The following is a 115,343-nucleotide window of genomic DNA, read 5'->3' as shown; positions in this document are numbered from 1 at the left end:
CTGACATTATTTTTCAATTGCTAAAATTATAGCTAAATTATAGTCAAAATCAAGTGATGCGGAATGCCCCTATAAAGTTTGCTTGCTTGTGTTTAGTGTTCGCTGTCATCTCAATTAACAGTTACTTCATCATAAAAATCAAAGCCTTCCCATATGAAGTATTCTTTGTTGTCAGCGAGGTAATGCTTTGCTGTATTTTCATATTGCTATTAGTTGCTATGATCAGTAAGAATTATCATTCTATGCAATATGAGCGCCTCTTTAATGAACATCCCATTCCCATGTGGATCTACGAAAAAACATCTTTGCGTTTTCTTTCTGTGAATGAAGCCGCTGTTCAAAAATATGGTTATAATAAAAGCGAATTCAGGCAACTAACGTTGAAGGATATACGTGAACCGGAAGAAGTGCTGAACTTTATGGAAAATGTAACAGAACGGTGTAATGGCGCGCAATACAGAGGCATCTGGAAACATCGCAAAAAGAATGGTGATAATTTTTTTGTGGAGATATATTCGCATCCAACTATCTACTATGGTAAAGAAGCCCGTTTCATTATGGCTAAAGATATAGATCAGCAGGTAAGGTCCGCTAAGGAAGCACATGAATTGGGCGTGCGTTATGAATTGCTGACACAAGCCACCAATGATGCTATCTACGATAAAAATCTGATCACGAATACCCTTACCTGGAACCATGGTCTGTTAAACCTGTTTCACCATAATGAAGCAGATGCAGGAACAGATCTTGTTCAATGGTGGCAGAACAACCTACACCCTGCTGATAGTAAAAGGATTTTAACTTCCCTCGATGAATGTATCCTGTCCGGTAACAGGTACTGGTCAGAAGAATATCGCTTCCTGTGTGCCGATGGCTGCTATAAATATGTTATAGACCGTGCCTTCATTGTGTACGAAAATGCTTGTCCGCTCCGCATGATAGGCATGATACAGGACATAGACAAACATGTAAAACAAGCGCAACGGCTCGAAGAGCAGAACCAGACATTGAGAGAAATAGCATGGATTAATTCACATGAAATACGCCGGCCGGTTGTATCTATTTTGAGTATAGCCGGATTGTTTGATAAAAGCAACCAGGATATACATCTCAATTCCCGCCTGATGGAATGGCTGCACGAATCCACTAAGCAACTGGATGCCGTTATTCATAAGATAGAATACAAAGCGAAAGACATAAAATAATCTTACACTTCACAAGGCATAAAACGATTAAAATCGTCCTTTAGTTCCTCATATAATTTCTGGAATATTTGCATGCGGTGTTGCATGGTATGAAAGTCGTCTACAGGTCTGTCGTCATGCACCACCTGTGAAGGTGAGTCAGATATTTTTTTAGCGCATTGTTTAATGTCGTGATACATTTCGTCTGCAACTTCCCGTTGACGTAGAAAACGGTTTTCAAAATGCTCAACTTTTGTCATTACATCCCGGGGTGCATTACTGAGTACAGTTTGTTCCAGCCTGTCACGCATCATTTTTACATCTCCTCTTACATCATTAACGATCCCTTTCCAGGAATTGATCTGCTCGTGCAGATCTGCAGGTGAAGTGGTAATTTCCATGGTGTATTGATTTATCAATTAAAATGATGATTAATAGTTATTCATCATACCAAACGCTGTTGTCAATATCCATATCAATATTATAGCAAAGACCTATTCTAAGTTACAATCTTTTTCTATTCCGCCGGCAAACTTTTAGCCTTCTTTTTCCAGATAAATACTAAACTCCGGAAAAAAAGCCATGGCTTCCAATATGCCACCAGCTCCTGTCCGCAATGCCTGTAATACATGCGGCATAGCAGCGGTCCGGGCTACCAGTTCCCGCTCAGCATCACCCACTACAACACCTTTAAATCCTGTTTCATACATAGTGTAATCATTCATAGAATCTCCGGCCACTAATACTTTATGATGTGGTAATGCCAGCACCCCTAGCAGCTGCTGTAAAGCGTACCCTTTATTCACCCCTTTAGGTAATATATCAAGGTATTTCCCGGCAGATAAAATTAAATCACATTGCAAAGCAGCAGCCACTTTTCTGGCGCCTTCAATATCCGTAGTTTCATCATAATAATAAGAGCAACGATATTGCTGCTGTGCTTCCTGGTGCAACAAACCTTTCACATTTTTCAATGTTTCACGAACATGATCGCCAGGCCAAAGCTTTGCAATCCCCGATTGTACAGGTTCTACTGCCATCAATGTAGGCAGATGCGTAACAGTGGCGCCTACATCGCAAATAATATATTCAGGTTTTGGCAAGGAGGTGTTTTCCAGCAATTTGAGTACACTACGTATACCCCTTCCCGTTACAAACACCAGTCGTATATCTTCATTATTATTTAATAAAGTATATAGTTTATCTTTATCTTCCTGTGTACCTCCTAAAAAAGTACCATCTAAATCTGTAGCTAATAACATTATAATTTCTCTATCGTTGCTGATTGATTAAGGTAATTTGTTTGTGTGGGAAATGCAAATTCAATTCCTGTAAATGCTAAAAAAAGAGATCAGCCTTTAAGACTGATCTCTTTTTGAATATAATGGGTTAATATATGACGATGTGTATGATTAGCTCAGCATTGGTATATCCATCAGCAAAAACTCTGCCGGTTTAATCACTTCTATACTAACTTTATCATAATCAGATAATCCAATAGCATCGCGTGTTTGCAGCACTTCACCATCCACCTTCAGTTCTCCACTGAGTAAAAACAGGTAACTACCTATACCAGGAGCTTTCGGCGTGATATCTAATTTTTTTCCTGCATCAAATTTACCTAAAGAAAACCAGGCATCCTGATGTAACCACAGGGCATCTGCCTGATGGTCTGGTGAAATCACCACCTGCAATGCGTTTTCGCGGGCAGCAGGATCAAAGGTGCGTTGATCATATCTGGGTATTACATTTCTTTCTTTCGGAATCACCCATATCTGCAGAAAATTAGCATCTTCTGTTTTAGAGGCATTAAATTCCGAGTGGGTAATGCCAGTACCTGCACTCATGATCTGCACATCATTTTTACGGATAACTTCCTGTCTGCCGGTGTTATCGCGGTGTTCCATTGCACCATCCAGTACAATAGAAACAATTTCCATATTGTCGTGCGGGTGAGCGCCAAAGCCCATTCCACCCTTTATTGAATCATCATTTAGTACACGCAACGCACCAAAATGAATCCTATTGGGATCGTAATAATTAGCGAAACTGAATGTATGATGACTACTTAACCAACCATGGTTGGCATACCCTCTGGTATCTGCACGATGAATGATTTTTTTCATAACTAAATCTCCTTATTTTATACAATGCAAAGATCGGTATAAACGCAAGAGGATAGAATGGATGATATGTTGAAAAGCATGGACAAAAAAATACGAATTACAAATGACGGTTACCCGTAATTCGCAATTCGTAATTCATAATTTTACAGATCAGATCTATACCAAAACAGCATCCATAGTGATGTCTGTATTCAGCAGTTTGCTGATAGGGCAATTTGCTTTTGCATCTGCTGCATATTCAGCAAATTTAGCAGCATCCAAACCAGGTACGCTGGCTTTTACTTCCAGGTGACTGCTGGTAATAGCGCCATTGTCTAAAGTGATAGTACATTTGGTATCAATGTTACCGGGAGTAAGGCCAGCACCAGAAATAACAAAGCTCAGTTTCATAGTAAAGCAACCTGCGTGAGCAGCTGCAATCAGTTCCTCAGGGTTAGTACCTACGCCATCTTCAAAACGGCTGCTATAAGAGTACTGGGTGCTATTTAACACGGTAGATTGTGAAGTAACAGTGCCTTTACCTTCTTTGCCGGTACCTTGCCAATTGGCAGATGCGAATCTTTTCATGTTTATAACTTTTATTTTTTTCGTTAGAGAAATCAGTGCGGAGGCTCAAATTACAAATTAATTGTGAATTAAAAAGCCGGACGATTTTCATCGTCCGGCTTACATTTTATTCCTGGCAATTGATCCCTATATCATTTCTACCAATTCTGCTATTGGCTTACGTACTTTTTTAGCATGTTGCATCACATCATCTTCCGCTCTGAATCCTATCGCAGCAATTACTACTGTAGCAAGGCCTTTATCTTTGAGTCCTAAAATTTCATCATATTTTGAAGCATCAAAACCTTCCATCGGACAAGCATCAATGCCTTCAGCAGCCGCTGCGGTAAGCAGGGTCCCTAAAGCCAGATAGGCTTGTCTGGAAGTCCATGCAGCTGCACCAGCTGCATCTAAACTGTTTACCGTTCCCTTCATCATGCCGGCAAATCCTGCCAGGTCTTCCGGATTTATCTGACGCGTTGCCGCAATATTATTCGTATAGTCATCTACGTGAGATTCCTGCAAATTTGCATACCGGGCAAACACAATCAATTGTGATGCGTCTGTAATCTGCGGCTGATTCCAGGATGCTGCCTTCAGTTGCTCACGCACTGCAGGGTTTTCCACTACCAGTATCTTGTAAGGCTGCAAGCCATACGCGGAAGCCGACAATCTTGTAGCAGCCATCAGGCCATCCAGTTGAGCGGCACTCAGCTTTTTGGTGGTGTCAAATTTCTTAACGGCATAACGCCATTCTAATTTATTGAGAATATCCATATTATTTGAAATTGCAAATTACGAATTGCGAATTACGGATCAACCAGGAGATCTTTGCGAATAACCGTAATTCGCAATTCGTAATTCGTAATTTTTTATTATTGTTTTATCATTTGCACATTCGCCAGTAACTTCACTTCATCACTCAGTAATAAACCACCGGTTTCAGTTGTTGCATGGAAAGCGAGACCAAAATCTTTACGGTTAATTTTACCGCTCAGTTCAAATCCTGCTTTGGTCTGACCATATGGATCTACCACTTCGCCACCAAATTCTACATTCAATTCAACCGGACGGGTATTATCACGGATAGTTAAATCGCCAATCAGTTTAAATGTATCTGCATCTACTTTTTTAACTCCTGTAGATACAAATTTCAGTTTCGGATATTTCTCTGCTTCAAAGAAATCGCCTGTCAGCAAATGCTGATCACGCTGCGCGTTTTGCGTAGAAATACTGTTGATATCTGCTTCGAAAGAAATATTCGCAGTGCTGAAGTCACTGTCAACAGTTTGCATAGTACCATCAAATGTTGCAAACTGACCGGTTACGGTAGTGATCATCAGATGCTTTACTTTAAATTGTACATCACTGTGAGAAGGATCAATTTTCCAGGTTGTCATATAGTTTATTGTTTTAGTAATTGTTAAATATTAGTTTAAGAAACCCATTTTACCGGCGTTATAATCATCTATTGCTGCGCTGAGTTCATCTTCTGTATTCAGTACAAACGGACCATATGCAAAGATGGGTTCATCAATTGGCTCTCCGCTCAGTACTATCATGGTAGCATCTTCCAGGGCAGTGATGGTAATATCTGTCCCATCTTTTTCAAACAAAACAGTTTCTACTGATTTAGCTGACTGACCGTTAAAATCTGCTTTACCTTGTAACACCACGATAGCGGTATTAAAATGCTGCGGAAAAGCAACTGTTACGTTATCACCTTTTTTCAAATGCACATCAAGTACATTCAGGGGTGAAAATGTGCTGGCAGCGCCTTTATTTCCTTTAAATTCTCCGGCTATTACCCTTACATAACTTTCATCTCCCACCTTCACTACCGGAATTTCTTCTTTGGTCAGGTTTTGATAAGCGGGTTTACTATTTTTATACGCTTTGGGGAGATTTACCCACAGTTGGGCCATTTCCACCTTACCACCAAGTTTGCTGAATGCTTCACTAAATTTTTCATCATGTACTATTCCGGCTCCGGCAGTCATCCACTGTACATCTCCGGGGTTTAGTATGCCATGGCTACCAGTAGAATCACGGTGTTCAAATTCACCCTGGTACACAATAGTCACCGTTTCAAATCCTTTGTGTGGATGTGCGCCTACACCACGGGGCTTATTAGTAGGTGGTATGTAGTTGGGTGCACCGTAATCCATCATAATAAAAGGACTAATCCTGTTATTTTCAGAACGGGTGCCGCCTGGCAAGGTACTTTGTACCCTGAATCCATCGCCCACCATGTGAGGGGCTGCTGCAATTACAATTTGACTTACATGTTTTTGTGTGTTCATATTTATTGCCTCCTAAGACAACACAAAAGTACATGTTGCAACATCAATTAAGAATGGATTAAACGCTGCTAGTGATGGACTTTTTTAAAAGCCAGGGGAAATTAAGCTTGTGAACTCACAGAACGGGAGGCTTCCTTGAATTCGGAAGGGCTTTGGCTGGTGTATTTTTTAAAAAACCGGCTAAAATAGTGGGGATCGTCAAAACCGAGTTTATAGGCTATTTCTTTGGCAGTAAGATCTGTATTATACAAATACCGCTGTGCTTCCAGGATCACACGATTACGGATATGTTCTCCTGCTGTAATACCGGATAATTGTTTACTGATCTCATTCAGCAACACCGGTTTGATATGCAGGAGGCTGGCGTAATCTGATACCGTTTTCAATTCAAAGTATTTCTCTTCTATCAGGTTTTTAAATTTCAGAAAGATAGAACTGTTATGCATGGCATGTTGTTCCGGGGAGATGCCTACATTTTCTCCCTTAATGCGCGAAGCCAGTACCAGGAAGTAACGTAGCAAACCATGCAGGGCCATTTCGTATTCGGGTTCACGCATGGTCAACTCTTTCATCATCAGGCGTACTATCGCATCAATGTCCTTTTCCTGTTCATCGTTCAGCGGTATTACGCTGCTGAACTGATTATTGAAAAATAAGCCGGAGTTAATGCCAGATACCTGCGTCTGATCTTTCAAACACATAAATGCATCCTGGAACGCAATCATGTATCCCTCAATCTTTTCGCTAGCCTGCAGATTATGTACCTGGCCGGGTGCCACAAAAAACAAGGTATTCTTTTTTACCTCATGGGTAACTGCATCAATGGTATGCAGGAGCTTACCTTTTTTGATCCAGTAAATGGTGTAGAAATCGTGCCGGTGCGGCACACCAATATGATTGAAAAAGCTGTTGCCCAACTCACAAAGGCCAGACACTACAAAGCTTGGATCAGCATGTGTGTATTCCGGTAAGGAAACAATCCCTATATTTTCACGTTTCTCAGCCATCTATTAAGGTTCCTGCTGGTTCTTCCTCCCTTTCGGAAGGATCAATATATTCAATGATAAAATTATTTCTGCCTTCTCCCACCATAATGCCCATATGCTTCATCTGCACCAGTTCCAGCATACTGAGGAACAGGAAAATGGCATGCACACGGTCTTTACAATGATCAAATATCTTTTCGAAAGATAACGTTCTTTCTGCCCTGGCCAATTCTTCCATATACATCCTGGAACCTTCCATGGTATAATCGTACTTATATACCACGTGCTGGGGCTTATTATCTCGCTCTTTCATGCGCTGCATCACCTTTTCAAAAGTTTTGGTGAGCTTAAAGAGCGTGAGGGTTTGCACTTCAGTGCCTTCACTGGTTACTTCACCGATCTCTGCCAGTTCTTTGGCGATGTTACCGCGCTTGATCTGCAACATACGATCCGCTTCCAGTTCGGCCAGCTCAGCCGCAGCCAGTTTGTAGCGCTTATATTCAAGGATCTTATCAATCAGCTCCATACGCGGATCTATTTCATTTCCCTGCTCGTCTACCTCCTTGCGCGGCAACAGCATTTTGGCTTTAATACGCATGAGTGTGGATACAAAGAGAATAAACTCACTAGCCAGCTCAATATTCAGCGTTTCAATATGATGGATATAAGCCAGGAAATCCTGCGTCAGCGTATTAATGGGAATATTATAAATATCCAGCTCATCACGTTCAATGAAGAACAGCAACAGGTCAAAAGGACCTTCAAATTGCGGTAATTTGATCTTATAGATAGGTGCTTGTTCGCTCACGTCGTATTTTTTAGATTCCCAATACGACACTGCTGCATAAAACAGCAGCGCCATCTATCAAAAATAACAAAATTCCGGCTAATCAGAACTTAGCCGTAAATCCGACCCCTATTACCTGCTTGAGCTGTAACCGGGGACCTTTTACGCCAGTAGTCTTGTTTTCAAATACTTTTACTTTATCGTCATATATCATATCAACGGTGAGTAAGGCGGAAATCCATTTGTTTACCTTCAGTTCCAACGCGTTGGTCATGAAAACAGCAATGTTTCCCGGATGGTCCAAATAATTTGAAAAGAGATCCAGCCTGCCTTTGTATGTGACGTTCTTTCCAATTGTTTTAAGATAATTAGCGGAGAGATAAGCGCCTAATTCATATTTGAAATGTTTACCGCTATCTACGCCATAAGCGCTCTGTGAAGACAAATAATTATCCATCACAAATAACAAACGGGTAGTGGCCGGAGAAAGGAACAGGGAAAAGGAATTATCAGGTTTATAATCAAACCCCGGAGAAATCAACACATAAGCCGGCGCAAAAAATTTGGATGATAACTGAGGAGTGGTATCAGCCGGATATAGAAAACCGTCTGTAAATTGGGTACGCAGGTTCACTAACCCGCTTGCATACCAGTTCTTACAAATCTCATAACCGTACTTTGAGGTAAGGTCTATGCGGTCATCACTTTTCCGTCCACCCAAACTCGTAGTATTGATATATCCGTATGCCAGGTCCGCCACGTTATCCCAGGAATGCCGCCCTTTTTTATAGAACGCCCACGCATATACGTTGGAACCGAACGAGAGAGAGAAATTATCACCCCCTGCAGCCCAGTTGCTCAGTGATCCCTGATTGATATTGATGTTCAGATTCAAACCTTTTCTCCACAATTTTGGAATGGTGTCGTTATCATCTTTTTTTATTTTTTTGCTTGCTTCTTCGCGTGAAGTCTTCATCCAGTCGGTTTGTGCGTGCGTTGCCATAAAGCATAATAAGCAACAGGCAATGGATAAAGTGAATTTTTTCATCAATTTATTTTTTAAAGATTAGGATACATAACATTCAGATCTCCTCTTATAAGAAGAAATCTGAATGAGGGTGTATAGCAGAGAATTATTTTGACTTTCTTAATTCGTCACGGATTTCCATGAGTAATGTTTCCTGTGCTGTAGGTGCTGCAGGAGCAGGGGCTTTTTTATCAGTAAGTCTATTCATGAACTTCACCAACAAGAAAATACAAAAAGCAATGATCAGAAAATCAATCACGCTTTGGATGAAGGCACCATACGCAAATACATTGGCACCTGCTTTCTTTGCTGCATCCAGCGTTTTAAAGTCTGTCCCTTTACTGGAATCCAGATACAGGAACTTGTCGGTGAAGTTAGCACCACGCAAAAAAATACTTACAATAGGCATCAATAAATTGTCTACCAGCGATGTAACAATCTTACCAAATGCAGCTCCAATGATCACACCCACAGCAAGATCCATTACATTGCCTTTCATGGCAAATTCTTTAAACTCTTTAATGAACGACATAATGCAAGGTTTTATTGGTTAAAATAAGTGTACAAAAGTAGCGTATAATCACTGAAGAGATTAATTATTAATGCATTATTTCTTTAACCGGGGGTATTTCATCTTCAGCGATTTCAGTGTATCCCTTAACGTTAGTGCAATCACATATTCTTTGTACCAGTTATGATCTGCCGGCACAATAAGCCACGGAACATAATTACAATGGTTGATCGCATCTTCGTAAGCATCCATATATTTATCCCATAGCTTAGCTTCTGCTAAATCATTCTCATTATACTTCCACATCTTGCGCGGATCTTCGGTACGCTCTGTCAGCCGTTGTTGCTGTGCCTCCTGTGATACGTGCAGATAACATTTGATGATCTGCGTGTTATTATGCACGGATAGTAGCTTCTCGAAATCATTGATAGCTTCCATGCGTTTATAGGCAGTCTTATCATCGATCCAATTGTGTACCCGCTGAATTAAAATATCTTCATAGTGCGAACGGTTAAATACCTGTATTATTCCTTTGCCGGGAGCATGCAGATGCACACGCCATAAAAAATCATGATCTGTTTCTTCGGATGTAGGGGTTTTAAAAGAATGTACCAAACAGCCTTGTGGGTTCAGGGTACCGGTAACGTTTTTGATAACACCGTCTTTGCCACTGGCATCCATACCTTGCACCACCAGCAACACACTGTATTTATGCTGTGCGTATAATAGATTCTGCAGCTCATCCAGTTCAACCAGAATATCCCCGGTTTCCGCCTTTATTTTTTCTTTATCCAATTTTTTTGGTGCGGTGGTGCTGATAGTTGACAACTTGATCTTGCTCATGTATTTGCATTCTTATAAATAAATTTAACAAAATCAACTCAGAACTGTTGCAATAACACGATTTATATTTTGTTGGAATATCCATATACCTGCACCTTTGTAGCTTCAAAATGTCTTTATGAACCAACGTTTCACTCACTGGGGAGTTTTTCTGTTATTGTCGCTTACCTGGGGCAGCTCCTTTATACTGATGAAAATAGGACTGGAATCATTCACTCCATATCAGGTTGCCAGCTTACGATTAGTAGCAGCAGGTATTGCGCTGTTTCCCTTTTTTCCGAAAGCGATCCGGCAAACACCTCCAAACAAAATTCCGCTTATTATACTGTCGGGAATCCTGGGGAATGGTATCCCCGCTTTTCTGTTTTGCCTGGCCGAAACCGAGATAGACAGCTCACTGGCAGGCATTTTAAATGCACTAACGCCATTGATGGCGCTATTGGCAGGCATTGTATTATTTAAAAGTCCTTTTAAAAAAGCACAACTCACAGGTATATTCGTAGGGTTGTTGGGGGTGGTTTTCTTATTTACCTCCAAAGGTATCAATACTAATACGCATTGGCATTATGGCCTGCTGGTGATATTGGCCACCGTGAGTTATGGTGTAAATATCAGTATGGTGCATCATAAGCTGAAAGACTTTGGCTCCCTCCATCTGGGATCCATTGCCATGTTTTTTTGCGCAATATTTACCTTTCCTGTGCTGTTGTTCAGTAATTTCTTTCCTCCATTCACACAGCCCAATGCGCCATGGCGTTCACTTTCAGCCGGTGTTGTACTGGGAGTAATGGGCACTGGTGTAGCGGCAGTATTATTTTTCCTGCTAATCAAACGTGCAGGATCCATGATGGCCTCTATGGTGGCATATGCGTTACCGTTAGTAGCTATAGGCTGGGGCCTCGTAGCCAAAGAGCCTATTACCTGGGTACAGGTATTGTGCATGGGGCTCATCTTATTTGGGGTATATCTTGTAAACAGAGCCAACAAACCAGCTGTTAGCCGTTAGCTTTTAGCTAAAAAGAAAGCGGAGATATCAGCAGACCTAAACCTGCTGATATCTCCGCTTTCAAAATTTTATACTAAAGATCAATAGTTGCTTAAATCGCCATGATCTCTTTTTCCTTCGCTTCGCAATGTTTATCTACCAACACAATATACTTGTCGGTCGTTTGTTGGATTTCTGCTTCGGCATCCTTTGCAGTGTCTTCACTCAGGCCGTCTTTCTGTAACTTCTTAACCCCTTCAATACCATCACGGCGAATATTTCTGATGGCGACCTTTGCCTGTTCACCTTCATTATTCACCCTTTTCACAAATTCTTTCCTGCGTTCTTCGGTTAATGGCGGCAGGAATAAACGGATAATCACCCCATCATTCTGAGGGTTGATACCGATATTAGCTGCTATGATAGCCCTTTCAATAGGTTGCAGCATGTTCTTTTCCCAGGGTTGTACCGTCAGGGTGCGGGCATCAGCAACACTCACGTTAGCTACCTGGTTCAATGCAGTTGGCGCGCCGTAATAGTCTACGTAAATGCCATCCAGTATTTGCGGATTGGCTTTTCCAGCCCTAACTTTAGTCAGTTCCGTTTCCAGGTGCCCGATTGCTTTCTTCATCGAGTCCGCTGCTTCATCAATGATAAGCGTTAGATCATCTTGCATAACATAAATAGTTAAGTGCGTGCAAACCTACAGGTTTTCTTTTAATCATCAAAGAAACGCGCTCAAATATGGAAGGAGAAAAAGCGGTTGATAAGACAAAACAGGTAGTATGTTCAAAAATTATTTATCCTGCAATACACCCTCTGTTGTAACACGTAAAATCTTGGTAGCTTCTGCTGTAGCTACAGCAGGCTGCACAATAGCTGGAGCAACAACAGGTTTGGCAGTCAGCTTTTTTCTGCGTGCCAGGTACAACATTCCTGTAAAAAAGGTAGCTGAACCAAATACTCCTATTAATAACCAGGTGGCACCTAGTCCCTGTAACAGAAATGCTCCCAGAATATAGATGGCATTAATCGCTACAGACACCAGCGTAGTTTGTTTGTGATTCAATTTAAGATCCAGCAGGTAGTGATGGATGTGATTCCTGTCTGCTGAAAAAGGAGACCTGCCTTGTAACATGCGTACGGCAAATACGCGCAATGTATCAAACAGTGGTACAATCAGAATGGCAAAAGCTACTGCTGGGGTGGCCCCGATAGGCATTTTCCCGGCAGGATTTCCAGCCACATCAATAAATTTCAGTACCAGCACCGCATTCACCAATCCTATCAGTAAAGATCCTGTATCTCCCATAAAAATACGGGCAGGAGAGATGTTATAAATTAAGAAACTAGCTAGTCCGCCTGCCAGTGCAAAGCCCAGCACAGCATAAGTAATTTCCCCTACATGCAGGAAATAAGCACCCAGTACAGCACTTACCAGTAACCCTATACTACCGGCATGACCATCCACTCCATCAATCAGGTTAAAGGCATTAATAACCACAACGAAGGTGAAGTACGTCAGCATCAGGCTGATATTAGGAGACAATGCATAGATTCCCATGAAACCGTACATGCTTGTTATCTGGAGGTTGCCGAGATAGATAATAGCAAAAGAGGCAGCTAGTTGACCAATTAATTTTTTTAACGGAGACAGACCTACGATATCATCTTTCATGCCCACCATAAAAATGATAAAGAAGGCAGCCATCATGTATTGGAACGGCGAATTGGCCATGGCAGGAACACAGATGGCGGCAGCGATGATGAATCCGGAGAAAAATCCGATTCCACCCAACGTTGGTACACGTTGTTTATGCGTTTTTCGTTCGTCCGGTTCGTCGTATAAGTGTTTTAATTCCGCCACTCTGATAAGTATTGGAATGGAAAAATAGGTAACTACAAAACTTAGGACGGTAGCAATTAATACATTCTCCATTAGTGGGGCTTAATTGTGCAAAGATATTAATTTCAATGAAATGTGAATCGAAACATAAAAAAAACCAAGATTATTGATAATTTGAGATCGCAAAAAAAACATTCAAAGCCACAAATTCTACGAAATTCTATTAGTTTTGCGGCACAAAATCAAACAACTATCATGCCACAGCTCAAAGATATTGCTACCCAGATCAGAAGGGATATTGTAAGGATGGTACACGGCGTTCAAAGCGGACATCCGGGCGGCTCTTTAGGTTGCGCGGATTTCTTTACTGCACTGTATTTTAAAGTAATGGATCACAAACCGGCACCGTTTGATATGGATGGTAAAAATCAGGACCTGTTCTTCCTGTCCAACGGCCATATTTCTCCGGTATTTTATAGCGCGCTGGCCCGTTCCGGATATTTTCCGGTACCGGAATTGAGTACTTTCCGTAAACTGAACTCCCGCCTGCAAGGCCATCCAACCACTCATGAGCACCTGCCTGGTGTTCGTGTTGCCTCCGGTTCACTCGGCCAGGGGATGAGCGTAGCAATAGGCGCAGCACTCGCTAAAAAACTGAATAACGATAAAAACCTGGTGTATACCCTGCATGGTGACGGAGAACTGGAAGAAGGCCAGAACTGGGAAGCCATCATGTTTGCACCACACCATAAAGTAGATAACCTGATCATTACTGTGGATCTCAACGGCCAACAGATTGATGGTACTACGGATGATGTAGCCGGCCTGGGCGATGTAGCTGCTAAATTCGAAGTTTTCGGATGGCTGGTACTCCACACTGATGGCAATGATATGGATGCATTAGTTGCAACACTCGAAAAAGCCAAAGGCCTTACCGGTCAGGGCAAACCTATCGCCATCATGATGAAAACTGTAATGGGCCAGGGTGTTGACTTCATGGAAGGTCACCACGAATGGCATGGTATAGCCCCAAGCGATGAGCAACTGGCTAAAGCATTGGCACAGTTACCTGAAACACTGGGAGATTATTAAGCAATTAGCTTTTAGCTATTAGTATAATAAAAGAGGGTTCGCATAGGATATATGTGAACCCTCTTTTATTACACTAATAGCTAAATACTAAAAGCTAACAGCTATTGCTCATGTTGCTGTCAGGGCAATCGCTTCTATTGCCGCTCTTCTGGCAGGATACAGGCTGGCCAGCAACCCTATCACCATAATTGTTACAAACACCAGCACAAAATCTTCCGGATGCATACTTACCGGGTACGCATCTACGAGAAATGAAGTCCCCTCCAGTTTAATAATCCCGAAACGCTGTTGTAACAAACAAAATGCGATGCCCAGCGTAAAACCCAGCAAGGTCCCTATTCCCGCAATAATTAACCCTTCTGCCAAAAAAATACGCATGATCAATGATTTCCGCGCGCCCATGGCTTTAAGTATGGTAATATCTTTTTGCTTCTCTATGACCAGCATATATAAAGACCCTATCATATTGAAAGCAGCTATTATCATAATGAAACTGAGTATTACATACACCGCCCATTTCTCCGTTTGCATAATGGCATAAAGTGATTGGTTCTGCTCATACCGGGTTTGGACCTTATAACCCGCGCCCAGCAACTGTTGCAGTTTCACTTTTAACTCATTTTCGTTTGCCCCTGGCCGTATGCCTATTTCCAGCGCCGACATCTCATTATCCCCAAGCTCCAGCAGCTTACGCAAAAACTCAATGTTGGTAATAACGTATTTACTGTTAAACTCCTGCTGAATAGCAAAAGTACCTGCAGGATAAAGTACCCCATTGTTCAGGGCATCTTCCGGTGTAACAAAAGCATTCACTTTTCTGCGTGGTACGTATACGGTAACAGGTGCCAGGCTATGTACCACATCCACACCCAGTGCGCCCTCCAGCTCCAGGCCCAATACTGCCCGATAGGCTACTTCATCGCCTATATCAAACCGGCCCCGTACGATCTTGTTTTTTACATCAGTTACGTAATTATAATTGCTGTCCACGCCCTTTAAAACGGCAATCGTAGGCTCGTCACCGTAGCGAAGCACCGCCTTCTCTTCTATTACTTCTGAAAAATGGGCTACACCCGGTACAGCGGTGATCTGTTGCAATTGAGCCGGCGTAAGCAGGATCGTTTTCCCGTTGGTGGCGGCTATTTTAATGGCCGGGTAAAAGGAAGAGTAAAGAGATTTAACCAATCCTTCGAAACCATTGAACACACTCAGGATCACAATCAGTGCCCCAACTCCAACAGCAATGGCCGCCACGCTTACCCAGGCTATAATATTAATAGCATTGGTAGATTTTTTAGCCATGAAGTAACGGGAAGCAAATTGCCAGATCATAGTTTAAAAGAAGCGTTTCACGCAAAGGCACAAAGGAACAAAGTCGCAAAGGGATAATTTATAAAACCTTTGCGACTTTGTTCCTTTGTGCCTTTGCGTGAAACAGTGTTTATATCCAATTTATTTTGTGTCTTTATTTGCACCGCTATCTTTAATATTAGCGTCGTCTTCTTTAATCTTCTTGAACAACTCTTCCATCTTAAATACATAGTCCAGGGTATCGTCCAGGAAAATGCTCAGCTCAGGCATTCTGCGTAACTGCTTTCCTACACGTAATCCAAGGGCTTTCTTTATCTCTCCCATTCTTTCCTTGATCCGCTCCAGCATTTCTGTGGGAGATTTAATCTGGAACATGCTCAGGTATACCTTTGCTTCCAGCAGATCAGGTGTCATTTTTACAGCAGCTATAGATATCATTCCTCCATCTACCACATTAAATCCCATCCGCTGAAAGATACCACTGAGTTCTTCCTGTACTAATTGTCCTATTTGCTTTTGCCTTTTAGTTTCCTGCATCTCATTCAATTTTAATCGTTAGTAAAACGGCCCTATGCACGATAATAGCATATTTACAGCATAGCGCCAAACAGGAACCTGCCACCAACAGCCCTATCAGATGCGAAATTAACCATTTCCCGGAAAGATTAGCGGCAATTAGAGTCCGGCGTAAGGTAATTGTGCTATTTTTGCCTGCTATATTAAAAGCCAGTTTTTAGGAATGAAGACAATCAAGCGATTACTCAAATTTGCTACTCCCTTACATCATTATATTCCGGAATATGTTATCTACACTATCATAGGTATTGTGTTTGGCATGGTCAATTTTGCCATGCTGATCCCCCTGCTCAATGTAATTTTTGACCAGGTAGGCACCGTGGAAAAAGTGCTGAAACAGCCTCATTTTTCTTTGTCTATCAGTTATTTTGTAGATCTTTTTAAATATCATTTCAATAATTACATTACAACTAATGGCTCCAAACAAGGTGCGCTGTACTTTGTTTGTGCCATCATAGGTGTGAGTGTGGTGATCGCCAATATGGGCCGTTATTTAAGCACCCGGGTAATTACACGGTTAAAAATGACCATGCTGTCGAGATTGCGTACTAATTTATATAACAAGTTTACGGAGCAATCGCTGGGCTTTTACAGTCAAAATCAAAAAGGTGACCTTTTATCCACCATGGCCAATGACGTGCAGGAAGTGGAAGGGTCTGTTGTCAACTCCATTCAGATCTTACTACGTGATCCGTTCATTATAATCGCCTACTTTGCAGCCCTGTTTTACCTTTCAGCTAAGCTCACACTGTTTACCATCGTGTTTTTTCCTATATCCGGTGTGCTCATCTCTTATATCTCCAAAAAATTAAAACAAAAGGGATGGTACAGTCAGGAGTTATTGGGGAAAATCCTGAATGTAACAGAAGAAACGTTGGGTGGTATACGTATCATTCAGTCATTTACAGGGGAGAAGTTTATGCAGAAAAAATTCGGTGATGTGAATCATCGTTTTGTTTCCATGAGCAAGGCTATGTTTAATCAGCGGGAGCTGGCTTCTCCTGTATCTGAAATACTGGGGGTAATAGTAGTAATAGTATTACTGATTTACGGTGGTACACTTGTACTGAATGGCAGCGATCTGCTTACCGGCGCCACTTTCATGGCCTACCTCGTATTCTATTCCCAGATCATGCAACCTGCTAAAAATATTTCTACTGCCATCACCACCATGCAAAGAGGCATCGTAGCCAGTGAACGTATTTTTAATGTACTGGATACACCGGTAGCTGTTACTGAAAAGCCGGATGCGAAATCGGTTAGTCAGTTCAATGCCAGTGTGCAATATGAAAATGTATCTTTTAAATATGAGCAGCAATATGTGCTCAAACATATTAATCTGAATATACAGAAAGGCCAGATGGTAGCACTGGTAGGCCGTAGCGGCGCCGGTAAATCTACCATGGCAGATATATTACCTCGTTTCTATGATGTAAGTGAAGGTGCTATTCGTATAGACGGCAACGATATACGTGATCTGAAACTGGGTGATCTGCGTGGCCTGATCGGAGTAGTATCCCAGGAAGCTATTTTATTCAATGATACCGTGTTTAACAACATCGCATTTGGATATCCTGACGCAAACAAAGAAGCCGTGATCACTGCTGCTAAGATTGCCAATGCACATGAATTTATAGAACAACTGGAAAACGGTTATGAAACCTCTATTGGGGATCGTGGCCTAAAACTCAGTGGTGGCCAGCGTCAACGCCTCACCATTGCCAGAGCGATCTTCAAAAATCCACCTATCCTGATATTGGATGAAGCCACTTCCGCACTGGATACAGAATCGGAAAAACTGGTACAGGGGGCACTGGACAAACTGATGCAAAACCGTACTACTATTGTAATTGCACATCGTCTCAGTACTATACAACATGCTAATGAAATTATTGTAATGGACCAGGGAGAAATTAAAGAACGTGGCACACATGAACATCTGCTGGCACAAAATGGCATCTATCACAAACTGGTAGAAATGCAGGAATTCAAATAGAGGGATCCTAACGTATACCCATATATGTAAATGCAAAACGTCCCGCTTAATCGCGGGACGTTTTGCATTTAATCAGTCCCAACAAGCATCTCCATCATCTGTTCTTAATACAAAATAATCGTTACAGGTATGGTTTTTGTAATAGACCCGCCCTGATAATGCCAACAACAGCTCTTTTCAGCGCTTGTATTTTATTAACCTTTAACATAGCGAACTCCTATGATTTCTATCGTAATTCCTGTATTAAACGAAGGTGCTACCATACGCCAGGTTATAAAAACCGTAAAAAAAACATCACGCAAAATTGAGATCATTGTTGTAGATGATAATTCTACTGATAATACGGTAGAAGAAGCCATGAAAGAACATGTGCGGGTAATCACCAGCAGCCAGCGCGGCAAAGGAATTTCCATGCGCGAAGGAATGATGGCAGCAAAACACGATATTATTGCGTATGTTGATGGCGATATCCTTACTTACCCCGACAATATTATAGACCTCTTAACTGGTCCTATCGAGAGCGATGAAGCCGACTTCGTCAAATCCTACTTTGAGCGGCAGGCAGGCAGGGTCACCCAATTGGTGGCCAAGCCACTGCTGAGTATTTTATATCCTGACCTCGCTCATTTTCAGCAACCACTCAGCGGCATGATCGCTGGCCGCAAATCATTTTTATCCAAAGTGCATTTTGAAAATGATTATGGTGTAGACATTGGTTTGTTGATAGATATGCACCAGCTGGGCGCCCGCATTAAAGAAGCGAACATTGGCAAAATTGAAAATGCCATGCAGACCTGGGAACAACTCAGCAAAATGTCGAGAGAGGTATCACGCACCATCCTGCGTAAAGCCGAAAACATCCCGCAGGAAAACCTGGAAACACTGGGTAATATTAATCTGATACGTGAACAGATGGAATATTCCATCCTGGAATCTATTGATAAGTTGCAGAAGATGGTCATATTCAACCTCGACCATGCAGTATTTACACAAAACTACCTGCAATGGGCTGCTGTAGCCTTTGATCAGGAAGATAAGCTGCAGAAAATCCTGTCGGAGCAACATGATACTGTTACCACCATGGAATTGACTGCTGCTCTTTTCGAAGGCCGCAACATTGCTGAGTTATTAGAAGTAGCGGACGCTATTCCTTTGGTACCAGGCATCAGAGAAGTGGTACGTGAACTAAAGAAGAGGGGCTACGCTTGTGGTCTTATCACTGATGGATCTGGTACCGTAGCCCGTCATATAAAGAACAAACTGGGAATGGATTTCGTATTTGCCAATAAGTTGCACCTGGCAAACAGTGTGGCTACAGGCGCATTCACCGTCGCAGATTATTTTATTAAAGAAGGAAACTATTGTAAAAGCAATATGTTCCCTTACATAGCGCAGCAATTCCATATTACTACACAAAATATTATTTATGTGGGAGATGGACAGCATGATACCAGGCTATTAACAGAAGCCGGCATCGGCGTGGCTTTTTGTCCACGACATCAACACGACTATGTAGAAAAAGTTGCCGATAAAATTATCAGTGGCCTCTCACTCACGCCCTTACTGGATATAGCGCAGGCAGGTACGGGGAAATTTGGGATCAGGTTACCTGTTATCAGTAAAAAGCAGGTACGGAAAATCGGGATAGGAAGTCTGGTTAGTTTAGCTGGTGCAGGCTTATTATACCTGGCCGTGCAACAAATGCGCAGCAAGCAAACCACTCCCTGCTAATGCTTTCTCACGCAAAGGCGCAAAAAAATAAGGCGCAAAGGAATAATCCTTTGCGCCTTATTTTTTTGCGCCTTTGCGTGAGAAAAGGCTATTTACTTTTTGCCAATTTGGCTTCAATGCTCAATGTAGCGTGAGGAACGGCTCTGAGGCGTGCTTTGTCTATGAGTTTACCGGTTACGCGGCAAATACCATAGGTTTTATTTTCAATACGCATCATTGCTTTTTCCAAATGATCTATGAACTGGATCTGACGGCTGGCCATCTGGTTGAGCTGCTCTCTTTCCTGTGAGCCGCTGCCATCTTCCATGCTCATGTATTTATTTTCAGTATCATCGGTTCCGGCTTCGTCCTTACGGGTAATTAGTCCTTGCAGGTAGATGAGCTCCTTTTTAGCTGATTCCAGCTTCTTTTGGATCAATTCTCTAAACTCCTGCAGATCAGAATCACTGTATCTATACACGGGGCCGGTTGAAGGTGCAGGTTGATCCAGCACCGACTTGGTAAATTCAGGCTGGTAAGTTACCAACGTAGTTTTACCACCTTTTTTTTCGTTTTTTTCAGTTTTTTCGGGTTTCTCGGATTTTTCCGCCTTTACTGACTTTTCGGCCTTAACAACAGGCTTTTCGGCTGCTTTTTTACCGGATTCTTTTTCCTTAGCAACTTCTTCCTTATTATCTGCTTTCTTTACTGCCATCGTTTTAAGTTCTTTTTCTTCTGACTTAGAAATAAATGGTTTCTCTTTTTCAGCGGCAACTTTTTTCGTAACCACTTGCTGCTTTACAGCAGGCTCTTTTTTAACGGTCGATTTTGCAGGTACAGCAACTTTCTGGACGGATGATGTTTTACTGTTTTTTATGGCTGGAGCCTTTTTTACTGCTGATTTGGGCGCGGGTGCTGCCTTTTTAGTAGTACTTTTAGCTACCACGGCTTTTTTGGCTGCTGGCTTGGCTACTTTGGGCGCTGCTTTTTTGGCAGCCGCTTTCTTAGGAGCGGGCGCGGCTTTTTTGGCCGGGACAGGTTTGGCAGCTTTCTTTGCAGTCTGTGCCTTCTTTGCCACTGGCTTTTTAGCCTGAGCTACCTTTTGGGTCGTTTTGCTAGCAACCTTCTTTTTTGTTGCCATGGGGGATTAGCTTTTTTTGTTAACTAATACATTAAATTTAAGGTCATTCACCTCTATTTCTGTACCATCTTGTAATCGCTCCACTAATTCCACGCTATCTGCCAAAATTTCCGTGCAAATATAGTCATTATAGTTTATAATCGCCGACTTCAGCGTATCCACAGTTTCTACTGTAACATTTATTCTGTCGGTCAATGCAAAATCGCTGTCTTTACGGATCTTTTGTATCCGATTTACCAGTTCCCTGGCATTTCCTTCGTCCTGTAACTGGGGAGTAATAGTAATGTCGAGCGCTACCGTTAAGGCGCCTTTATTAGCTACTGTCCATCCCGGAATATCTTCAGAAATGATCTCTACATCAGAGAGTTGGATTTGCAACTGCTCTCCTTCCACAACCAGGTTGAAATGGCCGTCACGCTCAATTGCGGCAATATCTGTATCTGTAAACCCGCCGATAACGGCTGCAACAGATTTCATCTTTGCTCCCATTTTGCCGCCGAGCGATTTAAAGTTAGGCTTAATCTTTTTCTTGATGAAACCCTCCGTTTCCGTAAGATAATCAATCCCTTTCACATTTACCTCACTTTTTATGAGGGTAGCCACCTTTTCAACCTGCTCCTGCATACGTGCATTTCCAATTGGGATTAAAATTTTTTGCAAAGGTTGGCGAACTTTAATATTCACCTTCTTACGCAAGGATAGTACCAGTGAGGAGATGTCCTGTGCCAGCTGCATCCGTTCTTCCAGATCAGTATCTACAGCACCTTCATTCACCACAGGAAAATCAGTGTGATGGATAGAAGCAGCCTGGTTGCGTCCGCTCACTTTATTCAGGTTATTGAATAACCAGTCCGTGAAAAACGGAGACACCGGCGCCATCAATTGGATGATTTTTTCCAGACATTCGTATAGGGTTTGATAAGCACTAATCTTATCATGTTCATATTCTCCTTTCCAGAACCGGCGACGGCACAAACGTACATACCAGTTACTCAACTGCTCATCCACAAAACGCTCCACTGCTCTGCCCGCCTGCGTAGGTTCGTAATCATCAAAACTGGTAGTTACATCCTTTACCAGGGTATTTAACACAGAAATGATCCAACGATCAATTTCAGGGCGCTCTTCCAATGGTATATAAGCTTCCTTGAAAGTAAAATTATCAAGGTTTGCATACATGGCAAAGAAGTTATATGTATTATACAGGGTGCCGAACAGCTTGCGTTGTGCTTCCCCTATACCTTTCACATCAAATTTCAAACTATCCCATGGAGATGCGTTGGTGATAAGGTACCAACGGGTTGCATCTGCACCAAATTGCTCAATCGTTTCAAAAGGGTTCACTACATTACCGAGGCGCTTACTCATTTTCTGGCCTTTGGCATCCAGTACCAGTCCGTTAGAAACCACTGTTTTATAGGCAACGCTATCAAACAACATAACACCCAGTGCATGTAGTGTGTAGAACCAGCCACGGGTTTGATCCACTCCTTCAGCAATAAAATCAGCCGGGAAAGCTTCCCCTTTATCCACTAATTCTTTGTTCTCGAACGGATAATGCCATTGTGCATATGGCATCGCACCACTGTCAAACCAAACATCCACCAGATCAGGCTCACGGCGCATAGGCTTACCACTGGCACTCACCAGGATGATATCATCTACATAAGGTTTATGCAAATCCAGGATACCTTCATGGAGATAGGATTTATTTACATCACCACCCAATACCTGGTTGGCTTTGCGGATCTCTGTATTCAATTCTTCAATACCGCCTATGCAAATTTCTTCTGTACCATCTTCTGTACGCCAGATAGGCAATGGAGTGCCCCAATAACGGCTGCGGCTAAGGTTCCAGTCTACCATATTCTCCAGCCAGTTACCAAAACGACCGGTTCCTGTAAAGGCAGGTTTCCAGTTAATGGTTTTATTCAGTTCCACCATTCTGTCTTTCACCGCGGTGGTTTTGATAAACCAGGCATCCAGCGGATAATAGAGTACCGGCTTATCTGTACGCCAGCAATGAGGATAAGTATGTTCGTATTTTTCTACTTTAAAGGCACGGTTCTCTTTCTTCAGCTTCACAGCAATGTCCACATCTACATCTTTGTAGTCAGGATCATCTTTATAGTTCTTCACATATCTGCCGGAAAACTCTCCAACATTCTCTGTGAATTTACCGGTTCTGTCTACCAGTGTTAAAATGCCAATGCCATATTTTTTACCTACCCGGTTATCGTCTGCGCCAAAAGCAGGAGCAGTATGTACTATACCTGTTCCATCTTCTGTAGTCACAAAATCTCCGAGGATTATACGGAACGGATCACCTTCTTCCGGCTGTGCGTAAGGCAATAGTTGCTCATAGCGGATATTCTCCAGTTGGCTGCCTTTGAAGCTGGTCAGCACTTTCCATGGAATAACTTTGTCGCCTTCTTTATAAACGTCAAAATCTGCATTTTCTCCTTCCGCCTTGAAATACTTGCCCAATAACACTTTGGCCATTATTACATTCACCGGCAGGTGTGTATATTGATTGAAAGTGCTTACCAGTGCGTATTCTATATTAGACCCAACTGTCAAACCGAGATTGGATGGCAAAGTCCACGGGGTAGTGGTCCAGGCGAGGAAGAACACCTCATCTGTACCGGCAGCATCAAAAATAAACTGTGAATTATCTGCCTGCAGGGCTTTAAACATTGCCACTACAGTAGTGTCTTTTACATCTTTATAAGTGCCTGGCTGGTTCAGTTCATGCGAGCTCAAACCTGTACCGGCAGCGGGAGAGTAGGGCTGAATGCTTACGCTCTTATACAGGAATCCCTTCTTATAAAGGGTTTGAAGACACCACCACAGGGTTTCTATGTAATTATTATCAAAAGTGATGTAAGGGTCTTTCAGATCTACCCAATAACCCATTTTACGGGTCAGGTCATCCCATTTGTCTTTATATTTCAATACTTCTCTGCGGCAGGTTTCGTTGTATTCTGCAACAGAAATCTTTTTACCGATATCTTCTTTGGTAATACCGAGTGTTTTTTCCACACCCAGCTCTACAGGCAAACCGTGCGTATCCCAACCGCCTTTACGCTTTACCTGAAAGCCGCGCATTGTTTTGTAACGGCAAACCAGGTCTTTTAAAGTACGTGAAATAACATGGTGAATACCCGGCAAACCGTTGGCACTCGGAGGCCCTTCATAAAATACAAAGGGAGTGGCGCCATCGCGCACTTCCACACTTTTCTCAAAAGTCTGGTGCTGCTCCCACTGTTGCAGTATATCTTTCTCTATCTGAGGTAAATTCAGCTGGTTATATTCCTGATATTTGCTGGACATAAAACAATTCCCCGCCCTTTGATGTTATTTAGACAATAATTGATTAAAATTGTGCGAAGTTAAGAAAATACGCTGGCACCAAAAGCGGCAACTTTACCAAAAATGATGCTTTTTAAATATTTTATATTGGAATTTTAGTAATTTACAATAAAGAGCATTTATTTTGCGTTTTTGGCATTGTTTTAGTACTCTAGCCAGGAAGATTAGAAAAACCTAGTAATTAATTTTAGCCCAACGGAAAAAACCATATCAATATGAAAAAGTTGACGTTAATTTTTTGTGCGGTTCTATTCACTTCCGGCATAACTTTTGCACAGCAAAAAAAATCAGTTAAGAAAACAAAAAAAATAGTTGCTACAGCGGTACAAGCTCCTGCAGCAGTTAAAAGTTCTTTTGATCAGAATTTTGCGGGAACAACAGATGCCAAGTGGACAAAGACAAGTGCAGGACATTGGACAGTAAGTTTCCAAAAAGACAATATAAAAACAATTGCAGAGTACGATGCAGATGGCAAGTGGATTGCCACACGAAGTGCATATGATGCTCAAACTCTTCCGGGATCAGTGACTAGTACACTGAAAACAAAATATCCGGCAGCAACCATAAAAGATGGCTGGAAAATTGAGAGATCAGATGTAGCTGCATACTACAAAGTAAATATTCAGGATAATGGTGCAGAGAAAGCAGTGTTGTTGAACGAAGCAGGCACTATCACTGAATAACACAAATTTGTATTTCATAGGTATAGGGATAAATAGGACAGACCCTGCTCTTTTGGGCGGGGTTTTTTCATTTATAAAAACCACTTATAATCCCAATCAGTAAACGTTCCCCTCCATCACACTTCATTATCACTATAACATCATACTCACTGTGTACCGGGCAAAATAAAAGTCGCCTGCAGAAGCAGACGACTTTATAAAATCTGGTAGAAACTTATCTGGCAAAGAGTGCACTTTAATTCAATGGTGTTTGATAAGAATGCAAGTATAATTTATGGCTTTACTTACTTTTTTTTGCCAGCTAAGCTTCTCCCATGGTCAAATCTAATAAGGAAGCTTATAGGATCTACAGATAGATATCTGCCCATCGTGTTACAAAGAAAGGATTATAATTTTTCTGTTGCTTTTCAAATCGGGAAAAGAAATGATCAAAAGAGGAAATAGTAATAAAGCCGCGCCCGATGAGGACTACGCTTAAATGCACAACATCGTTTTCAAAAATTTTGAAACAGATTGGTGTAATGTTATATGGGCTTTAAATGGCTTGAATTAAGGCAAAACTAGCGTAGCAGCAGTTCACAAGGCTTGAGGCCCGTATGCTTTTTAAAGGCAGTAGAAAAGTGGGAGATGCAGGAGTATCCCATCAGCATAGCTACTTCAGAAACAGACATACCCTTTTCATAGAGCAATCCTTTGGCCTTTTCCATTCTTTCTTTCTGGAAATAATCGTAAATGGTAGTGCCATACATTGCTTTGAAGCCTTTCTTCAGGTAGCATTCATTCATGGCTACCCGGCGTGCGAGGTCACGAATAGTGATGGGAGAATCCAGTTGTTCCAGTAAAACGCCACGGGCTTTCTCTATTTTTTCACGATCCTCCAGATGAGTCAGGAAGCGGCAACCATAGCGTTCGTCCGTATCATTTTGCATAAACTGGTCGGAGCTGTACAGGAGCAGATCCAGGGCCCGGCTTTGCAAAAATATATTCTTCAGCATACCTTCATAATCGTGATGCACCATGGTTTCCAACACTGCCTTAGATTTAGTGCAGGGTTGAATGGTTTTCACAAAAGGTTTGCGGGTTTGATTTTCAAATAAAGAGAAAGTAGTAGTTCCTTTTTGCAGAGATTGTATAAATGCTGGTTGAAAGCGTACTGTAACCAGGTCTACAGAAGGAACCCTGTCTGAACAAGCTTCCTTTTTACCTTCTGCACATAATTGATCTGTACAGGAAGGGTTCTTACAATATTTACTTCCTGCTACACAATACCGAAGCTCAATAGCAGCAGCCTGGCCCCTTTTTGCCGGCTGATAAATAACCATCGCCACATCTTCAACAGGCAACGGTTTATCATATACGAAACGTTGCAGCGTAAAGTCAAGACAATCGGGTACTGACACACTATCCTCTTCCGCCAGCTGTAACTGGTCGCTCATAGCGGGTTGCGGAATGGCTAAAGACAATATTTCCTGAATTTCCTTCACTTTTATCTGTTATTAGAACGCCTTTCGATTATTAAGAACGCCACAAATTTAGGGATTCATTTTTTAAACAAACATGTTTTGACAATACACTTACAAAGTAGTCCTAACATAAGAAAATTTGTCTACATATATCAAAGACCAGGGAAATAAGATTATTTGTATAAATTTCATTTATACTTAACTGATGGGAAAAAGTGAATTTAATATAGGTAAACTGATAAAGATGCATTAGAATGTTACCCAACCACTGGGCAAGGTAGAAATCCGTTCCTGTGACATACAGGAAACGGGCTTTTATATTAAAGGAGATGAATATAAAGCTATCGGCAACATAGCATTGTTATATCAGCGGCTGAAAATAGCTTTTTTGAGGCAAGATAAGGGGCTTTACACGTAAGACTGGTTAGCCTGATAGCTAACGTATTGATTATCAGAGATAGTAATCCTCTGGAGGGAGAAAAGGCAAGGGTGGCCAATGTTGTTTATACGCGGGACATCAAAAAATCGTTTTTTAACCTGGTAAGGAGTATCCTGTTTACCGGCATAAAAGACATTACTGGCGCGGGAAATATCAAACTGAAAAATTGGCACATCCTCACCACTTAAAAACAGGGGTTCTTTTGTGGAAATAAGGCTTATTTTTCGTATTTTTGCATGATTGTCTACCGATTTTATTTCTAATAGATTTTACACCAACATATGAGCGAAGAATTAGTGCAAGCACCCAGCCCCAGCAGCAACAAATATGATGCTGGGAGTATACAGGTATTGGAAGGTCTGGAAGCCGTACGTAAGCGTCCAGCCATGTATATCGGCGATATTGGCGTCAAGGGTCTCCACCACCTGGTTTATGAGGTGGTAGATAACTCTATTGATGAAGCCCTTGCCGGATACTGCAAAAATATTGACGTTACCATCCTGGAGGATAACTCTATCCGCGTAAAGGATGATGGTCGTGGTATTCCTGTTGGTATCATGCCTAAGGAAGGCCGTTCTGCCCTGGAAGTTGTAATGACGGTACTCCACGCCGGTGGTAAATTTGACAAGAACACTTATAAGGTGTCCGGTGGTTTGCACGGTGTGGGTGTGAGCTGCGTGAATGCCCTGAGTGAAGTACTGCATGTAACAGTAGAAACTGAAGGCAAATTATTTGAACAGGAGTTTCACCGCGGTGCACCACAGTATTCTGTACGTGAAATAGGCGTTAGTGGAGTAACCGGTACTACTATACACTTCAAACCGGATGGTGAAATTTTCAAGGAAACTACCTACAACCGCGAAATACTCGCAGGTCGTTTACGCGAATTATCTTACCTGAACCGCAAAATCAAGATTACGTTAACTGATGAGCGTGAAAAGGATGATGCAGGCGTTAATTTCTGCGAAACTTTCTACAGTGAAGGTGGTATCAAAGAGTTTATTCAGATGCTCGACAAAAACGGCCGCCGTAACCCACTGTTACCAGCACCTATTTATGTAGAAGTACATGAACCGGTTTCCAATGTATCAGTAGAGGTAGCGCTGGTGTATAACGATGCATTCAGTGAAAACATTTTCTCTTACGTTAATAACATCAACACCATTGAAGGTGGTACACACGTAGCCGGTTTCCGCCGCGCTATTACCCGTGTATTCAAATCTTATGGTGATAAGAATAAGATGTTCGAGAAATCGAAGATCGAAGTAACCGGTGATGACTTCCGTGAAGGATTGAGTGCGATTATCAGTGTGAAAGTTCCTGAGCCACAGTTTGAAGGACAAACCAAAACCAAACTCGGTAACTCCGATGTAATGGGAGTGGTAGATAGCTCTGTAGCTGCTGTACTGGATGCTTTCCTGGAAGAAAATCCACGTGAAGCAAAAACTATTATCAATAAAGTGGTGCTGGCCGCACAGGCCCGTGAAGCTGCCCGTAAGGCCCGTCAGCTGGTACAACGCAAGAGTGTAATGACCGGTAGCGGTTTGCCTGGTAAACTGGCCGATTGCTCCGATAACGACCCTACCAAATGTGAATTGTACCTTGTCGAAGGAGACTCGGCGGGTGGTACTGCCAAACAAGGCCGTAACCGTAACTATCAGGCTATTCTGCCATTGCGTGGTAAGATCCTGAACGTGGAGAAAGCCATGGAGCACAAGATCTACGAGGATAATGAAATCAAGAATATCTTTACTGCACTTGGTGTAACCATTGGTACAGAAGAAGATGACAAAGCCCTGAATCTCTCCAAACTGCGGTATCACAAGCTTATCATCATGACGGATGCCGATGTGGATGGTAGCCACATTGCAACATTGATCCTGACCTTCATTTTCCGTTACATGAAAGCGATGGTAGAACAGGGTTATGTATACATTGCACAACCACCATTGTACCTCGTGAAAAAAGGTAAGGAGCAAACTTACGCCTGGACAGAAGAAGAGCGTAAAGCAGCTACTGTAAAATTAGCTGGTGGCGGCAAAGAAGACAGCGTAACTATTCAGCGTTATAAAGGTTTGGGAGAGATGAACGCAGAGCAACTGTGGGATACTACCATGAACCCTGAACACCGTACCCTGAAACAGGTTACCATTGAAAGCGCAGCAGAAGCTGACCGTGTATTCAGTATGCTGATGGGAGATGAAGTTCCTCCACGCAGAGCATTTATTGAATCTCACGCGAAGTATGCGAAGATTGATGCTTAATTACGTATATACGTTCATGTTATAATAAAAAATCCTTCCGTTTTCAGCGGAAGGATTTTTTTTATTATAAAAACTATTGTCGAAAGTTATCCTTCTCTCGTAAGTATATAATTCGCTAAAAACTGATACAGGAATACTCCTATCAGCATAACGGCAACGAATATATTTAATGCATATCCTGCAATAAAAGCATATCCTATACCTAACGCGCCTGAAGCCGCCAGCCCCAATGTATACCACTTTACGATGCGTCGGTTTTTAGTACTATTAGGCATATACAAACCCGAAGCCGGGAATAACAGTACAGCTGTACAAATGCATAATGCCAGCAAACCAGGAATAGCAGTGATCCAGAAAGCACCGGCAGCTAAGAGTGCAACTAACAGCAAACAACCAACAATATTGGATACTTTGGTTTGCTCCGGACTGAGTGCGTATCTGCCATAAGGATTTAGCCACAGGAAAAGATTACTGACAGGTGTGATGAGCCATGTAGAAACCGCCAGCAGCGCCAGCAATACGTATACCGGGAAAAACACCCGGCTGGCAATCTGTGTTAATATAAAAATACCGATGATGATAATCCATTGCGTACGGGCCTTTTGCCGGCCCATAAAAAATGCGTAGTTCAGGAATTGCCGGTATAGCCAGTATTTTGCTTTAATAGCTTGTACCATGCCATTTCTGGCCCATTCATTATTCGGGTTTATCTTTAAAGATTCCCGAAAATGTTCCAGTGATTTACGCTGATCTCCTGCCTCCAGCCATTTCCAACCAAGATTGGCGTGGGTGTAGGCGTTTTCAGGATTATGCTCCAACGCTTCATGCAAATCTGAGAATGCTTCTTCTTTTTTACCCAGGTTAAACAAAGCATGGGAACGCAGGTTAAGGCAGGCTTCATCTTCCGGGTTAATGGCCAGCCCTTCCTCTGCTTTGTGAAGCGCGCCTTCATAATCCTTCTTATACAGCAATATCTGACTCCACATGCTAAAATAATCCGCATGATGAGGATTAATAGCCACTGCACCACTGATAGCTTTTATCGCCTCATTATATTGATTGTTCATGAAGGCTATTCTGGCTTGCAGATAGAGAAAACGATCATCATTGGGGGCAAAGCTGAGGGTATTACTTGCTACACGCGCTGCTTCCTCCATATTACCTGTTTCCATGTAGCATACAGCAAGCAGAAAGAGCCCGTCCGTATCATGCGCATTTGAGCTCAGATGCTGACGCAGCGGAGTAAATGCATCCTCAAAGCGACCTTGTTGTACAAGAATTTGAGCGCGCTGAATTAATACAGCCATAAATCTTATTTCTTAATATCCAGGTATTTCAAAACATCATCATAAAGACCGGTTTCATTTGAATACAGCGCATAATTACGGGCAGTATTAAACCATTCCCTTGTGGTAGGTTTATGTGTTTTAGCGGCTTTTAATAATTCTTTTTGTGTGATAGGCTGTTGTACTCCTTTCTGGAGCGCTTCCAGCAATTTTTCTTCTGTAGCAATATCTACAATTGCTTTCAGATCAGCGCCGGAATAACCGGCGGTTACTTTTGCCAGTGCGCTGTAGTTTACATCTGCCACTGGTTTGTCGCGGAGTTGCAGCTTCAGGATTTCCTCCCTGCCATTTGCTTCCGGGGGCGCTACGAAAATGATCCTGTCGAAACGGCCAGGACGGCGAAATGCCGGGTCCAGGCTCCAGGGCGCATTGGTAGCGCCAATGATGAGTATATTTTCGTTGCTGGCAGCAATGCCATCCATTTCTGCGAGGAACTGATTAATAATATGTGTAGCCCCCGTTTGACGGAGCGATGTACGATTGGCTCCCAATGCGTCCACCTCATCAAAGAAAAGCACGCATGGCTTGCTCTGTCGTGCCAGCTCAAACAGACTATGCAGATTTTTTTCGCTGGTGCCCACCCACATGTCCAATACATCGTGAATGCCTACATTAATAAATTCTGCCTGAATTTGCCCTGCGGTGGCTTTGGCCAGGTAGGTTTTGCCACAACCCGGAGGGCCATACAACAAAATACCACCACCGGCTTTTTTCCCGTATGCCTTATATAGATCAGGAAATTGCAGTGGTTTAATAATCTTCAGATCGATTTCCTGCTTTTCTCTTTCCATACCACCTACATCGGAAAAATTGATTTCCGGTTTCTCCAGCATAAACAGGCTTTCTTCTCCTTCTTCCTCCTCATCTTCTCCATTGAAAGAAATCTGTGGTTGCTGGGCAACGCGAAAAAGTGCATCCAGGGCTTCGTCGCGGAAGCCTGGATTTATTTGCAGGAGATGCTGATATAGTTCTTGTGCCTGCGGCATGGATTGTTCCTTCACGAGGATGCGGCAATGTAATAGCAGCGCATCAAAATGATCCGGCTCTCTATGTTCCAGTTGCTCCAGTACGACTATAGCCGCTGAATATTTTTGCTGATGATAGAAGGTACGCGCCAGGCCAAGCTGAGCGGCCGTGTTGGCCGATGATAACTCCAGTACTTTTCTGTATTGCTCCTCTGCCGCTGTGTATTCATAATCCTGTAGCAGTACCTGCGCCAGATGCATGCGTAAAGGCACATTCTCCGGCGAAAACTGTACCGCCTCCTGTAATTGCTTTATTACTTCCGATGACATAATGTGCTTGATTGAAAGTTCAGTGACCCCGTAATAATACGTAATTAAGACACAAAAAAATTGTTAATTATGGTATTTTCATCTCCCCGAAGCTATCTGCTGATAACCAATAAATTAATTGCTTACCTATATATATTTTATTTAATTCATTTTTTTATACATATATTGCAGTGCATTTTTATCCCTATGCCAACAGACCTAACCAGTATCCTATGTTGATTTAAATTATTGCTGGCCGCGCATTACAGCGGCCGGCACTGGTTTCTCTTTTTCAAAAATGGCATACCTAAACAAAAAACTTACACTATGCGTATGAAATTATTAATGGTAGCCGTTATTGCCGCATCAGGAATAGGGCTGGCCAGTTGTAACAAAAAAGATTCGGCAAAACCAGCAGGTACTTTTTCTTTAAAAGTGGATAGTATCTCCTATAACTCCAATGCAACAACTGCAAGTTTTACTGATACTGTTGTTGTGGGTAAGAAAACGCTAATAGTAGATGGGGTGACTAACAACTTTAGTTATCATCTGCAATTAATGATCACTTTTCCTGATTCCATTCATACAGGTTCATTTGATCAGCAGGTAAACCTGTCGCTGATGAATGTGCAACAACTGAAAGGAACCGGCTTTCTGAGTAAATATATTAAAGTAAATATAACGAGCATTAATAGTAAGTATGCAGAGGGAACATTCTCTGGTCAATTAACCGATGGTGTAATTGAAAAACCTTTAACGGACGGGACTTTTAAAGTCGATATTAATTAACATCTTTTTGAATTTTTCTTTGAGCCTGCCCTGCCTATAAAGGCGGGGCTTTTTATTTTCGTATATACGTTAAGGTTACTTTATCTCTTTTATTGTTTACATTCAGTTAACAAATAATTTCTATTCATTTTTCTCCGCACTGTTAACATAGAGTTTACGCACGCCACTAAACATGATGTTATTTTAACCCAAAAAACGAGTCACCAGGCATATTTGTGATTGCTTTATGTTGTCCTTAACAATTACGTAATAATCTGTTAACATTCTGGTTGCTTTAGACTGTTTCCTTTGCACCTGTAAATACTTACATCAAGTTTATGAAATCATTCTTTACGCTACTAGCTAGCTTTATTGTAATCTTTTTCTACAACAGTGCACAGGCACAGATCACTACATCGATCATATCGGGTAAAGTATCCGATCCTGGTGGTCAGGCTATTCCCGGCGTTACTGTGGTAATTGTGAACAACAGTAACGGCGCCAAATCGGGGGTTCAAACCAATAACGATGGCCGTTATATACTGCCTAACCTGAACCCGGGTGGTCCTTATACTATTACAGTATCATTTATTGGTTATAAGAAAGAAGTCAAGGCAGATGTGAACCTTGGACTGGGAACTACCAGCTACAACTTTAAACTACAGGAAGAATCTACTGCTTTGAGTGAAGTAGTAGTAACTGGCAACGCCGGCGGAAAAGCAGGTGGCACCAGAGTAGGGCAGGAACAAATCAAAACCTTGCCTACCCTGAGCCGCAGCTTGCAGGATTTAACAAAGGTTACTCCTCAGAGCAACAATAACTCCTTCCTCGGAACCAACTACCGTTATAATAACGTAACGCTGGATGGTGCTATCAACAACGATGCGATTGGCTTTAGTCCTTCCTTAGGTGGTCAAAGCAGCACCAGCGGTCAACCTGGTAGCAGCACCCGTACTAACCCGGTATCATTGGATGCTATCCAGGATGTACAGGTATTACTGGCACCATTTGATGTGAAAGTAGGTAACTTCTTAGGTGGTAGCGTAAATGCGGTAACACGCAGCGGTACCAATGAAGTACATGGTTCCATATATGGATACGGCCGTAACGCCTCCATGATCGGTAAAAACAACGCCGGTGACGGTGCTAAATTACCTAGTGATTTTCACGAATATCAAACAGGTGTACGTGTAGGTTTCCCTATCATCAAAAACAAATTATTCTTCTTCACTAACGAAGAAATTACCCGTCGCGTTGATCCGGTAATCCTCGCAGCAGGTTCTGCTGATGGTGGTGGAATCCTGTCAGAGAAAGATGCAGCTGATATTACAGCCGTAATGAAAAGCTACGGTGTAGATGCAGGTACTGCAGGTAACACCAGCATCTATTCTAACTCTAACAAATTCTTTAATAGATTAGACTGGCATATCAATGATAAACACCAGTTGTCTATCCGTAATAATACTATCACTTCAGAAGCAACTAACCTGGAACGTGACCAACAGAACTTCCGTTTCAAAGGCATCGATTTTAAGCAGGTTAACAACCAGTCATCTACTGTTGCAGAATTGAAAAGTAATTTCAACAGCATGGTGTCTAACAGCCTGATCCTGGGTTACTCAAATGTGCATGACTACAGAGATCCACTGTCTGATCCTGCTGTACCACAAATTCAGATTAAAGGAAGAACTCCTGGTTCTACTATCTTCCTCGGTACTGACCGTGAAGCGAGCATCTTTAATATGAAACAAAAAACGTTTGAAATAACTGATAACGTAACATTGTTCAAAGGCAATCACACTATTACCTTAGGTACGCACAATGAGTTTTATAACATCACCTATGGTTTTGTAAACTCATGGAACGGACGTCTGGATTACAACAATGTAGAAGACTTCCTGGCAAACAATCCTGCACGTGTACGTGGTAACTATAACTACACCAACAATTCACGTGATTATATCATGGCTAATCCTCCTGCACAGTTCAAAGCTAACTTGCTGAGCGTATACGGACAGGATGAAATCCAGATCACTGACCGCTTCAAAATCACTCCAGGTATCCGTATCGATTATACCGGTATTCCTAACAAACAGCCTTTGAGTGATAAAACCATTAAAGCACCAGTAGATGCTAACTACGGCACTACCTATACTTATACAAAACCACAGGACATCAAAAATGATTTCCTGAACAATGTACAAATCTCTCCACGCTTAGGCTTTAACTACGATATCAAAGGTGATAACAGCCTGGTATTACGTGGTGGTAGCGGCTTCTTCACAGGTCGTATTCCATTCGCATGGTTAGGTTACGCATTCTATAACAATGGTGTTACTTACGGCGCTTACGATCAGAAAGCTTCTGCTAAACCATTTGTAAACGCACCTAACCCGGCTGCAAAACCTTCTGCTAATGGTATTGCTGATTTCGCAACACAGAATGGTGTAGATGTAAAAAATGCAGGTGGTGCTACACAGGTAGATATGATCGATAACAACTTCAAAATGCCACAGGTATGGAGAAGCAGTCTGGCATTAGATTACACTACTCATGACCAGTGGAAATTCACTATCGAAGGTATCTATACCAAAGTGATCAAAGATCTGCAATTCCAACAGGTTAACCTGGCAGATAATCCTACTTACTACGCTTACGATGTAAATAAACAACAGCCGATCTTCTCTGGTAAAAAGATCAATCCGCTGTACACAAACGCTTACCTCTTGTCTAATACAGATCAGGGTTACCGTTACAGCATTACCGGACAAGTTTCCAAAGTATTTCCATTTGGTCTGAACTTCATGGTAGCTTATACTTATGGACAGGCTAAGGATCTGACCAACGGTATCCGTAACTCAATGGAATCTAACTGGCAGCTGAACCAGGCACTGAACCCAAATAAACCGGGTCTTGCTTATTCTAACTTTGATGTTCGTAACCGTATCGTTGCAACCGTTAGCTACAAACAGGATTGGGGCACTAAAGGCAAATGGGTATCTAATTTCTCTGCCTTCTTTAACACCTCTTCCGGTCTTCCTTACACTTACGGTTTCGTAAATGCTACTATACAAAATACACCTCAGCAGGTAAGTCTGGCGTATATTCCTAAAGATGTAGCAGAAGCTACCAACTTCTTTACTGATATCGTTGCTGGTAAAACAGCTGCACAACAGGCAAATGATTTCATGACTTATGTTGGTAGTGATAAATACCTGAACGGTCGTAAAGGTCAGTTCACAGAACGTAACGGCGGACGTACTCCATGGAATACACAAGCTGACTTCCGTTTCAGCCAGGACTATAACTTCAAGGCTGGTAAACGTGTACACACACTGACACTGACTTACGATATCGTAAACGTTACCAACCTGCTGAATAAAGATTGGGGTATCCAATACTTCACACCAAATACTTTCAACTCTTCTGCGAGTGTTGGTCTGAACCCAACCGGTAAAGTGGTAAATAATTATCCAACTTACACTTTCTCTACTCCGGGTTCTCCATATTCAAAAGATTTCTTTGCATCCCGTCATCAGATGCAGCTGGGCCTGAGATATAGTTTCTAATTTTATTTCGTCCTATATATAAAAAAAGAGGTTGTCTCGTAATGAGACAACCTCTTTTTTTATATATTAAACCTCCGGGAAATTATTTGATAGCAAATACGGTTCTTACTTCCGCACGAATTTTAATGGTTTTAAAATCGATGTCCGGCATTGCATCTTCGCTGGTGTTGCGAGCCTTAGCCATATACATGTTACTCATTTCAGGACGTACATCACTGTAATTATCTGTACCTATTTCCTGAATTTCTATAACACCATCAATTTTATTACCGATAGCAGCCAGCATATATTCTGCTTTTTCTTTAGCTGCCTGCAGTGCTTTTATTTTTACCTCTTTGCGATAAGCTTCCATTTTGCTGGATGTATAAGATGCGATTCTTGCATTTTCAATACCTTCTGCATCCACTGCACCTAAGATCTCATTTACTTTATCCAGTTTGCTTAATTTAAGACGGTATTGTTTACGCGCCATAAATTCCAACGGATCTTTCTTTTTACGTAACCAGTCGTAGTTATTACCGAATACGTTTTCAATGGTGAAGTTCTCTTTTGCAATACCAGCATCTATTACAGCTTTCTGCAGTTGTTTTTCCAAGATACTTATCTCTGTTTTTGTTTTACCTTTTACATATTCACGTAAGGTGATATTGAGATAAATTTCATCTGGTGTAATTTCCATTTCAGCAGATCCGTTTACTTCGATCTTTTTTACCGGTGGCTTGTTGTCTGTCTGTTGTGCAAAAGTACTCAGCGTAAAAAATAATCCTGCTGCTAATAACATTACCTTTTTCATGTGTCGTTGTTTTTCTATTTTAAAAATTGTGTTCGTTGTTAATTACACCTTCATGATGCTGCTACATAAAGTGATTCCACAAATGAGATGAAAAAAATTTCCTGCATTATTCACTTATAGAAATAGAAATATGCATTTCATATTGTTTATGAAACGATTATGCAGAGATTATGTTACAGCGGAAAATTATTTGCGACTATCAGTCATCGCTTTGAGGAAGTCGTGCAGATCATTCATATTACGAATGCGGGAAGCCACTAACATGAAGTTTTTACCTACCTGTTTTAATTTGGCGTTATTTGTACGGGTTTGGATATACGTTAATATATGATTGAACGTAGGAGATTCAAAATAAGGAGAATCAGGGTTGTTGATGAAATAGCAGCGCAGGTTTTCTTCTTTAAGCATTAATTTCTCAAAGCCCAGCTGTATAGCCATCCAACGGCAACGGATAGCTGTCAGCAAATCTTTAACTGGTTCAGGCATAGGACCAAAGCGGTCTACCATGTCTGCAGCAAAGTCCTGCAGTTTACCTTCTTCCATAATATTATCCAGCTCCTGGTAGAGGTTCAGACGTTCCTGAATGCTTTCAATATAGGTATCCGGGATCAGTATTTCCAGGTCTGTATCAATGGTACAGTCGCTCACGAAATCTTTCTTTTCTTCCAGCTGATCTTTAAACAGATCACGGAATTCATTTTGTTTCAGTTCGCGAATGGCTTCGTCCAGAATTTTCTGGTACATATCAAAGCCTATTTCGGCCATAAAGCCGCTTTGTTCACCGCCCAGGAGGTTACCGGCACCACGGATATCAAGGTCGCGCATGGCAATCTGGAAGCCACTTCCCAGCTCACTATGCTGTTCCAGTGTTTGCAGACGTTTACGGCCATCTGAAGGCAGGGTACTCAGTGGCGGCGCCAACAGGTAACAGAATGCTTTTTTATTGCTGCGTCCAACACGACCACGCAACTGGTGCAGGTCACTTAAACCAAAGTGGTGCGCATTATTAATGATGATAGTGTTTGCATTGGGAATATCCACACCGCTTTCCACGATGTTGGTACAAACCAGTACATCGTATTTGCGGTCAATGAAATCGAGGATCACTTCTTCCAGCTGATGTCCTTCTAACTGGCCATGGGCCGTGGCGATGGACAAATCAGGGCAAAGGCCCTGGATTAATCCGGCCATTTCTTTGAGGCCTTTCACACGGTTGTGAATGAAGTATACCTGTCCGCCTCTCTCTGCTTCAAAGTAGATCGCATCACGGATCAGATCCTGGTTAAATACCTGTACTTCCGTTTCAATAGCCTGGCGGTTAGGCGGCGGTGTATTGATAATGGAAAGGTCACGGGCACCCATCAGCGAAAACTGTAATGTTCTCGGTATAGGCGTTGCCGTTAGTGTAAGGGTATCTACATTATGTTTTATCTGCTTCAGTTTTTCTTTGGCAGATACACCAAACTTCTGTTCTTCATCTACCACCAGCACACCGAGGTCTTTAAACTTCACTTCCTTGCCCAGCAAGGAATGCGTGCCAATGATAATATCTATCTTTCCTTCTTCCAGGCGCTTGAGCGTATCCTTTTTTTCTTTGGAAGATTTAAAGCGATTGATATAATCCACCGTACAGGGGAAATCCTTAAGACGATCTGAGAATGTTTTAAAATGCTGGAAAGCAAGGATGGTAGTAGGTACTAAAACAGCAGCCTGTTTACCATCTACAATAGATTTGAAAGCAGCGCGGATAGCAACTTCTGTTTTACCAAAACCCACATCACCACATACCAGGCGATCCATCGGGGCAGGGGATTCCATATCGCGTTTCACATCTGCGGTTGCTTTACTCTGATCAGGTGTATCTTCATAAATAAATGAAGCTTCCAGCTCAGTTTGCAGATAAGTATCCGGTGTATGTGCAAACCCCTGCTGCGCCTTACGTACAGCATACAACTGGATCAGGTCTTTTGCAATATCTTTTACCTGTGTTTTCGCTTTTTCCTTCAGCTTATCCCAGGCATCACTACCCAGTTTATTTACTTTAGGTTCAACGCCTTCCTTACCGGTATATTTACTGATCTTATGCAGGGAGTTGATATTTACATACAACAGGTCGTTGTTTTTGTAAATGATGCGGATGGCTTCCTGCATTTTGCCACCCACTTCAATTTTCTGTAAGCCACTGTACATGCCCACACCGTGATCAATATGTGTTACAAAATCGCCAGACTGCAACTCCCGCAAGGTTTTCATGGTAATAGCCTTGTTCTTGTTGTAGGCTTGTTTTACCTTGTATTTGTGGAAGCGCTGGAAAATCTGATGATCTGTATAACAAGCGAGCTTCAGCGAGTGATCAATAAATCCGGTGCTGATAGCTACGGGAATGGGAAAGAATACGAAATCTGCTTTCAGATCCTCGAAAATACTCCGCAAGCGTTCCAGCTGACGGGGATTATCTGAGAATATAAAAAGTGAATATTTATTGCTGTTATGTTTACCGAGATCTTTGATCAGCAGATCAAACTGCCGGTTAAATACGGGTTGTTCCTGTGTGTCGAAGGCGATGGAGGCTGGTTTATAACCATTTTCAGTTAACCAGTCTTTGTTACCGAATACGATGGTATGTTTCTGCAGCAGCTGTTGTACCAGTGGTGCGGCTTTCACGAAATCATCTTCCTTCAGCACCATTTCTTCATCCTCATCTACTCTTACTTTCTGACCGGTTTGCAGCCAATCATCCAGGCGCTGTTCCATTTGTTCTATCACACCTTGTACATAGCCGGGATCCTTCATCCATACTACTGTATTGGCCGGCAGAAATTCCGTAATCGATGTTTTGGTATGATCCGCCGAATGGGTATCCATGTTGGCGATCAGCGTTACCTGTGTGAGTTTACGCTCACTCAGCTGCGTTTCCGGATCAAACAAACGGATAGAATCTATATCTTCCCCAAATAACTCAATACGGTAAGGCTTTTCATTGCCGAAAGAATAGATATCCAGGATACCACCTCTCACTGCGTATTGCCCGGGTTCGTACACAAAATCAGTAGCTCGAAACCCCCAGCCCACCAAGCGTTCCAGCAGGGGATCCACTTTGAGTACATCGCCCACTTTGAGTTGTACCATGTTGGTACTGAAAGCGGAACTCCCTGCCACCTTCTCCCAGAGTGCTTCGGGATAGGTAACGAGAATTTTTTTGCGCACGGAATCGCCGGAAAATTTCATGAGGGCTTCCGTACGCAGCATGCTATGGCTGCCGTTCAGCTCGTGAAACTGACCCGTTTTTTTAAATGAGTCCGGGAAATAAAAAATATCGAGTGCCTGGCTGAGTTGTTCCAGATCGTTATGGAAATAGGCTGCCTCCTCTTTATCGTTTAAAATAAAGAGATGGTTCGCATCTGCATGCGCCCAGGTGCTTACTGCCACAAAATTTATTGCACTCCCACTAATGTTGGAAAGCTGAAAGTATTGTGGGGTGGGTGATTGAATCCCCTTCACCAGCGACTGCAGGCGAGCATCACGTTGAAAAAGTAGTAATACAGCCTGTAAATTCATGAAGACAGCAAAGGTAAAGAACATTTAGGGATTTTGACCCGCAGATATTTAGTTTATACCATAAATACTTTTCAGAAAATAAATGGCTGAATTTTCATTATATTCAATACGACCAAACTCAACTTCCATGCTGGACCTATGGCATACAGGCATTGTAACAAGGCTAGTGGATGAAACCCATAATACCCGCCGCTTCTGGATCCGGATACCAGAAATGGACCGGTTTGATTTTAAGCCAGGGCAGTTTGTAACGCTGGATCTTCCTATCCATGAGAAGAAGAACAAACGATGGCGCAGTTATTCTATTGCATCGCATCCTGATGGCACCAATGAATTTGAGTTGGTGATTGTGTTACTGGAAGGAGGGGCAGGCAGTACATATCTTTTTAATGAAATAAAAGTAGGTAGTGAGCTATTGTTACGCGGGCCACAAGGTGTTTTCGTGCTCCCGGCAACGTTAGATAAGGAACTGTTCCTTATCTGCACCGGTACCGGCATTGCGCCTTTCCGTTCTATGGCGCATTACCTCCACGAGCATGCTATTCCGCATCAACAAATCCACCTCATTTTTGGTTGCCGCTATGAAAAGGATCTGCTCTATGCTTCGGAAATGCAGCAATTAGCAGCGGAAATGCCTGGATTTAATTTCATTCCTACCTTGTCGCGCCAGGAAGACTGGACGGGCAAAAAGGGCTATGTACACGGCGTTTATGAAGAATTATTGCAGGCAGATAAACGACCGGCTAATTTTTTCCTTTGTGGCTGGAAAGCTATGATTGACGAGGCAAAGCAGCGGATAGTAGCCATGGGCTATGACCGGCATGATATACACCTGGAGCTGTACGGGTAAGTTTTTTTCACGCAAAGGAGCAAAGGCGCAGAGGGATTTTTATTATCATCCTCTGCGCCTTTGCTCCTTATGCGCCTTTGCGTGAAAAATTGCTAAGCTTAAATCTTACTCATCACCAGTTGTTTCACTTCAGACAGTGGAATACGTTCCTGTTCCATACTATCGCGGTGACGAATGGTAACGGTACCATCTTCTTTGGTCTGGTGATCAATGGTTACACAGAAAGGTGTACCAATGGCATCCTGACGGCGGTAGCGTTTTCCGATAGCATCTTTCTCTTCATAGAAGCAATAGAATGCCTGTTTACACTCATCCATCAATTCACGCGCTAGTTCAGGCAAACCATCTTTTTTGGTGAGTGGGAAAATCGCCAGTTTTATTGGTGCCAGTTTCGCTGGTAAATGCAATATTGAACGGCTATCCTGTTTTTCCGGTGTGCTCAGATCCTGCTCTTCGTAAGCATTACAGATAGTCAACAGGAACATACGATCCAGACCGATAGAGGTTTCTATCACATAAGGCACGTAGTTCTGATTGATTTCTGTATCGAAATACTGTATTTTCTTTTTACTGAATTCCTGGTGTTGTTTCAGGTCAAAATCACCACGGGAGTGAATACCTTCCACTTCTTTAAAACCAAATGGGAACTCATATTCAATATCCACCGCAGCATCCGCGTAGTGGGCTAATTTCACGTGATCCTTGAAATGATATTTAGCAGGGTCAATGCCGAGGCTCAGGTGCCACTGCATACGCTCTTCTTTCCATTTCTCATACCATTCCTGCTGAGTGCCGGGACGTACGAAAAACTGCATTTCCATTTGCTCAAATTCACGCATACGGAAAATGAACTGACGTGCTACAATTTCATTTCTGAATGCCTTACCTATCTGCGCAATACCAAACGGCACTTTCATCCTGCCGGTTTTCTGCACATTGAGGAAGTTTACAAAAATACCCTGCGCTGTTTCCGGACGCAGGTAAATTTCGCTGGCTTCGTCAGTTACACTACCCAGCTGGGTGGAGAACATCAGGTTAAACTGACGTATTTCTGTCCAGTTAACAGTGCCGCTAACACTGCATTTTATCTTATTTGTTTCTATTAAAGTTTTCAGTCCTGCGAAATCGTTTTCTTTCAACAGTTCGTCCATTTGTGCCAGGAGTGCATCTCCGGCTTCCTGGGGCAATGTTTCCGCATGGCCTTCGATAAGATGATCTACCCGGTAACGTTTATTGCTATCCTTGTTATCGATCATCGGATCGCTGAAGTTATCCACGTGTCCGGATGCCTTCCAGGTAGTAGGATGCATAAAGATGGCCGCGTCAATACCCACGATATTTTCGTGCAACTGGGTCATGCTTTTCCACCAGTAATCCTTGATGTTTTTCTTCAGCTCTGAGCCGTACTGGCCATAGTCATATACCGCGCTGAGCCCATCGTAAATTTCGCTGGACTGAAAAACAAAACCATATTCTTTACAATGCGATATGATCGCCTGGAATTTATTCTGATCTGTAGACATAGTGGCGCAAAGATAAAGGCCAATTTTGAAAATATGGATGTAATTATTTAAACATTTATAAGAATATGAATAACAATATAATTACCCTTCTTCGACGCGCTCCGGTTCGTGGGGCACTTCTATTTGTTTGATCCAGACAGCATAATCGTTGGGATAAATTTTATCGCCGAAGTGCTGTACATATACGCGGGTAAATACTGCCCCGAAGTACAAAATGGCTGCGGAATAGTATACCCACAGGAGGATGATCACAATAGACCCGGCGGCACCATAAGTAGAGCTAACCCTGCTGGCACCCAGGTAGTACCCGATAGCAAATTTGCCGAGCATAAAAAGGATGGCGGTGGCAATAGCCCCTACCCGTACATCTTTCCACTTTATACGCGCATCTGGCAATACTTTGAAGATGATAGCAAAAAGTGTGGCAATGACAATGAAGGGCACCACAAAATCTGCCACATAAAACAAAATAGTAGACGTGAGTTTAACCGGGATCAGGCGGGTAACAACTGCTTTGAATAATTCTACCAAACCATTGATGGCTAAGGATACCAGCAGGATGAAGCCCATACTTACCACCAGCGAAAAAGAGAGAAGTCTGTTCAACAACATGCGCAACAATCCGTTTTTCTTAGGCTTTGATTTCAGTCGCCAGATGTAATTAATAGAGTCCTGTATTTCCGCGAAAACCCCGGTAGCACCAATAATAAGGGTTACAAAACCAACCATGGTAGCCCAGTTCATATCATTGGAGAGGGTAGCATTGCGTATCATAGCTTGTATCTGCATGGCAGCATCATTGCCCACCAATCCACTTATTTGCCCATAAATATTGCCTTCTACTGCGTCCTTACCCAGAAATAAATCACATAAAAAAATGATGATGATTAACATGGGAGCCACCGAGAAAATAGTATAGTAAGCCAGTGCAGCGGCTAATTTCAGCACTTTATCGTCTATAAAGTCGCTGCCGGACTGCTTCAGCACCTGCCAGATCATTTTTACCTTTCCCGTCTTTTGCATAGCGGACATTTTAACAACAGGACACAAAAAGCGTGCACTGCATTATGACTTTAGTTTGGGATTATTATGATGCCGGTGTGCATCACGGATATTTTTCTTCTCGAAATTCTTTTCCAGTGCTACGGTCATATCAATACCTGTTTGATTGGCGATACAAAGCAGTACCCACATCACATCTGCCAGTTCATCTGCCAGCAATATTTTTGTATCGCCTTCTTTGGAAGACTGATCCCCATACTTGCGCGCCATTACGCGGGCCACTTCGCCCACTTCTTCTGTAAGGATAGCCATGTTGGTGAGTTCGCTGAAATAGCGCACACCAGTGGTATTGATCCAGTTATCTATTTTTTCCTGGGCTTCCTGAATGGTCATGGATAAATTTTTGTTTACTAAAGATAATGGATTGACAGGATAGCGTGTGCCTTATTCCCGGTTATGTGAATCAATGATGATGGTTACAGGACCATCATTTAGCAAAGCCACTTTCATATCTGCCCCAAAAATTCCCCTTTGAATAGTGGTTTCCAAATCCTGCTCCAGTTGTGCAATCATTTTTTCATACAAAGGAATAGCTACATCAGGCTTACTGGCACGGATATACGAAGGACGGTTCCCTTTTTTAGTAGAAGCATGTAATGTAAACTGACTCACCAGCAGGATATCTCCGTGAATATCTTTTACAGATACATTCATCACACCCGCGTCGTCATTGAAGATTCGCAGGTTTACGAGTTTGCTGCTTAACCAGGTAATATCTTCTGTAGTATCTACATCTTCAATACCCAGTAATACCAGCAAACCCTGTTGAATTTCACCGGTAACCACACCATCTACTGTAACAGATGCCTGTGCAACACGTTGTATAACTGCCCTCATTTACTGCTGTTTTTAACAGTGGGAAATTAAGGGAAATCATTGAATCCTGTAACAATTATGGTTTCCTCCCGTTACACAGTACCAAAATCTCTTTCTATGCTCCGTTTATTTTTCTGTAGCCTTATTGCAGCAACATTACTCGCCTCCTGCAAACACAACAAAGCCTGTGATGGAGTTTTATGCAGTGATGAGTATATTATCCCAACTTTTAACTTTAAGCTGGTAGAACCCGGCACTGACCATGATCTGGTATATGGCCCATATGCTAAAATATCTTTGGATAGCATCAAAATAAAAAATGCAGATACTTCCTTACCCGTAAAACAGGTGATTGATACTGTCAGTAGAAGTGCAATAATGGTTGGCAGACTTTACGGCCCTACCACTTTAAGCACTACAATACAAGGGAAAGTTTACGTAGATAAAATAATATATCAAATGAAGAGCGTTGATTGTTGCAGATCGGCAGTATCCGGCATACAACTAAATGATAGCCCTGTTTCACTTACACAGGATAGTAAAGGCACTTATCTTATTCCATATGCTTTATAACTGGAACAGCTATACGAAAATCCGGCCGGCACAGCGTAACTCTCCCCAAATAAAATTCTCTCTCCATACTTTTTTAAGCACAGTGCGTTGTGAATCAGTAAAAATGAACATAGAATAGCGGTATTAACTACAGTTTTAATAAATTGCCCTTCCAAAATACATTTTATTATATTAAAAAATAAACATACATGAATATAGATGTGACCACCGAACTCACATTCCGCACTGCCCGCAGCGGCGGCGCCGGCGGGCAAAATGTGAATAAGGTGGAAACCATGGTAGAAGCCTATTTTGATGTGATGGCATCTGCCTTGTTAACCCCGCAACAAAAAACGGTGCTGATGGAAAAACTGTCCAACCGCATCAACGCAGAAGGTATCCTGCTGGTGAAGTCGCAAACCGAACGCACCCAGCTGGGCAACAAACACGAGGTTATTTATAAAATAAATGACCTGATCAACAAAGCACTCATACCCCGTAAAAAGCGGGTACCTACCCGGCCATCGAAAGCCGTGAAGGAAAAAAGGATACAGTTCAAAAAGCGGCTATCCGACAAAAAACGGCAGCGCAGAGATGGCGGCGACTATGAATAACATATTCTTCTGATTACAGATCCCGGATAACGGCATAGCAGGAAGATTCACTAATAAATCACCCCGCAAATCCGTAATTCGTAATTTGCATAAAAATATACAGCATTGAGCATCAAGAAACTGGCAGGACAAACGGTTTATTACGGGCTGAGTAATATAGTGAGCAAGCTGCTCAATTATTTCCTTACTCCTTTTTATCTGACTATTCTTTCCCGGGGATCATTTGGGGAGATGTCTAACGTATACGCCTATATCCCTTTTGCCAATATTGTGCTCACTTATGGCATGGAGACTGCCTTTTTCCGTTTTGCGAAAAAGGAGAATAAAGCCCATGTACTAGGCACTTCTACCATCTCCTTGCTGTTGTCTACTATCAGCATCACCATCTTTCTGCTATTCCTGCGGTCACCCGTTATCAACTCCTATGCCGGCGAGCTGGCCGGGCTGAACGGGCACCCTACCTATTATACGTATGTGGTATTGCTGATGGCTTTTGATGCACTGACCGCTATCCCATTTGCCCAGCTGCGCCTGGAAGGCAGGCCTATGCGCTATGCTGCGGTTCGTGTAGCCGGTATCGTTACTACTATCTTTTTTAATATCTTTTTCCTCGTAATATGCCCAAAGCTATATGCAGCAGGCGTTCATTGGCTGCCCGACCTGCATAGTGGCAGCGACCAGACCGGCTACATTTACCTGAGCAACATGCTGGGAAGTGCTGTAACACTGGTGCTTTTCCTGCCCCAGATACGCAACATTGAATGGAAATTTGATATCAGGCTCTGGAAACAAATGATGTATTATGCCCTGCCGCTGATTGTAGTGGGAATGGCCGGTATGGTAAACGAAACCTTTGACAGGGCCTGGTTTTTACCCCAGTTCCTGCCGGGTAATGACATGGAATCCAAAAAAGAAGTGATTGCCTTATACAGTGCCAATTACAAACTCGCTATCCTGATCACAATGTTCATACAGGCGTTCCGGTTAGGTGCGGAGCCATTCTTCTTTAAGCAGGCAGAGAGCGGAGATCCACGAAAGATGTATGCCCGGATCATGAAGCTGTTTGTGATCATGCTCTGCTTTATGTTCCTGTTTGTGAGCCTGTACCTCAATATCTGGAAGGCATTCCTGCGGGTACCTTTCTATTATCAGGGCATGCGCATTGTACCGGTATTACTGCTGGCCAATATGTTCCTCGGCATCTATTATAACCTCACTATCTGGTTTAAATTAACGGATCGTACCAAAACAGGGGCGGTGATCACTATCATAACAGCCATCCTGGCCTTTTTGCTGAACTACTGGTGGATACCGGTAATGGGCTATTATGGCGCCGCACTGGCCACTATGGTATGTTACTTCGTGCAAATGGTGATTTGTTATGTATGGGGACAAAAATATTATCCTATTCCGTACCACTTGCCTAAACTCATCACCTACATAGGGCTGGCCGTTATTATTTACTTTGTATTCGGCTGGCTCAACGCCACCGTACTGTCGCCCCGTGATATTTATGCCCTCAAACCCCTTCCCCTCGCAGTGGCTACTGCTTTATTTGCAGCATACGCCTGGTTTATTTTCCGGATGGAGAAGAAGGAGTTTGCCCGGTTTCCGGTGATAGGCAGATTTATTAAATGATCGGTACTATTCCTGCAAAAACGGATTATGCTTCTTTTCAAAACCAATGGTAGTAGCCGGTCCGTGGCCCGGGAATACCCTTACCTCATCCGGCAATACAAACAACTTTTCCCTGATGCTGCGCAACAGGGTGATATGATTGCCACCGGGAAGATCTGTACGGCCAATGCTTTGGTAAAACAGCACATCGCCACCAATCACAAACTGCTGACCGGCGCAATAGAAAGATACACTACCCGGAGAATGGCCAGGGGTAAGCAATACCTCCAGTTCATCGGTGCCGAAAAGGATCTTTTCTCCTGCTACCAGGTAGCGACCTGCCATGGGAGAAGGCTCAAAAGGAAGGTTATACATGGCTGCCGCCTGTTGGGAACGATCCAGCACCATCTGTTCCAGCTCATGAATCTCCGGACGCACTTTATACGTATCTGACACCAGTTTATTCCCAAATATGTGATCAAAGTGGCAGTGCGTATTCAGTAATCTTATAACATTTAATCCTTCTGTTTGTATATATTGTAATAATTCTTTTCTTTCGTCTTGAAAATAACATCCGGGGTCTATAATTATACATTCCTTTTTACCGTTAATAAGGAGGAAAGTGTTTTCTTGCAGAGGACCAAAAGTGAATTGTTGTATTTCAATCATTGTTACCCGATTTTTTTAGGCTAATTTTAAAACAGATCACAATATTATCAATACTTTCTGTATGAACAGATTTATTACCAGGTTATTATTCCACGGTACCCTATTACTTGGAACGATTGTATCTCAGGCTCAAACTAACACCGTAGAATTCGGACAAAATCGTGTGCAGTTCAAAAATTTTAAGTGGAGATACTATCAAAGCCGCCATTTCAATACCTATTTTAGCCAAAACGGGCTGGAACTCGGGAAATATGCGGCCCAGTTAGCCGAAAAGGAATTGCCCCAACTGGAACAGTTCATGGAATCCAATCCCCGTCAGCGCATTAATATTGTGGTCTATAACAGCTTCGGGGAGATGAAGCAATCCAATATCGGCATTGGACTGGAGTGGCAAAACACAGGTGGCGTAACAAAACTGGTAGGTAACAAAATGATCGTTTATTTTGATGGCAACCATGAAGACCTCCGCCGGCAAATACGCCAGGGCATTGCGCGCATCATGCTGGAAACACTGCTGTTTGGAGAAGATATCGGCGAATTTGCCGGTAATGCTGCCTTAATAGATTTCCCTAAATGGTTTACAGATGGCTTTATTGGCTACGCAGCCGAAAACTGGACTGCCCAACAGGACGAGGAGCTAAAACTAATTTTACTTTCCGGTAAGTACAATAACTTTAATCAGCTGGCTTACGATCACCCCTTTTTGGCGGGTCAGGCTTTCTGGTATTATGTGGAAAGCAAATACGGAAAAGATGCGGTACCCTATCTCATGTATATCACCCGTATTAACCGTGGCCTCAAAAAAGGTTTTGAGCAGGTGTTGAATCAAACCCCGAAAAAAGCAACCAAAGACTTCTTTGTATTTTATCAGAAAAGATTCTCTGAAGATAACCGCAGAAGGAAAACTTCTGCCAAAGGCCGCACTATCGTAGCCCAGGAAATAAATCGCAAATCTGATTTTTACCGCTTTAATGCCAATCCAAAAAACAACTCCTATGCGGTCGTGGAGTTCAAAAAAGGGGTATACCGCGTAGAAATCCAATTGGGATGGAACAAGCCCAAAGTACTGTTGCACAGCGGTGTTATGCAGCTGGCCAACCAGGTAGATCCTAATTATCCTCAACTTGCCTGGAACACTAAAGGCAACAGGTTGGCAATAATATATGAACACGAAGGCAAGACCAAACTGATGATCTACGACCTGATAACCCGTACGACTATACGTTTGGAACTCAACCAATTCGACAGGGTAGTAGATTTCAAATATATGCCGGTACAGGAAAATACGCTGTTGCTGTCTGCCATTAAAAACGGACACACTGATATTTTCACTTACAACATCAGCAATTCAAAAACAGAACAGATCACCAACGATGTGTATGACGATCTGGACCCCTCATTTGCTGCTTTCCCGGGCAAAAGCGGTATCATCTATTCTTCCAACAGGCCTTCGCCTAAAGGAAGAGGAAGTGATACTTCTCTCATGAACAGACCTTTCAACATTTTCATGGTAGATAACTGGAATAAGAGTGCTGAAAAACAGATCACTCAGCTGACCGATCTTAAATACGGTAACGCCAGACTGCCTATGCAATACAATACCACTCACTTCACCTTTGTTTCAGACGCCAATGGTATACGTAACCGTTATGCCGGCTTCTTCAAGTCGCAGAGTGCCGGAGTGGATTCCCTGTTTTATGTAGGAGCAGAAATTTTGCATAACCCTGAAAAAGAAGAGCTGGACTCTGCATTGCTGGCCTATGGCAGCACTGCGCCCGACTCTGTGGAAGCTGTTGTTATTACCAACGACTCTACCTATACTTTCCCTATTTCCAACTATCCTTATGGTATCCAGGAATCCAGGATCACCGGCGAAAAAGGAGAAGTATCGGAAGTAGTGCAGTATGCAGATATCAAACGCCTGATGAAGTTAAAGGTAGATACCAACGTGCTGAAGAAAAGAAATATCACTGCACGACCTACCAATTTCAGGAAAGCGCAGATGCATGCAGATAGCCTCCGTCAGGGACTGCCTACCTATCTGTCTCCGCTGAAGGATACTACTTCTCATCCAAATTTCTTCCAGAATGAGTTTGGTAATGAACCGGCAGATACCAACGCAGTAGCCCTGAAAGAGCCAGCATTATTTGAGAAGAAGAAAGATGAGGAACAAACCCTTAAAAAATCCAAGCTATTCCCGTATAAGTTCAAATTTGCATCTGATTACCTGATCCTGCAACTGGATAACTCTGTACTTATTAATAAATATCAGCCTTTTACGGGTCAGCCTTCCGGCCCTATCCGTCTTACTGATCCTATTAATGGCTTAATTCGTATAGGCGTCAGCGATCTGTTTGAAGACCTGAAATTCAATGGCGGATTCCGTATTCCATCTTCATTGCAAGGGTCTGAATACTTCTTTAGTACCTCTTACCTGAAGAAAAGGTTTGATTATAAATTTACTTACTACCGCAAAGTAGATAAGAGCAACGGTATATTCATTGCAGACTCCACTGGTGGCCGTTTTTCTCCGACTAAACTCATCACCAATATTTACCAGGGAGAAATGCGTTATCCTTTTGACCAGGTAAGAAGCATCCGCCTGCAAGCGGGTATCCGTACAGATAAACTGATAGAACAGGCCGGTGACCGGGCATCATTAATATCTCCTGATTTTAAAGAAACCTACGCTTTATTTCGCCTGGAGTATGTGTATGATAATACCATTAATCCAGCCATCAACATATGGAATGGTACCCGTTATAAAGTTTACGGGGACTTCAACTCACAATTGACCAATGGCGGTTTAAATGAGGTGTTTAATGGAAAAACTGCAGCAGGTGGTGGCAGATTTACTTATAACATGGGTGTGGATATACGCCATTATGAAAAAATCTACCGCAACTTTATCTGGGCTACCCGCTTCGCCATGGATATGTCGTGGGGTACGCGCAAGCTGTTGTATTACCTGGGTGGTATAGACAACTGGTTAAACCCACAGATCAATCTGAACAACCCGGTAAATACAAATGCAAACTATGCTTATCAGACGTTGGCTGAAAACCTGCGTGGATATAAACAAAATGCAAAGAATGGTAATAATGTGATGCTGCTGAATACGGAGCTTCGTTTGCCGGTGTTTGCTACCTTCATTGATAAGCCTATCAACTCTGCCTTCCTGCGCAACTTCCAGGTAACATCCTTCATTGATATAGGAACTGCATGGAATGAGAAACTAAGCTTTAAAGATGCCAATTATACCAACTACACTGATCAGACGTCTGGTGTAACTACCCGCGTAAAAGAAGGCTTCCTTGGGCCGTTTGTAGGTGGTTATGGTTTTGGTGCCCGTACTACCATTGCCGGCTACTTCCTTCGCGCAGATGCAGGATGGCCTGCAGTAGCATTTTTCAGAGGAAGTCCTATCTGGTATTTTGGAATGGGAGTTGACTTTTAACGGAGGTTGTCTTATTCAGGATTAGACTGATTTTTCTGATTAGACGATTATAATTTATAAGATTAAAAAAGATTAGCGAAGATTAAAGAGGAGAATATCCACTTTAATCTTCGCTAATCTTTTTTAATCTTATAAAATCATCAGAAAAAAATCAGCCTGATCAGAAAAATCAGTCTAATCCTGAGTAAGACAACCTTCGCTTAAGCATTTTGTTTCTTCACCAATGGATACATCAAACTGAGGAAAACGCCCATACAGATAGTGAAAGCCCAGGCACTGCGGTTTTCCCAGGGATGAAAGAAAATATCTCTCATATCTCCCAACAACGTAAGCGGGTCCTTTATCACATCCCAGCTATTATAACGCAGGAATCTGCCAATATAAACACCCATACCGCACAGGAACATTACCGGGAAAGTAAACATCCATACAGGCCAGCGTGAGTGACGCTGGCTCCACATATTCTCCATACTACGAATAGAAATATATCCCAGCATCATGCCGTTCCAGGCGAAAGAGAAAATTACGAACAGGTCGAACCAAAGCGGTACGCCACCATCAAAGAGGTGAAACAGATCCGTGAGAATATAAGGCGCGTTAGGAATAAACAGCAACCATAAAATGAAGTAACTATACCAGCTATAGCGGTTCCGGATCTGCTGCGGATGTTTTTCCATCCAACGGGTAATTGCAAAAGGAACATAGGCCAGGAACAGGTTCCATACCAACGATGCACGCAGGTAACTACCGGTGTGAATAATACGGCACAGTAACAGCGATAAACTGAATAACACAGAAGCATACAGCGTATATTGCTGCCGGGAGCGGCTTATGCGGTGTTGTAAAAATCGGACGGTTCTCTTCAATTGCATACGGCTATTTTTATAAGATTAAATAGTAAAGGGGTTAAACAGATGATTAAAAGATATAGGGAATAAATATGAAGGCTCCGATAATAGCAGCTGCTATTGCCGCCACCAGTACTGCGCCCGCAGCTACATCCTTGATAAATTTTACTTTAGGATGGTGCTGTGGCGATAAGTGATCCATCATTTTTTCTATCACTGTATTAAACATTTCCGTAGTCCATACAAGGGCAATCGACATTACTATCCAGATCCACTCCTGTGTTGCTAACTTATACCAGCAACCGGCTGCCACTACAGCTATTGTGGCTACTGCGTGTATGCGTGCATGTGGTTCGCTGCGCAGAAATGCTGCAATGCCACTGAATGCGTACCCGAAGCTGGCTAACCGTTTGCTGATATAAGAATTTCCCATGTTCGTTTATTCGTTTGTAGTGATATTTTTTTGTCCCAATTTATCCCATTTAATGGTGGTACTGAAATACATCATCAGGGCCAGGATGATAAATAGTCCCAGGCTACCCATCAGCAGCGCCTGATCTTCCGCACTGATAATGACATAAATAAATCCATAAAGCAGTACAAGTGTAGCACCAATCGCTGCAGCAATACGGCTGCTCTTAAATGCAGCGGCTGTATAGGCAATAATCAGACCGATGGTAAGTACGCTGGCAATAATGTAGGCCATAATAAAGTTAATTTGTTCTGAAATAGATATCAGCAGGGTGTAGAAGATACAAAGGGCTAAGCCTATAAGGGCATACTGCAATGGATGAAGGGCGCGGCGCTGTGACAGTTCAATAAAATAAAATATAAAAAAAGTTAATCCGATGATCAGTATAGCGTATTTCACCGCACGCATAGACTGCTGGTAGCTTTCGGCAGGCATAAATAGTTTGATGCCGAAATCTGCTGAATGAATGTTGAATTGACTGCCCGTCCAGCTTTGCGGATAATTACGATTCAGGTGCTGTACCTGCCAGGTAGCGGCAAATCCCTTATCATCCACACGACGGGTCTTTGGTGGAAAAGCCTCATCAAAGCTGGGGTTTGTCCAGCTGGAATTAATGCCCACCGTAGTAGTTTTGCCAACGGGAGAAAAACTTATTCTGCCGGAACCTTTTATGCCAAGGTCTACGGTGAAATTGCCAGACAGGGCACCGGTATCGCTGGGGTTGAGCGCTACCGGTGTTTGAATGCCGCTGCTGAACAGGTCGCTGTTGACCACGCCCGGGTTAAACAAATACGGCTTGCCGTTCCACATCATTTGCACCTGGTTATCAATGCCACGGAGATCGCTGATGCCAATGAGTAAAGACGCATGCTCCCAATCGAAGGCGGAAGAAGAGATATTGAGTTTTGAGAGCGCGTCTCTGGTGAAAGTACCACTCAGTTGCAGCTTAGCGGTGTACACTGCAACATTAAAAATACCCCTTTTGAGTTTTTCGGGAAGTAGCTCGCCGTTTATTTTAAGGTTTTCCGGTAGGAGGTAGGCGTAAGAAGTTCCACCGCTTTCCGCCAGTTTATAAGGAATGGCGAGTACGGGACCGGTAATATTTTGCTCATTTCCCCACCTGCTGCTCACTTCTTTGGTAGCTTCCTGCTGCCTGTCGCGGCGCTCCCAGATGATGCTTTGGATCATGGTGGTGGGTATCAGGAGTACCAATATCATTATCAGGATAATCATCGCCTTGATAGCGTAGGCGTAACGGTCTAAGAAAGATAGCGGTTCATTAGTTGAAGGTTCCATGGTAATTGTTTTTAAAAGTACTTTGTATTTCAAAGTAAAAAGACAAAAAAAATTTATTTAGTGAATCTTATCATGTGTTCCAGCGCGGCAAGATGGCCTTTGAAAGCCTTCTCACCGGCGGCCGTAATAACATAGGTGGTATTGGTTTTACGACCAATAAAGCCTTTATGAACTTTCAGATAGCCGTTTTCTTCCAGTGTATTGAGGTGGGAAGCCAGGTTGCCGTCTGTTACTTCCAGCATTTGCTTAAGGTCATTGAAATTAACCTCTTCATTCACCATCAATATACTCATAACGCCCAGGCGTATACGACTTTCGAATATCTTATTTAAGTTGCCTATCGGATTCATGCTATTGATTGAAAGCTTCCTTTTCTTTCATATTTCCACCACATTAATGCGCCGTAAATGATGTGCAGCAGGCCAAAACCTACGGCCCAAAAATAAAGGCCTTTACGCAAAAAGAAAAGATTAACTATTCCGAGAATAGTTTCACAAATACCCAGATATCGCACATCAGGCAAAGTATACTTACTGGCATTAATAAGCGCCAATCCATAAAATACCAAACAGGTTGGGGCTACTAACGGTTCCAGGTGATTGTATAAAAGACCGGCAATAAAAGCGCCCCCTGCTGCCAGCGGAATCGCCACATTAAACAACACCTTACGCGCTGTAACATCCCAGATAGAGAGCTTGTTTTTCCTTGCCCTGCGCCAGGTAAAAAAAGTACCGCCGCATAATGCCACCACCATCACACATAATCCTAATGCTATTAAATGAACCTTCAGCGAGGCGTAATCCGCGTCATTATAAGCACCCGTTTTTTCCCACCTGGTATAATAATCTACCAGCCAGTTGCGGGCAATGGCTGCTCCTACCAGGGCACTGATGCCGGCGGATATGCCACTTAATCCACTCAGGGATATGAAGCGGCTGCTACGCTCCATGATTCGCTTAATGTCGCTTAATGCTTGCAGATGTTGTTGGTCTGTCATACTAAAAAAGTACTTTGCAGTACAAAGCTAATAGAAATATTCAAATTCCAAAATATAATTTTTTGTTATAACTACCTTACCTAGAGGAAAGCGTCGATACAGATTAGCTATAAATGCTATAATATTGTTGTCAAATATGGTTGGCTGGAAAAGAATATTAGCAATAATCATCGGCGTAAGCGTTTGTTGTTCAGGTTTGATGGCGCAGCAGTACAAGGTTAGCGGTGTGGTAAGGGACGCGCACTCACAGGAAATCATCCCCTTCGCCACTCTTCAGTTTGTTCGTACCCAAACAGGTATGGTTAGCAATGCAGAAGGGAAATACTCGTTCGAATTAAATGTTATCCCTTCCGATTCACTACTCGTAAGGGTAATGGGGTATTACATCCTTAAGCTGCCGGTGAACAAGACATTAAAAGAGCAAACAATTAATTTTGAAGTCACCCGCTCAGACGTTTCCCTGAAAACTTATGAAATAAAAGCCAGCGTAAACTGGGCGTTGATACTGCTCAAACAAATTATAAAGCATAAGCCGGAGAACAATTATAACCGCCTGGATAATTATAAATACGAAGTTTATAATAAACTGGAGCTGGATATGAAAAATCTGAATAAAGAGAAGTTGGGGAAAAACCGATTCACCAAACCGTTCGCCTTTATTCTTAATAACATCGACAGCACCTCTGAAGACAAACCATTTCTACCCATCTTCTTAACGGAATCCTTGTCGGATTACTACTATCAGGCCAATCCGCGCAAAACAAAAGAAATTATCAAGGCTGCACGTACATCAGGCATAGACAATGAAAGCGTGACCAAGTTCCTGGGCGGTATGTACCAGAACATTAACGTGTATGATAATTTTATCCCGGTATTTGATAAACAGTTTGCCAGCCCGATTCATCATAATGGTGCATTTTATTATGATTATAAAATTGCTGATACCCAATATGTAAGCGGGCAAAGATTTATCAAACTAAACTTTACGCCTAAACGAAAAGGAGAAAATACTTTTATCGGTGATCTGTGGGTACATGATACCACTTATGCTGTGCAAAAGATGACACTATCAGTGCCGCAGGATGCTAATATCAACTTTGTTCGCAAAATAAGCATGGTACAGGAATTCCGGCAACTAAAGGATAGTAGCTGGTTTTTGTATAAAGATAAATTCATTGCAGATTTCTGGGCACCCAGTCCGCGACCGGGAAAAACCCTCGATTTCATTGGCCGGAAAACTACGACCTATAATGATGTAATAACCAATGATACCGCTGCTACCAATATCTTCGGTAGTAAACAATATCCACAGAATATAGTAGTACTCGACAGCGCACGCATTCGCAAAGATTCTTTCTGGATGGATAACCGGCCGGAAGACCTCAGTAAAAATGAAGAAGGCATTTACAAGATGGTAGACACCTTGCAAAAGATGCCACTCTTCCGGACTTATTCCAATACTATCCGCTTTCTGGCTACCGGCTATAAACCATTTGGAAAAATAGAATGGGGACCTTACTATTACCTGTTTTCACAAAACAGGCTGGAAGGATTCCGTTTACGCCTGGACATGGGAACCACAAAAAAATTCAATAAGGATCTTTACTTGTACGGCTACCTGGCTTATGGTTTTAAAGATCATGTCTATAAAGGCAAGATGTCTGCTTTATGGCTACTGCAAAGGCATCCACGCATGTTTCTATATGGTGCGTATACCAGAGATCTCGATAATGGAACCCATTATTATGATGAAGTAGGTACGGATAATATTTTTAGCCTGGCCATACGAAAAAGCGGTACTATACAAAAATTTTTAATGGTAGATGAAAAACGCGTTGAATTTTTCAAAGAATACTACAGCGGTTTTTCTCACCAGGTAACACTGGTGCATAAACAGATAATGCCATATGCACCATTACCCACTACCGCCTTCTACCCAAAAGAGCTTAATGGTAATGATCCATTAACCAATACGGAGGTGGAATTGAAATTACGCTACGCTTTCCACGAAGAGTTCCTGGAAGGTGATTATTATCGTATCAGTCTTGGCAGTAAATATCCAATAGTAGAAGTAAAATATGCAGTTGGCATTCCTAATGTTGCTAACAGTGGCCAGCAATATCAGCGGATGGGGCTCAGTGTATCCGATTACGTTAAGCTGCCGCCATTCGGTTCCTTCTATTACAACATATACGGCGGAAAAATATTTGGTACCCTTCCTTATACTTCCCTGGAAGTACATCCTGGTAATGAAAGCTACTACTATAATAAATATGCATTTAACATGATGAACCGGTTTGAGTTTATCAGCGATCAATATGCAGGTTTCAACGTAGAACATACTATTGGCAACGGTATCTTTGGTTACATTCCATTAATTAAAAAGCTGAAGTGGCGTCAGTTCTGGACCGCAAAAGGTATCATTGGTTCTTTATCTGAAGCTAATAAACAGTTGAACTTTAACAATGGTTATCCTTTCAAAACATTACAGGGTAATCCTTATTTGGAAGTAGGTACCGGCATCGAAAATATTTTCAAATTCCTGCGTGTCGATTTTGTCTGGAGAGTAGCTCCGACAGCATTGCCAGATGAACCGGCCAGTAAACGTTTTGGCGTATTCGGTAGCTTTAAATTACAGTTTTAACCTGCATTATGAAAGACGTTACGCATACCGCGCTGTTTGAATGTATCATGAGCGGAGAGATTAATGGTTCGCTTTACGATCTTCATAACGATTACGAGTGTATTAAAATCCAGCATGACGCCACTCAAAAAACACTTGAGTTGCGGTTCGTTAATGATGATTATAAAATCATCGTGGAATTTTACCAGGTTACGATTACCAACTTCACCATAAACCCCTCCAGAACAGCTGAAAGCAGCACTTTGGATCTTTTTTACAGAGGAAGATTTGAGAGAAATAATAATCTGCATGAAGTAACAGACCTGGGAGAATATTATTTTTATTTAGCGTGGCTGGAACATGATGCCATTGAATTATTTGCCAAGCAGGTAACACTAAAAATGAGCAGATTAAATTCGTAAAAACAACATAAAATTCCCACATAAAATATTCATCTCCACAAATAAAGTTGGTAATATTTAAAAGAGATGATGCAGAAATATTATTACTACTTCATCTCTTTTAAATACTACAATTTATCCAGCCCTTCACAAATCACGCTGCATGCCCATTTAATTTCTTCGGGGGTAATAGTCAGCGGTGGCGCTATACGCATACATTCCGGAGCAAACAGGAACCAGTCTGTTAATACGCCTTTATCAATGCAGTAATCAATTGCTTTTTTATTCACGGCAAAACTCTCAAATTCTACGGCGATCATGAGGCCAAGAGAACGCACTGCTTTGATAGCCGGATGTTTCAGGTGTTGCAGAAAAATTTGCTCTTTTATTTTCACCTCTTTCACCAGCTGTTCATCCAGCAATGCCTGAAACCCTGCCAGGCCGGCAGCACAATTCACCGGGTGGCCGCCAAAGGTAGTGATATGGCCCAGTACGGGATTGTTGGTGAGCGTCCACATGATGTCATGGGAAGCAATAAAAGCACCTAAAGGCATACCGCCACCCAATGCTTTACCCAGCAATAAAATATCCGGTGTAATACCCAGTTGTTCAAATGCCCATAATGTACCGTTTCGTCCCAGGCCACACTGGATTTCATCCAATATCAATAATGTACCGGTAGCAGTACACTTTTCACGAAGAGCGTATATCCATTCCCGTTGTGGTACGATTACACCACCTTCTCCCTGTACACTTTCGGCAATAACTGCGGCGGTTTTATCAGTAATTGCATTTAAGGAATCAAAATTATTATACTCCAGGTGCAGAATGCCTGGTAACAACGGGCGATAAGCATTGCGCCAGTATTCATCTCCCAGAATACTTAGTGCTCCTTGTGTAGAACCATGGTAACTGCGATTAAAAGCAGCAATCTCCATTCTGCCGGTGTAACGTTTGGCCAGCTTCATAGCTCCTTCCACGGCTTCAGCGCCGGAATTGGTGAAATATACACAATCCAGGTTTTCAGGAAGATGTTGTGTGAGTAAGCTGGCAAAGGTCACCTGTGGCGATTGTACAAACTCACCATACACCAGCAGGTGCATATATTGCTGCGCCTGATCCTGTATGGCCTTTACCACAGCAGGATGGCAATGTCCTACATTACAAACACTGATGCCGGCTATCAGATCAAGATATCGTTTGCCGTTTACATCCCACATATACATGCCTTCCGCTTTTACAATCTCCAGGGCTAAAGGTGCATCGGAGGTTTGCGCTACATGCTGCAAAAAAAGTTGCCTGTTATTCATATCACTTGCTGCTATATTCTTTGCGAAGTTAGAAAACAACCACTAATTAGTAATTGTTATATTTGTAATACAAGCACTAAAACAAATTATTATGGCGCACATTATTCCGTTAAAAGGGATTACTCCTCAAATTGCTGACGACTGCTTTATAGCCCCCAATGCTACTATTGTAGGGGATGTAGTGATGGGCAAAGGTTGTACGGTATGGTTCAATGCTGTGGTTCGGGGTGATGTAAACAGCATCCGCCTGGGCGACAATGTGAATGTGCAGGATGGCGCTGTGATCCATTGCACATATCAGAAATCAAAAACTATTGTTGGCAATAATGTCTCTATTGGTCACAATGCAATTTTGCATGGCTGTACTATAGATGACGATGTACTCATTGGTATGGGGGCTATTGTAATGGACAATGTACACATCAGCAGCAACAGCATCATTGCTGCCGGAGCGGTAGTACTCAGCGATACGCATGTGGAGCCGGGCACCATCTACGCCGGCGTTCCTGCTAAAAAAGTGAAAGACATTGATATGACCCTGATAAAGGGAGAGATTAACCGGATTTCCAAAAACTATGGCATGTATGCCTCCTGGTACCAGGAAGAAGCAGTTAAACAACCATAACGCCCACACGTTATAAAAAAAGGTTATATTGCAGGTAAATATCCCCCTATGAAAACAATACTTTGCCTGCTCTTATTGGGCTGCATCCTGTTTCCAAGCTGCTCATCGCAGAAAACAGGATGCCCTGCTTCCAACCAATATACAAAGGAAATGAAAAGACAAAACAGCCGGGCAGGTAAACAAATGCGTCTGTTCTAAAATCCACACACATGCGCAAAATAACTCCTATAGCAATCCTGCTGGTTATCATTTTCCTGTCTGCCTGCCGTACACAAAAGAAAGGTTGTCCACAGCCCAGACGTAACTGGGGTGCGGAAAAAGTGCTGGATGAATTAGGTAAACCGGGAAAACACTGATCAGTACTGCTCTGCTTCGATCGTTTCCAGAATGGTAGCATAGCTAACATATCTGTCTACATCTATTTCGCCCTCTTCTACCGCTACTTTCACGGCACAACCGGGCTCGTTGATGTGCAAACAATTGTTAAACTGACATTTGGAAATATAAGGTTGCATGTCTAAAAAGTAGTGCGACAATTCAGTCTTGGGGATATCTACAATACCAAATTCCCTTACACCGGGGGTATCTATTAAACAACCGCCAAAAGGCAGGTCATACATTTCAGCAGACGTGGTAGTATGTAATCCTTTGCCACTCCAGCCGCTCACCGCCTTGGTTCTCAGATCCAGGCCGGGCATCAGTACATTGATCAGGGAGGATTTACCCACACCGGAATGGCCGGCCATCAAAGTAGTTTTATCTTTCAGCAATGCCTTCACATCGTCCACACCATCGCCGGTGGTAGCAGATATCAGCATTACCTGGTAACCGATAGCCGTGTATAGCTCCTCCATGGCGTCAAACTTCTCTACCTCTTTCTCTTTATGAAGATCTTTCTTATTAAATACAAGTATTACCGGAATATGATAAGCAGCCGCCGTTACCAGGAATCGGTCTATGAAGCCCTGTGAAGTACGCGGCTCCTTCACCGTGCATACCAGCACCGCCTGATCCATGTTAGCCGCTACAATATGTTTTTTGTTTTTACCGTGTGGAGAGCTGCGTACAATATAATTTTTACGGGGACCAATCTCCGTTATCATAGCATTCTTTGCGTTAGCATCACTATCATCCGGTTCTATTTCCACCACATCACCTACCGCAATAGGATTGGTAGAGGTAATATCTCCGTCTCTCTTGAAAATACCTTTCATCCTTGCCTGAAATATTTCCCCTGTGTAGGTTTTCACCACATACCAGCTGCCCGTTGACTTATATACTGTTGCTTGCAATAGCTTTGATATTTTGAACAGCACCAAAGGTACAGAAATGTAAATTACGAATTACGAATGGCGAATTGCGGCTATAAGCGAAGATCGCTCCGGGCCGTAATTCGCCATTCGTAATTCGTAATTCTTCCTATGGCAGGCTTTTAAATACGGAATAACGCAGTACTACTTCCAGCAATATACATCCCAGGGCAATCATTGCCAGCACGAAGAAATGCTCTGCAAAACGTTTATAAGAGGTGATTTCTACCTTGGTTTTCTCCATCTGATCAATTTCCGCATAAATATTTTTCAGATCACCGGTGTTGGTAGCACGGAAGTACTTACCCCCGGTTTCTTTGGACATCTTTTTCATCAACGGCTCATCTATCTGCACATCCTGCATCACTGTTTGCACGCTGCCATCGGCCATAGGCATAGGAAACGGCGCCTTACCAATGGTGCCTACACCAATAGTATATACCCTTATTTTAAATGCTTTGGCTATTTCCAGCGCGGTAAGCGGATCTATCAGACCAGTATTGTTTACACCATCTGTGAGCAGAATAATTACTTTGCTTTTAGCATGACTGTTACGCAAACGATCTACCGAAGTAGCCAGGCCCATACCAATAGCGGTACCATCCTGCAACATGCCGCTTTTCACCTGCATGATCTGGTTTTTCAACACAGCGTGATCCGTGGTAATAGGACATTCTGTAAAACTCTCGCCGGAAAATATCACCAGGCCAATACGATCGCTGATGCGCTTGTCTACAAAGTCCATCGCCACTTTTTTGGCGGCTTCCATACGATTAGGTAGCAGATCCTCTGCCAGCATGCTACCGGAGATATCAATCGCCATTACAATATCAATGCCTTCACTATCTATACTCTCTGATGTATTGGACGTTTGCGGACGGGCTAATGCCACAATCAATGCGGTTACTGCCAACATGCGCAATGCCAGCAGCAATGGCCTGAAACGTACTTTCCAGGATACCGGCAGGCCTTTCAGTCCTACGATGGAGGATACCATCATCACTCCCTGCTGACGTTTACGCCGCGCAAAGTACAGGTATACCATCACCGGCACCAGCAGCAGGAGCCACAAGAAAACCGGATAGGCAAATTCAATATTTTTCCACGTTGAAAAATCCATTATTTCAATTGCGAATTACGAATGATAAATTGCGAAAAGGCTTTATACAGAAGGCTTTTCATTGACTGTTTCATTTACAGGCTCAATTTTAGGTTTTGTCCACTCCAGAATTTCTTCTGCCTGGCGCATACAACCTTCGTGTTCATCTGCCGTAGGCTGCATTTTCGCAAACTTCGCCAGATCAGCAATAGCCAGTAAACTACGCAGCTTATCACGCTGCTGATTTAATTTGGTCACCGGTTTAATATTCCGCAACAACTCTTCACTTGTTTGCTCCAGGGCAGCAATGCCAAACTGGTGTTCAAAGTAGGTACGCAAAATATCCGTGAGCCGGGTATAGTATTGTTTAATATCTCCCTGTTGCCAGAGCTTTTCCTCTTTCAGGGATTGCAGCTCATGCATAGCCAGTTCATAAGGTGTAACGGTAGGTGTTTTTATTACCGGTTCTTTCTTAGGTCGTTTGCGGAAATACCACCACAGGCCTATTGCCAGTAATATCACTACAACACCAATCACGATATACAACCAGTAGTCCCAGATGTTCCAGGGCACAGATTGCACTGCTTTAATAGGTTTGAATGCTTTAGTCGTATCCACAGCAACCGTATTTACATCTATCCCAATAGGCAATGTAAGCGCAGAATCATGTGCTGTGCTGGCACCGGCAAACACTTCAAACCGCATGGGTGGTATTTCCCAATGGCCGGAGTCGAAGCTGGTGAGGGTAAATGTTTGGTGCAGCACTTTTTGACCAGCATTGGAAGCCGTATCCAGCCCGGTACGGGATATTACTTCAAAGTGATCCAGCGAATCCGGTAATACCGGAAACACTACTTTAAAATTAGCGTCTTTAAATTGGGCCGCTGAAATAGTGGCGGTGAGCTGCAGTTTTATCTGCTCGCCAAGCCGGATACTACTGGTATCTGCTTTGGCAGCTACTTCCACAGCATGCTGTGCCAGCAGACTAAAAGGATATAACAACCCCGGTAAGAAACATAAAAATATACGCCTTATAACTTGTTGTTTATACATGTTTAATTTGCTCTCCTTTAAAACTTATGCCCTGTTCAGGAAAAATGTTTGTAATGCCTTCACATAATCTTCATCTGTGCGTACACTTACCAGTTCCGCACCACTTTTCATAAAAGCATTTTTGCAATATTGTGTATGCTGCAGAAACTGTTGCTCATAGTACTGTCGTACCCTGCGATCAGCTGTATCCACCCATTGCACTGCGCCTGTTTCTGCATCTGCCACCTGTATTAATCCTACTGGCGGCAGTTCTTTATCACGCTGGTCATATACCTGTACACCCACCACATCATGCCGTTTGGCGGCTATGTTGAGGGCATCCTGGTAATCGCCCGAAAGAAAGTCGCTCAACATAAATACAATGCTGCGTTTTTTGGTAGCATTGTTAAAGAAACGCAATGTTTCTTTAATGTTGGTTCCTTTTCGTTTAGGCGTAAACGATAGTAACTCGCGGATGATGAACAGAATATGTGATTTACCTTTTTTAGGCGGAATATATTTCTCCATGCCATCGCTAAAAAAGATAACCCCTACTTTATCATTATTCTTAATAGCAGAGAAAGCAAGTACTGCGCACAGTTCCGTGATCAGATCACGTTTATCCTGCTTTTTTGTGCCGAAGGAAGAGCTTTCGCTTACATCCACCAGCAACATTACTGTCAGCTCTCTTTCTTCTTCAAAAATTTTAATAAAAGGGTGGTTGAATCGTGCTGTTACATTCCAGTCGATAGATCTTACATCATCACCGAACTGATACTCCCTTACTTCGCTGAACGACATACCACGGCCTTTGAAAGCGCTATGGTATTCGCCTGCAAAAATATGATTGGTAAGCCCTTTCGTCTTAATCTCTATCTGCCTTACCTTCTTTAATATTTCAGCCGTATCCAACATATGAAAAATTACGAATTACAAATTGCGAATTACACTAAAAGCTGACAGCTAAATGCTAATAGCTGCTATGGTACTTCTACTGCGTTCAGTATTTCACTCAGAATGTTTTCGCTGGTAACGTTTTCCGCTTCTGCCTCATAGGTTAAACCTACACGGTGACGCATTACATCAAAGCAGATATTACGCACATCTTCCGGAATCACGTATCCACGGCGCTTCATGAAGGCATATGCCTTGGCTGCCCATGCCAGGTTGATACTGGCCCTTGGTGAACCTCCGTAAGCAATCAACGGTTTCAGTTTGGCCAGTTTATATTCTTCCGGGTTACGGGTAGCAAAAACTATATCGAGGATATATTTCTCAATTTTCTCATCCATATACACTTCCCTTACCAGCTTACGCGCTTCCATAATATCGCCGGGCTGAATAATAGGACGGATAGGCGTCATGGCCTCCGGATTGAGATTTTGACGGATGATCAGTTTCTCTTCTTCCTTGGTAGGATAACCGATCACTACTTTCAGCATGAAACGGTCTACCTGTGCTTCAGGCAGGGTATAGGTACCTTCCTGTTCAATCGGGTTTTGAGTGGCCAGTACCAGGAAAGGCTCATCCAGCTTGAAAGTGGTATCACCGATAGTGATTTGTCTTTCCTGCATGGCTTCCAGCAGGGCACTCTGCACTTTTGCCGGGGCACGGTTGATTTCATCTGCCAGGATAAAGTTGGCGAAGATGGGACCTCTGCGTACCACAAATTCATTCTTTTGCTGATTATAGATCATTGTACCTATCACATCCGCAGGCAACAGGTCGGGCGTAAACTGGATACGGCTAAACTTAGCGTTGATAGCCGATGACAGAGATTTGATAGACAGCGTTTTAGCCAAACCGGGTACGCCTTCCAGCAGTACGTGGCCTTGTGCCAGCAAACCGATGAGCAGTCTTTCCACCATGTAACGCTGGCCCACAATTACTTTACCTAACTCCATACTGAGCAGATCCACAAAAGCACTTGCCTGGTGAATCTTTTCATTCAGTTGACGGATGTCGGACGATGTATTTTCCATGCTAATAATTTTTCAGGTGTGCTAAAATAAACATTCTCTGGTCAAATAAAACTTATCACTATGTGAATGGGCCGTTAAAATGCTGTTAAACTTGCCACGGTGGCCATTTTCCAGCAGACAATCATTCTCCGGCGAGCCCCAAATTAATAAAGCCCGGCTGATTTATATAATATTTTTCCGTATAACGTACCTTTGCGGAGAACAAGCTAAAGGCTAAAACAACATGGAAGATTTTGCGCAGCGCTGGAAACCAGTAGAAGATATGCTTACCGAGCGATTCGGCAAAAAGCCCAATATGGAAGCAATACTTTTCCTTATTGGCGTGAATGAATTAAATAACCTGAAAAAGAAATATACCAAAGAACAAAAGCAAGACCTGATGCATGTGGCGGTATGTACCTTGCTGAGCCAAAGCGGTTATTATGAAATAGATGGCTACGATGCAGAAGGCTGGCCACACTTCAAAGAATTACAACCCGTTCCAAAAATGGAAATGATGGAACAGGAACAATTCCTGAAAGAACATGTTATAGCTTACTTTACAGATCACGAAGAAGCATAAAATCTTTTATGAAGAAATTACTACTCCTAAGCACCCTGTTGTTATCCATCGTATTCTTTGCATCGGCCAGAGACCGAAGGGTTAAAGTGATCACCCCTTATGGTACCATGATCATCCGGTTGTACGACCAAACCCCAAAGCATCGTGATAACTTCATAAAGCTGGCCAGACAACACTTTTACGACAGCACCCTGTTTCACCGGGTCATAAAAAGCTTTATGATCCAGGGTGGTGACCCGGATTCCAAACATGCACACCCCGGCGACACATTGGGCAATGGCGACCTGGGGTACACTATTCCACCGGAATTCCAGCTGGACCTCTACCACCGCAAAGGTGCACTGGGAGCGGCCCGGGAGGATCGCCCCGACAAAGCATCTTCCAGCTGCCAGTTTTATATTGTACAGGGGAAAGTGCTTACGGACGAGCAACTGGATAAAATAGAGAAAACGCGGCTGGGTGGCCGCAAAATACCGGTAGATCAGCGGGAGGTCTACAAAACAGCAGGTGGCAGTCCTCATCTCGATCAAAGTTATACGGTATTTGGTCAGGTCATAAAAGGAATGGATGTAATTGACAAAATTGCCGCACTCCAAACTGATAGCCACGACAGGCCACTGCAGGATGTTCCCGTGCAGATCAGGGTAATGAAGAAATGGTTCTTTTTTTAACCGGCGCACCCTGGTGGCAGCAAGCTGCCTTTAAATTTTCTTTCTCTCGATTTTTATGATTAACCATGATTACACTGATTACATTATGTTATAAAAAGTAACAAAATCAGTAAAATCATGGTTAATCATAAAAATCGAGAGAAAGAAAATTTAAAGGCAGCTTGCTGCCAAAATCATAATTCTTTCTGTATTTTTACGGCTCAAAATCAAACTTATTATGAATTTTCCGTCCAATCTGCGTTACACAAAGGATCACGAGTGGATTTTATTAGAGGGTAACGTAGCTACCATCGGTATAACTGAATTTGCACAACGTGAATTAGGCGATATAGTTTTCGTTGATATCACCACTGTAGGTAAAGCTGTAAATGCAGAAGAAGTATTTGGTACCGTAGAAGCGGTGAAAACAGTATCTGATCTCTTCATGCCTATTACTGGTACTGTAAATGAAGTAAATCCTATACTTGATGGTTCTCCGGAACTGGTAAACCAGGACCCATACGGTGAAGGCTGGATGGTTAAAGTAACTGTCAGCAATACTGCAGATGTAGAAGCTTTACTGGATGCTGCTGCATACCAGGCGCTGGTAGGTGAATAATTACACCAACAATATTTTTATATAAAGAGAAGGACAACAGGCTATACGTTATCTACGCTATGCCTGTTGTCCTTTTTACTGACCCAACTTTAGGAAACCATATTGCAATTATTATAATTTTGTGTAGGATGTTGAAAATCTGGAGATATTATATCCCGGCCGCACTTTGGATCATTATGATTCTTGTTTTGTGTACGCTTCCCGGCAAAGACTTTCCCTCTAGCTCTTTTTTAGAGAAAATACATTTTGATAAAATAGTACACTTCGGCATGTTCGGGGGTATTGTACTATTTCTGAGCCTGGGGATTTATTGGCAGAAAAAACATATTACCAATATCGCTTTACTATTGATAGTATTCCTGGCCGCAGCCTACGGACTGGGTATAGAATTTATTCAGAAATACTGGACCACAGACCGCAGCTTCGACCTCTACGACGTATTAGCCGATACCCTTGGTGCTATCGCCGGTGTATGGGTATTTAAGATCGTTATCCACTTATTCTTTAACAAGCGTGATAAATAAAAAATCCCTCCTGAAACCAGGAGGGAATGTATATCTGCTTATGAGAAATAATTATTTCTAATATTTTTATTACTGTTGACCTGCTTCTTTCTTCGCGTCAGTTTTCATCTTGTCATTCGCAAAGATAGAGAACTCACAACGGCGGTTTATAGCACGGTTAGCATCTGAATCATTTGGCACTTTAGGCTGAGATTTACCATACCAGAATCCCTGGATACGATTAGCAGCAATACCCTGTGCTTTCAGATAAGTCATTACACTGTTTGTTCTTCTTTCAGATAAACCCAGATTATAAGCATCTGTTCCTTTATCATCAGTGTGACCTTCTACACGTACATATGTATCAGGATATTTGTTCAGGATGGTAGCCAGTTGTCTGATGTTATCCTGCGCTACGGCAGATAGATCTGACTTATCAAAACCAAACAGTACACCTGCGTCAAAGGTTACGTTGATACCTTCACCTACACGTTCAACAGTTGCGTTAGGTACTACTGTTTTTATTTCCTGTGCCTGTTTATCCATTTTCTTACCAATCAAAGCACCACCGGCACCACCTAAAGCAGCTCCAATGATAGCACCTAATGCAGTGTTACCAGCCACTTTGCCAATAATAGCACCAGCGGCAGCACCACCACCTACACCTATAACAGCACCTTTTTTAGTATTGTCTGCGCTCTGCCAGGTTTTGCAACTGAACAACATAGTTGCAGACAAAACTACAGCTACCAGAACATTGATTTTTTTCATCAGAATAAATTTAAGCATGAAGGTTTTTTAGAATTAATCTTATTGGCAAAATTAATCGAAAAACTTGTAAACAAATATTTTGCCAATTCTATTTTCCATTCACAACAGATTGATTAATACAAATAAACAAGCAATAAAAATATATAAAGCAAAACAACTCATATAGGTTATGCCTCATATGAGAATGCCCGCCTTCATTGCGGAAGCGCATTAATAATCCTTGTAAAAAGGGAATAATTAACCTAAAAGGTTTTTCAATAATCCACCAATACCGCCGGTATTGGTACCAGCTTGCTGTTGCTGCTGTGCACCATTAGACAACAGGCTTTTTAAATCCTCCAGATCCACTTTACCATCTCTGTTTTTATCGAGGCCACCGGACAGGCTGCCCAATATGCCCTGCAGATTAATACCCTGTGCGGAGCCACCAGTCAACGTATTGAGAATGCCATCCAGGCTAAAGCTACCATTGGAAGGATCATTGGTTTTATGCACCAAAGAACCCAGCACACTTGGAATTAAAGAACTGGCCAGTTGGGTGGCTGCTCCCTTATCCAGGTTAAATTTCTGCAGCAATGTATCCACCAGGTTATTGGAGATATTTCCAACTACCGGATTATCAGCGGTAGTGCCATTTTCAGCTTTGCCGCTCAGTAAAGCAAGTACTCCTTCTGTGTTACCATTGGCCAGTTCCTGCTGCAGTCCGGATGCGATGGATTCAGTAGCAGCGCCTATTACGGCTTCATTGTGTTCATTAGGAACATCAGGATTATTAACAACAGCACCCTGTGCATGTTCCCGAACGAGGTCCATTAATTGCTCTAACATTTTGATATGGATTTTTAAAGGGGAGAAATTTGTTTATTCACTTGTGGGGCGGCTTCCCGTTAAGCCGTGACCGCTAATTAAATGTAGGATAATTTGGTAAGAGTAAGCAAGGGGATAAAAAAAATTACGAATTGTTAATTACGAATTACGGAGTAAAGGGGAGGTACAGTCGGGGATTATCCGCTATTATCTACCCTTTACTCCGTAATTCGTAATTATCTTAGCTTCCCTGCTTCAGCTTCTCTGCGTTTTCCGCAAATTGCAGGGCATCAACCATATCTTTTATTTCTCCGTTCATGAAAGCGTCCATGTTGTACACAGTCATGCCGATACGGTGATCTGTAACACGTCCCTGCGGATAGTTATAGGTACGTATTTTAGCGGAACGATCGCCGGTAGAAACAAGACTCTTACGTTTGGAGGCAATAGCATCTTCATGTTTGCGTACAGCAGCTTCGTATATGCGCGTACGCAACATTTTCATAGCGATCTCACGGTTAGAGTGCTGGCTACGGCCTTCCTGACACTCTACTACCACACCGGTAGGAATGTGCGTAAGCCTCACCGCCGACTCCGTTTTATTTACATGCTGACCACCCGCACCAGAAGAACGGAATGTATCCATTTTAATATCTGCTTCCCTTACATCCACATCCACCTCTTCTGCTTCCGGCAGTACCGCTACTGTAGCAGCGGAAGTATGCACACGGCCGGAGGCCTCTGTGGCTGGTACACGCTGTACACGATGCACACCTGACTCAAACTTCAGGGTACCATACACATCATCACCATTTACTTCCATTACTATTTCTTTGTAACCACCGGCAGAACCAGGGTTTTCGCTCAACAAACTGGTTGACCAGCCTTTGAGCTCACAATAGCGGAGATACATACGGAACAAGTCACCTGCAAAGAGGCTGGCTTCATCGCCACCGGTACCGGCGCGAATTTCCAGGATAGCGTTCTTTTCATCCTGCGGATCTTTTGGTATCAGCAGGTTACGGATCACTTCTTCCTGAGCGGCCTTCTGCTCCTGCAGTTCTTCCGTTTCGCCCTTTGCCAGGTCACGCATTTCATCATCTCCACTATCCAGCACTTCCTTGTTAAATGCAATGTTGTCCAGTAGTTTTCGATAGGCATCAAATGCCTTCACTATCTTTTCCAACTGACGGTATTCCTTGCTGAGCTGACCAAACTTCTTGTTATCGCTCACCACTGCCGGGTTCGTAAGCGCCAGCGATACCTGTTCGAAACGACCTTTTATAGCTTCCAGTTTGTCTATCATAATTATATTTGACTTTTGAGTATCATTGCCCAACCGGAATATGATACTGCTAATCGGGATGCAAAATTAACACCATTAACTTAATTAAACACCAGGTAATTGAAACAGATCAAATTAAAGGGGAAAGATATATTTGACGGGCAACGTTTGCTCGGCGCCGGAAAGGTACTAATTCTGGATGAGAATGGCGCAGTGGCGGGCATTGTAGCGGAAACTGCTGCAGGAGATGGTGTACAGGAACTGGATGGAATTTTGTGTCCGGGTTTCGTAAATACACATTGCCATCTGGAATTATCTCATATGAAAGGTGCCATTCCCGAGAAAACCGGCCTCCCGGCATTCCTAACCCAGGTGATGCAATCCCGGAATAATAGTAACGGCGACCAGGCCGCCATCATCATCAAAGCGGAGCAGGATATGTGGGATTCGGGCATCGCAGCAGTGGGGGACATCTGCAACAGCACGGCCACCCTGGCACAAAAGCAGCAGGGCAAGCTCTATTATCATTCTTTTATTGAATGTATAGGCTTTGTAGATGCCGGTGCTAATAGTCGTTATACCTACAGCATGGAAACATTACAGGCCTTCCGGGATATTAACGGCCCGCATCATCAGTGCTCCATTGTACCCCATGCGCCGTACTCCGTAAGTAAAACGCTGTTTGGCATGCTGGCAGCCACCCCACACAATACGCCCGTGAGCATTCACAACCAGGAATGCCCGGCCGAAAATGACCTGTATAATAATAAGACAGGCGCATTCCTGGATTTCTACAGCAACTTCGGCATAGATATCAGTGCATTCAAGGCCACCGGTAGCAATAGCCTGGAGGCTTATCTGCCCATCTTCTCCACAAATAAAATGTTGCTGGTACATAATACTTATACAACTGCACAGGATATCCAATTTGCACAGCAACAACCGCTGGAAACCTGGTGGTGCCTGTGCCCACTGGCCAATCTGTACATAGAAAACCGGCTGCCTGATATTAACTTATTCCGGCAATTGAAATGTAATATCACCCTGGGTACAGATAGCCTGGCATCTAACCACCAACTATCTGTTTGGGAAGAAATAAAAACCATTCGTACTCATTTTCCGGAAATTCCGTTGGAAGAGATATTGCAATGGGCTACATTTAACGGCGCAAAAGCCCTGGGCATCCAGGATACTTATGGTAGCTTTAACCCCGGTAGCAAACCTGGCGTAGTATTGATTAACCTGGACAGCAAAAGAATAATTTAGCAGTTACTTTATGAATGAGTTTTTAGACAAAGTATTTTTAGACAACCCCGTACGGGATTACCTGGTATTGATTGGTGTTTTACTGTTTGTATCCTTTATTAAGAGATATGTGTCAAAAGGACTGGCAGCCATTCTGTTCCGGCTGGTAAAACACTGGTCGCCGCAAATTGAACAAAAGGATTTTGTAAACCTGCTGCTGCGGCCACTGGAGTACTTCTTCCTGTTGATCACTTTCATGCTGACCATCGACCGGTTCACCTTTCCGCGTATACTGAATGTACATATTTACGAAAAGGCCACGTTGCAGGATGTTACCAATACCTTACTCAGTTTGGCTTTGAGCATGAGCGTGATCTGGATTATGTTGCGGCTGATTGATTTTATTGCGCTGGTACTGGGAAAGAAAGCTGCATTGTCTGCCGATAAAACCGACAACCAGTTCATTATTTTCTTCCGCGATTTTTTCAAGGCCATTGTATTTATTATGGGTGCCATTGCGTTCATACGCATCCTTTTTGGTACCGGGTTGGTAGAGAAGATCGTTGCGGGGCTTGGAATAGGTGCTGCCGCCCTTGCCCTCGCTGCCAAAGAAAGTATTGAAAACCTCATTGGTTCATTTATCATCTTCTTTGACAAGCCTTTTCGTGTAGGCGACAGCGTTAAGGTAGATGCTTACCAGGGAACTGTTGAAAAGATAGGCCTGCGCAGCACCCGCATCCGCACACTGGAAAAAACTTTTGTTACTGTACCCAACAAAAAGATGGTAGACAGTATCCTGGACAATCTTTCGCTGCGCACGCAGCAACGGGTGGCGTTAAAGCTGGAACTGGGCACAGATACGCCCGCAGAAAGCTTGCTGTTGTTTCTTCAGGACGTTCGTCAACTATTAAAAACCAATCATGATGTACTGGAAAACTTCATCGTAAATCTGAATGATTTTACGAAAGATACCTACGTTATACAGATCATCTTTAACACCTACGTTATTGACGGTAGCCAGTATACAGCACTGCGTGAAACGATTAACCTGGGGGTAATAAAATTGCTGGAAGCCCGTGGGTTGAAGCTCCCCACTACTTCAACGAATGTAAACGTAAACGACCTTCGGTCGTGAGATTTTCTTGCCCAGGATTTTTTCTGATTAAGAAGATTACCCCGATTACTTTTATATTATTGAGATAATTTAAAAAGATTAGCGAAGACAGAAGCGGAAATTTCGCTTTTATCTTCGCTAATCTTCTTTATAAAAAAACAGTGAAATCATCTTAATCAGAAAAATCCTGAGCAAGAAAATTTATCGGCCGAAGGCCGAAACAAAATACACTTACTCCTTGTCTGATTTCTCTTTCTTGCTGCTGCTCAGCAAAATGCGGGACAAGTCGCCCTCAATAGATTCTTTAGGAGTTCCAACGATCCGGCCTTCTTCCTTACCATCCTTAAATACAATGATGGTAGGTACTTTCTTCACTTTGTAATCAACAGGGGAATCTGTTTGTAATTTCTGGTCTGCACCAAACATCACCACCTGTTCTTCAGGGCTACCACCGGTGATCATCACTTTGTAAAGCTGCGGAACAACCAGACGGCTGGTTTCATCCCATGTGCCCATTACCACTACCAGGTTGAAGTTGGAGCGATTAGCCTTGATATAATTGAGCATATTGTCATTGGGCTGATAATCGTTCACCCCTTTATAGAACCAGCTAGTGGAAGGGTCATTCATCAGTGTCTTCATCTCTACTTTACCCTTCAGTACCTTGGCATCGCTTCCGCTCTGTGCCCGGGCCAGAGAAGAGAACAGCAAGCAGCCACCCAATAGTAATGTTTTCAAATGCATAATCATGTTTTTATAATTGATCTTTCAGTTCGGTTAAGAAACCCCGTACCTTTAGCAAAGCTTGTACCATTTCGAAATTACGGGCTGCCAGCTTATGATCTTCTTTCAACTTTTGTTTGGCGCCTTCTATTGTATACTTTCTTTCGCGGAGTAAATGATAAATCAATTTCAGGTGTTGAATATCTTCCTGGCGGAACAGGCGATCTCCTTTACGGTTCTTTTTGGGTTGTAGTATATCAAACTCATTCTCCCAATAACGAATAAGCGAAGTATTCACCTTAAACATGGCTGCAACTTCACTGATTGAATAATACTGCTTGTCTAGTACTAATTTGTCCAACTCCATAATCAGGTCAGGATCCTCCGATAACTCTTTCAATGATTTACGCCCCCGCTTTTTACCTGGCATAGGTGCCGCGGCAACTACCTTCTTTTTTGTGGCTTTTACTTTAGCTGGCACTGTTACGATATCCGTAGCCGGATGCGGCGTTCCAGGTGTCGAAAAAAGGTCTAGCTGGTGCATCGTAGTAAAAAACGAGGTGACAAATATCTTTTACGAAGATGAAGTTAAGCTTTTAGCCTTTAGCTTTAAGTTTTTAGCCCCGGTTTTTCACTTTTGATAATCTTATAACTCACTAAAAGCTAATAGCTAAGCGCTAAAAGCTAGTCGAACGACTGGTTTCCGGACCTGGCCATCTTCAACATACGGTCAAATTGCTCAGGTGTAAGGTCATTAAAGAAGAAATATACCGGATCTACTTTTTCGCCATTCTTCATTACCTCATAGTGGCAATGCGGGCCGGTAGATTTACCGGTACTGCCTACCCAGCCTAATACATCACCACGTTTCACTGCCTGGCCGGCTTTCACTTTCATACGCAACATGTGCCCGTATAAGGTTTTGTAGCCATATCCATGTTGTATTACCACGTGATTACCATAGCCTACATCACTCAGGCTGGCATCTTCCACCCTGCCGTCGCCGGTAGCGTAGATGGGTGTGCCGCTGGGAGCGGCAAAGTCGAGGCCGGCATGATATTTCATGGTTTTGTAGATCGGATCAATACGATAACCAAAACCAGAAGCAATATGTTTAAGATCTTTATTGGATACCGGTTGGATGGCGGGAATAGATGCCAGCATCTGCTGTTTGTTCTTCACCATCTTATCAATTTCATCATAGGATTTCTCCTGTGACTTAACCCGGTTGGTCAGTTCTTTCAGCAATACTGCAGTAGAAGCAATGATTTCGCTGCTGGCAAAGGATTGCAGCTGAGCGGCTTCTTCATCCCGGTTTATTTTACCGAGGCGGGTACTATCGGGGATAGGAGAGGCTTCGAAAATTACACGATAAATTTCGTTGTCGCGGTCTTCCAGCTCTGCCAGTTTCCCTTTTACCTCTTTCATGCGGCCCTGCAATGCGTCATATTTTTCTTTCATTCCTTCCAGGTCACGGCGCAGTGACTTCTCCTTGGGAGAGTCTACCACACGGTAGGCCACAGAAAGAAAGATAGCCCCGGTAACGATAGCCGCCGACACAAACCCGAGAATTCTCAGGACCTTTACCCGCAAGGAAACTACGAGCTTCTCGTATTTTAATGTTTGGGTATTATAAAAATATTTAACCTTCTTCATGCACCAGGGTATACTTTATGCGCCATATTGCAGTGAACGCTATGACAACTGATTTATTTCACGAGGTACAAACTTATGGATGGGTAATGTTGGCTTTTCTTTTCCCATGATAACTATTTTTGCCGGTTAACACAACCTGTTTTGAATAATCATACAGGTTTCGATATTTTTGCACTCCCTTTAACACGGCGGGAAAATATGGCGCACAAACCTACTGTAATTAGATTAAAACATCAACCTTTTGAATGTCAATTTTCTAACTACTTTATAAGGGCTTGAATTACAATAACAAGCTCTAAGCAGGCGGAACGCGACTATAAGATATAAAATACATATTAATTCGTATCAATATTTATGACAGCATCTGAAATAAGACAGCAATTCCTGGATTTTTTTGCGTCAAAAGGGCACCAAATTGTGCCTTCTGCACCCATCGTTATTAAGAACGATCCCACTTTGATGTTCACCAACGCCGGCATGAACCAATTTAAGGACTTCTTTCTGGGCAACAAAGTACCAGCGAGCAAGCGGGTAGTAGATACGCAAAAATGCCTGCGCGTTAGTGGCAAGCATAACGACCTGGAAGAAGTAGGTATTGATACTTACCACCACACCATGTTTGAAATGCTCGGCAACTGGAGCTTTGGCGACTACTTTAAAAAAGAAGCCATTGCCTGGAGCTGGGAACTGCTCACAGAAGTGTACAAAATCCCTAAAGAAAAGCTCTATGTAACTGTATTTCAGGGAGATGCCAGCGAAAATTTACCGAAAGACGAAGAAGCATATAATTTCTGGAAACAGCATATCGCGGAAGACCGTATCCTGTTAGGAAATAAGAAAGATAATTTTTGGGAGATGGGAGATACCGGCCCATGCGGCCCGTGCTCTGAAATCCACGTGGATTGCAGACCCGAAGAAGAAAAAAAACTGGTAGACGGTAAAACCCTCGTGAATGCTGATCATCCACAGGTGATTGAAATATGGAACAATGTATTCATGCAGTTCAACCGCCTGAAAGACAGATCACTGGAACCTTTGCCCGCACAACACGTGGACACTGGTATGGGACTGGAACGACTGATAAGGGTAATGCAGAACAAAACCTCCAACTACGACACTGATCTGTTCATGGGTACCATCCACGCTACAGAAGGTCTCAGTGGTAAAAAATACGCCGGTACAGATGATAAAAAAGATGTGGCTTTCCGTGTTATCGCTGACCACATCCGGGCCATTTCCTTTACCATTGCCGACGGACAATTACCTTCCAATACCGGCGCAGGCTACGTTATTCGTCGTATTTTGCGTAGAGCAGTGCGTTACTACTTCTCTTTCCTGGATGTAAAAAAACCACTGTTGCACGACCTCGTGCCAGTACTGGCAGCACAGTTCTCGCATGTATTTCCTGAACTGCAGCAGCAGGCTGATTTTGTGAAGAAAGTAATATTTGAAGAAGAAAATAATTTTCTGCGTACACTCGACAGCGGTATACGCCGGATTGAAGACTTTATTCAAAATGCCACTACGAAAGCTGTTGATGGCAGAACTGCTTTTGAGTTATATGATACTTACGGTTTCCCATATGATCTCACCAGCCTGATTGCTTCTGAAAATGGGTTCTCTATGGACCTGGAAGGATTTAATGCTGCCATGAAGGAACAGAAGGACCGTTCCCGCGCTGCCACCGAACTGGATATGGGCGACTGGGTAGTATTGGACGAAACACCTGACTCCATCTTCATTGGTTACGAACAACTGGAAGGCACTACCAAACTGTTGAAATACCGCACCGTAAAGGCTAAAGGTAAAGAACAATTCCAGCTAGTATTAGGCCAGACGCCATTTTACGCAGAAAGTGGCGGACAGGTAGGCGATACCGGTACCCTTCACTTTGGGGAGGAAATGATCCATGTAACAGATACCAAAAAAGAAAATAACCTGACCATTCACTTTGCCGACAAGCTGCCTGCACAGCCCACCGCAACAGTAAAAGCTGTTGTAGCCAAAGAGAAACGCCGCGATACTGAGCGTCATCACTCCGCTACGCATCTGCTGCATGCCGCACTGCGCAAGGTGTTAGGCACACACGTAGCACAAAAGGGATCGTTGGTAAATGCAGAAAACCTGCGTTTCGACTTTTCCCACTTTGCTAAAGTAACCGACGAGGAAATGGCACAGATCGAAGCCATTGTGAATGAAAAAATACGTCAGAATATCCCGGTAGTGATCCGTGAATTACCAAAGGACGAAGCCCTGAAACTTGGTGCGATGGCCTTATTTGGTGAAAAATATGGAGACACGGTACGTGTGGTGGTGATGGATCCGGCTTACAGTGTAGAGCTGTGCGGCGGTACCCATATTGGCTCTACCGGCGAACTGGGTCAGTTTAAATTTGTTTCTGAAGGTGCAGTGGCCGCAGGTGTACGCCGTGTGGAAGCCGTTACAGGCGCCAAAGCAGAAGCTTTTGTAAACGAACAGCTACAACAGCTGAAAGCGATTAAAGCTATACTGAAAAGCCCTAAAGAGGCCGCAAAAGCCATAGAAACACTGATGCAGGACAAGGCCTCTCTGGAAAAACAATTAGAAGTACTGGAGCTGGAAAAGGTTCGTCAACTTGCTGCTACCCTGCGTAATCAAGCCCAGCAAATCAATGGCGTTAATTTCCTCGGACAGGTAGTCACTGTCAGCAATGCAGAGGGATTAAAACAATTGTCGTTTCAGTTGAAAAATGAAATCCCGGATCATGTGCTGTTATTTGTTGCCAATGTAGGTGGAAAAGCCAGTGTAGCATTGACCATAGACGAGAAGTTAGTAGCAGAAAAAGGCTGGGAGGCACCAAAGATTATCAAGGAACTCGTTGCACCACTGATAAAAGGTGGCGGTGGTGGCCAGAAAACCTTTGCCACAGCTGGCGGACAGGAAACAGATAAATTGCAGCAGGTGATTGCAGCAGTGAAAGCAATGATTTAATAAAATCAATGATTTGATAAAAGTGTAGCGGAAGGCCTTTGGTCTTCCGTTTTTTTTAACTTTTTCTTTCCTCCCTCACCTGTTAATTTTGTTGTTTTAGATTAAATTGTAAACAACAAATACCTAGCAATATGACCAGGTTACTGCAAATCCTCACATTGGCGGGATTTTCCTGCTTCACTATGGGCGCGGTATCCGCGCAAACCAAAAATACGCCCAAAAGTAAAATGGGTGAATTTGATGAGATTGTGATCAAACGCAAAAGCGACAAAGACAGTAAAATAACTGTGGAAATTAAGGACGGTGATATCCTGATAAACGGGAAAAAGGTGGACCAGTTCAGGGATCCGAATATTTCCGTTTTACGCAGAAGGATTACACCATTGGACGGCAATTCCTTTAGTATGGAAGACAATATGCTCCCCGGCGGAATTGAATTGTTTAACGAAGAAGGAGAGGGGGGTGATATACCCATTACTGCGAATAAAGCATTGCTTGGTGTAATGACAGAAAAAGCGGCGGCCACCGGCATTACCGTTAAATCAACAGCAAAGGGTAGTCCGGCAGATAAAGCAGGTATAAAAGCCGGCGATATCATCACTAAAGTTGATGATGAAAAAATGAATGAGCCGGCTGAATTATTTGAAACAATCGGCAAACACCAACCAGGTGACAAAATAACGGTAACGTATATACGTGATAAAAAAGAAAAGAAAGTTGTTGTTACCCTGGATGAAAGAAAAGAAGAAAATGCCCGCAGCTGGAAAATGTATCCACCGTTATCCTCTTTTGGGAATGGTAATAATTCCTTCTCCTTTCCACCTGCACCCCGCGGCCATCAAGGCCTGGGCTACCTGGAAGAAGAAGCTGTAAAGCTCGGCTTACAGGTACAGGATACCGAAAATGACGAAGGTGCACAGGTGATTGATATTGCTCCCGCTTCTCCTGCCGAAGAAGCCGGTTTCAAAAAAGATGATATTGTAACAGATCTGGCGGGAAATACTATAAAAACAACTAAAGATCTCTCCCGTGCTTATCGCGAAAACCGTATCAAAGGAACTATAACGGCTACGGTTAAACGAAATGGACAAACACAAACATTGGAAATAAAAATACCAAAGAAATTAAACAAAGCTGATTTATAATTTTCATGCAAAGGGACATACTTATTTCATTACCATCTTCATCATTTTCAACTTATTCTTAAACGGCGGGTATTTCATCGGAACATCCAGCCAGGTGGCAGTTTTCAGCATGCCTTTCTGGTGCGAAAAGGTATCAAAACTATACTTACCGTGGTATTGTCCCATACCGCTGTAACCGGCGCCACCAAAGGGTAATTCAGGGTTTGTCAGATGTACTAACGAATTATTGATACAGCCGCCTCCAAAACGCACCTGCTCTATCAGCATTTTCTCTGTTTTTTTACTTTTTGTAAAGACGTATAATGCCAATGGATACGGGAGTTTTTTGATCGCTTGTATTGCTTGTGGCAAATCAGTAAAAGTGAGGATAGGTAATATAGGCCCAAAGATTTCTTCCTGCATCACCGGGTCAGACCATTCCACATCATCCAGCAGTGTAGGCGCAATGTACAGGTTGTCGCGGTTGGATTGTCCGCCATGCAAGAGATGGCCATCTTTGAGATATCCTGCTACTGTATCAAATCTTTTAGTGTTGATAATACGCGCGTAATCCTCGCTGTCAGCGGGATCTTCTCCAAAGAAATCAACAATGGCATCCTTCAGGGCAACTACCAGTTCTTCTTTTACTTTTTGATGTACCAGTATGTAATCCGGTGCCACGCAGGTTTGACCGGCATTCCAGAACTTACCCCATACTATTCGTTTAGCCGCCACCGTTATATTTACTTTTTCATCTACCACACAGGGTGATTTTCCTCCCAGCTCCAATGTAACCGGTGTGAGATGCGGCACTGCCATCTCCATAATTTTCTTACCCACCGGTATACTTCCCGTAAAAAACACATGGTCGAAACGGAATTTCATGAGCATGGGAATCACTTCCGTGCCATCGCCTTCCACCACTGTAATATAAGCAGGATCAAAAGTATCTTTTATCATTTCCGCCGTTACCGCCGCCGTATGCGGTGCCATCTCAGAAGGCTTGATAATAGCGCAGTTACCACCGGCAATAGCGCCTACCAACGGGCTTATCAGCAGCATAAACGGATAATTCCATGGTCCGATGATCAATGTGAGCCCCAATGGTTGCTTATAAACGCGGCTGCTGCTGGGATAGGTAACAAAAGGAGAGGTTACCGCTTCCGGCTGCATCCATTGTTTCAGGCCATCCAGGATATAATTTATTTCTTCATATAAAAATCCTACTTCGCTGCCATAGGCTTCCAGCGCATGTTTATGCAGATCGGCATGCAAGGCTGCCAGTATTTTTGATTCAAACTTCTCAATACCTTTTCTCAACCGCTTTAGCTGCGTTTTCCGGAATGCATAGGGATGGGTAACGCCAGTGTCGAAATAAACCTGTTGCGCCTGATAAAGCTGACTTGCCTGGGCATTGCTGATCATAGGGAAGAAAATTTAATAATGATGTGTATCTCAATTTAGGGATTTATTGGCACCAAATAGCCGGAAATCACGGCATTATTTGAATATATTTGCGGTAATCAGTATGGAATATGAGCGATATATATAGCAAATATGAAACAGTGATCGGGCTGGAAGTGCACGCCCAACTGCTTACAGAGAGTAAATTATTTTGTAGCGACAGCGCAGCTTTTGGCGGCGCTCCTAATACGCATATCAGTCCTATTACGATGGCGCACCCCGGCACGCTGCCGCGGATGAACCGTAAAGCGGCAGAATATGCTATCAAACTCGGTTTGGCTTGTCATTGTGAGATTGAAAAGGATAATTATTTTGCCCGCAAAAATTATTTTTATCCGGATTTGCCCAAAGGCTACCAGGTATCACAGCATACCGCACCTATCTGTAAAGGCGGCTACGTAACCATTATCACGGATGCCGGAACCCGGGATATACAGCTAAACCGCATCCATCTGGAAGAAGATGCCGGCAAACTGCTGCATGATCAGGACCCTGCCAACAGTTATGTGGATTATAACCGTGCCGGCGTTCCACTGGTAGAAATAGTAACAGAACCGGATATGCATACCAGCGACGAAGCCTATGCCTATCTTACTGAAATGCGCCGGCTGGTGCGTTACCTGGGCGTATGCGATGGTAATATGGAAGAGGGCAGTATGCGATGCGATGCCAACGTTTCCGTTCGCCTAAAAGGCGCAACCACCCTGGGTACCAAGGTAGAAGTAAAGAATATGAACTCTGTCCGCAACGTAAAGCGGGCCATTGATAATGAAGTAAAAAGGCAGATAGACCTGATCGAAGCCGGTGGCACCCTGGTGCAGGAAACACGCAGCTTTGACGCATCCAACGGCAGCTCTTTTTCATTACGCTCCAAAGAAGAAGCCAATGATTACCGGTATTTTCCGGAGCCCGACCTGGCACCATTTAAGCTCACAGATGAGTTTATTGCAGCCATAAAAGCTACACTGCCGGCGCTGCCGGAAGAACTCATCCGTAAATACACGAAAGAATTTGGTTTACCGGAATATGATGCCCGCGTGATTTGTGATGATAAAGGCACAGCTGATTATTTTGAAAGCCTGATTACGGTAACGTCGCAATATAAAGCCGCCGCTAACTGGATGCTGGGCCCTGTAAAGTCATGGTTGAATGAAAACTCAGCAGATATTGCGCAATTCCCGGTAACACCCGCTGCCCTGGCAGCTTTAATTGCACTCACCGACAGTGGCAAGGTCAGCTTTTCGATTGCTTCATCCCGGATTTTACCGGAAATGATACAATCACCTGCCGATCCGCTTGAAGTGGCTACCAGACTGAATTTATTACAGGATCATAATGCAGATAACATTTCCCCTATCATTGATGAGGTGCTGGCAAAATATCCGGATAAAGTAGCTGCCTTTAAAGGCGGTAAAAAGGGACTGATGGCTTTGTTTGTAGGAGAGGTGATGAAGCTGTCCAAAGGCAAAGCAGATCCCCGTCTTACCAACGAATTGCTGGCTGAAAAACTCAAAGGCTAACATATCGTTGCAGATATTTAGCTTATATTGACTGATTATAGCATGATGAATGTTCAAAAAATAGCAGCATGAAAAAATACTTATTATGGATTTCCGCAGGTGCTTTCCTGGCAGGATGTGCCGGACCACAGGAAAAAGGAGAATTTAAAATAGACGGGCAATTCAAAAATCTGCCACTGGGCCCTGTAGTACTGGAAGAATTAACACTGGATAATGTGAAAGTGGTGGATTCCACCAATGTAAAAGATGCCAGCGGTAAATTTACGCTGAAAGGTATGGTACCAGAACAAGGTCTGTATCGCATGCGTTTCCAGAATGGCAAATTTGTATTGCTGGCATTAGATGCCGGTGATATGAAAGTAGATGGTGATATGGACAAACTGGAGGACGTGAAAGTGACTGGTTCTGAGCCTACAGCGGAGTTACAGCAGTTCATGAGCGATATCAGCAAACAATCTATTGCACTCACCGAAGAAATGCGCAAGCTGGATAGCTTACATGGCACCATGCCTGATAGCGTGTTTCAACCGCAATTAGTAGGCCTGCAAAAGAAAGAAAAGGATTTTGAAAATAGCTTTTTTGATATGGCAGTGAAAACAAAAAATCCTGCCAATGCTGTATTTGCTATCAGCCAGGTAAGAAATGGAGAAGAGATCATCGCACACAAACAAGTGATTGCTGGTCTTACTACCCGTTTTCCTAAAAATGTGCTGGTAAAAAGTATGACAGATAAAATTGCTGAACTGGAAAAATCCAAACAGCGTGGCGGCGATGCAGCTGGTGGTGAAGAGCCTGCAGCAGTAAAGATTGGCCAGTCAGCACCTGATTTCACCTTACCTGATCCTTCCGGTAAAATGATTAGTCTGAGTTCTCTTCGTGGCAAATATGTGCTGGTAGATTTCTGGGCTAGCTGGTGTGGTCCTTGCCGTGAGGAAAACCCTAATGTAGTTAAAGCTTATCATCAGTACAAAGGAAAGAACTTCACTATCCTGGGTGTATCGCTGGATAAAACAAAAGATAAATGGTTACAGGCTATTCAGCAGGATGGTCTTACCTGGAGCCATGTCAGCGATCTGAAATTCTGGGATTCTGCAGTAGTGCCTTTATATGGTATCAATTCCATTCCTACTAACTTCTTACTGGATCCGCAAGGTAAAGTAATTGCCTCCAATCTGAGAGGACCTGCACTGGAAGCTAAGTTGAAGGAAGTGATTAAGTAAGTGGATAAAAAATAATCATCTACATAAAAAAACCTCACTGGTAATATTGCCAGTGAGGTTTTTTTATGTAGATGAACTAAGCGGAGAATGGAAAAAGGCTGACCAGCATTACTGCTGATCAGCCTTCCCTTTATATATGGTATTAAAATACTACAGTGGATTCTGTACCAGTTTCGGATTTGCATTGATCTCATCCTGCGGGAATAACCACTGCCATTGATTATCACCTGCCGGCATTTTCATTAACTGCAACGCAAGAACCGCATCGTGATTAGAATTAGTTCTATCAAGCGGGAGATTCTGACGTTTCAGATCGAAGAAACGGAAACCTTCACCCCAAAATTCAAGACGACGTTGAATAGCAATTTCATCTTTCAGCGCCTGACCTGTATTAGTAGTTCTGGTATATTTAGGATCGCGGTTATTAGCCACTGCAAATAATGCATCTGCAGCAAGACCATCCTGTCCTAATTGAGCCTGAGCTTCCGCTTCAATCAGATACATTTCAGCTATACGCATGTAGGGTACGTCACCCACGCTGCTGCTGGCTCCTTTAGCAACGAACTTCTGGTTCATGTAAGGGAATTTTTTGAAACTCGGAGCAGGCACAGTAAAATTCTTACCAGTTGGATCCCACAGTTGACTGCGTACATCCGTTGCAGTTAAACGGGCATACAATAATTTATTGATAGCCTTTGGATTACTGCGGATGTTGGTAGAACTGAAGTTTATAGACATGTAAGCAAAGAAGCCGTTGAAAGCTGTAGTCTGATCATCTGTCTGGTAACTGCCCCATAACCACTCCCTGTTTTCTACAGAGTTAAATCCTTTTACATAATCAGTGTTGGTCATTAAGCCGTAAGTGTTGGTAGTCCTGGCTTTTACTGCGTATTTTGCAGCATTGCTCCAGTCCTGCATAGTTAAGGCAACACGTGCTTTCAAACCAAATACCACCAAACTATCGAAGTGAGATTTTCCAGCACGTTTGTAACCTGCCAGACTAACTAAAGAAGCGTCCAGGTCTTTGTTTACCTGTGCATATACATCTTCAACGCTGGCTCTTGGCTGTGGTTCAATCGTGAATTTAGTTAACAATGGTACACCATCCTGGCTGTTTGGTTTTTTAGTAGCATCATAACGACTACCAAATAACTGCACCAACTGAAAGTGTGCCCATCCGCGATAAGCAAGTGCTTCCCCTTTAATGGCGTTTTTATCAGCATCACTACCGCTTGCCTGATCAATGTGCTCAATGATCTTATTGGCATTGGCAATGATCCTGTAATAGAAGTAATAAACAAATTTGAGATGTGCTGCACTGGTATTGCGGTGCATCGTCCACTGATAAGTTGAATTGAACCATCCGTTTCCGGCAGCCGTCATTACCAGGTCATCTCCCAGCATATCAGCATCAATCATTACAGTTCCCTGACCTGTCTGATCCTGGTTATCATATGCGGAATACATTGCTCTGTGTATACCATTCAGCGCAGCCCATCCTCCTTTTGCATCAGTAAAGAGCGCGCCGTCTTCTATTGCTTCGGTAGGAGATGTATTCAGGTAATCTTTCTTGCAGGATGTGAGCACAGTGCCAGATACTGCAAATGCAACGAATATATATAGTATCCTTTTCATTCTTTCAAAATTTAGAGTGTAATATTCAAACCGGCACTGATGATACGGGCTGGCATATATACATTTGAAGTAACCCCGGAAAACGCCTGTGACACGTTCATGCCTTTACGTGCACTGAAGAGCGCCAGGTTTTCTCCACTCAGGAAAACATTTGCACCACGCATATGAGCAGCTTTGGCATAACTTTCAGGCACAGTGTATCCCAGTTTTATTGACCTGAAGTTCAGGAAAGAAGCACTGGTTAACCAACGATCTGAAAGGCTTGCATTGAAGTTGGTAGTCTGTCCCTGATCCATACGCGGTACATTTGTGATATCGCCAGGTTTCTGCCAGCGATTCAGTGCATCTGTATGTAAAGCAGCTCCATAGCTACCAGTATTCATTAATGATGCATAAGTAGCATCATACACTTTGCCACCTAACTGGAATGATAACAGGAATGACAACTGGAATTGCTTGTAGTTAAAGGTATTGGTAATGCTACCATAGAAATCAGGAATAGCGCTTCCTGCATAATGGTATTTAGCATTGTTGATATTGGTAGTAACGATGTCTCCATTCTTCATTGTACGTACACCAGCACCGGTTGGTGAATTTGCAACGTACAGTGCAGCACCGTCTGCAGGATCTACACCATACCACTGACGCAACCAATAATCGTAGATAGAATGTCCTACCATCAGTTTTTTGGTAGATGAAATAATTTCAGACTGTGGCAATCTGGTCAGCTCATTTTTCAATTTACTGAGGTTCAGATCAACTGTCCAGCTGAAATCTTTCTTATGCATTACTTCACCGGTCAACTGCAGCTCCACACCTCTGTTCACCATAGTACCAACGTTAGATGTTTTGCTGGAGATACCACTGGACAGCGGTAATGGCAATTCAAACAACAGGTTATCAGATTTACGGGTAAAATATTCGATGCTACCGGTTAATCTGTTATTGAATAAAGCAAAGTCAGCACCTACGTCAAAGCTCTTGTTAGCTTCCCATTGAATGCTGGTATTACCCATTTTGGTAAAGAATACGCCTGGTTCCAGGGCATTATTGTATCCCAATTGATACAAAGACTGCCAAACATAATAAACCGGACTACCCTGATCATCCAATACAGCATCATTACCTGCTGTACCGTAGGAAGATCTCAGTTTCAGCATATTGATCCAGCTTACACTTTTCAGGAAATTTTCTTTATCCATACGCCAGCCACCACCTACGGAGTAGAAGTTACCCCAGCGATTATCAGCATAGAATCTGGAAGTACCATCGTGACGGATGGATCCTGAGAGGAAATATTTCTCATCATATCCATAATTCACGCGGGAAAAATAACCTTCTGTTCTGTATTGTCTTTTAAAAGAATACAGGTTATTGGTAGTAGTGAAATTATACAGCTCAGTGTTACCTGGAGCAACCTGAGACTGACGTTCGCCATACAATGAATTCATGGACATATCGTAGTTCTCATGCCCTACTAATACATCCACATTATGTTTGTCAAAAGTTCTATTATAATTCAGTAACTGGTTCAGCGTATAACTGGTAGTCTGTGTACTGGTACGGCTGGCCAATCCACCCGGAGCGCCATCACCTACCAGGGTATTGTAGAATTGATTTGACCTGCTGTTGGCAACATCCACACTGATATTGGTAGTGAATTTAAAATTTCTCAGAAAAGATACTTCACCAAAAGTTCTGGCACTTAATACATTGCGGTTAAAGGAATTATCATTCAGATAGTTTTCCGCTACTGTATTACGACCAGGAGAAGCACCCGGACCACGGGAGCCACCAATGTCATAAAGTCTCTCTCCGTTATTGTCCAGGATATAAGCACCAGTAGCATCGTGTTGATATACAGGATATATCGGACCTATGTTACGGGCAAAGAAAATCGGATTTACGTAACCTGTACTGCTGCTAACGTCAGTTTGGTTGGATTTTACAAAAGTACCTGCCACATTTAAACCGGTTCTGAACCAATCAGTCGCTTGTGTATTTACATTTACACGACCGCTGATACGCTGAAAGTCTGAGTTGATCACATAACCTTTATCATTCAGATAGTTCAATGATGCGAAGTAATCAGTTTTTTCTGTACCGCCGCTATATGATAAACCGTATTCTCCACGGCCACCATTACGGGTTACAGCTTTTGTCCAGTCCACATCATCCGGGTAAAGCAGTTGTGCATTAGGATTCAGTGTTCCATCAACACCTACGATAGCATTATCAGCTACATTAAATGGGTTATAGCCTAACTTATCTTTAATGCTACCAGATGCCATTGGTATAATACCTGAAGCAATTTTGCTGGCGGAATCCCGTGAGTATTTAGGCAGCAAAGAATTGCGGAATGATTCCCACATAAGCGGATAATACTGCTGTGCATTTGTTCTGCTGTACTCAGGTATACCGCGTGAGTTGATACCCTGTACTACACTTACCTGCAATTGGTTACGGCCTTTTTTACCTTTTTTGGTAGTAACGATAATAACACCGTTAGCAGCGCGGGAACCATAGAGAGAAGAAGAAGAGGCATCTTTTAATACAGATACACTTTCGATATCAGCTACGTTCAGGCTGCTCAGGTTACCAGAGTATGGTACTCCATCAACCACATACAGTGGATCGCTGGAAGCATTTACAGAACCAAAACCACGGATGCGGATGGTCGGGCCATCACCTGGCTGACCGCTACCTGCATTGGTTTGTATACCAGGAGCTGCACCATCCAGTGCGCTGGCGATGTTGGAAATAGGTCTGGTCGCAAATTTCTTACTGTCAATCTGCGTTGATGCGCTGGTGTTAGAACCTTTTTTAGTGGTACCATATGCAACGACCACTACTTCGCTCAGTGCTTTCTCATCTGCACCAAGTTTAATATCAATGTGATCTTTACCGGTAGTAGCAACTTCTTTGGTAGCAAAACCAACAAAAGTAAATTCCAGTACAGGATTACCTTTTACATTCAGTGTAAAAGTACCTTCTGAATTGGTAGTAGTACCAGTATTGGTGTTCTTAACTTTTACTGTTACACCAGGTAAGGCTGCACCGTCTTTAAGATCGGTCACCTTTCCGGTAATTGGTCGCGTTTGCGCGTGCGCCTGAATAACGCTGATAGCCGCAATAAGCCAGAGTAGCAATGCTTTCTTCATAAGCGATTTTGATTTGAAAAATAAAAAGGAACTACAGTAAACAATACATTACGGACATAGGTGTACCGTTAGGTATTCTTACCTTCATTGTAACTAATATGCATATACGAAAATAAAAGTACAGCCGTCCGGTAACCTGCGGAGCAGCAAATGCTACATGTACAATTGTTTTCTCATAAGCAACTATATCATTAAAAAACCAATAAAAATGACTGTGAACACTACAGTTCTCATGCTGACAGTGTTCAATTATTTTTTACACCTACTGTATACACAACGGTAAGCTGTGTATCACCCTCTATGATGGTCTGAAATTTTACAATCTACGTGCATAATAGTTGGTGTGACAGCTGTTAAATCCCTTAAATTATTGTTGAAGAAAAAGTTGGTTAGACCTGTTCCTCATAAGCGACGCTAATTCTGTTATCGATTTTCTCTAAAGCTAAAAACTAATTACTGCCGTTGATTTTGTTGAAATATTATACGATTCAGTGATCTCAGTGCGTAAAAAATTTCACGATGGGGGCAAATATAATAAAAAATGATAAAAAACAAATTAACACTTTAATGTTATGTTAAAAAAATGGGCCATTCAAAGGAACGGCCCATTTTTTCAGTTATCAACGTAAATTCATTATTTAGTATCCCACCAAACACGGTCAGTTAATTTAGCTGATTGTTCAGGTCTTGCATTGGTTTGCAGTTCTGAATCAGGATAAAGGAACCTGCGTGCAATACTGGTAATATTGAGATAAGGACCATTTACAATTTTCAGCTTAGGAAAGCCTGTTCTACGCCAGTCGTGAAAGGATTCCATAGAAAGAAAGTTTGCAACATACTTCTCTGTCATGATTGTTTCGTAGGCAGTAGCAGCAGTGAGTGTACAGTTAGCGGTAAGATATGCATTTACATTATTACCGTTTTTGTCCAGTCCAAATCTGCTCATGGTGGCTCTTACAGCTTCCCAAAGAATAGGTTGTGCAGCTGCATATCCTGAAGTCAGATAGGTTGCTTCGGCTTTAATAAATAATAATTCGTCATATGTACCTAAATTAACAGATTGGTCAGGCGCAGCAAAAAAATCGCCCAGCGCGGAAAGTGTTGCGGCAGGAACCACAGCTGTACCATTTGCTTTACCAACGTAGGTACCATCTCCTATCGGATTAGCTACAACAGGTAATCGGGGATCATTTTTAGCTTTCAACAGATCAACGAAAGTAGAAGACATCGCCACACTTCCCCACTTGTCGTTAAACTGTGCCCATGGGGCGTTACCACCTTCCTTCACTACAAAAGGAAACGCAGCATTAGAAGAAGCGTCTGCAAAGCTATTAGGAATGGCAGCGAGCGCAATATTTGCCTGATCTACAGCAACTTTACCGGGAGCATAGCATAAACGCAGTGCGTAACGCGCTTTCAGCAAATTACCAAACATACTCCATTTAGCCATGTTACCATGATAGATACGATCATTTGTATCAGGTTTAACGATGCTGGTATCTGGCCCATTTGCCAGGTTAACACCATCATTCAATAGTGTAAAAATAGTCTGATATACTTGTTCCTGCGTATCATACTTAGGTCTGAAATTGTCCGGACCTTTAAACCCGTCAGAACAAGGAACTGCATTCCAGAAATCTGTGGCTACTGAAAGATTATATGCTAACAGTATTTTAGCTATCGCTGCATAATGGGTATGGCCTGATAAATCAGCCTGTTTCTCCATTATTTTCAGGTTATTCAATGATGCCGGATACAGATCAAATGCCCAGGTATTATTGACATCTGTAGGCGTAGATTTATAAGCATCCCAATCTGGCCCGTCAACATTATAAGACATTTGTTGTGTCCAAAACGCAGCTGTTCTTGCAGGATAACCACCTGCAATAGTAAAAGCAGTATTTACTTCAATACCCGAAAGCAATAATGATTCCTGTACTTTGGGTGCAGCAGAAGGGTCCTGATTTACATCCAGAAACTTTTTACACCCAGCTCCTGTCATCAGCATGCTGCCCGCTAATATTGATACTATTATTTTATTCTTCATCTTTACTCAGTTTAGAAAGTTAACTTCAAGGTTGCATTGAAAGATTTGGTGCTAGGCGTAACTCTGTGATAAAAACCCTGAGAGTTGCTACCACTTCCATAAACACTCAATTCCGGATCTGATCCAGTGAAGTTTGGTGCATACATCCACAAATTGCGGCCAGCAAGTGAGAATGTAGCAGCTTTAAACGGCGTATGAGCTAACCGTTTTGGGCTAAAGTTATATGCCAGTGTTACATTGCGTAACTTAACAAATGTTCCATCTTCCACCAGGTTTTCAAATGTATTGGTGAAAAAATTGGTAAAATAACCCTGGTCAGTTTTAATGGCAGTTGTATTTGGTTTTCCATCACTTTGTCTTATACCGTCATATACCTTCGTACCTTCCCTGTCTTCAGTATTTTTACTTACACCCCAGGCAGACAGATAATATTTATCAAAGTTCATGATATCACCACCAAAACGACCATCAACTGTTACTGACAGGTCAAAGTTTTTATAAGAGAAAGTATTGGTTACACCACCAATCCAACGAGGCATCACGTTACCAATATTGCCATCGGCAGCATCCGGAATAGGATAACCACTATCATCAATCAACAATTTGCCATTTGCATCTCTCGCATAACGGGTTCCCTGTATAGTACCATAAGGTTGTCCTTTAACCAGGTAAATACCGGGAGAGGTAAAACCACCAATCTGAATCGCATTAATACCAGGAGCCAGATCTATGATTTTGCCGGTATTTTTAGACCAGTTAACGCCAATGTTCCAATGAAAATTCTTTGTACTTACTGGTGTAGCATTCAATGTTACTTCCACACCAGTATTTTTGATTTTACCTGCATTTACTACTGCTGCGTTAAATCCACTACCTGCAGACACAGTAGGTGTGAATATCAGGTTAGTACTGGTTTTATCGTAATAGTTAACTTCCAGACTGATGCGATTATTAAACCATTTTGTTTCAAGTCCGGTTTCAAACTCTTTAATACTTTCAGGTTTTAGATTAGGATTGCCCGCAACATTATTCAATGCAAATGCGTTGGTACCATCAAACGGAACAAGAATTTCTCCGCGGAGGGCATCTGCCACACTTGATTTATAGAAACCGGTAGAAGTTTTGAATGGGCCGGCATCATTACCAATTGCAGTATATGCTACTCTTAATTTACCAAATGAAAGCAACTTGCTATCCTTGAATGCTGGTAATTCGCTGAATATAAAGGCACTGGTAACAGAAGGGTAGAAATAAGAATTATTACCAGGAGGCAATGAAGAAGTCCAATCGTTTCTACCAGTAATTGTTAATGATAACAATCTGTTATACTCCAATATGGCCTGCGCGTATACACTCACTCTTCTTCTGCTAAAGAAGTTAGTTCTGGAAGAAATAGATACACCATTGGAGATGTCATAAAAATCTGCAACAGAAAGACCATTGCCTTTTGTCAGCAGGTCTTTATAATATTCAGAAATGATATTATTACCAACCATCACAGTCAGGTCAAGTTTGTTATCAAAACTTTTTCTTGCCTGCGCAAAAAAGTCGTGGTTGAATTGTCTGTTATTAATTGCCTCTTCAAATACTCTACCATTGGTATAAGAACTGAAAGACCCTATTGCTTCATGAAATTTTCTTGAATCAGTATACACATCAGCACCCAGTCTTTCTGTGAAAGTTAACCAGTTTGATGGTGTATATACAAAGCTTACATTAGGAATAAAGCGCTGTACACCAATATCCAGTCCTGTATTTTCAGTAATCCAGTAAGGGTTGTTTGTAGCCGCACGGTACATACGCTGGGAGCCATTCGGATTAAGATCTGGCTTCAGGTTATAGGTGATCGGTGCACCGTATAAACGCGCCAGGTAGCTATTATCATTACCTTCAGATAAGCGGTTATTACGGGAATCAACAAAATTGAGTGATGAGTTAACGGTTAACTTATCAGTAAGTTTGCTGCTGAAATTGACATAAAATGAATTACGGGCGAAATCTGTATGAGGTACAATACCATCCTGTTTCAAAGAAGAAACTGAAATGAGGTAATTGGATTTGTCAGTAGCACCGGTGAGGCTAAGAGAATTATCTAAAGTAGTTCCTGTTTTAAAGAAATCCTTTCTTGGGTCATAGGTCTTAACCTTTGCACCATTTACTTTAAGCGTATCAATCAAAGGTCCCCAGGAATAAGAAGTTCTCTTTGCTATACCATCGTAGTATGCACCACCAGTACCTTGTGCATATTTGGTCTGAAATTCAGGTAATATAGCCTGATCAAAATTTATGCTGGAACTGGCAGTAATGCTGATTCCTTTTTTCTTCAATCCCTGTCCGCTTTTGGTTGTAATGATGATAGCACCACCTGCAGCACGCGAGCCATACAATGCAGTAGCAGAAGCTCCACGTAAGATGTTGATGGTTTCAATTATATTCGGGTCAATATCTATACCTCTGTTAGCGGTAGATCCTCCAAATAAAATTGGATCATCATCACCGGCACCTATCTGGTTATTATCAATAGGGTTACCATCAACAACAAATAAAGGCTGGTTGTTACCGGTTAATGTTGATGCACCACGTATTACTATACGTGAACCACCACCAGGCATACCACTGGTATTACTAACCTGCACGCCTGCTACTCTGCCTTGTAAACCATTCAGGAAATTCACTTCTTTACTTTTCACCAGCTCATCACCCTTTACTTCCTGTGTAGTATAGCCGAGTGTACGTTTTTCACGCTTAATACCCAACGCCGTAACAACTACCTCACTGAGATCTTTGTTATCGACACTCAGGCTTACATTAATTAAGCTTTCATTTCCTACAGACACTTCTTTACCGGAGAACCCGATAAATGAAAAAACAAGTACGCCATTGTTAGCGACTTCAATTTTGTAAGATCCGTCTGCATTGGTCAATGCACCTTTGCCTGTGCCTTTAATTGCAACAGAAACGCCCGGAATAGCCGACCCGTCTTTTGCATCTGTTACCTTTCCGGTAATTGTTCGTGTTTGCGCATAGGCATGCACAACGCTGATGGCCATTAATAGCCATAAGAGTAGTCCTCTTTTCATAAGCAATGAAGATTTGAAGATATTTTTTCAGTTAACTAATAAAAGGGTAATCAAACGATTCCGGTTGCACTTCAGGTTAAACATCTAAAGCATTTATTATTCTGTTGGGAGTTGTCCACTACCTGGCATTAGGTATTATCTCAATAGTGTAGGATTCCCAAAACACGTAAAAAAGCAGATATTAGCTGTTGCAAAACCCTCGAAAAACACCTACGTCTAGATTCTGATTTTGTAATTGTTAAATATTATTTAAAACCGTTTGCAATATAGGAAAATTAAAAAATACTTGTTGCTACAACTAAGATAGGATTTTTATATAAACTGAATTCAGTATAATTGAGCCTTGATAAGTTCATGCTTTATACGTAAAAAAATAGCTGCCTCAATAACCTGAGACAGCTACAAAAATCGTATATACTTATGGGTTATATTACTTCACTACGTATTTAATCTTAAGACTGGCACCCGTATAACTGGCAGCATCTGGTCCGTATGGACTTGCTACAGTCCGATTACTGAATATAGGCACAACCAAACCACTATTCATATAAACATCCACACCTATCTCAAAATAATTCTTTGAAACAAGGCTGCTGACATCCTTTCCAAAAAGTGCTGCCAATTGCTGTGCTGTAACGGTGATGGATGTAGGATAAGTAGTCACATCTGCCTTCAGTATTTTTACTATTGTATAGTCACCATTAAAAGCCACTACCACATCCATTTTTTTAGGTAGTTCATCATTTTGAAAATATAACCCAACACTAAATTTCCCCTGAAAAGTATTCACGTTTCTGATGGAATCATCAGAGCCTGCATCCCGCTTAACCAATGGTACTGATGCTCTTTTTAAATCTGGTAGTTTCGGATTCTGATCCTTCTTACATGCACCCATCATCATTAATCCGCCTACTAGTATCATTATAATAAAACCTGTTAGTCTGTTCATAGCATTATTTTTTTTGATCTTCATAATAGTCATTACTTAGCCCAGAATACCGGGTAAGAAGATGGCTGTTTTTGTGGTGGTGCATTTTTATTTACGTTAAGATCAAGATTGCTCCATGGCAAAGACAATGGAAACCCTCTGCCTAACTGCACCGGAATAGGAGCCTGGTTACCTTTGATGGTAGGATCTCCTTTAAGCGGTGGCTGCAGGAAACCACCCGGAGCCTGGGTTGCGTTATTCGGATCAAACAAAACAGGATAACCTGTACGTCTGTAATCCGTATATTGATCTACACTACTACCAAAACTCGAAATCCATTTCTGTGTCATAATTATCTCCAGCTTACCGGCAGCAGGCTTCTCATCGTATTCAGCTAATACTTTTGTTATATAATTATTCACGTTGCTATTGCCAACCAGCAGCGGTATACCTCTTTGTTTGGCTGCCAGCGATACCACAAAATCTACCTGGTTAAAAGATTCATTCATAGCTGCCAGTAATTTGGCTCTTGGATCACCTGGTAAAATACCGGCAAATGTCAGTTCAGCTTCTATGTATAACCGGTCTGCATAAGTAAGCATCCTGAAAGGAGCTGCCCCTGTAGCTACTGTACCATCAACAGGTGAAATATCTGACTGATAGCGACCGCCTACAGGATACAGACCAAATACAGTCATTGACTGGTCCTGCGAAAAATCGCGGTTAACGCTCACCGAACCAAAAGGAATGGAAACAAAGCTTGAATCCCGATAGTCAGTAGGATTTTGCGCCTTCTTATTAAATGGTAACTGGTTATAAAAATAATAAGGGATCCTTGGATCTTTATTACCGGTAAAAATTCTGGGGTTATACCCTCTCAGTATTTCATAAAACCATGGACTCTGATAGTGTGTTTTCTGTCCTGCGTAATACTCGGAAAATCCCGGGTTACGATCATCCGGAGTAGATCCCCGGCCATACAAAAACATGAAGCTATCATCTATTACACTAATCAATGTATCATGGGCCATAATCTGCAGTACCTGCGGTGTTACATTCTGCACCAGTCTTACCTGGTTATACATTTTCAATTTGATGGTATTAGCCAGTTTAATCCATTTAACAGGATCACCGCCGTAAAACAGATCATCACCGGCAGGCGTCAATGTATTAGGTGCTGTTGCATTTAAGTTGGCAATTCCTTCATCCAACAGGGCGAATAGTTTAGGATATATATCAGCGCCTTTATCATATTTAGGATACCTGATGCCTCCTGACAAAAACTTATTGGCTTCCGAAAAAGGTACATCTGCGTAGGCATCCACAAACTCACCGATAGCATATGCTTTTATAATTTTTGCGATACCAACATATACCAGATTACCATTTGCAGTACCCTGGGTGATCAGGTCTTCTACATTCTGTAAAGTACCCAATACATCAGAACCTACCTGTGCAGCCGCGCTACTGTACATTCCTGTCCAGGCACCGGTAATATTAATTTCATTTCCATCTGCACCATATTGGTCTTGCGACTCACGCACACATACCTGGTGCATGTATACAGACAAAACTTCCGTTAACCCCCTGGCTCCCCTGTTATCGTTGGTAAACCCTAATGCATATGACAAACCCTGTTCTGATGCCGTCAGCAAACGGTTTTCAGCAGTTTTTGACGCATAGTTGGGATCTTTATTTATGTCCAGAAAACCTTTAGTACATGCCGTCAGTACAACCAGCATTCCTAAAAATATATAGATCGATCTTTTCATAATTTCCGGTTTTGACGTGTTCAATAATTAGAAACTAACTTTCAGATTTACACCATAACGACGGGTAGTAGGCGCAGAAGACAATTCAATGCCCTGCGTGGTAGTATTACCAAAACTGTTGGTTTCCGGGTTAAAGTTGCTGTACTTGGGAAAGTTAGGAGCCACATACCAAAGATTACGTCCTGTTAGCGTTATAGTGAGACCACCTATGGGTGTTCTCTTAAACATGCTTTTCGGAAAATCATACCCAACCGCTAACTCACGGAAGGTGTACACCGTAGCATCATATACATTCCACTCTGTAGCAGAGTTGATGGCAAATGATTCTCCAAAGTAGAGTTCACGTAAACTAACACTGGTGGTGTTTGGAATTTTCGCTCCTTTGCTGTCCAGGATTGGCTTACCGGTATTCTGATCACCATAATAACCAGGGATAACAAATCCTGTTTCGCGGTCTTTCGTATCCTTGGTTACTCCGCGACCAAGCAAAGTACTATTGGTCACTGAATACATATCACCACCTTTGGTTAAATCAAACAAAGCACTGAGAAAAATACCTTTATAACTGAAAGTAGTGTTGATACCAGTTTTGAAATCCGGATTCGGATCACCGATCATCTGCTGGGTTGGATTCTTAATCAGCAAGCCCGTGGTAGGATTGATCAACAAATTCCCCTGATCATCCCTGTAATCCACAGAACCTCTCAAATACCCAAATGGTTTTCCTGGTTCCAGGTAAGGAGATATTTCTGTAAGCACGTTACTCAGTGGAATCCTGTCTACACCTGGCAACAGGGATACCACCTGGCTCTTATTTTTAGTGAATACCCAATGCAAGGTCCAGGTAAAGTCTTTAGTTCTAACCGGTATTACATTCAGGTCCACTTCAATTCCTTTATTGGAAATTTTACCAAAGTTTTCGTAGTACCTGGTGAAGCCTGAAGACGCCGGAAAGGTGATAGGTGCAATCTGGTTGGTAGAGCTTCTGTTATACCAGGCAAAATCAAACGCTATTCTTCTATCAAAAAATTCGAGTGTAGTACCTACTTCTACGTCCTGCGTAAACTCAGGTTTCAGGTTAGGATTATTGGCGGTAGGCGATTGGATCACACCGGAAACACCTAAAAGAGGACTGTTCAGGCGGAAAACATTTTGCAGCGAGTATGGATCGGCATCTCTACCCACCTTCGCCCAACTGGCCCTTATTTTACCAAAATTCAATACGTGACTTTCCATTCCGAAAGCCTGCGTAAATATAAATGATCCGGATACACTTGGATAGAAGTAACTCCTGTTATTAGTTGGCAGGGTAGAGGACCAGTCATTTCTGCCGGTAACAGTCAGGAATGCAAACTGTTTGTAACCCAGTTCCAGATCTGCGAAGATACCCCACAAACGCCGTTGCTGGAAAATACCTCCATTAGGCAATACCGTTTTGGTATTATCAATAGTATATATGCCAGGCGAAACAATTTCATTACCCAATACAAGCCGGTCTCTGGTAGTACGTTGGTTAACGTTATGTCCCAGGATAGCCTTAAAATCAAAATCCTGATTTTTTAATTTAGGCGTAATAACAGCTATCAGGTTGGATTCTATTTCCTGGAACTGATAATTATCTTCCGTAATTCTACCTAAACCTTCTGCTGCACGGGAACCGATATCTATCACTTCTCTCCTGAATAAATTATTCGTATTAGTTCCTATCTGGTAAGAAAGGTTTAACCAATTCTGCACGCTATAGGCAAATTTAATTCCCGCCACATAACGGTCTGTATTGGTTGTAATCGTATTATGCTGGAACGACCAAAGTGGGTTATCATATTGTGCATTACTGGTAGATACCGGGTGTCCATTTGCATCTGTAGTAGGCAAACCAGCTATGTTCCAGTTCCTTGCCTGGAACAGGTTACGTGCAAAAGAAGAGGCTGCACCATTTACCTGGTTTTCACCAAACACGCCACCTACCTGGTTACTTCTGGAGTAAGCAAAATTGGCACTTACAGTTAATCCCATATCCAGCCGGGTTTGCCCACCCACACTAATGCTGGCGCGATTAAAACTGGAAGAAGGCACATAACCATCCTGGTTGAGATAAGAAGCGGTGGTACTAATAGAAGTCTTTTCATCTCCTCCGTTTGCTGAAACAGAATTTTCAAATAATGCACCGGTTCTGAACAGATCCTTTACGTTATTTGGATAGGCACGATAAGCTGTATTTCCGCTAGGGAACAATTCCGGAAATGCATTGAGATAATCGGGCCACACAGGAATGGAATCACGTGTACCAAATTTAGGCCCCCAGGATCCGTTGGCATTCGCATATTTGAATGCAGTACCTGCACCGTAATTGTTTTGATAGCTTGGCAATCCTACTACTTTTTCAAAAGCAAGAGAAGAAGAATAAGTTACTTCCAATCCTTTTTTAGATCGTCCGGAACTGCCTGATTTCGTAGTGATCACAATTGCGCCATTAGATGCTCTGGATCCATACAAGGCAGCTGCAGCAGCTCCCTTCAATACGTTCATAGAGGCAATATCATTTGGATCAAGGGAAGAAAGACCACTTGAATAGGCGCCACCACCACCTGTCTGGCTGGATGTGGTTACCTGATCATTATTGTAAGGAATACCATCCACAATAATCAGGGGCTCATTATTTCCAAAGAAAGATGTGTTACCGCGGATATTGATGCGGGTGGCTGCACCAGGTGTTCCCTGGGAAGTACGGATATCTACACCGGCTACTTTTCCCTGCAATCCTTTTAACATATCCGGCTCTGATTTTTGTAGTATCTGATCCGGCTTTACCTGCGTCAATGAATACCCTAACGATTTTTCACTACGCTTGATACCCACTGCAGTTACCACAATTTCTCCCAGTTGTTTTTTATCTGCCTCCAGCACCACATTAATACTGTTATCAGTACCGACAGTCATTTCTTTGTTCAGATATCCTACAAATGAAAAGACCAGTGTGGAACCACTGGTTACGTTACTTAATTTATAGGTGCCGTCTCCCGACGTGAAAACACCTTTTGTTGTACCCTTAATAACGACTGTAACGCCAGGAAGAGGGGTACCATCTTTTGCATCACTGACTTTTCCGCTGATCGTTCGTGTCTGGGCTACAGCGCTGAGGACGCTACCGCACAAAAGCAGCCATAATAGTAGCTCTTTTTTCATAAGCAACTTGATTTTGATTGGACTAAAAAGCAGTTAACACTATCAAATTACGATAAAAAAGCACAAACAACATCAATATTGGGTAAAATAATATCAGATAATTACATATATTTTTCTATATGAAAGAGTATAAATATTTGTTAAATAACAACTAAATAACACGCAGACATTTGGAATTGTTGAGAAAAGCTAAAACAGATAAATACATTTTTTTTATGCAGATACGTAGAGAACTGCATAAAATATTTTTTTTGAAGATGATAAGTAGAAAAATGGCATCTTTCCTTGTTAACGTTAATGGCTATATGCACTAAATTCAACACAAACTAAAGTCATACCTATAAAAAAGACCAAAGGCCTCTCCGCCTAAGCATAGCACGGACAGGAGGAGAAATAATACTTCCTCATAAGCATGATTTTGTTTCCTAATTTGTTGTACCCTTAAAAAAAATAATCATCTGTATCAAGGCGATAGCCTTAATTCAATTGGTTCCTGTTAAATCAGTCGAGTAAATTGTGGATGGAGACTTTTAATATTGGCTTGTTAGATATTGTAATGTACACATTGACAATAAATGAAATATCGACCACCCTATTGCTATTTATTCAATAAATCGGCAATAGAAGTAATCAACTTCTTCCTCATAAGCAGTTTACTTAGCAAATTTTCAACCAGTTTCAATATAAACTTTATTAACAAATAAATTAAACCGGAAAAGTTGGCGTTAACACTTGGGCAACATCTTTTTAACGTATTATTAACGTATATTTTTAATTATTTACCTATAAAGAGATGTAAATAAAACAAGTGGCAAGACTACCACCTGTACTCATCAACCAAAATCTAAATCGAGAATGATGTTGCCACGCATAATGCGGGTAATTTTTTTCAGGAAAGGGTAAGGGGATATGTTTTTAACAACTCCAGCAATACCATAAAAAGATCGTCGTTACGATGGTTAAACCGGTATTCACATTCCTTCAAATGTAAATAAGCGGTGTTTCGGTTCAGGCCTTTAAATTTGGCCAGCCGATGCTTGGTTAATCCCCAGAACGCATCTACATCATCCATCTGATGGGTGTCTGACGACTGGTTACCCAACCTGTACAAACGGTACTGACCAAGATCCACCAACCCGTTAAACCGACGCAAACGCTCCGCTGCACCCAGGCTTTCCAAAACGGAACGCCCGCGTGTGGCTGCATGGATCATAGAACGACTTACGTCTGGAAGGATTTCGGTGTGTAACCGGTCAGATAATCTGCAGATGCCGAAAATAACTGGCTTGATAATCCGGTCTACTTCCGGCTTTACAGCCACCAGCGTACCGCTGTCGTGGTCTGCATGAGGGTCACTATGCCGGCTGTCATAAGCAACAACAGGAGTGGGCAAAGGATGAAGCGTCTCGCAGTAGCGCGCTATCTGGTGTCTTAGCTTCTTCAGGTAGCTGTTAATAGTTACCCTGCTTACACCACTGATATTGGCTATCTGGGTCGCAGTGAGATCATCGGCAAACAGCCGCAGGATCTCCTTAAATTTGCGCTCAGATAAATGAGCGCCCTTTAAGTACTTGTTTTTCATGAACTAGTGTGGTTAGAATGGCGTTATAAACCTCATACTTTTTTGCTATAATGTATGCTGCTTTTTTACAAGCGGTGAAAAGGGTATGTGAATGCTGCCCACTAGATTATTTCAGAAGCTTTTTTTGTCCGTTTTAGCTAAATCATTGCCCCTGTTTAGCATAAAAAAAGCAGCCCTCCTGATTAAATCAGAAGGGCTGCTTTTTTTATATTAAATTTTCTACTCTTTATCGTCTATTCCCAACTGCGCCATATCAATATCTTCCTCGTCATCCAGCGTTTTCCATAATTCCTTTTTCTTCGCCTTCTTCAGCAAAGCCTTCTCCATCCACAGCAGTAAAGCCGGCAATATAGTCAGGTTAGTAATCATAGCCACCACCAGTGTAAGCGAGGTAAGCCAGCCCAATGCCTTGGTACCACCAAATTCAGAAAAACTAAAGATCATAAATCCGGCAAACAAAATAGCAGAAGTATAGATAATGCTCAACCCTGTTTCGTGAATCGTTTGTTTTACCGTAGCACTGATATCATAATCATGGCGGGGCAACTCCTGCTTGAAATTAACCAGGAAACGAATAGTAACGTCAATGGCTATACCCAATGCCACACTAAACACCAATACAGTAGACGGTTTCAATGAAACGCCCACCCAGCCCATTACACCGGCAGTTACTATCAGCGGTATCACATTTGGTATCAGCGATATGATCAGCATCCTCCATGAACGGAACAGGTACAACATACATAACATGATCAGTACAAAAGCCAGCAAAATACTTTCCATCAAACCATTGATGATAAACCGTGTTCCTTCCTGGAATATAATACTGGTACCGGTAAAGGTTACTTTATAATGCGCAGTATCAAAAATGGCGGTCACTTTAGGCGCCAGCGAATCCATTAATATCGGTAGCTTTTGCGATCCCACATCCTTCATATTTACACTTAATCTCGCTACCTGTTTGGTACTATCCATAAAGGAAGATACCAGCTTGGAAAACGTAGAAGCAGGACCAGCAGTATTTCCTCCCTTCATACGCAGATAAGGCGCCAGGAAACCAAGATCAAACTGATTAGGTACCGCAAAATTAGAGCTATCACCATTGTAATAAGCCTGCTTCGCAAACTTAATACCTTCCACTACTGATAAGGGTCTGCCAAAATCCGGTTGTGAAGAAATCAGTTGCGTCAACTCATCCAGTTTATTCAACGTTTGCAGGTTGATCACCCCGTTCTTCTTTTTGGTATCCACGGCTATTTCCAATGGCATCACGCCTTTGAAATTCGTCTCCAGAAATTTCAGATCGGTATACAATTTATCCGTGTGAGGAATATCATCCAGCATATAACCAACAGATCGTAACCTGCCCATACCCACAATAGACGCCACTACCAGCGCTGCCGTTACCAGGTATACCCACGGACGGTACTTAAACACTAATTGGGTAAGGAAGTTCAGAATACCACCAAAGAAGCCATTATCAAGGTAAGTGGTGTGCTTACTCTTAGGTGCCGGCAAATAACTTAATACAGAGGGCAGGAAGATGAAAGAGATCATGAAGATAAACATGATGTTCAATCCTGCTACCACGCCAAACTCTTTAAGAATAGCACTATTCGTAAAACAAAATACACCGAAACCAATAGCAGCAGTAAGGTTTGTAAACAGGGTTACAATACCCATGCGCTGTATCATACGTATCAGTGCGCGGGTTTTGTTGGCATGTTTGGCATATTCCGTATGGTATTTACTCAGGAAATACACGCAGTTGGGTATCCCTATCACTACAATAAGCGAAGGAATTAAACCCGTCAGCAACGTTATCTTATAACCCATCAGTACAATGGTACCTACTGACCATATTACCCCAATAGCCACCACAATCATGGACATGAGTACTGCACCAAAGGAACGGAAGAACAGGAATAATATTAACCCGGTTAACAGGAAAGATATTTTGAGGAACAGCTTCAGCTCATCAGCCACCTTAACGGCCATGGCTGTACGAATAAGTGGCAACCCACTCAAATATACTTCTGTATGCCGCTTGTCCTGGAATGCCTTTGCCAGTTTGGTAATATCAGCCACCACAGCTGTTCTTTTAGGAGAATTAAACACATCCTTGTTCACATAAATAGCCATGAGATAGGCATGTGTATCAGGATTATACAGCAGTCCCTTATAAAACAGGAGCGTTTTAAAAACGCGGGATAAACTGTCAATCACCACCTGGTTGGAAAGATCACCCTTGAAAAGTAATCCTGCTTCCAGCTTCTGCGTGCTATCATTCTTTATCAGATTGATGGCCATTGGCACACTCATGATATTCTCTACCGCAAAAACATTTTTCATGTCTTTGTTCAGCTGTACATAATCTTTGAAAAAATCAGCCTGAAAGAATTTATCCGATTGCACTGCGAGCATCAGTACATTCCCATCTCCGCCAAATTTCTTCTTAAATTCCTGGTATTCAAGAAATTTGGGATTATCATGCGGGATCGTTGCTACATAGTCATACGACAACTGTACCTTACTGGCAAAATAACCCATCACCCCGGTGCCGGCGAGCAATAGAACAAGAAGCGATAACCGATATTTTAGCACAAAGCCTGCTAAACGTTGCCACATAAGGATTTTCAATTTAGTAATGGGCGTAAAGGTAAATAAAATTGCTATTGGCTGTTAGACTTTAGCATTTTGCTAATGCTATAATTGATAAGCTGCTTTTGGCTAAATTGCAATCTTTATTACACTACAAAAAGCAAACAGCAAAAGCGAGGAGCAAAAAATGCTACATAAAACACGCGGCATCGTATTACGCAACATAAAGTATGGAGACACCAGCCTGATCGTGAGTATGTTCACGGAACTGTTTGGCGTACAATCATACATCGTGAATGGCGTACGCTCTTCCAAACCCAAAGCTGCCAAAGGGAATTTGCTGCAACCCGGAAATATCCTGGAACTGGTTGTGTATCACAATGAAATAAAAAATCTGCAGCGGATCTCAGAATTTAAGCTGGGATATATTTACAGCACAGTACATTTTAATGTGGTAAAGAGTACAGTAGCGCTTTACATGATAGAGTTACTGCAAAAATGTTTGAAGCAACCGGAGCAACACCTCGATCTGTACTACTTCACAGAAAATATCCTGCAACTGCTGGATGTATCAGCACTGCCGATAGTAGCCAATCTGCCATTATATTTTACGCTGAAACTCGGTGAACACCTGGGTTTCCGGCTCAATGGTCGCTTCTCGGAATATACACCTTACCTCGATTTGCTGGAAGGAACTTTTTCTGATTTGCCACCACACCATCCTGATCACCTGGACCCTACCAGCAGCGAGTTGACGGATCAGCTGTTTCAATGTACAGCAGTGCAGCACCTCGCTGATATAACGATGAATAAAGAGAGAAGAAGAAAATTACTGTATGCTTATTTGGATTTTTTTCGGCTACACTTACCGGATTTCACTGAAATGCATTCACCGCCTATCCTGCACGAGATCCTGGACGCCTGATCTGGCAGCCTTTTCACCAGCTTCTGTGAAAAATTTCAATGTTACATTGTTACCATCAAAAACGGCATAGGAAAAATAATTGAGCCAGTCACCAAGGTTTATATAGCGGCTGTTATCACTCAGTGAAATGTCAAGCGGCAGGTGCCGGTGACCATATATGAAATAATCGAAGTGTGCTGTTTGTAATATCTCTTTGCTGTAAATCGCCAGCCATTCGTTTTCTGCGCCTAAAAAGTGTTCCAGTTGCTGCCCGGTAGCAGAGCGGCTTTTGCGGCTAAAATAGTTTGCCAGTGAAATGCCCCATGCCGGATGCATAGCGGAAAACAACCAACGACAAACAGGGTTTCTGAAAACTTTTTTCAGCAATTTATACCCATGATCACCGGGGCCTAAGCCGTCTCCATGGCCTATATAGAATTTTTTCCCTGCAATATTATAAGTTTGCGGTTCGTAGTAAACCGGAATATTTAATTCCTCTTCAAAATATCCATTCATCCACATATCATGATTCCCGATGAATACGGAGATGCCAATACCCTTATCGCTCAGCACAGCCAGCTTGCCTAATATACGGATATAACCTTTGGGGATTACGTGTTTGTATTCGAACCAGAAATCAAAAATATCGCCTACCAGGAAGATGTGTTGCGCATCATGTTCAATCTGATCCAGCCATTGCAGGAGCAGCTTTTCGCGCTCCCTGCTGGCAGCAGCATTGGGAGCACCGAGGTGAAAATCGGAGGCAAAATATATTTTCTTATTGGCAGGTAAATGGATATCCATGCTTAAAATTATGAAGCTTTTAGCAAGTAGCTGTTAGCTTTTAGCAGAAAAAGCGCTGTTAATGTCGCTCAGATCTCTAAAAGCTAATAGCTAAAGGCTAAAAGCTTATTATTATTCGTCTACTAAAAATACGTATACTTCTTTGGGACCGTGAATCCCTACTACCAGCGTTTTTTCAATATCCGCCGTGCGACTAGGCCCCGTTGCAAAGGATACAGCAGACGGAAAATCGTTGCCATATTTATCTTTCAACTTATTGAGCGCATCTTTCAGGTCAAATACCAACTGGTGTGTGTAGGCAATCATGATATGTACAGGTGCATATACCGGCAACGCTCTGCCGCTTGGCTGTGCTGCACTCAGCACCACTGTTCCGGTGCGGGCTACCAGGTATTCACAATCTGTAATTGCAGCATCTGCTACATGCATGTCACCCTGATTCAAAACCGGTAACTCTTCCTGATGTAATGTTTTCAGCAGTGCCGGCGTCTGACAGTAAACGTTGTGCCATTCCTTGTTTTCGCAAAGTGCACGCAAACTATCCATCAGCTCTGCCTTACTTGTACAGAAAACAAATTTTCCCTGCAAACGGGTAAACTCTTCTGCAAACTTTAATTCCAGGCTTTCATTCTCAGTTCTGAAAACAGACGAGTTGCCCTCCGAATTCGGGAAGGGCAACTGTACTGACTGACTTAACGCATTCCGTACTCTCTTCAGAATATTTTCCTTGGCAGGAGAAATCTTCATATCACTATTTACGCATTTGCTGGTGAAGGAGAAGGGTTGATGATATCTGACGGATGAACACCATCAGTAGTCATACCTTCTTTATTCAGTTGGTGTTCTCTGTGAACGTCGTAAGGACGTTTACCGATCAGTCTTTCCAGATCTGCCTGGTATAAAACTTCTTTCTTTAACAGTTCCTGCGCCAGTACTTTCACCTGATCAATCTTTTCAGTGAGGAGGTTTTTGGTTCTGATGTAGGCGGTTGCAATCAGTTTTCTTACTTCATCATCAATCATCTTGGATGTTTCTTCAGAGTAAGGTTTCGTAAATGCCTGATCACTGTTAGGATCGTAAAAAGATACGTTACCAACTTTATCATTCATACCGTATACGGTTACCATAGCGTAGGCCATACGGGTAATTACCTGCAGGTCGTTTTGTGCGCCGGTAGATATTTTACCGAATACCAGTTCTTCTACTGCACGTCCACCGAGCGTCATACAGATATCATCCAGCAGCTGTTCGGTGTTATACAAATATTGTTCTTTAGGAAGATATTGTGCATATCCCAGGGCTGCAACACCACGCGGTACAATTGTTACTTTTACCAGCGGATTAGCATGTTCCAGGTGCCAGCCACAAATAGCATGTCCTGCTTCGTGGTAAGCGATTACTTCTTTTTCTTCCGGAGAGATAATCTTGTTTTTCTTTTCCAGACCACCAATCACACGATCAATCGCATCATTGAAGTCATCCATTTCTACCTGTGTTTTGCCTTTACGGGCAGCAATCAGGGCAGCTTCGTTACATACGTTGGCAATATCAGCACCGGCAAAACCAGGTGTCATAGATGCCAGTTTCTTCACATCGAGGATAGGAGAAGTTTTGATAGGCTTTAAGTGCACTTCAAAAATAGTTTCTCTTCCTGCCAGATCCGGCTTATCGATAGAGATCTGACGATCAAAACGACCCGGACGCAATAACGCGCTATCCAGTACATCAGGGCGGTTGGTAGCAGCCAGGATAATGATACCACTGTCTGTTCCGAAACCATCCATTTCTACCAGCAGCTGGTTCAGGGTGTTTTCACGCTCATCGTTGCTCATCATCACGTTCTTGCCTCTTGCACGACCGATGGCATCAATTTCATCAATAAATATGATACAAGGTGCTTTTTCACGGGCTTGCTTAAACAGGTCACGTACACGGCTGGCACCCACACCTACAAACAGTTCCACAAAATCAGAACCGGACATAGAGAAGAAAGGAACCTGCGCTTCACCAGCCATTGCTTTAGCCAGCAGCGTTTTACCTGTACCTGGAGGACCTACCAGCAATGCGCCTTTCGGAATTTTACCACCCAGTGCAGTATATTTTTTTGGATTCTTCAGGAAATCCACGATTTCCATTACCTCTACCTTCGCTTCGTCCAGGCCGGCCACATCGTTAAATGTGATATTTACGCGGGTGCCTTTATCGAACAGGGTAGCTTTGGATTTACCAATATTGAAGATGCCGCCCGGACCACCACTGCCACCGGCAGGGCCGCCCATCTTACGCATCAGCAATATCCACAGTCCTATGATCAGAATGATAGGTAATAATAATTGGAATATCGGTTCAAACCAGCTTTGACGTTCATCATAAGATATTTTCACCTGGTTTTCCACCGGAACACCTTCCTGCGCTTTATCAATATCTTTTTTGAAGCTTTCTTCGCTACCAATGGTAAAGCGGTAGTGAGGACCGACGTTAGTACCGCCAAATTTGCTTTTTGAAACTTCGTTAAACTTGCTCTCTTTTAAAGAATCCTGTTTAATGTAGACTTCTACGTACTTTTTATTTACAACAACCAGTTTATCAACGTCACCGGGTTTCAGGTATTTAATCTGAAATTCCTGGAAACTGATTTCTTTGGTTGGGGATCTTAAATCAAAAAAGTTCATTGCGAGCAGGGCTACGCCAATAAAGGCATATACCCAGTATATGTTGAACTTCGGTCCTTTCTTAGGTGATTTCTCTGAACCCTTGTTGAAGTTATTGCCTCCTTTTTCCATAATCTTACGCTCCTTTACGGATGTTTATTGCATTCAGAATAATATGAATAATTTAATTCCAGAATAACTGCCTGGCTCAGTCGTCATTGTGGTCCATTCTATCAGCGTCGCTCCACATTTCCTCCAGGTTATAGAACCTTCTGTTTTCTGGCTGAAAGATATGTACAACCACATTTACATAATCAACCAGTACCCAATGCTGTGATGCGAACCCTTCGTGCTTGTAAGGCTCTTCATCTGTATACTTCTCTACTTCCTCTGCCACATAATCAGCAATGGCTTTCACCTGGGTGCCGGAATTGGCTTCACATAATATAAAGAAATCGGCCACGGCTTCAGGAATCTGGCGTAGATCCAGGGATACGATATTTTCCCCCTTCTTATCCTGTATGGCCTTTATGATGGTGGTAAAAATTTCACTTTCTCTGGTCAGGCGTAACTGCGCCTTCTTTCTCGTGCTCAGAACGGTTAAGGGTGCCAATAAATCACGTTTTTGTTAAAAATAATCTTTAATTGTCAAAGTTACTAAACAAGCAGTAATATAATCGCTAGAAATATCACGCCCGGGGCCTTTCAAATGTTAATTAAATAATAAAATGAATTACTTTTCGGGCCGGAAATCAGACTAAAAAAGATTCATGTGATAGGACACCCGTTTTATATATTAGACGAAATAGACAGCACCAATAACTATGCCATGGAACAGGTAAATTCAGGCCAGGTGACATCCGGTACTGCCTGGTTTACAAGCAACCAAACTGCAGGGAAAGGTACACGCGGGAAACAATGGCTGGCACAACCCGGAGATATCAGCGCACTCAGTATTGCGCTGCAACCGGCTATGTTGCCGCTTTCAAGGCAATTTATGCTGAGTATATCCGTGGCCCTGGGCACTCACGATTTCCTCTCTTCCTACGCCGGCGATGAAACCATAATTAAGTGGCCAAATGATATTTACTGGCGTGACAGAAAGGCAGGAGGCATTCTGATAGAGAATGTTTTACGGGGAAATATCTGGCAATATGCCATTATCGGCATCGGACTCAATATCAACCAGGCTTCATTTCCTGCCGATTTACCCAATGCCGTTTCCCTGAGACAGATCACCGGCAAAACCAGGGATGCCGCTACGCTGGCAAAAGAACTTTGTATTGCCCTGGAGAAAAGGATCCGGCAGCTACATCCCGCCCACTATGAAGAGATCCTGGATGAATATAAGGCAAAGCTTTTCCGCTGGCAGCAACCAGGTCTCTATCGCAAAGACGATGAATTTTTTGAAGGCATCATCCGGGATGTATTACCCGATGGCCATCTCTGCCTTGAAAAAGAGGGAAAGATCATGCAGCTGCGCTTCGGAGAAGTGGAATTTATCATCGCCCGATAATCATTTCCCAATCCCCCGGTAACTTTGCTGTTTTTCGCTGAGTGCTTTCTGCAATAATACCGGCAGCTCCGGCGACAGGCCAGAGAGCAGATATACATCAGCACCATACAATCGCTCCCGCGACAGTGTGTTTTTCAGCACACCCGTTTGTTGAACATGACCAATGTATTTCATATAAGCCCCCTCCGGATGCTTCCCCACCTTAACAATGTACCGATGGTATCCATTTTTGGGAACCAATAAATGTAATCAGCATCAAAACATACGGCAGATGGCATTTTACCATTATTGTAGTAGTTCAGCGCGCCAGCCTCTCCATAATTATCGCAGATCATCATCGTATTCCTTTTATCCTGTTTGGGGACACAAACAACAATAGCAGGAACAGGGAGGTACGGCGATTATTTAATAACATGTTTAAGATTTTCATCCTATTTAGACAGTGGTTGATAAGATTTTCTTCAAAAAAAAACGGAAATGCATGCAATCAAAGCAATGCATTTCCGTCAATAAAATATAAATTTCTTGTTCTTCGGCGTATGTGGCAGGTCGCTCTACATATGCATCATCAGGGCTTGATGATAACAAGATTTTGGTTGATAAAGGCGTTAACAAATTGTGAAATTTTTTTAAATTAATCAAAAATGAATTTGCAACAGTATTTCATTTTTTCTGAAACATCAGTAGTGGCAGGCTTTCCAGGGCAATCATTGCCGGTAAAACTTAACATAGCACAAGGAAGCTATCCCATAAATTAATCCGGAATTGTTTAAATTTGGTTATGCCTACAAATAAAACCGCCGCTATTGAACTGAGAACCATTGATGATTTCAACGACAATTTGTTGCTGTATACCCGCAAAGAAATAGTGCCGAAAGCGCCGGTTCGCGGCAGCTTTGCCGTACACGAACGGTCGGAATACCCTTGTATGGATGAGGTAAAAGCCAGCAGGCGCGACTACTACAAAATAAGTTTCTTCACTAAAGGCAGTGGTATTTTCACCATGGGAGAAGACAGATATGAGATAGAAGGACCAATGCTGCTTTTCATCAATCCACATGAGGTAAAAACCTGGCGTGCTACTTCCAAAGTACAGGAAGGCTACTATTGCCTGTTTACAGACCTGTTGTTTGAATCACAACACAATCACCAGGAAAACCTGCTGCAGCATCCGCTTTTACAAATGGGCGCACGGGCAGTGTTTTCATTAACAACAGAACAATCTAACTACCTGCAATCCATCTTCCGGCAATTAATAAGAGAATATAGAGAAAATGCTGCCTTTAAGCATGAAGCGATTCTTATCTACCTTAAATTATTAATGCTGGAAGGCAAACGGCTCTCCGCACAAACAAAAGAACCAGCCAGACAACTTACGGCAGCACAAATGCTGGCGCATCGGTTTACAGACAAACTGGAGAAACAATTTCCAATTGAATTTTCACACAACCAGCTTGGTCTGAAAACTGCGAAAGAATTTGCACAGGTATTAAATACACATCCCAATCATTTGAATGCCTCCGTAAAACAAGCTACCGGCCGTACCGTCAGCGAACATATCCGTCAGCGTATGCTGCTGGAAGCACGTCTGTTACTCATGCATACCGATTGGCAGATCGCTGAAATAGCGTGGTGCCTTGGTTTTGAAGATCCGGGGAACTTTACGCACTTCTTTAAAAATCACAGTGGTGTATCTCCGCATGTATATCGCGGACAATAAACCTTTGATTTTAACAACTAATACTTTGCCTGCTACAATTGTGATCCCTGTACCACTATTTAATTTTGTACCTCTAAAAACACTATTAATATGCAGTACAGAAAATTGGGTAAAACAGGTGAATCAATTTCCGCTATAGGACTGGGTTGCATGGGTATGTCTTATGCTTACGGTAATGCGCAGGATTTTAATGAGCAGGAATCTCTTGCTACGCTGGAGTTAGCACTGGAGCTGGGAATTAATTTATGGGATACAGCAGACATGTATGGACAGGGCGCTAACGAAATCCTGTTATCAAAAATACTCGCTACAAAAAGAGATAAAGTATTTCTGGCCACCAAATTCGGTTTCCGATTCAGAGAAGACAACACTACTTATTTTGATGGTTCTCCCAAATACCTGAAACAGGCTTGCGAAGCGAGTTTGAAAAGGCTGAAGGTAGATGTGATTGACCTCTATTATTCACATCGTATAGACGACACCGTGCCTGTAGAAGAAACAGTAGGTGCGATGGCCGAACTGGTAAAAGAAGGCAAGGTGCGCTACCTCGGGCTTTCTGAAGCCAGCGCTGCTTCTATTAAAAAGGCACATGCTGTACACCCCATTGCTGCCTTACAAACAGAATACTCTTTATTTACCCGTGATGTGGAAAATGATATTTTAGCTACTACGCGTGAACTGGGCATCAGCCTGGTGGCTTACAGCCCGTTAGGCAGAGGTATTGCCACGGGTGCTATCAGCAGCCCCGATGTATTAAGTGACGGTGATTTCCGCAAAGGATTACCCCGCTTTCAGCAGGAGAATTTTCAACAGAACTTACAAACCGTAACTGCCCTGGAAACATTTGCAAAAGAAAAAGGTATTACGCTGGCTCAACTGTCGCTGGCCTGGTTGCTGGCACAGGGTGATGATGTAGTGCCTATTCCCGGCACCAAGCGTAGAAAGTATTTACAGGAAAATGCAGCTGCTGTTGAAGTGAATTTTTCAAAAGCAGATATGGCTGCCATTGAAAATGTTTTACGTAATAATACCGTTGCTGGTGAACGTTACACAGAAGGTGGAATGAAGATGGTAAACAGATAAAGAAAATATTTTTTATGCAGCTATTTTGTTTCCCGTATTATATCAATATCCGAAACAAAATAGCTGCATAAAAAATTACTTAACTTTCTTGTATCCCCAATCCTGTAGCCATTTCACCACTTTATCTTTGTAGTCGCCCTGAATCAGGATTTGTCCTTCTTTTACGCTGCCGCCGGTACCACATTTTGTTTTCAACTCTTTACCCAACTTTTCAGCATCTTCATCCTTGCCGATAAATCCGGAAATAAGTGTTACCACTTTTCCTGCACGCTGTTTTTTATCCAACGTTACTTTCAGTGGTTGCTCAGCAGGGGAGAGGGTTTCTTCCGCTTCGGTATGTTCAGGTTCAAATGAAAAGTTAGGATCGGTGGAATATACGATCCCGCTACCGGGGGTATTTTTCTTTTTCGACATCTCTCTAAAAATTAAAAGGTTAATCGTTTACCACTACTTTAATCGCCTGCGCTTGTATACGCAAATGTACCACACCATTTTCGGAGAGTGGTACTGCATCCCCATCTACCTGCAGGTATTGCAACGCTTTGCTGCGAATAGTTATATCCTTACCGGTATAATGCTTCATAAAACGCGTTTTATCAATATTACCTAACAGGGAATAAATGCTGACCGGCAACAGGCTAAAAAAGCCCACTGGCGGCATGATACAAATATCAAGCTGACCATCAAACACACTTGCAGAAGGTGCCAGCTTAAATTCATATCCAAACTGGTTACCATTGGCCACTGTCAACAAAAAAGCTTTTGCTTGTAATACCTGTCCGTCTATATCGATGTTATATTCTGCCGGCTCATAGCTGTTAAAACTTTTCAGCACCAGTTTAGCATAGCCAGACAATCCACGTTTTTTAGTATGACGAAACTGTTCCGCAATTAATGCATCAAAGCCCACGCCCGCATTACTCAGAAACAAATGTTCATTAGCATAGCCTACATCAATCGGGCGTTGTTTATCCGCTACTATCAGGCGTAATGCCTTGCCTATATCCAGTGGAATTTTCAGTGCACGGGCAAGACCATTGCCGCTGCCCAAAGGCAATATGGCCATAGCAGTATTGCTACCCACCAGGCCCTGTGCTATTTCATTGATAGAGCCATCGCCACCAACTGCCACTACGGTATCTACTGCATTTTTCACTGCCTCTCTTGCCAGGTCCGCGCCGTGGCCCAGATAAGCGAGATGTGTAATGCTTACTTCAAATTTATCTGCTGGCAGATACTGCCTGATGGCATCTTCCAACCGTTTCTCACGATCCGTACCCGCTTTGCGGTTGATGATAAATAATATCTTCTTCAAAAAAACTGTTTTAAAGTATAATCGCCTTCAGGCTCAAATCCAGGCTCACCGCATGATGTATGATAGCGCCAACAGAAATATAATCTACACCTGTTTTTGCATATTCTTCTAAGTTAGCGATAGTAATACCACCAGAAGCTTCTGTTTCAAAACGTCCGTTGATCAACTGCAGTGCCACAGCAATATCGCCGGGTGCAAAGTTATCCAACATAATACGATCTATCTGACCAGTGGCCAGCACTTCTTTCACATCCTCCAGGTTACGTGTTTCCACTTCAATTTTCAGCGGCAGATTCCGTTCCTTCAGGTAAGCCACGGTGTTGGTAACAGCTGCTGTAATACCACCGGAAAAGTCGATATGATTATCTTTCAGCATCACCATATCATACAATCCCATTCTATGATTAACACCGCCACCGATACGAACTGCTTCTTTTTCCAGCATGCGGAAGTTAGGTGTAGTTTTGCGGGTATCCAGCACGCGGGTATGATAACCTTTCAGTTTTTCTACGTACTGGTGCGTTAAAGTAGCAATACCACTCATTCGCTGCATACAGTTGAGCACCAGTCTTTCTCCCATGAGCAGGGTGTGTACCGCAGCTTCTACTTCAAAAGCAGCTTCACCGGCAGTCATAGCATCTCCATCCTTTTTGAATGGTTTAAAAACAGTATACATATCGAGCCACCGGAAAATAGCTGCTGCCACTTCCATACCGGCCAGGATACCGTTTTCTTTTATCTTGAGCAGGGCTTTACCCTTTGCCGTTGGCGGTATACAAGCCATGGTGGAATGATCACCGTTTCCAATATCTTCTGCCAGTGCACTTCTGATAAACGCATTCAGCGCTGCTTCATCTAACATAAATGACTTTGTTTTTGTTTCTCCGGCAGCGTTAGGCTGTGGATATTCCGCGTAATATTTGTCAAAAATAAAAAGTGCCCCGCAATTAATTGCGGGGCACCTGGGTTTTTCAATTAATTTATGTTGGCATTATTACTTATTCTCAAATCTAAGTTCGTTCAGTACCATGGATCCTCCTTTCTTCTGTAAAAAGAAGGATAGCCTGAAAACGCCGCTGGTAGTGGTTAAATTACCAATACCAAAACGTGAAGCATCTCCTCCCTGGTGTACCAGTTCAAATGATTTCACCTGGTTTTTGGAGAAGAAATCTTTTAAAATAATTTCCGCCTGTGCTTTACTGTAAGAATTTGACTTTCCTGTTATGTTAATTTCCACGTTATTATCCAGATAACGGGATAAACCGCTTGCATCCCCTTGTTTAATAGCACTCACTACATCTTCAAACGGGCCAGCAACAGTAGATTTATTAAATGAGCTCGCCGACAGCGTAAATGCTGTAAAAATACCTCCCAACAACACCACCCCCAGCATCATCAATAGCTTATTCATTGTCAGTTTTTTTATTAAAAATGTGATTTTTTCGAACTCAAATTAAATGCGAAAACTATG

The 115,343-nt window shown here is 42.5% G+C and carries 98 protein-coding genes; 33 read left to right on the top strand and 65 right to left on the bottom strand.

The features are described 5' to 3' along the window. Positions 1–218: 218 nt before the first annotated feature. Positions 219–1,205: a PAS domain-containing protein gene (locus CLV51_RS05115; protein ID WP_158266932.1), complete on the top strand. Its 987-nt coding sequence runs from the start codon at positions 219–221 to the stop codon at positions 1,203–1,205. 2 nt (positions 1,206–1,207) lie between these two features. On the opposite strand, the gene CLV51_RS05110 is transcribed toward CLV51_RS05115, so the two are convergent. The 12 genes from CLV51_RS05110 to CLV51_RS05055 form a co-directional block, all read right to left on the bottom strand. After that, a complete protein-coding gene (locus CLV51_RS05110) occupies positions 1,208–1,585 on the bottom strand; it encodes a hypothetical protein (RefSeq protein WP_106526918.1) in 378 nt (125 codons plus the stop codon). Positions 1,586–1,720: 135 nt separating this feature from the next. Then, positions 1,721–2,446 carry an HAD-IIB family hydrolase gene (locus CLV51_RS05105; RefSeq protein ID WP_106526917.1) on the bottom strand — a complete coding sequence of 242 codons (726 nt, stop codon included), beginning with the start codon at positions 2,444–2,446 and terminating at the stop codon, positions 1,721–1,723. Positions 2,447–2,596: 150 nt separating this feature from the next. Further along, complete coding sequence (locus tag CLV51_RS05100; protein WP_106526916.1) at positions 2,597–3,310, bottom strand: pirin family protein; 714 nt, start codon at positions 3,308–3,310, stop codon at positions 2,597–2,599. A gap of 156 nt (positions 3,311–3,466) precedes the next feature. Beyond that, positions 3,467–3,877 (bottom strand): OsmC family protein, encoded by a 411-nt coding sequence (locus CLV51_RS05095; RefSeq protein ID WP_211301937.1) that lies wholly within the window; start codon positions 3,875–3,877, stop codon positions 3,467–3,469. Positions 3,878–4,003: 126 nt separating this feature from the next. Further along, entirely contained in the window at positions 4,004–4,633 is a 630-nt protein-coding gene (locus tag CLV51_RS05090; RefSeq protein ID WP_106526914.1) for an NAD(P)H-dependent oxidoreductase, read from the bottom strand. A gap of 98 nt (positions 4,634–4,731) precedes the next feature. Beyond that, positions 4,732–5,256 carry a YceI family protein gene (locus CLV51_RS05085; protein ID WP_106526913.1) on the bottom strand — a complete coding sequence of 175 codons (525 nt, stop codon included), beginning with the start codon at positions 5,254–5,256 and terminating at the stop codon, positions 4,732–4,734. A gap of 30 nt (positions 5,257–5,286) precedes the next feature. Then, positions 5,287–6,159 (bottom strand): pirin family protein, encoded by an 873-nt coding sequence (locus CLV51_RS05080; RefSeq protein WP_106526912.1) that lies wholly within the window; start codon positions 6,157–6,159, stop codon positions 5,287–5,289. Between the two features lie 101 nt (positions 6,160–6,260). Next, a complete protein-coding gene (locus tag CLV51_RS05075) occupies positions 6,261–7,166 on the bottom strand; it encodes a helix-turn-helix domain-containing protein (RefSeq protein WP_106526911.1) in 906 nt (301 codons plus the stop codon). After that, positions 7,159–8,007, bottom strand: coding sequence for a segregation and condensation protein A (locus tag CLV51_RS05070; protein ID WP_106526910.1), 849 nt, complete (start codon positions 8,005–8,007; stop codon positions 7,159–7,161). The genes CLV51_RS05075 and CLV51_RS05070 overlap by 8 nt, the downstream gene beginning before the upstream one ends. A 28-nt stretch (positions 8,008–8,035) precedes the next feature. Beyond that, positions 8,036–8,980, bottom strand: coding sequence for a DUF3078 domain-containing protein (locus CLV51_RS05065; protein ID WP_106526909.1), 945 nt, complete (start codon positions 8,978–8,980; stop codon positions 8,036–8,038). Positions 8,981–9,065: 85 nt separating this feature from the next. Next, positions 9,066–9,491, bottom strand: coding sequence for a large conductance mechanosensitive channel protein MscL (gene mscL, locus CLV51_RS05060; RefSeq protein ID WP_106526908.1), 426 nt, complete (start codon positions 9,489–9,491; stop codon positions 9,066–9,068). Positions 9,492–9,566: 75 nt separating this feature from the next. Next, positions 9,567–10,313, bottom strand: a complete 747-nt coding sequence (locus CLV51_RS05055) for a PPK2 family polyphosphate kinase (protein WP_106526907.1) — start codon at positions 10,311–10,313, stop codon at positions 9,567–9,569. A 118-nt stretch (positions 10,314–10,431) separates the two neighbouring features. On the opposite strand from CLV51_RS05055, the gene CLV51_RS05050 reads away from it, so the two are divergent. Next, positions 10,432–11,319 carry a DMT family transporter gene (locus CLV51_RS05050; protein ID WP_106526906.1) on the top strand — a complete coding sequence of 296 codons (888 nt, stop codon included), beginning with the start codon at positions 10,432–10,434 and terminating at the stop codon, positions 11,317–11,319. A gap of 91 nt (positions 11,320–11,410) precedes the next feature. Here the strand turns inward: CLV51_RS05050 and frr are convergent, their stop codons facing one another. Further along, complete coding sequence (frr, locus tag CLV51_RS05045; protein WP_106526905.1) at positions 11,411–11,974, bottom strand: ribosome recycling factor; 564 nt, start codon at positions 11,972–11,974, stop codon at positions 11,411–11,413. A gap of 120 nt (positions 11,975–12,094) precedes the next feature. Continuing rightward, on the bottom strand, positions 12,095–13,237 hold the full coding sequence (locus CLV51_RS05040; protein WP_106526904.1) for a glycosyltransferase family 4 protein: 1,143 nt from the start codon (positions 13,235–13,237) through the stop codon (positions 12,095–12,097). A gap of 162 nt (positions 13,238–13,399) precedes the next feature. Between CLV51_RS05040 and CLV51_RS05035 the strand changes: the two genes are divergently transcribed. Continuing rightward, complete coding sequence (locus tag CLV51_RS05035) at positions 13,400–14,236, top strand: transketolase (protein ID WP_106526903.1); 837 nt, start codon at positions 13,400–13,402, stop codon at positions 14,234–14,236. Positions 14,237–14,344: 108 nt separating this feature from the next. Here CLV51_RS05035 and CLV51_RS05030 read toward each other — a convergent pair whose 3' ends face one another. Continuing rightward, positions 14,345–15,568: an FtsX-like permease family protein gene (locus CLV51_RS05030; RefSeq protein WP_106526902.1), complete on the bottom strand. Its 1,224-nt coding sequence runs from the start codon at positions 15,566–15,568 to the stop codon at positions 14,345–14,347. A gap of 120 nt (positions 15,569–15,688) precedes the next feature. Further along, positions 15,689–16,084, bottom strand: coding sequence for a 30S ribosome-binding factor RbfA (rbfA, locus tag CLV51_RS05025; RefSeq protein WP_106526901.1), 396 nt, complete (start codon positions 16,082–16,084; stop codon positions 15,689–15,691). Between the two features lie 202 nt (positions 16,085–16,286). Here rbfA and CLV51_RS05020 point away from each other — a divergent pair, with 202 nt between their 5' ends. Together CLV51_RS05020 and CLV51_RS05015 are read left to right on the top strand one after the other, a co-directional pair. Next, the gene (locus tag CLV51_RS05020; protein ID WP_106526900.1) at positions 16,287–18,119 is read left to right on the top strand and encodes an ABC transporter ATP-binding protein; all 1,833 of its coding nucleotides are present in this window, start codon (positions 16,287–16,289) and stop codon (positions 18,117–18,119) included. Positions 18,120–18,338: 219 nt separating this feature from the next. Further along, positions 18,339–19,850 (top strand): glycosyltransferase, encoded by a 1,512-nt coding sequence (locus CLV51_RS05015; protein ID WP_106526899.1) that lies wholly within the window; start codon positions 18,339–18,341, stop codon positions 19,848–19,850. 88 nt (positions 19,851–19,938) lie between these two features. Here CLV51_RS05015 and CLV51_RS05010 read toward each other — a convergent pair whose 3' ends face one another. Next, positions 19,939–20,970, bottom strand: a complete 1,032-nt coding sequence (locus tag CLV51_RS05010) for a TraR/DksA family transcriptional regulator (RefSeq protein ID WP_106526898.1) — start codon at positions 20,968–20,970, stop codon at positions 19,939–19,941. Between the two features lie 6 nt (positions 20,971–20,976). Continuing rightward, the gene (ileS, locus tag CLV51_RS05005) at positions 20,977–24,303 is read right to left on the bottom strand and encodes an isoleucine--tRNA ligase (RefSeq protein WP_106526897.1); all 3,327 of its coding nucleotides are present in this window, start codon (positions 24,301–24,303) and stop codon (positions 20,977–20,979) included. Positions 24,304–24,557: 254 nt separating this feature from the next. On the opposite strand from ileS, the gene CLV51_RS05000 reads away from it, so the two are divergent. After that, the gene (locus CLV51_RS05000; protein WP_106526896.1) at positions 24,558–25,025 is read left to right on the top strand and encodes a PepSY-like domain-containing protein; all 468 of its coding nucleotides are present in this window, start codon (positions 24,558–24,560) and stop codon (positions 25,023–25,025) included. Positions 25,026–25,585: 560 nt separating this feature from the next. On the opposite strand, the gene CLV51_RS04990 is transcribed toward CLV51_RS05000, so the two are convergent. Beyond that, positions 25,586–26,509 (bottom strand): helix-turn-helix domain-containing protein, encoded by a 924-nt coding sequence (locus tag CLV51_RS04990; protein WP_106526894.1) that lies wholly within the window; start codon positions 26,507–26,509, stop codon positions 25,586–25,588. 699 nt (positions 26,510–27,208) lie between these two features. Between CLV51_RS04990 and gyrB the strand changes: the two genes are divergently transcribed. Further along, positions 27,209–29,191, top strand: coding sequence for a DNA topoisomerase (ATP-hydrolyzing) subunit B (gyrB, locus tag CLV51_RS04985; RefSeq protein ID WP_106526893.1), 1,983 nt, complete (start codon positions 27,209–27,211; stop codon positions 29,189–29,191). Positions 29,192–29,277: 86 nt separating this feature from the next. Here the strand turns inward: gyrB and CLV51_RS04980 are convergent, their stop codons facing one another. Next, a complete protein-coding gene (locus CLV51_RS04980; protein WP_106526892.1) occupies positions 29,278–30,498 on the bottom strand; it encodes a tetratricopeptide repeat protein in 1,221 nt (406 codons plus the stop codon). A gap of 5 nt (positions 30,499–30,503) precedes the next feature. Then, positions 30,504–31,832: an ATP-binding protein gene (locus CLV51_RS04975; protein WP_106526891.1), complete on the bottom strand. Its 1,329-nt coding sequence runs from the start codon at positions 31,830–31,832 to the stop codon at positions 30,504–30,506. 306 nt (positions 31,833–32,138) lie between these two features. Here CLV51_RS04975 and CLV51_RS04970 point away from each other — a divergent pair, with 306 nt between their 5' ends. Both CLV51_RS04970 and CLV51_RS04965 read left to right on the top strand, forming a co-directional pair. Beyond that, complete coding sequence (locus CLV51_RS04970; RefSeq protein ID WP_146151223.1) at positions 32,139–32,600, top strand: hypothetical protein; 462 nt, start codon at positions 32,139–32,141, stop codon at positions 32,598–32,600. A 317-nt stretch (positions 32,601–32,917) separates the two neighbouring features. Then, positions 32,918–36,148, top strand: coding sequence for a TonB-dependent receptor (locus tag CLV51_RS04965; protein WP_106526889.1), 3,231 nt, complete (start codon positions 32,918–32,920; stop codon positions 36,146–36,148). An 82-nt stretch (positions 36,149–36,230) separates the two neighbouring features. On the opposite strand, the gene CLV51_RS04960 is transcribed toward CLV51_RS04965, so the two are convergent. Further along, positions 36,231–36,941 carry an SIMPL domain-containing protein gene (locus CLV51_RS04960; protein WP_106526888.1) on the bottom strand — a complete coding sequence of 237 codons (711 nt, stop codon included), beginning with the start codon at positions 36,939–36,941 and terminating at the stop codon, positions 36,231–36,233. A gap of 186 nt (positions 36,942–37,127) precedes the next feature. After that, positions 37,128–40,499, bottom strand: a complete 3,372-nt coding sequence (gene mfd / locus CLV51_RS04955; protein WP_106527582.1) for a transcription-repair coupling factor — start codon at positions 40,497–40,499, stop codon at positions 37,128–37,130. A gap of 127 nt (positions 40,500–40,626) precedes the next feature. Here mfd and CLV51_RS04950 point away from each other — a divergent pair, with 127 nt between their 5' ends. Then, a complete protein-coding gene (locus CLV51_RS04950) occupies positions 40,627–41,349 on the top strand; it encodes a ferredoxin--NADP reductase (RefSeq protein WP_106526887.1) in 723 nt (240 codons plus the stop codon). A gap of 98 nt (positions 41,350–41,447) precedes the next feature. On the opposite strand, the gene CLV51_RS04945 is transcribed toward CLV51_RS04950, so the two are convergent. The 4 genes from CLV51_RS04945 to dtd form a co-directional block, all read right to left on the bottom strand. Beyond that, a complete protein-coding gene (locus tag CLV51_RS04945; protein ID WP_106526886.1) occupies positions 41,448–42,872 on the bottom strand; it encodes a glycine--tRNA ligase in 1,425 nt (474 codons plus the stop codon). Positions 42,873–42,953: 81 nt separating this feature from the next. Further along, the gene (locus CLV51_RS04940; RefSeq protein ID WP_106526885.1) at positions 42,954–43,895 is read right to left on the bottom strand and encodes a YihY/virulence factor BrkB family protein; all 942 of its coding nucleotides are present in this window, start codon (positions 43,893–43,895) and stop codon (positions 42,954–42,956) included. A gap of 42 nt (positions 43,896–43,937) precedes the next feature. Then, positions 43,938–44,267 (bottom strand): nucleotide pyrophosphohydrolase, encoded by a 330-nt coding sequence (locus tag CLV51_RS04935; RefSeq protein ID WP_106526884.1) that lies wholly within the window; start codon positions 44,265–44,267, stop codon positions 43,938–43,940. A gap of 51 nt (positions 44,268–44,318) precedes the next feature. Beyond that, entirely contained in the window at positions 44,319–44,771 is a 453-nt protein-coding gene (gene dtd / locus CLV51_RS04930; RefSeq protein WP_106526883.1) for a D-aminoacyl-tRNA deacylase, read from the bottom strand. Positions 44,772–44,867: 96 nt separating this feature from the next. Here dtd and CLV51_RS04925 point away from each other — a divergent pair, with 96 nt between their 5' ends. From CLV51_RS04925 to CLV51_RS04915, 3 genes are all read left to right on the top strand, one after another. After that, positions 44,868–45,323 carry a hypothetical protein gene (locus CLV51_RS04925; RefSeq protein WP_106526882.1) on the top strand — a complete coding sequence of 152 codons (456 nt, stop codon included), beginning with the start codon at positions 44,868–44,870 and terminating at the stop codon, positions 45,321–45,323. Positions 45,324–45,511: 188 nt separating this feature from the next. Continuing rightward, positions 45,512–45,916, top strand: coding sequence for an alternative ribosome rescue aminoacyl-tRNA hydrolase ArfB (gene arfB, locus CLV51_RS04920; RefSeq protein ID WP_106526881.1), 405 nt, complete (start codon positions 45,512–45,514; stop codon positions 45,914–45,916). Between the two features lie 105 nt (positions 45,917–46,021). Next, positions 46,022–47,554 (top strand): oligosaccharide flippase family protein, encoded by a 1,533-nt coding sequence (locus CLV51_RS04915; protein ID WP_106526880.1) that lies wholly within the window; start codon positions 46,022–46,024, stop codon positions 47,552–47,554. 6 nt (positions 47,555–47,560) lie between these two features. On the opposite strand, the gene CLV51_RS04910 is transcribed toward CLV51_RS04915, so the two are convergent. After that, the gene (locus CLV51_RS04910) at positions 47,561–48,202 is read right to left on the bottom strand and encodes an MBL fold metallo-hydrolase (RefSeq protein WP_106526879.1); all 642 of its coding nucleotides are present in this window, start codon (positions 48,200–48,202) and stop codon (positions 47,561–47,563) included. Between the two features lie 61 nt (positions 48,203–48,263). Here CLV51_RS04910 and CLV51_RS04905 point away from each other — a divergent pair, with 61 nt between their 5' ends. Continuing rightward, the gene (locus CLV51_RS04905; protein ID WP_106526878.1) at positions 48,264–51,659 is read left to right on the top strand and encodes a TolB-like translocation protein; all 3,396 of its coding nucleotides are present in this window, start codon (positions 48,264–48,266) and stop codon (positions 51,657–51,659) included. A gap of 200 nt (positions 51,660–51,859) precedes the next feature. Here the strand turns inward: CLV51_RS04905 and CLV51_RS04900 are convergent, their stop codons facing one another. From CLV51_RS04900 to CLV51_RS04880, 5 genes are read right to left on the bottom strand one after another with little or no spacing between them, the layout of a single operon-like run. After that, positions 51,860–52,531, bottom strand: coding sequence for a DUF1361 domain-containing protein (locus tag CLV51_RS04900; protein WP_106526877.1), 672 nt, complete (start codon positions 52,529–52,531; stop codon positions 51,860–51,862). A gap of 46 nt (positions 52,532–52,577) precedes the next feature. Continuing rightward, entirely contained in the window at positions 52,578–52,940 is a 363-nt protein-coding gene (locus CLV51_RS04895) for a diacylglycerol kinase family protein (protein ID WP_106526876.1), read from the bottom strand. 6 nt (positions 52,941–52,946) lie between these two features. After that, positions 52,947–54,275 (bottom strand): cell envelope integrity protein CreD, encoded by a 1,329-nt coding sequence (creD, locus tag CLV51_RS04890; RefSeq protein ID WP_106526875.1) that lies wholly within the window; start codon positions 54,273–54,275, stop codon positions 52,947–52,949. Between the two features lie 53 nt (positions 54,276–54,328). After that, complete coding sequence (locus CLV51_RS04885) at positions 54,329–54,625, bottom strand: winged helix-turn-helix domain-containing protein (RefSeq protein WP_106526874.1); 297 nt, start codon at positions 54,623–54,625, stop codon at positions 54,329–54,331. Then, a complete protein-coding gene (locus CLV51_RS04880) occupies positions 54,622–55,272 on the bottom strand; it encodes a hypothetical protein (RefSeq protein ID WP_106526873.1) in 651 nt (216 codons plus the stop codon). Before CLV51_RS04880 ends, CLV51_RS04885 begins: the two co-directional genes overlap by 4 nt. Positions 55,273–55,408: 136 nt before the next feature. Between CLV51_RS04880 and CLV51_RS04875 the strand changes: the two genes are divergently transcribed. Next, complete coding sequence (locus CLV51_RS04875) at positions 55,409–57,916, top strand: DUF5686 family protein (RefSeq protein WP_106526872.1); 2,508 nt, start codon at positions 55,409–55,411, stop codon at positions 57,914–57,916. 8 nt (positions 57,917–57,924) lie between these two features. Continuing rightward, entirely contained in the window at positions 57,925–58,317 is a 393-nt protein-coding gene (locus CLV51_RS04870; RefSeq protein WP_106526871.1) for a hypothetical protein, read from the top strand. 107 nt (positions 58,318–58,424) lie between these two features. On the opposite strand, the gene CLV51_RS04865 is transcribed toward CLV51_RS04870, so the two are convergent. Then, complete coding sequence (locus CLV51_RS04865) at positions 58,425–59,606, bottom strand: aspartate aminotransferase family protein (RefSeq protein WP_106526870.1); 1,182 nt, start codon at positions 59,604–59,606, stop codon at positions 58,425–58,427. A 91-nt stretch (positions 59,607–59,697) separates the two neighbouring features. On the opposite strand from CLV51_RS04865, the gene CLV51_RS04860 reads away from it, so the two are divergent. Genes CLV51_RS04860 through CLV51_RS29020 form a run of 3 tightly spaced genes read left to right on the top strand, consistent with a single transcriptional unit; the run spans position 59,698 to position 60,587 of the window. After that, on the top strand, positions 59,698–60,231 hold the full coding sequence (locus CLV51_RS04860; RefSeq protein ID WP_106526869.1) for a gamma carbonic anhydrase family protein: 534 nt from the start codon (positions 59,698–59,700) through the stop codon (positions 60,229–60,231). Between the two features lie 48 nt (positions 60,232–60,279). After that, positions 60,280–60,429: a hypothetical protein gene (locus CLV51_RS29025; protein WP_158266931.1), complete on the top strand. Its 150-nt coding sequence runs from the start codon at positions 60,280–60,282 to the stop codon at positions 60,427–60,429. Between the two features lie 11 nt (positions 60,430–60,440). Then, complete coding sequence (locus tag CLV51_RS29020; protein WP_158266930.1) at positions 60,441–60,587, top strand: hypothetical protein; 147 nt, start codon at positions 60,441–60,443, stop codon at positions 60,585–60,587. Here the strand turns inward: CLV51_RS29020 and rsgA are convergent, their stop codons facing one another. From rsgA to CLV51_RS04835, 5 genes are all read right to left on the bottom strand, one after another. Continuing rightward, positions 60,588–61,523, bottom strand: coding sequence for a ribosome small subunit-dependent GTPase A (gene rsgA, locus CLV51_RS04855; protein ID WP_106526868.1), 936 nt, complete (start codon positions 61,521–61,523; stop codon positions 60,588–60,590). 127 nt (positions 61,524–61,650) lie between these two features. Then, complete coding sequence (locus tag CLV51_RS04850) at positions 61,651–62,661, bottom strand: vWA domain-containing protein (protein ID WP_106526867.1); 1,011 nt, start codon at positions 62,659–62,661, stop codon at positions 61,651–61,653. Between the two features lie 42 nt (positions 62,662–62,703). Continuing rightward, positions 62,704–63,693 carry a hypothetical protein gene (locus CLV51_RS04845; protein ID WP_106526866.1) on the bottom strand — a complete coding sequence of 330 codons (990 nt, stop codon included), beginning with the start codon at positions 63,691–63,693 and terminating at the stop codon, positions 62,704–62,706. A 24-nt stretch (positions 63,694–63,717) separates the two neighbouring features. Then, positions 63,718–64,587 carry a DUF58 domain-containing protein gene (locus CLV51_RS04840; RefSeq protein ID WP_170115318.1) on the bottom strand — a complete coding sequence of 290 codons (870 nt, stop codon included), beginning with the start codon at positions 64,585–64,587 and terminating at the stop codon, positions 63,718–63,720. Between the two features lie 65 nt (positions 64,588–64,652). Further along, entirely contained in the window at positions 64,653–65,654 is a 1,002-nt protein-coding gene (locus CLV51_RS04835) for an AAA family ATPase (protein ID WP_106526865.1), read from the bottom strand. 223 nt (positions 65,655–65,877) lie between these two features. On the opposite strand from CLV51_RS04835, the gene CLV51_RS04830 reads away from it, so the two are divergent. The 4 genes from CLV51_RS04830 (at position 65,878) to CLV51_RS04815 (ending at position 68,009) form a co-directional block, all read left to right on the top strand. Continuing rightward, positions 65,878–66,216: a hypothetical protein gene (locus CLV51_RS04830; protein ID WP_106526864.1), complete on the top strand. Its 339-nt coding sequence runs from the start codon at positions 65,878–65,880 to the stop codon at positions 66,214–66,216. Between the two features lie 8 nt (positions 66,217–66,224). Next, positions 66,225–66,887: a peptidylprolyl isomerase gene (locus tag CLV51_RS04825; RefSeq protein ID WP_106526863.1), complete on the top strand. Its 663-nt coding sequence runs from the start codon at positions 66,225–66,227 to the stop codon at positions 66,885–66,887. A gap of 217 nt (positions 66,888–67,104) precedes the next feature. Then, positions 67,105–67,485 (top strand): glycine cleavage system protein GcvH, encoded by a 381-nt coding sequence (gcvH, locus tag CLV51_RS04820; RefSeq protein ID WP_106526862.1) that lies wholly within the window; start codon positions 67,105–67,107, stop codon positions 67,483–67,485. Between the two features lie 128 nt (positions 67,486–67,613). Beyond that, complete coding sequence (locus CLV51_RS04815) at positions 67,614–68,009, top strand: VanZ family protein (protein ID WP_158266929.1); 396 nt, start codon at positions 67,614–67,616, stop codon at positions 68,007–68,009. A 69-nt stretch (positions 68,010–68,078) separates the two neighbouring features. On the opposite strand, the gene CLV51_RS04810 is transcribed toward CLV51_RS04815, so the two are convergent. The 3 genes from CLV51_RS04810 to prfA form a co-directional block, all read right to left on the bottom strand. Continuing rightward, entirely contained in the window at positions 68,079–68,759 is a 681-nt protein-coding gene (locus tag CLV51_RS04810) for a YiaD family glycine zipper/OmpA-like lipoprotein (protein WP_106527580.1), read from the bottom strand. Positions 68,760–68,996: 237 nt separating this feature from the next. Further along, positions 68,997–69,587, bottom strand: coding sequence for a hypothetical protein (locus CLV51_RS04805; RefSeq protein WP_106526860.1), 591 nt, complete (start codon positions 69,585–69,587; stop codon positions 68,997–68,999). 220 nt (positions 69,588–69,807) lie between these two features. After that, positions 69,808–70,872: a peptide chain release factor 1 gene (prfA, locus tag CLV51_RS04800; protein WP_106526859.1), complete on the bottom strand. Its 1,065-nt coding sequence runs from the start codon at positions 70,870–70,872 to the stop codon at positions 69,808–69,810. Positions 70,873–70,971: 99 nt separating this feature from the next. Here prfA and CLV51_RS04795 point away from each other — a divergent pair, with 99 nt between their 5' ends. After that, entirely contained in the window at positions 70,972–72,117 is a 1,146-nt protein-coding gene (locus CLV51_RS04795; RefSeq protein WP_106526858.1) for an amidohydrolase family protein, read from the top strand. A 10-nt stretch (positions 72,118–72,127) separates the two neighbouring features. Then, entirely contained in the window at positions 72,128–73,231 is a 1,104-nt protein-coding gene (locus tag CLV51_RS04790) for a mechanosensitive ion channel family protein (protein ID WP_106526857.1), read from the top strand. A gap of 210 nt (positions 73,232–73,441) precedes the next feature. On the opposite strand, the gene CLV51_RS04785 is transcribed toward CLV51_RS04790, so the two are convergent. The 3 genes from CLV51_RS04785 to CLV51_RS04775 all read right to left on the bottom strand — a co-directional run bounded on the left by CLV51_RS04785 (position 73,442) and on the right by CLV51_RS04775 (position 75,589). Next, complete coding sequence (locus CLV51_RS04785; RefSeq protein ID WP_158266928.1) at positions 73,442–73,954, bottom strand: thioredoxin domain-containing protein; 513 nt, start codon at positions 73,952–73,954, stop codon at positions 73,442–73,444. Between the two features lie 10 nt (positions 73,955–73,964). Beyond that, positions 73,965–74,477: a MerR family transcriptional regulator gene (locus tag CLV51_RS04780; protein ID WP_245898618.1), complete on the bottom strand. Its 513-nt coding sequence runs from the start codon at positions 74,475–74,477 to the stop codon at positions 73,965–73,967. A gap of 140 nt (positions 74,478–74,617) precedes the next feature. After that, the gene (locus tag CLV51_RS04775) at positions 74,618–75,589 is read right to left on the bottom strand and encodes a peptidoglycan DD-metalloendopeptidase family protein (RefSeq protein WP_106526855.1); all 972 of its coding nucleotides are present in this window, start codon (positions 75,587–75,589) and stop codon (positions 74,618–74,620) included. Positions 75,590–75,943: 354 nt separating this feature from the next. Here CLV51_RS04775 and alaS point away from each other — a divergent pair, with 354 nt between their 5' ends. Next, on the top strand, positions 75,944–78,559 hold the full coding sequence (alaS, locus tag CLV51_RS04770; RefSeq protein ID WP_106526854.1) for an alanine--tRNA ligase: 2,616 nt from the start codon (positions 75,944–75,946) through the stop codon (positions 78,557–78,559). A gap of 131 nt (positions 78,560–78,690) precedes the next feature. Further along, a complete protein-coding gene (locus CLV51_RS04765) occupies positions 78,691–79,704 on the top strand; it encodes a PDZ domain-containing protein (RefSeq protein ID WP_106526853.1) in 1,014 nt (337 codons plus the stop codon). Positions 79,705–79,725: 21 nt separating this feature from the next. Here CLV51_RS04765 and CLV51_RS04760 read toward each other — a convergent pair whose 3' ends face one another. After that, a complete protein-coding gene (locus CLV51_RS04760; protein ID WP_106526852.1) occupies positions 79,726–81,108 on the bottom strand; it encodes an aldehyde dehydrogenase in 1,383 nt (460 codons plus the stop codon). A gap of 110 nt (positions 81,109–81,218) precedes the next feature. On the opposite strand from CLV51_RS04760, the gene gatB reads away from it, so the two are divergent. Then, on the top strand, positions 81,219–82,667 hold the full coding sequence (gene gatB, locus CLV51_RS04755; RefSeq protein WP_106526851.1) for an Asp-tRNA(Asn)/Glu-tRNA(Gln) amidotransferase subunit GatB: 1,449 nt from the start codon (positions 81,219–81,221) through the stop codon (positions 82,665–82,667). 68 nt (positions 82,668–82,735) lie between these two features. Next, positions 82,736–83,887: a TlpA disulfide reductase family protein gene (locus CLV51_RS04750; RefSeq protein ID WP_211301936.1), complete on the top strand. Its 1,152-nt coding sequence runs from the start codon at positions 82,736–82,738 to the stop codon at positions 83,885–83,887. A gap of 150 nt (positions 83,888–84,037) precedes the next feature. On the opposite strand, the gene CLV51_RS04745 is transcribed toward CLV51_RS04750, so the two are convergent. From CLV51_RS04745 to CLV51_RS04705, 9 genes are all read right to left on the bottom strand, one after another. Beyond that, complete coding sequence (locus CLV51_RS04745; RefSeq protein WP_106526850.1) at positions 84,038–85,522, bottom strand: RagB/SusD family nutrient uptake outer membrane protein; 1,485 nt, start codon at positions 85,520–85,522, stop codon at positions 84,038–84,040. An 11-nt stretch (positions 85,523–85,533) separates the two neighbouring features. Then, a complete protein-coding gene (locus CLV51_RS04740) occupies positions 85,534–88,683 on the bottom strand; it encodes a SusC/RagA family TonB-linked outer membrane protein (RefSeq protein WP_106526849.1) in 3,150 nt (1,049 codons plus the stop codon). A gap of 634 nt (positions 88,684–89,317) precedes the next feature. Next, complete coding sequence (locus tag CLV51_RS04735) at positions 89,318–90,730, bottom strand: SusD/RagB family nutrient-binding outer membrane lipoprotein (protein ID WP_106526848.1); 1,413 nt, start codon at positions 90,728–90,730, stop codon at positions 89,318–89,320. An 11-nt stretch (positions 90,731–90,741) separates the two neighbouring features. Further along, on the bottom strand, positions 90,742–93,810 hold the full coding sequence (locus CLV51_RS04730; protein WP_106526847.1) for a SusC/RagA family TonB-linked outer membrane protein: 3,069 nt from the start codon (positions 93,808–93,810) through the stop codon (positions 90,742–90,744). Between the two features lie 430 nt (positions 93,811–94,240). Continuing rightward, positions 94,241–94,759 (bottom strand): hypothetical protein, encoded by a 519-nt coding sequence (locus CLV51_RS04725; protein ID WP_146151222.1) that lies wholly within the window; start codon positions 94,757–94,759, stop codon positions 94,241–94,243. A gap of 32 nt (positions 94,760–94,791) precedes the next feature. Then, on the bottom strand, positions 94,792–96,510 hold the full coding sequence (locus CLV51_RS04720) for a SusD/RagB family nutrient-binding outer membrane lipoprotein (protein ID WP_106526845.1): 1,719 nt from the start codon (positions 96,508–96,510) through the stop codon (positions 94,792–94,794). A gap of 27 nt (positions 96,511–96,537) precedes the next feature. Then, complete coding sequence (locus CLV51_RS04715) at positions 96,538–99,696, bottom strand: SusC/RagA family TonB-linked outer membrane protein (RefSeq protein ID WP_106526844.1); 3,159 nt, start codon at positions 99,694–99,696, stop codon at positions 96,538–96,540. An 889-nt stretch (positions 99,697–100,585) separates the two neighbouring features. Next, positions 100,586–101,278, bottom strand: coding sequence for a hypothetical protein (locus tag CLV51_RS04710; RefSeq protein WP_106526843.1), 693 nt, complete (start codon positions 101,276–101,278; stop codon positions 100,586–100,588). 219 nt (positions 101,279–101,497) lie between these two features. Continuing rightward, positions 101,498–103,906 (bottom strand): efflux RND transporter permease subunit, encoded by a 2,409-nt coding sequence (locus CLV51_RS04705; protein ID WP_106526842.1) that lies wholly within the window; start codon positions 103,904–103,906, stop codon positions 101,498–101,500. A gap of 160 nt (positions 103,907–104,066) precedes the next feature. Here CLV51_RS04705 and recO point away from each other — a divergent pair, with 160 nt between their 5' ends. Continuing rightward, on the top strand, positions 104,067–104,804 hold the full coding sequence (gene recO / locus CLV51_RS04700; protein WP_106526841.1) for a DNA repair protein RecO: 738 nt from the start codon (positions 104,067–104,069) through the stop codon (positions 104,802–104,804). Here recO and CLV51_RS04695 read toward each other — a convergent pair. From CLV51_RS04695 to rsfS, 4 genes are all read right to left on the bottom strand, one after another. Next, entirely contained in the window at positions 104,769–105,587 is an 819-nt protein-coding gene (locus tag CLV51_RS04695; RefSeq protein ID WP_106526840.1) for a UDP-2,3-diacylglucosamine diphosphatase, read from the bottom strand. The two genes, recO and CLV51_RS04695, sit on opposite strands and share 36 nt — an antisense overlap. Positions 105,588–105,698: 111 nt before the next feature. Further along, positions 105,699–106,334: a LutC/YkgG family protein gene (locus CLV51_RS04690; protein WP_106526839.1), complete on the bottom strand. Its 636-nt coding sequence runs from the start codon at positions 106,332–106,334 to the stop codon at positions 105,699–105,701. A gap of 8 nt (positions 106,335–106,342) precedes the next feature. After that, positions 106,343–108,370 (bottom strand): ATP-dependent zinc metalloprotease FtsH, encoded by a 2,028-nt coding sequence (gene ftsH / locus CLV51_RS04685; RefSeq protein WP_106526838.1) that lies wholly within the window; start codon positions 108,368–108,370, stop codon positions 106,343–106,345. Positions 108,371–108,446: 76 nt separating this feature from the next. Next, entirely contained in the window at positions 108,447–108,851 is a 405-nt protein-coding gene (rsfS, locus tag CLV51_RS04680; RefSeq protein WP_106526837.1) for a ribosome silencing factor, read from the bottom strand. A gap of 159 nt (positions 108,852–109,010) precedes the next feature. On the opposite strand from rsfS, the gene CLV51_RS04675 reads away from it, so the two are divergent. After that, positions 109,011–109,754, top strand: a complete 744-nt coding sequence (locus CLV51_RS04675; RefSeq protein WP_106526836.1) for a biotin--[acetyl-CoA-carboxylase] ligase — start codon at positions 109,011–109,013, stop codon at positions 109,752–109,754. On the opposite strand, the gene CLV51_RS29015 is transcribed toward CLV51_RS04675, so the two are convergent. Together CLV51_RS29015 and CLV51_RS29010 are read right to left on the bottom strand one after the other, a co-directional pair. Then, complete coding sequence (locus tag CLV51_RS29015) at positions 109,755–109,928, bottom strand: hypothetical protein (protein WP_158266927.1); 174 nt, start codon at positions 109,926–109,928, stop codon at positions 109,755–109,757. After that, entirely contained in the window at positions 109,925–110,092 is a 168-nt protein-coding gene (locus CLV51_RS29010) for a hypothetical protein (RefSeq protein ID WP_158266926.1), read from the bottom strand. Before CLV51_RS29010 ends, CLV51_RS29015 begins: the two co-directional genes overlap by 4 nt. Positions 110,093–110,535: 443 nt before the next feature. Between CLV51_RS29010 and CLV51_RS04670 the strand changes: the two genes are divergently transcribed. Together CLV51_RS04670 and CLV51_RS04665 are read left to right on the top strand one after the other, a co-directional pair. Next, positions 110,536–111,474, top strand: a complete 939-nt coding sequence (locus tag CLV51_RS04670) for a helix-turn-helix transcriptional regulator (RefSeq protein ID WP_106526835.1) — start codon at positions 110,536–110,538, stop codon at positions 111,472–111,474. Between the two features lie 90 nt (positions 111,475–111,564). Beyond that, on the top strand, positions 111,565–112,557 hold the full coding sequence (locus CLV51_RS04665; RefSeq protein WP_106526834.1) for an aldo/keto reductase: 993 nt from the start codon (positions 111,565–111,567) through the stop codon (positions 112,555–112,557). A 75-nt stretch (positions 112,558–112,632) separates the two neighbouring features. Here the strand turns inward: CLV51_RS04665 and CLV51_RS04660 are convergent, their stop codons facing one another. The 4 genes from CLV51_RS04660 to CLV51_RS04645 all read right to left on the bottom strand — a co-directional run bounded on the left by CLV51_RS04660 (position 112,633) and on the right by CLV51_RS04645 (position 115,283). Beyond that, positions 112,633–112,971, bottom strand: a complete 339-nt coding sequence (locus tag CLV51_RS04660; protein WP_106526833.1) for a translation initiation factor — start codon at positions 112,969–112,971, stop codon at positions 112,633–112,635. A 19-nt stretch (positions 112,972–112,990) separates the two neighbouring features. After that, positions 112,991–113,872 (bottom strand): diacylglycerol/lipid kinase family protein, encoded by an 882-nt coding sequence (locus CLV51_RS04655; protein WP_106526832.1) that lies wholly within the window; start codon positions 113,870–113,872, stop codon positions 112,991–112,993. Between the two features lie 10 nt (positions 113,873–113,882). Then, positions 113,883–114,734, bottom strand: a complete 852-nt coding sequence (gene nadC, locus CLV51_RS04650) for a carboxylating nicotinate-nucleotide diphosphorylase (protein WP_106526831.1) — start codon at positions 114,732–114,734, stop codon at positions 113,883–113,885. 132 nt (positions 114,735–114,866) lie between these two features. After that, positions 114,867–115,283, bottom strand: coding sequence for a DUF4783 domain-containing protein (locus tag CLV51_RS04645; RefSeq protein WP_106526830.1), 417 nt, complete (start codon positions 115,281–115,283; stop codon positions 114,867–114,869). Positions 115,284–115,343: the final 60 nt, after the last annotated feature.

This window comes from Chitinophaga niastensis (assembly GCF_003014755.1).
In the GTDB taxonomy this organism is placed as follows: domain Bacteria; phylum Bacteroidota; class Bacteroidia; order Chitinophagales; family Chitinophagaceae; genus Chitinophaga; species Chitinophaga niastensis.
Note: the sequence above shows the minus strand (reverse complement) of the source record. Positions and strands in the feature narration are given on the sequence as shown.

Excerpts from the sequence above, each read along its gene's own strand:
- CLV51_RS05115 (WP_158266932.1), top strand. The coding sequence starts at position 219 with ATGATCAGTAAGAATTATCATTCTATGCAATATGAGCGCCTCTTTAAT.
- CLV51_RS05110 (WP_106526918.1), bottom strand. The coding sequence starts at position 1,585 with ATGGAAATTACCACTTCACCTGCAGATCTGCACGAGCAGATCAATTCC.
- CLV51_RS05105 (WP_106526917.1), bottom strand. The coding sequence starts at position 2,446 with ATGTTATTAGCTACAGATTTAGATGGTACTTTTTTAGGAGGTACACAG.
- CLV51_RS05100 (WP_106526916.1), bottom strand. The coding sequence starts at position 3,310 with ATGAAAAAAATCATTCATCGTGCAGATACCAGAGGGTATGCCAACCAT.
- CLV51_RS05095 (WP_211301937.1), bottom strand. The coding sequence starts at position 3,877 with ATGAAAAGATTCGCATCTGCCAATTGGCAAGGTACCGGCAAAGAAGGT.
- CLV51_RS05090 (WP_106526914.1), bottom strand. The coding sequence starts at position 4,633 with ATGGATATTCTCAATAAATTAGAATGGCGTTATGCCGTTAAGAAATTT.
- CLV51_RS05085 (WP_106526913.1), bottom strand. The coding sequence starts at position 5,256 with ATGACAACCTGGAAAATTGATCCTTCTCACAGTGATGTACAATTTAAA.
- CLV51_RS05080 (WP_106526912.1), bottom strand. The coding sequence starts at position 6,159 with ATGAACACACAAAAACATGTAAGTCAAATTGTAATTGCAGCAGCCCCT.
- CLV51_RS05075 (WP_106526911.1), bottom strand. The coding sequence starts at position 7,166 with ATGGCTGAGAAACGTGAAAATATAGGGATTGTTTCCTTACCGGAATAC.
- CLV51_RS05070 (WP_106526910.1), bottom strand. The coding sequence starts at position 8,007 with ATGGCGCTGCTGTTTTATGCAGCAGTGTCGTATTGGGAATCTAAAAAA.
- CLV51_RS05065 (WP_106526909.1), bottom strand. The coding sequence starts at position 8,980 with ATGAAAAAATTCACTTTATCCATTGCCTGTTGCTTATTATGCTTTATG.
- mscL (WP_106526908.1), bottom strand. The coding sequence starts at position 9,491 with ATGTCGTTCATTAAAGAGTTTAAAGAATTTGCCATGAAAGGCAATGTA.
- CLV51_RS05055 (WP_106526907.1), bottom strand. The coding sequence starts at position 10,313 with ATGAGCAAGATCAAGTTGTCAACTATCAGCACCACCGCACCAAAAAAA.
- CLV51_RS05050 (WP_106526906.1), top strand. The coding sequence starts at position 10,432 with ATGAACCAACGTTTCACTCACTGGGGAGTTTTTCTGTTATTGTCGCTT.
- frr (WP_106526905.1), bottom strand. The coding sequence starts at position 11,974 with ATGCAAGATGATCTAACGCTTATCATTGATGAAGCAGCGGACTCGATG.
- CLV51_RS05040 (WP_106526904.1), bottom strand. The coding sequence starts at position 13,237 with ATGGAGAATGTATTAATTGCTACCGTCCTAAGTTTTGTAGTTACCTAT.
- CLV51_RS05035 (WP_106526903.1), top strand. The coding sequence starts at position 13,400 with ATGCCACAGCTCAAAGATATTGCTACCCAGATCAGAAGGGATATTGTA.
- CLV51_RS05030 (WP_106526902.1), bottom strand. The coding sequence starts at position 15,568 with ATGATCTGGCAATTTGCTTCCCGTTACTTCATGGCTAAAAAATCTACC.
- rbfA (WP_106526901.1), bottom strand. The coding sequence starts at position 16,084 with ATGCAGGAAACTAAAAGGCAAAAGCAAATAGGACAATTAGTACAGGAA.
- CLV51_RS05020 (WP_106526900.1), top strand. The coding sequence starts at position 16,287 with ATGAAGACAATCAAGCGATTACTCAAATTTGCTACTCCCTTACATCAT.
- CLV51_RS05015 (WP_106526899.1), top strand. The coding sequence starts at position 18,339 with ATGATTTCTATCGTAATTCCTGTATTAAACGAAGGTGCTACCATACGC.
- CLV51_RS05010 (WP_106526898.1), bottom strand. The coding sequence starts at position 20,970 with ATGGCAACAAAAAAGAAGGTTGCTAGCAAAACGACCCAAAAGGTAGCT.
- ileS (WP_106526897.1), bottom strand. The coding sequence starts at position 24,303 with ATGTCCAGCAAATATCAGGAATATAACCAGCTGAATTTACCTCAGATA.
- CLV51_RS05000 (WP_106526896.1), top strand. The coding sequence starts at position 24,558 with ATGAAAAAGTTGACGTTAATTTTTTGTGCGGTTCTATTCACTTCCGGC.
- gyrB (WP_106526893.1), top strand. The coding sequence starts at position 27,209 with ATGAGCGAAGAATTAGTGCAAGCACCCAGCCCCAGCAGCAACAAATAT.
- CLV51_RS04980 (WP_106526892.1), bottom strand. The coding sequence starts at position 30,498 with ATGGCTGTATTAATTCAGCGCGCTCAAATTCTTGTACAACAAGGTCGC.
- CLV51_RS04975 (WP_106526891.1), bottom strand. The coding sequence starts at position 31,832 with ATGTCATCGGAAGTAATAAAGCAATTACAGGAGGCGGTACAGTTTTCG.
- CLV51_RS04970 (WP_146151223.1), top strand. The coding sequence starts at position 32,139 with ATGCGTATGAAATTATTAATGGTAGCCGTTATTGCCGCATCAGGAATA.
- CLV51_RS04965 (WP_106526889.1), top strand. The coding sequence starts at position 32,918 with ATGAAATCATTCTTTACGCTACTAGCTAGCTTTATTGTAATCTTTTTC.
- CLV51_RS04960 (WP_106526888.1), bottom strand. The coding sequence starts at position 36,941 with ATGAAAAAGGTAATGTTATTAGCAGCAGGATTATTTTTTACGCTGAGT.
- mfd (WP_106527582.1), bottom strand. The coding sequence starts at position 40,499 with ATGAATTTACAGGCTGTATTACTACTTTTTCAACGTGATGCTCGCCTG.
- CLV51_RS04950 (WP_106526887.1), top strand. The coding sequence starts at position 40,627 with ATGCTGGACCTATGGCATACAGGCATTGTAACAAGGCTAGTGGATGAA.
- CLV51_RS04945 (WP_106526886.1), bottom strand. The coding sequence starts at position 42,872 with ATGTCTACAGATCAGAATAAATTCCAGGCGATCATATCGCATTGTAAA.
- CLV51_RS04940 (WP_106526885.1), bottom strand. The coding sequence starts at position 43,895 with ATGCAAAAGACGGGAAAGGTAAAAATGATCTGGCAGGTGCTGAAGCAG.
- CLV51_RS04935 (WP_106526884.1), bottom strand. The coding sequence starts at position 44,267 with ATGACCATTCAGGAAGCCCAGGAAAAAATAGATAACTGGATCAATACC.
- dtd (WP_106526883.1), bottom strand. The coding sequence starts at position 44,771 with ATGAGGGCAGTTATACAACGTGTTGCACAGGCATCTGTTACAGTAGAT.
- CLV51_RS04925 (WP_106526882.1), top strand. The coding sequence starts at position 44,868 with ATGCTCCGTTTATTTTTCTGTAGCCTTATTGCAGCAACATTACTCGCC.
- arfB (WP_106526881.1), top strand. The coding sequence starts at position 45,512 with ATGAATATAGATGTGACCACCGAACTCACATTCCGCACTGCCCGCAGC.
- CLV51_RS04910 (WP_106526879.1), bottom strand. The coding sequence starts at position 48,202 with ATGATTGAAATACAACAATTCACTTTTGGTCCTCTGCAAGAAAACACT.
- CLV51_RS04905 (WP_106526878.1), top strand. The coding sequence starts at position 48,264 with ATGAACAGATTTATTACCAGGTTATTATTCCACGGTACCCTATTACTT.
- CLV51_RS04900 (WP_106526877.1), bottom strand. The coding sequence starts at position 52,531 with ATGCAATTGAAGAGAACCGTCCGATTTTTACAACACCGCATAAGCCGC.
- CLV51_RS04895 (WP_106526876.1), bottom strand. The coding sequence starts at position 52,940 with ATGGGAAATTCTTATATCAGCAAACGGTTAGCCAGCTTCGGGTACGCA.
- creD (WP_106526875.1), bottom strand. The coding sequence starts at position 54,275 with ATGGAACCTTCAACTAATGAACCGCTATCTTTCTTAGACCGTTACGCC.
- CLV51_RS04885 (WP_106526874.1), bottom strand. The coding sequence starts at position 54,625 with ATGAATCCGATAGGCAACTTAAATAAGATATTCGAAAGTCGTATACGC.
- CLV51_RS04880 (WP_106526873.1), bottom strand. The coding sequence starts at position 55,272 with ATGACAGACCAACAACATCTGCAAGCATTAAGCGACATTAAGCGAATC.
- CLV51_RS04875 (WP_106526872.1), top strand. The coding sequence starts at position 55,409 with ATGGTTGGCTGGAAAAGAATATTAGCAATAATCATCGGCGTAAGCGTT.
- CLV51_RS04870 (WP_106526871.1), top strand. The coding sequence starts at position 57,925 with ATGAAAGACGTTACGCATACCGCGCTGTTTGAATGTATCATGAGCGGA.
- CLV51_RS04865 (WP_106526870.1), bottom strand. The coding sequence starts at position 59,606 with ATGAATAACAGGCAACTTTTTTTGCAGCATGTAGCGCAAACCTCCGAT.
- CLV51_RS04860 (WP_106526869.1), top strand. The coding sequence starts at position 59,698 with ATGGCGCACATTATTCCGTTAAAAGGGATTACTCCTCAAATTGCTGAC.
- CLV51_RS29025 (WP_158266931.1), top strand. The coding sequence starts at position 60,280 with ATGAAAACAATACTTTGCCTGCTCTTATTGGGCTGCATCCTGTTTCCA.
- CLV51_RS29020 (WP_158266930.1), top strand. The coding sequence starts at position 60,441 with ATGCGCAAAATAACTCCTATAGCAATCCTGCTGGTTATCATTTTCCTG.
- CLV51_RS04850 (WP_106526867.1), bottom strand. The coding sequence starts at position 62,661 with ATGGATTTTTCAACGTGGAAAAATATTGAATTTGCCTATCCGGTTTTC.
- CLV51_RS04845 (WP_106526866.1), bottom strand. The coding sequence starts at position 63,693 with ATGTATAAACAACAAGTTATAAGGCGTATATTTTTATGTTTCTTACCG.
- CLV51_RS04840 (WP_170115318.1), bottom strand. The coding sequence starts at position 64,587 with ATGTTGGATACGGCTGAAATATTAAAGAAGGTAAGGCAGATAGAGATT.
- CLV51_RS04835 (WP_106526865.1), bottom strand. The coding sequence starts at position 65,654 with ATGGAAAATACATCGTCCGACATCCGTCAACTGAATGAAAAGATTCAC.
- CLV51_RS04830 (WP_106526864.1), top strand. The coding sequence starts at position 65,878 with ATGGAAGATTTTGCGCAGCGCTGGAAACCAGTAGAAGATATGCTTACC.
- CLV51_RS04825 (WP_106526863.1), top strand. The coding sequence starts at position 66,225 with ATGAAGAAATTACTACTCCTAAGCACCCTGTTGTTATCCATCGTATTC.
- gcvH (WP_106526862.1), top strand. The coding sequence starts at position 67,105 with ATGAATTTTCCGTCCAATCTGCGTTACACAAAGGATCACGAGTGGATT.
- CLV51_RS04815 (WP_158266929.1), top strand. The coding sequence starts at position 67,614 with ATGTTGAAAATCTGGAGATATTATATCCCGGCCGCACTTTGGATCATT.
- CLV51_RS04810 (WP_106527580.1), bottom strand. The coding sequence starts at position 68,759 with ATGAAAAAAATCAATGTTCTGGTAGCTGTAGTTTTGTCTGCAACTATG.
- CLV51_RS04805 (WP_106526860.1), bottom strand. The coding sequence starts at position 69,587 with ATGTTAGAGCAATTAATGGACCTCGTTCGGGAACATGCACAGGGTGCT.
- prfA (WP_106526859.1), bottom strand. The coding sequence starts at position 70,872 with ATGATAGACAAACTGGAAGCTATAAAAGGTCGTTTCGAACAGGTATCG.
- CLV51_RS04790 (WP_106526857.1), top strand. The coding sequence starts at position 72,128 with ATGAATGAGTTTTTAGACAAAGTATTTTTAGACAACCCCGTACGGGAT.
- CLV51_RS04785 (WP_158266928.1), bottom strand. The coding sequence starts at position 73,954 with ATGCATTTGAAAACATTACTATTGGGTGGCTGCTTGCTGTTCTCTTCT.
- CLV51_RS04780 (WP_245898618.1), bottom strand. The coding sequence starts at position 74,477 with ATGCACCAGCTAGACCTTTTTTCGACACCTGGAACGCCGCATCCGGCT.
- CLV51_RS04775 (WP_106526855.1), bottom strand. The coding sequence starts at position 75,589 with ATGAAGAAGGTTAAATATTTTTATAATACCCAAACATTAAAATACGAG.
- alaS (WP_106526854.1), top strand. The coding sequence starts at position 75,944 with ATGACAGCATCTGAAATAAGACAGCAATTCCTGGATTTTTTTGCGTCA.
- CLV51_RS04765 (WP_106526853.1), top strand. The coding sequence starts at position 78,691 with ATGACCAGGTTACTGCAAATCCTCACATTGGCGGGATTTTCCTGCTTC.
- CLV51_RS04760 (WP_106526852.1), bottom strand. The coding sequence starts at position 81,108 with ATGATCAGCAATGCCCAGGCAAGTCAGCTTTATCAGGCGCAACAGGTT.
- gatB (WP_106526851.1), top strand. The coding sequence starts at position 81,219 with ATGAGCGATATATATAGCAAATATGAAACAGTGATCGGGCTGGAAGTG.
- CLV51_RS04750 (WP_211301936.1), top strand. The coding sequence starts at position 82,736 with ATGAAAAAATACTTATTATGGATTTCCGCAGGTGCTTTCCTGGCAGGA.
- CLV51_RS04745 (WP_106526850.1), bottom strand. The coding sequence starts at position 85,522 with ATGAAAAGGATACTATATATATTCGTTGCATTTGCAGTATCTGGCACT.
- CLV51_RS04740 (WP_106526849.1), bottom strand. The coding sequence starts at position 88,683 with ATGAAGAAAGCATTGCTACTCTGGCTTATTGCGGCTATCAGCGTTATT.
- CLV51_RS04735 (WP_106526848.1), bottom strand. The coding sequence starts at position 90,730 with ATGAAGAATAAAATAATAGTATCAATATTAGCGGGCAGCATGCTGATG.
- CLV51_RS04730 (WP_106526847.1), bottom strand. The coding sequence starts at position 93,810 with ATGAAAAGAGGACTACTCTTATGGCTATTAATGGCCATCAGCGTTGTG.
- CLV51_RS04725 (WP_146151222.1), bottom strand. The coding sequence starts at position 94,759 with ATGAACAGACTAACAGGTTTTATTATAATGATACTAGTAGGCGGATTA.
- CLV51_RS04720 (WP_106526845.1), bottom strand. The coding sequence starts at position 96,510 with ATGAAAAGATCGATCTATATATTTTTAGGAATGCTGGTTGTACTGACG.
- CLV51_RS04715 (WP_106526844.1), bottom strand. The coding sequence starts at position 99,696 with ATGAAAAAAGAGCTACTATTATGGCTGCTTTTGTGCGGTAGCGTCCTC.
- CLV51_RS04710 (WP_106526843.1), bottom strand. The coding sequence starts at position 101,278 with ATGAAAAACAAGTACTTAAAGGGCGCTCATTTATCTGAGCGCAAATTT.
- CLV51_RS04705 (WP_106526842.1), bottom strand. The coding sequence starts at position 103,906 with ATGTGGCAACGTTTAGCAGGCTTTGTGCTAAAATATCGGTTATCGCTT.
- recO (WP_106526841.1), top strand. The coding sequence starts at position 104,067 with ATGCTACATAAAACACGCGGCATCGTATTACGCAACATAAAGTATGGA.
- CLV51_RS04695 (WP_106526840.1), bottom strand. The coding sequence starts at position 105,587 with ATGGATATCCATTTACCTGCCAATAAGAAAATATATTTTGCCTCCGAT.
- CLV51_RS04690 (WP_106526839.1), bottom strand. The coding sequence starts at position 106,334 with ATGAAGATTTCTCCTGCCAAGGAAAATATTCTGAAGAGAGTACGGAAT.
- ftsH (WP_106526838.1), bottom strand. The coding sequence starts at position 108,370 with ATGGAAAAAGGAGGCAATAACTTCAACAAGGGTTCAGAGAAATCACCT.
- CLV51_RS29015 (WP_158266927.1), bottom strand. The coding sequence starts at position 109,928 with ATGAAATACATTGGTCATGTTCAACAAACGGGTGTGCTGAAAAACACA.
- CLV51_RS29010 (WP_158266926.1), bottom strand. The coding sequence starts at position 110,092 with ATGATGATCTGCGATAATTATGGAGAGGCTGGCGCGCTGAACTACTAC.
- CLV51_RS04670 (WP_106526835.1), top strand. The coding sequence starts at position 110,536 with ATGCCTACAAATAAAACCGCCGCTATTGAACTGAGAACCATTGATGAT.
- CLV51_RS04665 (WP_106526834.1), top strand. The coding sequence starts at position 111,565 with ATGCAGTACAGAAAATTGGGTAAAACAGGTGAATCAATTTCCGCTATA.
- CLV51_RS04660 (WP_106526833.1), bottom strand. The coding sequence starts at position 112,971 with ATGTCGAAAAAGAAAAATACCCCCGGTAGCGGGATCGTATATTCCACC.
- nadC (WP_106526831.1), bottom strand. The coding sequence starts at position 114,734 with ATGTTAGATGAAGCAGCGCTGAATGCGTTTATCAGAAGTGCACTGGCA.
- CLV51_RS04645 (WP_106526830.1), bottom strand. The coding sequence starts at position 115,283 with ATGAATAAGCTATTGATGATGCTGGGGGTGGTGTTGTTGGGAGGTATT.